112 protein-coding genes, 1 pseudogene and 1 riboswitch (2 of these 114 only partly in view) are annotated in these 110,277 nt (G+C 61.7%); of the genes and pseudogenes, 68 read left to right on the forward strand and 45 right to left on the reverse strand.

The window, feature by feature from the left end; genetic code table 11:
• The 9 genes from pssA to A9D60_RS00300 form a co-directional block, all read left to right on the forward strand.
• Window positions 1-97, forward strand: the 3' end of a protein-coding gene (gene pssA, locus A9D60_RS00260) for a CDP-diacylglycerol--serine O-phosphatidyltransferase (RefSeq protein WP_065265741.1). Its footprint begins 650 nt before the window's first position; 97 of the gene's 747 nt are visible here — the last part of the coding sequence; the start codon falls outside the window, past its left edge; its stop codon occupies window positions 95-97.
• Between the two features lie 25 nt (window positions 98-122).
• Window positions 123-746 carry a class I SAM-dependent methyltransferase gene (locus A9D60_RS00265; RefSeq protein ID WP_065265742.1) on the forward strand — a complete coding sequence of 208 codons (624 nt, stop codon included), beginning with the start codon at window positions 123-125 and terminating at the stop codon, window positions 744-746.
• A 173-nt stretch (window positions 747-919) separates the two neighbouring features.
• Complete coding sequence (locus A9D60_RS00270; RefSeq protein WP_065265743.1) at window positions 920-2,002, forward strand: hypothetical protein; 1,083 nt, start codon at window positions 920-922, stop codon at window positions 2,000-2,002.
• Window positions 2,003-2,385: 383 nt separating this feature from the next.
• A complete protein-coding gene (locus tag A9D60_RS00275; RefSeq protein ID WP_065265744.1) occupies window positions 2,386-3,507 on the forward strand; it encodes a hypothetical protein in 1,122 nt (373 codons plus the stop codon).
• A 104-nt stretch (window positions 3,508-3,611) separates the two neighbouring features.
• Window positions 3,612-5,549, forward strand: a complete 1,938-nt coding sequence (locus A9D60_RS00280; RefSeq protein WP_065265745.1) for an AAA family ATPase — start codon at window positions 3,612-3,614, stop codon at window positions 5,547-5,549.
• On the forward strand, window positions 5,546-6,013 hold the full coding sequence (locus A9D60_RS00285) for a hypothetical protein (RefSeq protein WP_141117767.1): 468 nt from the start codon (window positions 5,546-5,548) through the stop codon (window positions 6,011-6,013). Before A9D60_RS00280 ends, A9D60_RS00285 begins: the two co-directional genes overlap by 4 nt.
• A gap of 139 nt (window positions 6,014-6,152) precedes the next feature.
• On the forward strand, window positions 6,153-7,514 hold the full coding sequence (locus A9D60_RS00290) for a DUF6638 family protein (RefSeq protein WP_065265747.1): 1,362 nt from the start codon (window positions 6,153-6,155) through the stop codon (window positions 7,512-7,514).
• 168 nt (window positions 7,515-7,682) lie between these two features.
• Window positions 7,683-7,949, forward strand: a complete 267-nt coding sequence (locus tag A9D60_RS00295; RefSeq protein WP_065266048.1) for a hypothetical protein — start codon at window positions 7,683-7,685, stop codon at window positions 7,947-7,949.
• A gap of 11 nt (window positions 7,950-7,960) precedes the next feature.
• Window positions 7,961-8,605: a DUF1523 family protein gene (locus A9D60_RS00300; RefSeq protein ID WP_019297328.1), complete on the forward strand. Its 645-nt coding sequence runs from the start codon at window positions 7,961-7,963 to the stop codon at window positions 8,603-8,605.
• A 71-nt stretch (window positions 8,606-8,676) separates the two neighbouring features.
• Here A9D60_RS00300 and A9D60_RS00305 read toward each other — a convergent pair whose 3' ends face one another.
• Window positions 8,677-9,228, reverse strand: a complete 552-nt coding sequence (locus A9D60_RS00305; protein ID WP_083194052.1) for a TetR/AcrR family transcriptional regulator — start codon at window positions 9,226-9,228, stop codon at window positions 8,677-8,679.
• 3 nt (window positions 9,229-9,231) lie between these two features.
• A complete protein-coding gene (locus A9D60_RS00310; protein ID WP_065265749.1) occupies window positions 9,232-9,768 on the reverse strand; it encodes a dihydrofolate reductase family protein in 537 nt (178 codons plus the stop codon).
• A 271-nt stretch (window positions 9,769-10,039) separates the two neighbouring features.
• Window positions 10,040-10,238: riboswitch (cobalamin riboswitch) on the forward strand.
• A gap of 108 nt (window positions 10,239-10,346) precedes the next feature.
• Between A9D60_RS00310 and A9D60_RS00315 the strand changes: the two genes are divergently transcribed.
• The 3 genes from A9D60_RS00315 (at window position 10,347) to rpiB (ending at window position 13,262) form a co-directional block, all read left to right on the forward strand.
• Window positions 10,347-11,582 (forward strand): aromatic ring-hydroxylating oxygenase subunit alpha, encoded by a 1,236-nt coding sequence (locus tag A9D60_RS00315; protein ID WP_065265750.1) that lies wholly within the window; start codon window positions 10,347-10,349, stop codon window positions 11,580-11,582.
• Between the two features lie 4 nt (window positions 11,583-11,586).
• The gene (locus A9D60_RS00320; RefSeq protein WP_065265751.1) at window positions 11,587-12,672 is read left to right on the forward strand and encodes a hybrid-cluster NAD(P)-dependent oxidoreductase; all 1,086 of its coding nucleotides are present in this window, start codon (window positions 11,587-11,589) and stop codon (window positions 12,670-12,672) included.
• A gap of 140 nt (window positions 12,673-12,812) precedes the next feature.
• The gene (gene rpiB, locus A9D60_RS00325) at window positions 12,813-13,262 is read left to right on the forward strand and encodes a ribose 5-phosphate isomerase B (RefSeq protein ID WP_065265752.1); all 450 of its coding nucleotides are present in this window, start codon (window positions 12,813-12,815) and stop codon (window positions 13,260-13,262) included.
• A gap of 41 nt (window positions 13,263-13,303) precedes the next feature.
• Here the strand turns inward: rpiB and A9D60_RS00330 are convergent, their stop codons facing one another.
• Window positions 13,304-14,881: a DUF5928 domain-containing protein gene (locus tag A9D60_RS00330; protein WP_065265753.1), complete on the reverse strand. Its 1,578-nt coding sequence runs from the start codon at window positions 14,879-14,881 to the stop codon at window positions 13,304-13,306.
• A gap of 142 nt (window positions 14,882-15,023) precedes the next feature.
• Here A9D60_RS00330 and A9D60_RS00335 point away from each other — a divergent pair, with 142 nt between their 5' ends.
• Window positions 15,024-15,842 carry a sulfotransferase family protein gene (locus tag A9D60_RS00335; protein ID WP_065265754.1) on the forward strand — a complete coding sequence of 273 codons (819 nt, stop codon included), beginning with the start codon at window positions 15,024-15,026 and terminating at the stop codon, window positions 15,840-15,842.
• A gap of 436 nt (window positions 15,843-16,278) precedes the next feature.
• Here A9D60_RS00335 and ilvD read toward each other — a convergent pair whose 3' ends face one another.
• Entirely contained in the window at window positions 16,279-18,123 is a 1,845-nt protein-coding gene (ilvD, locus tag A9D60_RS00340; protein ID WP_065265755.1) for a dihydroxy-acid dehydratase, read from the reverse strand.
• Between the two features lie 133 nt (window positions 18,124-18,256).
• A complete protein-coding gene (locus A9D60_RS00345) occupies window positions 18,257-19,435 on the reverse strand; it encodes a benzoate/H(+) symporter BenE family transporter (protein WP_065265756.1) in 1,179 nt (392 codons plus the stop codon).
• A gap of 105 nt (window positions 19,436-19,540) precedes the next feature.
• Between A9D60_RS00345 and A9D60_RS00350 the strand changes: the two genes are divergently transcribed.
• The 3 genes from A9D60_RS00350 (at window position 19,541) to smpB (ending at window position 21,562) form a co-directional block, all read left to right on the forward strand.
• Entirely contained in the window at window positions 19,541-20,101 is a 561-nt protein-coding gene (locus A9D60_RS00350; protein WP_065265757.1) for a helix-turn-helix domain-containing protein, read from the forward strand.
• Between the two features lie 78 nt (window positions 20,102-20,179).
• Entirely contained in the window at window positions 20,180-21,034 is an 855-nt protein-coding gene (locus tag A9D60_RS00355; RefSeq protein WP_065265758.1) for a DMT family transporter, read from the forward strand.
• A gap of 45 nt (window positions 21,035-21,079) precedes the next feature.
• Window positions 21,080-21,562: an SsrA-binding protein SmpB gene (gene smpB, locus A9D60_RS00360; RefSeq protein WP_019297314.1), complete on the forward strand. Its 483-nt coding sequence runs from the start codon at window positions 21,080-21,082 to the stop codon at window positions 21,560-21,562.
• A gap of 12 nt (window positions 21,563-21,574) precedes the next feature.
• On the opposite strand, the gene A9D60_RS00365 is transcribed toward smpB, so the two are convergent.
• Window positions 21,575-22,609: a leucine-rich repeat domain-containing protein gene (locus A9D60_RS00365; RefSeq protein WP_254656597.1), complete on the reverse strand. Its 1,035-nt coding sequence runs from the start codon at window positions 22,607-22,609 to the stop codon at window positions 21,575-21,577.
• Window positions 22,610-22,957: 348 nt separating this feature from the next.
• Between A9D60_RS00365 and sseA the strand changes: the two genes are divergently transcribed.
• The 3 genes from sseA (at window position 22,958) to A9D60_RS00380 (ending at window position 25,566) form a co-directional block, all read left to right on the forward strand.
• On the forward strand, window positions 22,958-23,812 hold the full coding sequence (gene sseA, locus A9D60_RS00370; RefSeq protein WP_065265760.1) for a 3-mercaptopyruvate sulfurtransferase: 855 nt from the start codon (window positions 22,958-22,960) through the stop codon (window positions 23,810-23,812).
• 3 nt (window positions 23,813-23,815) lie between these two features.
• A complete protein-coding gene (locus A9D60_RS00375) occupies window positions 23,816-25,000 on the forward strand; it encodes an amino acid aminotransferase (RefSeq protein ID WP_065265761.1) in 1,185 nt (394 codons plus the stop codon).
• A gap of 308 nt (window positions 25,001-25,308) precedes the next feature.
• Window positions 25,309-25,566, forward strand: coding sequence for a hypothetical protein (locus tag A9D60_RS00380; protein ID WP_019297310.1), 258 nt, complete (start codon window positions 25,309-25,311; stop codon window positions 25,564-25,566).
• Window positions 25,567-25,713: 147 nt separating this feature from the next.
• Here the strand turns inward: A9D60_RS00380 and A9D60_RS00385 are convergent, their stop codons facing one another.
• Both A9D60_RS00385 and A9D60_RS00390 read right to left on the reverse strand, forming a co-directional pair.
• Window positions 25,714-27,048 carry an ammonium transporter gene (locus A9D60_RS00385; RefSeq protein WP_065265762.1) on the reverse strand — a complete coding sequence of 445 codons (1,335 nt, stop codon included), beginning with the start codon at window positions 27,046-27,048 and terminating at the stop codon, window positions 25,714-25,716.
• 26 nt (window positions 27,049-27,074) lie between these two features.
• On the reverse strand, window positions 27,075-27,413 hold the full coding sequence (locus A9D60_RS00390; RefSeq protein WP_029204925.1) for a P-II family nitrogen regulator: 339 nt from the start codon (window positions 27,411-27,413) through the stop codon (window positions 27,075-27,077).
• 272 nt (window positions 27,414-27,685) lie between these two features.
• Here A9D60_RS00390 and A9D60_RS00395 point away from each other — a divergent pair, with 272 nt between their 5' ends.
• On the forward strand, window positions 27,686-29,899 hold the full coding sequence (locus A9D60_RS00395) for a transglycosylase domain-containing protein (protein WP_065265763.1): 2,214 nt from the start codon (window positions 27,686-27,688) through the stop codon (window positions 29,897-29,899).
• Between the two features lie 221 nt (window positions 29,900-30,120).
• On the opposite strand, the gene A9D60_RS00400 is transcribed toward A9D60_RS00395, so the two are convergent.
• Together A9D60_RS00400 and A9D60_RS00405 are read right to left on the reverse strand one after the other, a co-directional pair.
• Window positions 30,121-30,717 carry an MlaC/ttg2D family ABC transporter substrate-binding protein gene (locus A9D60_RS00400; RefSeq protein ID WP_065265764.1) on the reverse strand — a complete coding sequence of 199 codons (597 nt, stop codon included), beginning with the start codon at window positions 30,715-30,717 and terminating at the stop codon, window positions 30,121-30,123.
• Between the two features lie 2 nt (window positions 30,718-30,719).
• Window positions 30,720-31,472: an MlaA family lipoprotein gene (locus tag A9D60_RS00405; RefSeq protein WP_254656598.1), complete on the reverse strand. Its 753-nt coding sequence runs from the start codon at window positions 31,470-31,472 to the stop codon at window positions 30,720-30,722.
• Between the two features lie 171 nt (window positions 31,473-31,643).
• Here A9D60_RS00405 and A9D60_RS00410 point away from each other — a divergent pair, with 171 nt between their 5' ends.
• The 6 genes from A9D60_RS00410 to A9D60_RS00435 all read left to right on the forward strand — a co-directional run bounded on the left by A9D60_RS00410 (window position 31,644) and on the right by A9D60_RS00435 (window position 37,632).
• Window positions 31,644-33,377, forward strand: coding sequence for a type I secretion system permease/ATPase (locus A9D60_RS00410; protein ID WP_065265766.1), 1,734 nt, complete (start codon window positions 31,644-31,646; stop codon window positions 33,375-33,377).
• Window positions 33,374-34,678 carry an HlyD family type I secretion periplasmic adaptor subunit gene (locus tag A9D60_RS00415; RefSeq protein ID WP_065265767.1) on the forward strand — a complete coding sequence of 435 codons (1,305 nt, stop codon included), beginning with the start codon at window positions 33,374-33,376 and terminating at the stop codon, window positions 34,676-34,678. The genes A9D60_RS00410 and A9D60_RS00415 overlap by 4 nt, the downstream gene beginning before the upstream one ends.
• 185 nt (window positions 34,679-34,863) lie before the next feature.
• Complete coding sequence (locus A9D60_RS00420) at window positions 34,864-35,322, forward strand: RidA family protein (protein ID WP_065265768.1); 459 nt, start codon at window positions 34,864-34,866, stop codon at window positions 35,320-35,322.
• Window positions 35,319-36,092: a glycerophosphodiester phosphodiesterase family protein gene (locus tag A9D60_RS00425; protein ID WP_065265769.1), complete on the forward strand. Its 774-nt coding sequence runs from the start codon at window positions 35,319-35,321 to the stop codon at window positions 36,090-36,092. Before A9D60_RS00420 ends, A9D60_RS00425 begins: the two co-directional genes overlap by 4 nt.
• A 47-nt stretch (window positions 36,093-36,139) precedes the next feature.
• Window positions 36,140-37,327, forward strand: coding sequence for a GNAT family N-acetyltransferase (locus tag A9D60_RS00430; RefSeq protein ID WP_065265770.1), 1,188 nt, complete (start codon window positions 36,140-36,142; stop codon window positions 37,325-37,327).
• Window positions 37,324-37,632 (forward strand): 4a-hydroxytetrahydrobiopterin dehydratase, encoded by a 309-nt coding sequence (locus A9D60_RS00435; protein WP_065265771.1) that lies wholly within the window; start codon window positions 37,324-37,326, stop codon window positions 37,630-37,632. Before A9D60_RS00430 ends, A9D60_RS00435 begins: the two co-directional genes overlap by 4 nt.
• Before the next feature lie 148 nt (window positions 37,633-37,780).
• Here the strand turns inward: A9D60_RS00435 and A9D60_RS00440 are convergent, their stop codons facing one another.
• Window positions 37,781-38,269, reverse strand: a complete 489-nt coding sequence (locus A9D60_RS00440) for a peroxiredoxin (protein WP_065265772.1) — start codon at window positions 38,267-38,269, stop codon at window positions 37,781-37,783.
• A 95-nt stretch (window positions 38,270-38,364) separates the two neighbouring features.
• Between A9D60_RS00440 and A9D60_RS00445 the strand changes: the two genes are divergently transcribed.
• From A9D60_RS00445 to A9D60_RS00460, 4 genes are all read left to right on the forward strand, one after another.
• The gene (locus tag A9D60_RS00445) at window positions 38,365-39,576 is read left to right on the forward strand and encodes an NAD(P)/FAD-dependent oxidoreductase (protein WP_065265773.1); all 1,212 of its coding nucleotides are present in this window, start codon (window positions 38,365-38,367) and stop codon (window positions 39,574-39,576) included.
• The gene (gene rsmD / locus A9D60_RS00450; protein ID WP_065265774.1) at window positions 39,573-40,133 is read left to right on the forward strand and encodes a 16S rRNA (guanine(966)-N(2))-methyltransferase RsmD; all 561 of its coding nucleotides are present in this window, start codon (window positions 39,573-39,575) and stop codon (window positions 40,131-40,133) included. The genes A9D60_RS00445 and rsmD overlap by 4 nt, the downstream gene beginning before the upstream one ends.
• Before the next feature lie 125 nt (window positions 40,134-40,258).
• Complete coding sequence (locus A9D60_RS00455; protein WP_065265775.1) at window positions 40,259-40,921, forward strand: HAD family hydrolase; 663 nt, start codon at window positions 40,259-40,261, stop codon at window positions 40,919-40,921.
• Between the two features lie 24 nt (window positions 40,922-40,945).
• Window positions 40,946-41,137, forward strand: coding sequence for a hypothetical protein (locus tag A9D60_RS00460; RefSeq protein ID WP_065266049.1), 192 nt, complete (start codon window positions 40,946-40,948; stop codon window positions 41,135-41,137).
• 73 nt (window positions 41,138-41,210) lie between these two features.
• Here the strand turns inward: A9D60_RS00460 and map are convergent, their stop codons facing one another.
• Window positions 41,211-42,020, reverse strand: a complete 810-nt coding sequence (gene map, locus A9D60_RS00465) for a type I methionyl aminopeptidase (RefSeq protein WP_065266050.1) — start codon at window positions 42,018-42,020, stop codon at window positions 41,211-41,213.
• Between the two features lie 144 nt (window positions 42,021-42,164).
• Here map and A9D60_RS00470 point away from each other — a divergent pair, with 144 nt between their 5' ends.
• Entirely contained in the window at window positions 42,165-43,064 is a 900-nt protein-coding gene (locus A9D60_RS00470; RefSeq protein WP_065265776.1) for a mechanosensitive ion channel family protein, read from the forward strand.
• 21 nt (window positions 43,065-43,085) lie between these two features.
• Here the strand turns inward: A9D60_RS00470 and sfsA are convergent, their stop codons facing one another.
• Both sfsA and A9D60_RS00480 read right to left on the reverse strand, forming a co-directional pair.
• Window positions 43,086-43,787, reverse strand: a complete 702-nt coding sequence (gene sfsA / locus A9D60_RS00475; protein ID WP_065265777.1) for a DNA/RNA nuclease SfsA — start codon at window positions 43,785-43,787, stop codon at window positions 43,086-43,088.
• 39 nt (window positions 43,788-43,826) lie between these two features.
• Entirely contained in the window at window positions 43,827-44,582 is a 756-nt protein-coding gene (locus A9D60_RS00480) for an SDR family NAD(P)-dependent oxidoreductase (RefSeq protein WP_065265778.1), read from the reverse strand.
• A gap of 95 nt (window positions 44,583-44,677) precedes the next feature.
• Between A9D60_RS00480 and A9D60_RS00485 the strand changes: the two genes are divergently transcribed.
• From A9D60_RS00485 to A9D60_RS00505, 5 genes are all read left to right on the forward strand, one after another.
• Window positions 44,678-45,214 carry a TetR/AcrR family transcriptional regulator gene (locus A9D60_RS00485; protein WP_065265779.1) on the forward strand — a complete coding sequence of 179 codons (537 nt, stop codon included), beginning with the start codon at window positions 44,678-44,680 and terminating at the stop codon, window positions 45,212-45,214.
• Window positions 45,215-45,278: 64 nt separating this feature from the next.
• Window positions 45,279-46,010, forward strand: coding sequence for a competence/damage-inducible protein A (locus A9D60_RS00490; protein WP_065265780.1), 732 nt, complete (start codon window positions 45,279-45,281; stop codon window positions 46,008-46,010).
• Window positions 46,007-46,732, forward strand: coding sequence for a GNAT family N-acetyltransferase (locus tag A9D60_RS00495; protein ID WP_065265781.1), 726 nt, complete (start codon window positions 46,007-46,009; stop codon window positions 46,730-46,732). The genes A9D60_RS00490 and A9D60_RS00495 overlap by 4 nt, the downstream gene beginning before the upstream one ends.
• A 5-nt stretch (window positions 46,733-46,737) precedes the next feature.
• A complete protein-coding gene (locus A9D60_RS00500) occupies window positions 46,738-47,310 on the forward strand; it encodes a peroxidase-related enzyme (RefSeq protein ID WP_065265782.1) in 573 nt (190 codons plus the stop codon).
• Window positions 47,301-48,218 carry an OmpA family protein gene (locus tag A9D60_RS00505; RefSeq protein WP_083194053.1) on the forward strand — a complete coding sequence of 306 codons (918 nt, stop codon included), beginning with the start codon at window positions 47,301-47,303 and terminating at the stop codon, window positions 48,216-48,218. Before A9D60_RS00500 ends, A9D60_RS00505 begins: the two co-directional genes overlap by 10 nt.
• Window positions 48,219-48,247: 29 nt before the next feature.
• Here the strand turns inward: A9D60_RS00505 and A9D60_RS00510 are convergent, their stop codons facing one another.
• Window positions 48,248-49,171: a GlxA family transcriptional regulator gene (locus tag A9D60_RS00510; protein ID WP_065265784.1), complete on the reverse strand. Its 924-nt coding sequence runs from the start codon at window positions 49,169-49,171 to the stop codon at window positions 48,248-48,250.
• Window positions 49,172-49,266: 95 nt separating this feature from the next.
• Between A9D60_RS00510 and A9D60_RS00515 the strand changes: the two genes are divergently transcribed.
• Window positions 49,267-50,058, forward strand: coding sequence for a class II aldolase/adducin family protein (locus tag A9D60_RS00515; protein WP_065265785.1), 792 nt, complete (start codon window positions 49,267-49,269; stop codon window positions 50,056-50,058).
• Window positions 50,059-50,324: 266 nt separating this feature from the next.
• Here the strand turns inward: A9D60_RS00515 and A9D60_RS00520 are convergent, their stop codons facing one another.
• Both A9D60_RS00520 and A9D60_RS00525 read right to left on the reverse strand, forming a co-directional pair.
• Window positions 50,325-51,236, reverse strand: coding sequence for a LysR family transcriptional regulator (locus A9D60_RS00520; RefSeq protein WP_039181294.1), 912 nt, complete (start codon window positions 51,234-51,236; stop codon window positions 50,325-50,327).
• 163 nt (window positions 51,237-51,399) lie between these two features.
• Window positions 51,400-52,290 (reverse strand): AEC family transporter, encoded by an 891-nt coding sequence (locus A9D60_RS00525; RefSeq protein ID WP_065265786.1) that lies wholly within the window; start codon window positions 52,288-52,290, stop codon window positions 51,400-51,402.
• Between the two features lie 217 nt (window positions 52,291-52,507).
• Between A9D60_RS00525 and A9D60_RS00530 the strand changes: the two genes are divergently transcribed.
• The 3 genes from A9D60_RS00530 to A9D60_RS00540 all read left to right on the forward strand — a co-directional run bounded on the left by A9D60_RS00530 (window position 52,508) and on the right by A9D60_RS00540 (window position 53,731).
• Window positions 52,508-52,954: a DUF4399 domain-containing protein gene (locus tag A9D60_RS00530; RefSeq protein ID WP_065265787.1), complete on the forward strand. Its 447-nt coding sequence runs from the start codon at window positions 52,508-52,510 to the stop codon at window positions 52,952-52,954.
• A 76-nt stretch (window positions 52,955-53,030) separates the two neighbouring features.
• Window positions 53,031-53,351, forward strand: coding sequence for an NIPSNAP family protein (locus A9D60_RS00535; RefSeq protein WP_065265788.1), 321 nt, complete (start codon window positions 53,031-53,033; stop codon window positions 53,349-53,351).
• Between the two features lie 11 nt (window positions 53,352-53,362).
• Entirely contained in the window at window positions 53,363-53,731 is a 369-nt protein-coding gene (locus A9D60_RS00540; RefSeq protein WP_065265789.1) for an antibiotic biosynthesis monooxygenase family protein, read from the forward strand.
• A 165-nt stretch (window positions 53,732-53,896) separates the two neighbouring features.
• On the opposite strand, the gene A9D60_RS00545 is transcribed toward A9D60_RS00540, so the two are convergent.
• Entirely contained in the window at window positions 53,897-55,924 is a 2,028-nt protein-coding gene (locus tag A9D60_RS00545; RefSeq protein WP_065265790.1) for an NADPH-dependent 2,4-dienoyl-CoA reductase, read from the reverse strand.
• Window positions 55,925-56,062: 138 nt separating this feature from the next.
• Between A9D60_RS00545 and A9D60_RS00550 the strand changes: the two genes are divergently transcribed.
• Window positions 56,063-56,545: an RNA pyrophosphohydrolase gene (locus tag A9D60_RS00550; protein WP_065265791.1), complete on the forward strand. Its 483-nt coding sequence runs from the start codon at window positions 56,063-56,065 to the stop codon at window positions 56,543-56,545.
• 1 nt (window position 56,546) lies between these two features.
• Window positions 56,547-57,068, forward strand: coding sequence for a hypothetical protein (locus A9D60_RS00555; RefSeq protein WP_065265792.1), 522 nt, complete (start codon window positions 56,547-56,549; stop codon window positions 57,066-57,068).
• A gap of 6 nt (window positions 57,069-57,074) precedes the next feature.
• On the opposite strand, the gene A9D60_RS00560 is transcribed toward A9D60_RS00555, so the two are convergent.
• The gene (locus tag A9D60_RS00560) at window positions 57,075-57,950 is read right to left on the reverse strand and encodes an EamA family transporter (protein ID WP_065265793.1); all 876 of its coding nucleotides are present in this window, start codon (window positions 57,948-57,950) and stop codon (window positions 57,075-57,077) included.
• Window positions 57,951-58,026: 76 nt separating this feature from the next.
• Here A9D60_RS00560 and A9D60_RS00565 point away from each other — a divergent pair, with 76 nt between their 5' ends.
• The gene (locus A9D60_RS00565) at window positions 58,027-58,512 is read left to right on the forward strand and encodes a MarR family winged helix-turn-helix transcriptional regulator (RefSeq protein WP_065265794.1); all 486 of its coding nucleotides are present in this window, start codon (window positions 58,027-58,029) and stop codon (window positions 58,510-58,512) included.
• Window positions 58,513-58,640: 128 nt separating this feature from the next.
• Here the strand turns inward: A9D60_RS00565 and A9D60_RS00570 are convergent, their stop codons facing one another.
• Window positions 58,641-59,633 (reverse strand): adenosine kinase, encoded by a 993-nt coding sequence (locus A9D60_RS00570; RefSeq protein ID WP_065265795.1) that lies wholly within the window; start codon window positions 59,631-59,633, stop codon window positions 58,641-58,643.
• 61 nt (window positions 59,634-59,694) lie between these two features.
• Complete coding sequence (nth, locus tag A9D60_RS00575; protein ID WP_065265796.1) at window positions 59,695-60,339, reverse strand: endonuclease III; 645 nt, start codon at window positions 60,337-60,339, stop codon at window positions 59,695-59,697.
• 156 nt (window positions 60,340-60,495) lie between these two features.
• Here nth and A9D60_RS00580 point away from each other — a divergent pair, with 156 nt between their 5' ends.
• From A9D60_RS00580 to A9D60_RS00595, 4 genes are all read left to right on the forward strand, one after another.
• Window positions 60,496-61,365, forward strand: a complete 870-nt coding sequence (locus A9D60_RS00580) for a methylated-DNA--[protein]-cysteine S-methyltransferase (RefSeq protein WP_065266051.1) — start codon at window positions 60,496-60,498, stop codon at window positions 61,363-61,365.
• A gap of 268 nt (window positions 61,366-61,633) precedes the next feature.
• Window positions 61,634-62,323, forward strand: a complete 690-nt coding sequence (locus tag A9D60_RS00585) for a helix-turn-helix transcriptional regulator (protein ID WP_065265797.1) — start codon at window positions 61,634-61,636, stop codon at window positions 62,321-62,323.
• A gap of 139 nt (window positions 62,324-62,462) precedes the next feature.
• Window positions 62,463-63,119: an OmpA family protein gene (locus A9D60_RS00590; RefSeq protein ID WP_083194054.1), complete on the forward strand. Its 657-nt coding sequence runs from the start codon at window positions 62,463-62,465 to the stop codon at window positions 63,117-63,119.
• 177 nt (window positions 63,120-63,296) lie between these two features.
• Entirely contained in the window at window positions 63,297-63,839 is a 543-nt protein-coding gene (locus A9D60_RS00595) for an NADPH-dependent FMN reductase (RefSeq protein ID WP_065265798.1), read from the forward strand.
• A gap of 108 nt (window positions 63,840-63,947) precedes the next feature.
• Here the strand turns inward: A9D60_RS00595 and A9D60_RS00600 are convergent, their stop codons facing one another.
• Window positions 63,948-64,988 carry an NAD(P)/FAD-dependent oxidoreductase gene (locus A9D60_RS00600; RefSeq protein ID WP_065265799.1) on the reverse strand — a complete coding sequence of 347 codons (1,041 nt, stop codon included), beginning with the start codon at window positions 64,986-64,988 and terminating at the stop codon, window positions 63,948-63,950.
• 58 nt (window positions 64,989-65,046) lie between these two features.
• On the opposite strand from A9D60_RS00600, the gene mnmD reads away from it, so the two are divergent.
• Window positions 65,047-65,715, forward strand: coding sequence for a tRNA (5-methylaminomethyl-2-thiouridine)(34)-methyltransferase MnmD (gene mnmD, locus A9D60_RS00605; protein WP_065265800.1), 669 nt, complete (start codon window positions 65,047-65,049; stop codon window positions 65,713-65,715).
• Window positions 65,712-66,620, forward strand: a complete 909-nt coding sequence (locus A9D60_RS00610; protein WP_065265801.1) for a DMT family transporter — start codon at window positions 65,712-65,714, stop codon at window positions 66,618-66,620. Before mnmD ends, A9D60_RS00610 begins: the two co-directional genes overlap by 4 nt.
• Here A9D60_RS00610 and A9D60_RS00615 read toward each other — a convergent pair.
• Window positions 66,594-68,552, reverse strand: coding sequence for a lytic transglycosylase domain-containing protein (locus A9D60_RS00615; protein ID WP_065265802.1), 1,959 nt, complete (start codon window positions 68,550-68,552; stop codon window positions 66,594-66,596). The two genes, A9D60_RS00610 and A9D60_RS00615, sit on opposite strands and share 27 nt — an antisense overlap.
• Window positions 68,553-68,691: 139 nt before the next feature.
• On the opposite strand from A9D60_RS00615, the gene dapA reads away from it, so the two are divergent.
• The gene (gene dapA, locus A9D60_RS00620; RefSeq protein ID WP_065265803.1) at window positions 68,692-69,564 is read left to right on the forward strand and encodes a 4-hydroxy-tetrahydrodipicolinate synthase; all 873 of its coding nucleotides are present in this window, start codon (window positions 68,692-68,694) and stop codon (window positions 69,562-69,564) included.
• Between the two features lie 121 nt (window positions 69,565-69,685).
• Here the strand turns inward: dapA and A9D60_RS00625 are convergent, their stop codons facing one another.
• From A9D60_RS00625 to pdxR, 9 genes are all read right to left on the reverse strand, one after another.
• The gene (locus tag A9D60_RS00625; RefSeq protein ID WP_065265804.1) at window positions 69,686-70,567 is read right to left on the reverse strand and encodes a sigma-70 family RNA polymerase sigma factor; all 882 of its coding nucleotides are present in this window, start codon (window positions 70,565-70,567) and stop codon (window positions 69,686-69,688) included.
• Window positions 70,564-71,025 (reverse strand): carboxymuconolactone decarboxylase family protein, encoded by a 462-nt coding sequence (locus A9D60_RS00630; protein WP_065265805.1) that lies wholly within the window; start codon window positions 71,023-71,025, stop codon window positions 70,564-70,566. The genes A9D60_RS00625 and A9D60_RS00630 overlap by 4 nt, the downstream gene beginning before the upstream one ends.
• Before the next feature lie 117 nt (window positions 71,026-71,142).
• Complete coding sequence (locus tag A9D60_RS00635; RefSeq protein ID WP_065265806.1) at window positions 71,143-72,030, reverse strand: dimethyl sulfoxide reductase anchor subunit family protein; 888 nt, start codon at window positions 72,028-72,030, stop codon at window positions 71,143-71,145.
• Window positions 72,030-72,794: a 4Fe-4S dicluster domain-containing protein gene (locus A9D60_RS00640; RefSeq protein ID WP_065265807.1), complete on the reverse strand. Its 765-nt coding sequence runs from the start codon at window positions 72,792-72,794 to the stop codon at window positions 72,030-72,032. Before A9D60_RS00640 ends, A9D60_RS00635 begins: the two co-directional genes overlap by 1 nt.
• Complete coding sequence (locus A9D60_RS00645) at window positions 72,791-75,613, reverse strand: molybdopterin oxidoreductase family protein (protein WP_065265808.1); 2,823 nt, start codon at window positions 75,611-75,613, stop codon at window positions 72,791-72,793. Before A9D60_RS00645 ends, A9D60_RS00640 begins: the two co-directional genes overlap by 4 nt.
• 96 nt (window positions 75,614-75,709) lie before the next feature.
• The gene (gene pta / locus A9D60_RS00650; protein WP_254656599.1) at window positions 75,710-76,738 is read right to left on the reverse strand and encodes a phosphate acetyltransferase; all 1,029 of its coding nucleotides are present in this window, start codon (window positions 76,736-76,738) and stop codon (window positions 75,710-75,712) included.
• A gap of 44 nt (window positions 76,739-76,782) precedes the next feature.
• On the reverse strand, window positions 76,783-77,529 hold the full coding sequence (locus tag A9D60_RS00655) for a sulfite exporter TauE/SafE family protein (protein ID WP_065265809.1): 747 nt from the start codon (window positions 77,527-77,529) through the stop codon (window positions 76,783-76,785).
• A 5-nt stretch (window positions 77,530-77,534) separates the two neighbouring features.
• Window positions 77,535-79,307 (reverse strand): sulfoacetaldehyde acetyltransferase, encoded by a 1,773-nt coding sequence (gene xsc, locus A9D60_RS00660; RefSeq protein ID WP_065265810.1) that lies wholly within the window; start codon window positions 79,305-79,307, stop codon window positions 77,535-77,537.
• Between the two features lie 269 nt (window positions 79,308-79,576).
• Window positions 79,577-81,037, reverse strand: coding sequence for a MocR-like pyridoxine biosynthesis transcription factor PdxR (gene pdxR / locus A9D60_RS00665; RefSeq protein ID WP_065265811.1), 1,461 nt, complete (start codon window positions 81,035-81,037; stop codon window positions 79,577-79,579).
• Window positions 81,038-81,142: 105 nt separating this feature from the next.
• On the opposite strand from pdxR, the gene A9D60_RS00670 reads away from it, so the two are divergent.
• Together A9D60_RS00670 and A9D60_RS26915 are read left to right on the forward strand one after the other, a co-directional pair.
• Complete coding sequence (locus A9D60_RS00670) at window positions 81,143-81,886, forward strand: hypothetical protein (RefSeq protein WP_065265812.1); 744 nt, start codon at window positions 81,143-81,145, stop codon at window positions 81,884-81,886.
• Window positions 81,887-81,889: 3 nt separating this feature from the next.
• Window positions 81,890-82,163 (forward strand): annotated as a pseudogene (locus A9D60_RS26915) (permease); the annotation flags it as partial.
• Window positions 82,164-82,388: 225 nt separating this feature from the next.
• Here A9D60_RS26915 and A9D60_RS00675 read toward each other — a convergent pair.
• Complete coding sequence (locus tag A9D60_RS00675; protein WP_065265813.1) at window positions 82,389-83,786, reverse strand: aminotransferase family protein; 1,398 nt, start codon at window positions 83,784-83,786, stop codon at window positions 82,389-82,391.
• 307 nt (window positions 83,787-84,093) lie between these two features.
• Between A9D60_RS00675 and A9D60_RS00680 the strand changes: the two genes are divergently transcribed.
• Both A9D60_RS00680 and A9D60_RS00685 read left to right on the forward strand, forming a co-directional pair.
• On the forward strand, window positions 84,094-84,852 hold the full coding sequence (locus A9D60_RS00680; RefSeq protein ID WP_065265814.1) for a 3-keto-5-aminohexanoate cleavage protein: 759 nt from the start codon (window positions 84,094-84,096) through the stop codon (window positions 84,850-84,852).
• A gap of 2 nt (window positions 84,853-84,854) precedes the next feature.
• A complete protein-coding gene (locus A9D60_RS00685; RefSeq protein WP_065265815.1) occupies window positions 84,855-86,183 on the forward strand; it encodes an aspartate aminotransferase family protein in 1,329 nt (442 codons plus the stop codon).
• Between the two features lie 46 nt (window positions 86,184-86,229).
• On the opposite strand, the gene A9D60_RS00690 is transcribed toward A9D60_RS00685, so the two are convergent.
• The 4 genes from A9D60_RS00690 to zwf all read right to left on the reverse strand — a co-directional run bounded on the left by A9D60_RS00690 (window position 86,230) and on the right by zwf (window position 90,985).
• Window positions 86,230-86,901 (reverse strand): DsbA family oxidoreductase, encoded by a 672-nt coding sequence (locus A9D60_RS00690; protein ID WP_065265816.1) that lies wholly within the window; start codon window positions 86,899-86,901, stop codon window positions 86,230-86,232.
• A gap of 112 nt (window positions 86,902-87,013) precedes the next feature.
• Window positions 87,014-87,664: a bifunctional 4-hydroxy-2-oxoglutarate aldolase/2-dehydro-3-deoxy-phosphogluconate aldolase gene (eda, locus tag A9D60_RS00695; protein WP_065265817.1), complete on the reverse strand. Its 651-nt coding sequence runs from the start codon at window positions 87,662-87,664 to the stop codon at window positions 87,014-87,016.
• 3 nt (window positions 87,665-87,667) lie between these two features.
• Window positions 87,668-89,476 carry a phosphogluconate dehydratase gene (gene edd / locus A9D60_RS00700; protein ID WP_065265818.1) on the reverse strand — a complete coding sequence of 603 codons (1,809 nt, stop codon included), beginning with the start codon at window positions 89,474-89,476 and terminating at the stop codon, window positions 87,668-87,670.
• Window positions 89,477-89,524: 48 nt separating this feature from the next.
• The gene (gene zwf, locus A9D60_RS00705; RefSeq protein WP_065265819.1) at window positions 89,525-90,985 is read right to left on the reverse strand and encodes a glucose-6-phosphate dehydrogenase; all 1,461 of its coding nucleotides are present in this window, start codon (window positions 90,983-90,985) and stop codon (window positions 89,525-89,527) included.
• Window positions 90,986-91,277: 292 nt separating this feature from the next.
• On the opposite strand from zwf, the gene A9D60_RS00710 reads away from it, so the two are divergent.
• Together A9D60_RS00710 and A9D60_RS00715 are read left to right on the forward strand one after the other, a co-directional pair.
• Window positions 91,278-92,381, forward strand: coding sequence for a CaiB/BaiF CoA transferase family protein (locus A9D60_RS00710; protein ID WP_065265820.1), 1,104 nt, complete (start codon window positions 91,278-91,280; stop codon window positions 92,379-92,381).
• Between the two features lie 140 nt (window positions 92,382-92,521).
• Window positions 92,522-94,507 carry a CocE/NonD family hydrolase gene (locus A9D60_RS00715; protein ID WP_065265821.1) on the forward strand — a complete coding sequence of 662 codons (1,986 nt, stop codon included), beginning with the start codon at window positions 92,522-92,524 and terminating at the stop codon, window positions 94,505-94,507.
• A gap of 66 nt (window positions 94,508-94,573) precedes the next feature.
• Here the strand turns inward: A9D60_RS00715 and nadC are convergent, their stop codons facing one another.
• Genes nadC through nadA form a run of 3 tightly spaced genes read right to left on the reverse strand, consistent with a single transcriptional unit; the run spans window position 94,574 to window position 98,037 of the window.
• The gene (nadC, locus tag A9D60_RS00720) at window positions 94,574-95,428 is read right to left on the reverse strand and encodes a carboxylating nicotinate-nucleotide diphosphorylase (protein ID WP_065265822.1); all 855 of its coding nucleotides are present in this window, start codon (window positions 95,426-95,428) and stop codon (window positions 94,574-94,576) included.
• Window positions 95,425-96,981, reverse strand: a complete 1,557-nt coding sequence (locus A9D60_RS00725; protein ID WP_065265823.1) for an L-aspartate oxidase — start codon at window positions 96,979-96,981, stop codon at window positions 95,425-95,427. The genes nadC and A9D60_RS00725 overlap by 4 nt, the downstream gene beginning before the upstream one ends.
• A gap of 3 nt (window positions 96,982-96,984) precedes the next feature.
• Window positions 96,985-98,037: a quinolinate synthase NadA gene (gene nadA, locus A9D60_RS00730; protein WP_065265824.1), complete on the reverse strand. Its 1,053-nt coding sequence runs from the start codon at window positions 98,035-98,037 to the stop codon at window positions 96,985-96,987.
• A gap of 289 nt (window positions 98,038-98,326) precedes the next feature.
• Between nadA and A9D60_RS00735 the strand changes: the two genes are divergently transcribed.
• From A9D60_RS00735 to A9D60_RS00745, 3 genes are read left to right on the forward strand one after another with little or no spacing between them, the layout of a single operon-like run.
• The gene (locus tag A9D60_RS00735; RefSeq protein WP_039181403.1) at window positions 98,327-99,031 is read left to right on the forward strand and encodes an ABC transporter permease; all 705 of its coding nucleotides are present in this window, start codon (window positions 98,327-98,329) and stop codon (window positions 99,029-99,031) included.
• Window positions 99,031-99,741 (forward strand): ATP-binding cassette domain-containing protein, encoded by a 711-nt coding sequence (locus A9D60_RS00740; RefSeq protein ID WP_065265825.1) that lies wholly within the window; start codon window positions 99,031-99,033, stop codon window positions 99,739-99,741. Before A9D60_RS00735 ends, A9D60_RS00740 begins: the two co-directional genes overlap by 1 nt.
• Window positions 99,738-100,541, forward strand: coding sequence for a substrate-binding domain-containing protein (locus tag A9D60_RS00745; RefSeq protein ID WP_065265826.1), 804 nt, complete (start codon window positions 99,738-99,740; stop codon window positions 100,539-100,541). The genes A9D60_RS00740 and A9D60_RS00745 overlap by 4 nt, the downstream gene beginning before the upstream one ends.
• Window positions 100,542-100,612: 71 nt before the next feature.
• On the opposite strand, the gene phnF is transcribed toward A9D60_RS00745, so the two are convergent.
• Complete coding sequence (gene phnF, locus A9D60_RS00750) at window positions 100,613-101,326, reverse strand: phosphonate metabolism transcriptional regulator PhnF (RefSeq protein ID WP_065265827.1); 714 nt, start codon at window positions 101,324-101,326, stop codon at window positions 100,613-100,615.
• 107 nt (window positions 101,327-101,433) lie between these two features.
• Between phnF and phnG the strand changes: the two genes are divergently transcribed.
• From phnG to phnN, 8 genes are read left to right on the forward strand one after another with little or no spacing between them, the layout of a single operon-like run.
• A complete protein-coding gene (phnG, locus tag A9D60_RS00755) occupies window positions 101,434-101,886 on the forward strand; it encodes a phosphonate C-P lyase system protein PhnG (protein ID WP_065265828.1) in 453 nt (150 codons plus the stop codon).
• Window positions 101,886-102,470: a phosphonate C-P lyase system protein PhnH gene (gene phnH, locus A9D60_RS00760; RefSeq protein ID WP_065265829.1), complete on the forward strand. Its 585-nt coding sequence runs from the start codon at window positions 101,886-101,888 to the stop codon at window positions 102,468-102,470. The genes phnG and phnH overlap by 1 nt, the downstream gene beginning before the upstream one ends.
• A gap of 3 nt (window positions 102,471-102,473) precedes the next feature.
• Window positions 102,474-103,574: a carbon-phosphorus lyase complex subunit PhnI gene (locus A9D60_RS00765; RefSeq protein ID WP_065265830.1), complete on the forward strand. Its 1,101-nt coding sequence runs from the start codon at window positions 102,474-102,476 to the stop codon at window positions 103,572-103,574.
• Complete coding sequence (locus A9D60_RS00770; RefSeq protein WP_065265831.1) at window positions 103,571-103,810, forward strand: hypothetical protein; 240 nt, start codon at window positions 103,571-103,573, stop codon at window positions 103,808-103,810. The genes A9D60_RS00765 and A9D60_RS00770 overlap by 4 nt, the downstream gene beginning before the upstream one ends.
• Window positions 103,807-104,664, forward strand: a complete 858-nt coding sequence (locus A9D60_RS00775) for an alpha-D-ribose 1-methylphosphonate 5-phosphate C-P-lyase PhnJ (protein WP_065265832.1) — start codon at window positions 103,807-103,809, stop codon at window positions 104,662-104,664. The genes A9D60_RS00770 and A9D60_RS00775 overlap by 4 nt, the downstream gene beginning before the upstream one ends.
• Entirely contained in the window at window positions 104,664-105,434 is a 771-nt protein-coding gene (gene phnK, locus A9D60_RS00780) for a phosphonate C-P lyase system protein PhnK (RefSeq protein WP_065265833.1), read from the forward strand. Before A9D60_RS00775 ends, phnK begins: the two co-directional genes overlap by 1 nt.
• Window positions 105,435-105,444: 10 nt before the next feature.
• On the forward strand, window positions 105,445-106,128 hold the full coding sequence (phnL, locus tag A9D60_RS00785) for a phosphonate C-P lyase system protein PhnL (RefSeq protein ID WP_065265834.1): 684 nt from the start codon (window positions 105,445-105,447) through the stop codon (window positions 106,126-106,128).
• Entirely contained in the window at window positions 106,125-106,685 is a 561-nt protein-coding gene (gene phnN, locus A9D60_RS00790) for a phosphonate metabolism protein/1,5-bisphosphokinase (PRPP-forming) PhnN (RefSeq protein ID WP_065265835.1), read from the forward strand. Before phnL ends, phnN begins: the two co-directional genes overlap by 4 nt.
• Here phnN and A9D60_RS00795 read toward each other — a convergent pair.
• Window positions 106,667-107,350 (reverse strand): DUF1045 domain-containing protein, encoded by a 684-nt coding sequence (locus tag A9D60_RS00795; protein ID WP_065265836.1) that lies wholly within the window; start codon window positions 107,348-107,350, stop codon window positions 106,667-106,669. The two genes, phnN and A9D60_RS00795, sit on opposite strands and share 19 nt — an antisense overlap.
• A gap of 50 nt (window positions 107,351-107,400) precedes the next feature.
• Between A9D60_RS00795 and A9D60_RS00800 the strand changes: the two genes are divergently transcribed.
• Window positions 107,401-108,543: an alpha-D-ribose 1-methylphosphonate 5-triphosphate diphosphatase gene (locus A9D60_RS00800; protein ID WP_065265837.1), complete on the forward strand. Its 1,143-nt coding sequence runs from the start codon at window positions 107,401-107,403 to the stop codon at window positions 108,541-108,543.
• 33 nt (window positions 108,544-108,576) lie between these two features.
• Here the strand turns inward: A9D60_RS00800 and A9D60_RS00805 are convergent, their stop codons facing one another.
• The 3 genes in view from A9D60_RS00805 to A9D60_RS00815 are tightly spaced (each overlapping or abutting the next) and all read right to left on the reverse strand, a layout consistent with a single transcriptional unit that may run on beyond the window.
• Entirely contained in the window at window positions 108,577-109,056 is a 480-nt protein-coding gene (locus tag A9D60_RS00805; RefSeq protein WP_065265838.1) for a class I SAM-dependent methyltransferase, read from the reverse strand.
• Entirely contained in the window at window positions 109,057-109,815 is a 759-nt protein-coding gene (locus tag A9D60_RS00810; RefSeq protein WP_065265839.1) for a polysaccharide deacetylase family protein, read from the reverse strand. It abuts the gene before it with no gap.
• On the reverse strand, window positions 109,812-110,277 hold the 3' end of the coding sequence (locus tag A9D60_RS00815; RefSeq protein WP_065265840.1) for a glycosyltransferase family protein. 671 nt of this gene lie beyond the right edge of the window; only the last 466 of its 1,137 coding nucleotides appear in the window; the start codon falls outside the window, past its right edge; it ends in the stop codon at window positions 109,812-109,814. The genes A9D60_RS00810 and A9D60_RS00815 overlap by 4 nt, the downstream gene beginning before the upstream one ends.

A 110,277-nucleotide genomic window follows, 5' to 3' on the forward strand; every position in this document is an offset into this window, starting at 1 on the left:
GGCATTACTGACCTATGCATGGACCGTGCTGGTTGTGCTATGCCTTGGCTACGTTGCTATGGTGATTTGGGGGCTGGTTTCCAAGCCAAAAGACTAGCCCAAGACGTCCGGGGAGGGACGAATTGGATATCAAAGCAGTTGAGGAATCATACGCGCGCTGGGCGCCGGTGTATGATAAGACATTCGGTGCGGTGACGCGCTCTGGCCGCCGCAGGGCGACCCGTTACATCAATTCCCGCGAAGGCAAGGTGCTGGAGGTTGGGGTCGGCACCGGCTTGTCCCTGCAGCACTACGCGCCGCATCTGCAGGTGACGGGGATTGATTTCAGCCACGACATGCTGAAGAAGGCACAAGGTAAGGTGCAGGAGCTGGGGCTGAAACAGGTCGAGGCGCTGCGGCAGATGGATGCCCGGCAGCTGGATTTCCCGGATAACTCCTTCGACACTGTGGCGGCGATGCATGTGCTGTCGGTGGTGCCGGACCCGGACAAGGTGATGCATGAGATCGCGCGGGTTCTGAAGCCCGGCGGCAAGGTGGTGATCACCAATCACTTCAAGAGCGGTAAGGGGGTGCGGGCCTCGCTGGAGAAGCTGTCGGCGCCTCTGGCCAATGTGATCGGCTGGCATTCTGATTTTGCGCTGGAGACGGTGCTGCAGGAGGACCGGCTGCAGGTCGAGATGCAGGAGAGCATTCCGCCTTTCGGGATGATGACATTCCTGGTGCTGGGCAAGCAGCAGAACATGTGAAACACCCTGTTTCCGCACTGCAGCCCCGGGGGGATCCTCCGGGGCTTTTCTTTGTGCGGCCTGTCTGCAACAGTGCAGTTGAAACGGGTGGAATTGGACTGCCTCAGGGCATGTAAAACCTTTTTACATGCCCATATCAGGACCAGGTATTTGACAGGGAAGGAGCGGATGCGATGAGTGTGTCCCAATTTGAGAAAATGGTGGCGGACAGCCAGGACAAGGTGCGCGAGTCGCAGTCCAGGATCGAGGCGCTGACCTCGCGCATTGAGGCCGCGCGCAGCAAGATCGAGGCGGGCGAGGATGCCAGCATCGACATCGAGAACGCCACGCTGGAAGATGTGCATGCGCATACCGAGGTGATGAACGCCAATATCGCCGAGCTGATCATGGGGCTGGATGATGTGACGGCGGCGTTCTCCAAGGATTTTGACGAGATGCGCTCGAAAACCGGCTGGGAGAGCTTTGTCGGCTTCTTCTCCAAGGGCAAGTCGGACTCGATGCGCCAGGAGCGGATGCGCACGGCGAATATCGACGACAAGCTTCAGGACCTGATCGCCAAGTCGGATGTGATCGTGAAGCTTCTGGAGGGCCAGCTGGCCACCCTGGAGGAGCAGCGCGAGAAGGTGCAGACCAACCTGTCTGCAACCCTGGACGACCGCGAGTTCACGGTGCAGGAGCTGGAGGGCGTGCGCGCGCAGATCGTGGCGCTGGACCCGCAGATCATCGAGCTGGAGAACAAGATTTCAGTCGAGCAGGACGCCGCCGCGCGCACCAAGCTGGAGACCGAACTGGCGGACATTAACGCCAAATACAACGCGCTGGTGCAGGAGGAGCAGGTGAAGCTTGCGAAATCCCAGACGCTGGAGCGCTATATCGAGAAGGGCAAGACCTGGGTCGACAGCCTGCAGAACCAGGCGGCGACGCAGATGGTGCTGATCAACAAGCTGCAGACGGACACCCAGCAGCGGGTGGTGCTGTATGACGCGCTGACGAAATCGCTGAAGACCGCGCAGCAGCAAGATGTGGCGCACCGGATCAACGAGATCGGCGTGCAGACCGACAAGGAAGCCCAGACCGCAATGGCGGCGATCGGCACCGCGACCAACCAGAAGATGGCCGACATGCTGGAAGCGCATGAGGGCAACATGGTGTTCGCCCGCGACGTGCTGGAGAAGAAGGCTAAGGCGGATGAACGCTTTGCCCGCCGGTTTGCGGCAATTGTCGAGAAGCACGACAAGAACCTGTATGGGGGGTGAGTGTGTTTAGGCTCTCCGAAGTCAACGGGTCTTTTCTCTACAAGGCCAGCACCTTAAGTGATTTCTATCTGCAGATAGCGCTTATGGCAGTTGCCATTTATTTCATCCCGTCTGAAAGCAATACCAAGTGGGCAATTTTCGCAGGTGGGGCGGTTGCTTCGTGGGGAAGCTATGCAAGGAAACGAAAGGACAAAGAAGGCGGTCGAAATGACTAAGACCAGTCAAGACTATGCTGTTCTTACAACTTGCATTTGCCCACGCTGGAAATTGAGTGTGCGGAACACGGGACAGTTCCCGGCCGCGGGTGGGGGTGTAGCGCCCGCCCGTGGGGGCGGCCGGGCGCTGTCCGCGCCGCAAGCGGCACGTCCGGAAAGGGGAGCTGTATGACCGATCCCTCCCACGACCACGCCGGCCTCAGCGATACCTTCGCCTCGCGCCGGTATTTCAAGAAGTTCGAGACCATCATCCGGCATCTGACCCGGGTGGCGGCGGCGATGCAGGCGGAGGGGCGGCTGTCGAAATCCGATGTGAAGGTGCTGACCGCCTACCTGATGCGGCTCAATTTCACCTTCCGCGCGCTTTCGATGAAATACCTGATGGCGGGGCGCGATACTGGGCGGTTTTTCGGCAGCCTGGCGATGGACAAGCGCGACAGCGGCTTTCCGGTCGCCGCCGAACTCATGACCATGGCCAACGACGCCCAGCAGGCGGAACGGCATCTGGCCAATATGGCCAGTGAGGCGCAGCTGAAGGACGATATGGTGCGCAACATCATCTCGGACCGCACGGTGCCCTCGAAACTGCAGTTCGCGCTGTCGCAGCGGCTGTATTACCAGGAGCTCTCGAAGGGGCGGCTGTTCTGGACCCAGAACGATCCGGTTTGCGAATGGCTGGAAAACATCGGCGAGCGGCGGCGGCGCTTCCTGCTGCACTGGGCGGCCTATGACAGCCAGGTGAACCTGCCGGTGATCTACCTGATGGAGCTGGAGGACAGCGGCAAGGTGGCTTTGCCCAAGGATGAGCGCCGCTGGCCGGAAGTGCAGGCGCATCTGATGGCGCAGGCATTGGCCGGGCTGAAACTGGTGACCATTGCCAAGGGGTTTGACGAGGATTTCGACGACCTCCACCCCAAGCATTTGCGCCGTTACCATGTGGGGCCGATGTATTCCTCGGCTTACACCGAACAGTCCGGCCCGCTGCACCAGGTGCTGGAGCAGGCGGAGGCGCCCGCGGGCCAGGACTGGGCGCTGGCCTGGACGCTGGAGGAGCTGGAAAGCGAAGACGTGCGCGAGGAGCGCGCAGGCTGGTTCGGCACTGTGGAGCGGGAGATCTTTGCGCTCGACCCCTTTGGCGGGCGCGGCGCCGATACCGGGGCAACCCGGACCCAGCGCGCGATCATCCTGCCGCAGCGCCCGTTCCAGGTGCTGGCGGAGCTGGACCCGCCGGGGTTCGGCGATGTGCAGAAGTTCGTGGTGAGCGACGCCGGGCAAGTGCTGCGGTATTGAGCGGCAGCGCGTGCTGCCGGCTGCGGAGCCTCCGGCGGGAGTATTTGTAGAAAGATGAAGGCGAACCGGTTTTTGGGCGGCGCGCTGCGGATTGAGAGGGTGAAATGAGCATTTCAGGCAATCAGATGGAGCTGCGGGAAGAGGATATCCGCAAGCATTACGCGGCTGCGGCGGCGATGCTGGAGGGGTTTGACCACACCCCGCGCATCGCCAAGCCGCAGGCGGAGGGCAAGGCGCCGGAGCGCTCGCCCGGGATTGCCCGCACGCGGCGCTTCCGCTCTACCACGCCGGGCTTGGTGACGCGCTCCACCGCGCGCCCCGATGGGGTGCATCTGATTGCCCGCATCGAGGCGGCGGATGAGGATGATCCGCTGACCTCGCCGCTGCAGGCGACCCTGCAGCACGCCTTGCGCCGCGCCTTGGCGGTCTCCCTGGCGATGGGGGAGGCTTATGCGGATGTGTCCGGCCTGGCGGATCTGAAGCGGGCCAATCTGGCAGGCTCTTTGGATGCGGCACGGAAGGGGGAGTTCACCGAACTGCTGGCGGCAGAGGCGCTGATTGCGGCGCATGTGTTTGCCAATGCCGCGGCCTATCTGCTGGCGCCGCACGGGTCCGAGGCACAGGCCGAAGTGGGCGAGGCGGAGGAGCTGCTGACGGATAATGCGCCGCTGGCCCTGCACGGGGCGCTGTGGGAGCTGGACCAGAAGCTGGCGCTGCACGCGCCGGATGATGCGCATCTGATTGCGGCTGCGGCGGCTTATGCCGAGCAACTGATGGAGAAGGCGGCCTTGCGGGCGCAGAATGCTCCAAGGCTGGAGGCGTTCACTGCCGCCGCCTGGCGGGTGGAGGCGGATGATCTGACCATCAGCGGCTTTGAACCGGCGGCCAAGGCGAAATCCACCACCCTGACCATGGCGTTCAAGAAACCGCATGAGGTGGTGGGCAACCATATCGCCAAATATCAGGCGCTGCGGCTCTCGAAGATGCTGATGGCCTATGATTTCGACCGCCGGTTGAACCCCTTTGCGGAAATGGGCGGCTTCATCTTCACCTTCATGGGCGACGGCAAGCCGGGGACCGGCAAGACGACGCTGATCCAGATGATGGCGGGGCTGATCCATGATTATTGCCAGAATGCGGGCTATGCCTTCCGCTATCAGAACTTCGGCATCGACAATATCGACAGCTATCAGGGCAAATCGGGGCAAAACGCCAAGTCTTTCATCCAGAATGTGATCGACCCGGGTGTCATCGGCTTTGGTACCATCGACGACATCGACCAGATCGCGGGCAAGCGCGGCGACCGGCAGTCCAGCGCGGGCCAGCAGGAGGTGACGGCGGTGTTCATGGAGGCCTTTGCCGGCGCCAATACCGTGGTGCGCGGCAACTGCACCTTTGGCATGTTCTCCAACTACCCGGAGAATGTGGACGACGCGCTGCGCCAGCGGGCCGGCGCGCGGTTCCTGGTGGACGGGCCGCAGACGCGGGAGGATTACATCGACATCCTGACGCTCTTGATGGGAAAGAACCACAGCATTCCGCTGGGCGAGCATGACTTGTACGGCGCGCAGGAGATCAAGAAGGCCGTCGCGCGGTCGTTCGAGGCGCATAACCGGCCGCAGGAGCCGGGGCTGATGGAAGTCTTTGGCCGGGTGCAGGATCAGATTGGGGAGCTGGATGATCTGGCCAAGCTGGGCACCTATCTGAAGGCGATCCAGCAGGCGGATGAGCGGTTTACCGGCCGCGCCATCAAGAACATCACCGATGCGGTCAAGGTCCGGGCGATGGACTTTGAGCTGCCGGATGAATGGATGGAGAACCCGGAGCTGTTCCTGTTCAAGGACTATGAGACCAAATCCGCGATGATTGCGGAGCTGCGGGTGCCCATCACGGTCGACATGGTGGTGCAGGAGATCAACCGCTACGCCGACAGCGAGTTCCGCTATGCCGACAAGTCGGATGAGGTGGCGATTGAGAACATGGTGCGCGATTTCGGGCGGCAGGAAGAGGCCAAGCGGCGGTATCTGGAGGGGACGGGGTGAGAAAGCTTGTTGCGGTTGCATTTGCCCTGTCAGTTGGAGCCGGAGCTGGCTGCGCAACTGGAGAGCCGGATTATAATTTAGTTGGAAAACAGGCGTTTTCCTTGTGGGAATGCGCCGCTCTGTCGGGAGTTGCGCGCGACGATAGTCCGGAAGCTCTAAACCTGTTTGACAACGGATATAAGCTTATGAGGGAGTTCGTTGTTGCGTGGAAAGAAGGAAAGCTAACGAAAGAGAACACGAACGAGGTGCCCATTGGAATTAGTTGGCGTTTAACCTCAGGCCCATCAGTAGATTTTTCATTGGGATATATGTGGTCTGAATTTGCAAGAGACGCTTTCGATGACACTTGGGACGACAGCATTGAGGCGACTTTCGACGAAAAGAAGCAATTGCAAATACTTAAAGCAGAGCAGCAGTTTCGGGATCGTAACTGCGAACTACTTGAAGAGGTTATTGGCAAGTGATGACTGTCGGAAGCCCTATCAATTGGTACCATTCCGCAGCGAAGCCGCGACGCGCCCGACCCGCCCCTCAGGGCGGGCGCGTCCCGCACCCACCCTCGGGCCGGGCGCATTGCTTCCGTGATACGGAAAGTAGGACAGTATGAAACGCCTCATCCAGCACGGCCTGATGTTCGGCAATCTCTTCCATGTGGCCTCGCCGGCGCTGGTGGAGCGCTACAATCGCGCGCTGAAGCATCTGACCGGTAAGACCACCGCTCTGACGGATTTCCACGTCGATATCTCGGGCTTTTCGCCGGAGATCGGGGATGAGCTGGGGGATGATCACTACCTGAACCATGCGGGCGTGAACCGGCAGTTCATTCTGCTGTCGACCGAGCAGAAACGCTGCCCGCTGCTTCACGTGAAATTCTCCACCAGCCGGGACATTCTGCGCCGGTTCATCGAGGTCAACGAACGCCAGCTGTTTGCGCTGACCGCGACCGATGCCGTTGCGGGCGAGCTGGTGAATTCGGTGTTCGAGGTGTCCTCGCCCGCGAAACTGTTCGACATCCGCCAGGTGCGGATCGAGGCGGACACCACCAAGGGCACGCTGCGCCATGCGGACCACCTGGCGGAGCTGGTGGAGCGGTTCAAGACCGGGGAGGATGCCTGGTTTGACGATGAACTGATCGAAAAGATGATCGCGACGGCGGAGCAGACCGGCGATGTGACCCGCAATCCGGTGCATCTGGAGCATGAGGTCTTTGAGCAGGGCAACTTCTGGACTGCGCATTTCGGCGGGCTGTACCTGTTTCAGGACGTGGAGCACCCGGCGGTGATTGCCAGCGGGGCAAAGCCCGAAGGCGTACCGCTGCGCCATGTGTTTGACCTGAGCCAGCGCAATGCGATTGCCAAGTTCCTGGAGCTGAACGGGCTGGCAGAGCCGGTGATCCGGGCGCGCGGCGTCGATGGCGCGGCGATCCTGCGGCAGAAGATGGGGTTCCTGGCGGTGTCCGTGCTGACGGAGAAGGGCCGGGATCTGACCGGCCTGTCGCGGTCTGACCTGCGGCGGATGGCGGCGCGGCATGCGGAGGAACTGCCGGAGGAGTTCGAAGGGCTCGCAGCGCTGGTGCGCTGGGCCGAGGGCGGCGGCAAGTGGCCGAAGATCACCTCGGACCACCCGGCCTATTTCTATTCCTTGCGGGCATCGGACACGCCCTGCCGCGATCTGGTCAACATGCTGCTGGCGGAGCTGTGCCCGCATGACTTCCGCCAGATGTTCATCTGCCACAAGGAGGAATTCTACCGCCAGTACCGCGGCTGGCCGGAGACCAAGAAGGCCTATGCTGCGGAGTTTCTGGCGCGGGAGTATGCGGTGGACAAGGCGGGCGCGCGTGAGGCGCTGTTCGGGCATGAGCCGGATATGGAGGGGCGGATTCCCAAGCTGCCGCGGGTGCAGCGCAAGGGAATGGTTGAGCGGGTCGGCCCCTGGGGCGCGGTTAACCGGGTGAGGGGGCGCTGAGATGGAGAACTTTAAGAACCATCTTACTTCCCGAGCCTCTTGCGGCTCGGTTCACGCCCGTCCCGCCCCCCAGGGCGGGCGTGAAACGCCCACCCTCGGGACGGGCGCAAACCTTTGTTTGATGCCCAACAAAATATTCTGGAAACAAGTGATCAGGAGGCAGCTAAGATGTTCGGTTTTATCCGCCTGATCCTGATCCTGCTGGTGGTGCTAACCTTGGTCTACGCCGCGGTGTCGCTTTATTCGCGCGAGATGCGGCGGCTGAAGCTCAAGCGGCGCTGGAAAGAGAAGGGGTTGACCGGCGACCGCGGGGCCTTCATCCAGCGGGGGCTGAAGCAATACGACAACTCGTTCCGGCGCAAGCTGATCCTTCTGGTCTATATCATCCCGCTGGGGGCGCTGGCGCTCCTGATCTACGTCATTAACTTCATGTGAGGTCCACCCCCATGCGTTTCATCAAATGGGCATTCCTGATTACCTTCTGGGTGCTGTTCGGCGCCTTCCTGCACTACACGCTGCCGCAGTACGACGTGGTGCGGATCGTCAATACCTACGAGGAACGGCAGGAGCTGAACGACTGGACGCGGGTTTTCTGGTCCAAGCCTGACGACCAGTCGGCGCAGCTGATCAACCGCGATGTGCAGTTCATCCAGGCGGTGCGCGCCAACGGCCGCAACATGGTCTACCGGAACGAGGACACCGGCTGGAACTGGCCGCCTTATTTCAAGTTCGATACCGCGAACCTGTACACAGACGCCAATGACAGCATCTCGACCAAGGCGAACCCGGAGTGGGTGGCGGTGATGCATTACGGCTGGCGCAACGAGTTCCTGTCGATCTTCCCCAATGCGGTGACAATCAAGCCGGTGGCGGGGCCGGAGGACAAGCCGACCAACTGGTTCTCGATCATCTTCCTGGTGCTGCTGGCGGCGCTGTTGTGGGCCATCTATGTGCGCTGGCGCCGGTTCCGGCAGGCGCGGATCGACCCGATGATCGAAAGCGCCGAGGACAGCCTTTATGCGGCGGGCGATGCCATTGCTGAGCGCAAGGGCCGGTTCCGGCGCTGGCTGGATACGTGGAAATCGAAGTGAGTAGGGGCCGCCGGATGGGCGGCTCTGCAAGACACAAGCGGATGCGCGGGCCTAAGCGGGCCCGCGTTTTTTCATTCGATGCGGTCCAGTACCCAGTCCAGCGACGGGGTGAAATCGTCAGCCGCAAGCGCCCCGCGTGGTGCCGCGGCGGCGGCAAAGGCGAAGCCGTGTGTATAGTCCACCAGCAGGCAGAGAAGGGTGCGGGCCTCTGCACCGGTTACGCCTGCGGCGGTGATTTCCGCCTCGATCAGCCGGGTCAGCCCGGTCAGGGCAGGACCGATCAGGGACGGGTTCTCCAGGATGCATTTCGCAAGTTCCGGGTGCCGTGTCACCTGGGCGCAATAGCGGGTCATCAGATCGCGCAGCCGCAATTTGGGCGTTGCAGCTTCTGACGGTGAATCCGCACCTTCAAACGCAATGGCGACGAGGCTAGCGATCATCTCGTCCCTGGTGCCGGCGTGATGGGCAACGGCCATCGGGGTGACGCCAAGCGCCGCTGCCAGTGCTTTGAAGGTGAGGGCCTTGCTGCCGCCCTCGTCGAGCAGCTGCAGGGCTTTCTGCAGCACATCATCCTTGCTGAGTGTGCGGCTTCCCCTAGGCGGGCGGCCCATGCGCGGGGGCATTATTCAGGCCACCCGGAACGTGGTCTGGACCATGCCGGTGGGCAGGATGCGGGAGCTTGCCACCTGGAGGTCGATGTCCTGGTCCAGGCTGCCGAACAGCGGGATGCCGCTGCCGATCAGGATCGGGACCGTTGTGATGGTCAGATCGGCGATCAGCCCCCGGCGCAGGAAGGACTGCACCATCCGGCCGCCGTCGACATAGGCGCGGGTCCAGCCCTCTTCCTGCAGCTCCTGCATAAGGTCTGCGGGTGCGGCGGTGCTGAGGCGCACCTTGTCCTTCAACTCCTCAGGAATGTCCTGTTCGGTCAGGCTGTTGCTGAGGACAACAACCGGCTTGCTGTAAGGCCATTGGCCGAACCCGAGCACGGTGCGGAATGAGCCCGTCCCCATGATCAGCCCGTCGACGCTGTCCATGAAGGCGGCAAAACCGCCATCGTCATTCTCGGCAACGGGCTGTTTGTAAAGCCAATCCAGCGAGTGGTCCTGGCGGGCCACGAAGCCGTCGAGGCTGGTGGCAATGAAGACATGGCCGGTGGTCATCAGATTCTCCTGAGTAACGTTTAACTATACGACATATAGTTAAGTGCGGTTCGCGTTCCAAGGGGCAAGCGCAAGATCCGCTGCGTGCGAATCGATTCGTAGCGGCTGGCAGCGCCTAACCGCATGAAAGATAAGCGCTTGCCGCAAACAGACCGGCGGATGCCGGTTTGAGATTCTGGACATCCCTGTCCCGCCGGAACCGGCAAACATGCATGTCTTTTTCCGGATTTGGCGGGTCGGATTTGTCTCCGCCGGCGGCGCGGGATTCGGGCAAATTCCGCCCTAGCAAGGTGCCGCCCCTTGGGGCGGAGAATTGGGAAGCTGGTGAAACTCCGGCACTGCCCCCGCAACGGTGACCCCGGGCAAGGCATGGCAATGACCACTGAAGCAGCGGCTTCGGGAAGGTGCCAGGCCCCGCCGCCGAATGGCCCCGGGACAGTCCGGAAACCAGCCTTGCCCCGATAACGTCAACCGCGGGCGGCGGCGGGGCGGTTGCAGGCGCGTGGCCTGCGATCTCTCCCCCCCATGCCCGCAGCCAAGCCAACCTGCCGCGGGGATGCGGCAAAGGAGAGAAGCAAATGCTTCACGACAGCGAAATTCTGGCCAAACTGGTCGCCCGTCAGAAAAACTATTCCCTGGAGCAGGCGTTTTACACCGATCCGGGCGTGCTGGATCTGGACATGCGCCAGATCTTCTACCGCGAGTGGCTGTTTGCCATTCCGGCCTGCGAGATCCCCAAGGCGGGCAATTTCGTGACCCATCAGGTCGGCGCCTACAACGTTATCATCGTGCGCGGCACCGATGGTGAGGTGCGTGCGTTCCACAATGCCTGCCGCCACCGCGGTTCGGTTGTCTGCAAGGCCAAGAAGGGCAACTCGCCCAAGCTGGTCTGCCCCTACCACCAGTGGACTTATGAGCTGGACGGCTCACTGCTGTGGGCGCGCGATATGGGGCCTGACTTCGATGCCTCCAAACACGGGCTGAAACCGGTGCACTGCCGCGATCTGGCGGGGCTGATCTACATCTGCCTGGCGGATGAGGCGCCGGATTTTGACGCCTTTGCTGAAATGGCCCGCCCCTATCTGGAGCCGCATGACCTGGCCAATGCCAAGGTCGCCTATGAAAGCTCGATCATCGAGAACGGCAACTGGAAGCTGGTCTGGGAGAACAACCGCGAGTGCTATCACTGCGGCGGCAACCACCCGTCGCTGTGCCGGACCTTCCCGGAAGATCCGTCCGTCACCGGTGTTGAGGGCGGCGTGACCCCGCCGCACCTGCAGAAGCATTTCGACCGGATCGAGGCGGCAGGTGTGCCCGCGCAGTTCCAGATCGACGCGCGCGGCCAGTACCGTGTGGCGCGGATGCCGCTTAATGAGGGCGCCGAGAGCTATACCATGGACGGCAAGGCGGCTGTCGCCAAGAAGCTGGGCCGGGTGCCGTTTGCCGATGCGGGCACGCTGCTGAAGTTCCACTACCCGACCACCTGGAACCACTTCCTGCCGGATCATTCCATCGTGTTCCGGGTGACCCCGATCAGCCCGACCGAAACCGAAGTCACCACCAAATGGCTGGTGCACAAGGACGCGGTCGAGGGCCAGGATTACGACCTGAAGCGGCTGACCGAGGTCTGGGTTGCCACCAACGACGAGGACCGCATCGTGGTCGAGGACAACCAGCGCGGCATCAACTCGCCCGCTTATGAGCCCGGTCCCTATTCGGAAGTGCAGGAAAGCGGCGTCATCCAATTCTCCAACTGGTATGCCGAGCACCTGACCCGCGCGCTGACCGGCCGCCACCTGATCGCGGCGGAGTAACGGCATGGGACTGCAGGCAAATTTCGAGACGCTGGACGAAACTCTGGCGTGGAAGGACGACGAGATGCTGGAATGCGTCTCTGTCGTGCCGGAAGCGCCGAACACCACCACCTTCAGCTTCCGCGCGCCGTCCGGCGCGTGGTTCAAATACCAGCCGGGCCAGTTCCTGACGCTGGAGCTGCCGGTGCCGGGCGGCACTGTCTGGCGAACCTACACCATCAGTTCGTCGCCGTCGCGGCCCTTGTCGATCTCAGTGACGGTGAAGGCGCAAGGAGACAGCATCGGCACGCGCTGGATGCTGGACCACCTGCGTCCGGGCATGTTCCTCAAAGCCTCCGGCCCGGCGGGCGTGTTCACCCTGCCGAAACGCCCGAACGGCAAATTCCTGTTCATCTCCGCAGGCTCCGGCATCACGCCGAGCCTGTCGATGACGCAGTATCTGTTCGACCGCGGCCAGTCGCCGGACGTCTGTTTCATCAACTGCGCCAAGCGGCCCAGCGAGATTATCGCGCGGCGCCAGCTGGAGGGCATGGCGGCTCGGGTGCCGGGGATCAAGCTGCACTTCGTGGTGGAGGAGGACGACCCCTATCAGGTCTGGACCGGCTACCGCGGACAGCTGAATCAGATCATGCTGGGCCTGATCGCCGGCGACTATCTGGAGCGCGAGGTCTATTGCTGCGGGCCGGAGCCGTTCATGCAGGCGGTGCGCGACATGCTGAACGGCCTCGGCTTTGACATGGAGAACTACAACCAGGAAAGCTTTGGCGCGCCGGTAGCGACGGAGGCAGACGCACCGGAGCTGGACGATGTGGTGCCGGAAGAGACCGCTGCCGCGGAGATCGCCTTTGCGGCATCGGGCGTGACCGCAACTTGTACCGAGACCGACACCGTGCTGGCAGTGGCCAAGGCATCGGGCCTCAACATCCCGTCTGGTTGCACCTTTGGCATCTGCGGCACCTGCAAGGTTAAGAAGACCGCGGGTGATGTGCATATGGTCCACAACGGCGGCATCTCGGAAGAGGACATTGAGGCGGGGTATATCCTGGCCTGCTGTTCAAACCCGATTGGCCGGGTCGAAGTGGACATCTGATCTGTCGGGGGGCCTCCTGCGGGCCCTCCGTTCCCTTCTGGTCCGGGCCTGCGGCAACAAAGGGATTGACGCCGCGCCCGTCCCTTGGTCAACACGGGGCGAAGCCTCATACCCCCGTTGCGATACAGGACCATCAGACCATGACCGCCAGCAAACGCATTGCCCTTTCCAGCGACCACGCCGCCATCGAGCTGCGCAAGGCCGTTGCCGCCCATATCGAAGCACAGGGCTGGGAGGTGCAGGACATCGGTCCGCAGACCCCGGAAAGCACCCATTACCCCAAGCACGGTGCTGCCGCCGCGCAGCTGGTGGCATCTGGCGACTGCGCGCTGGGCATTATCCTGTGCGGCACCGGCCAGGGCATCATGATGGCGGCCAACAAAGTGAAAGGCATCCGCTGCGGCGTCTGCTCCGACACCTTCTCCGCCAAGATGATCCGCGCCCATAACGACGCCAACATGCTGTCGATCGGTGCCCGTGTAGTCGGCGAAGGACTGGCGCTGGAGATCGTCGATGCCTTCCTGGGCACCGAGTTCGAGGGCGGCCGCCACGGCATCCGCGTCGACATGATCAAGTCATTGGAAGACTAAGCACCGACTTCAGTTTTGATGCGGGGCAGAAGAACCCCGTTTCAGTCGGCAAACAGATATTCAGTCCCGGCAATTTGCCGGGCCTTGTCTTCGGTCAGGTTCAGGAAGCCGCTGAGTTCGCCCGCGTTTGCCTCTGGACTGCTGCTCTCTCGTATCTTGTAAAGCTGGCTGAAGCCTGCATCGCGGATGCGGTCGCTTTCATGCAGGATGTCATTTCGGATTGTCGGCAGCAGACGCTCCAGCGTTTGCTGCGGTGTGTGTTCGCCTGCGAGACCAACGCGGTGGGCATGACCGATCAGATAATCGTCGCTGAAATCGCATTCGATATGCAAAAAGCGCGTCGAGGACCGGTCCGAATGAAAATCATTCATCAGGTCGATGGCACCAGGATCCAGGCAGATGATCATTTTGTCGGATTCATAGTATTCAAACAGCATCCGCATCAGCGCCCGGCGGTGGCGGGTGCGTTTCATCAGAGCCGCCTGAATGCCGCCGAGGTCGGGCAGGGGGGTGTCTTCCTCGTTGAACAGGTATTCGATCGCCGGAATGTTGGTGACCTGGCGGATCTGCTCCAGCAATCGCTTGGCCACATGCCATTTCTTGCAGACCACAATCAGCAATTCGCGTTCCCGGCCTAGGGTGCTTTCCGTCTCCCAGAACCGCGGCGCAAAGCGGCGCCCGTCGCGGCCGCGCTGGGCCAGGAACTTGTAGAGGCTGCGCCCCTCGTTGGAGATCTGGAACTCCACTCCCTGTGCTGCATAAAGCCGCCCGAGCCGTGACTTCAGCTCCTTGGCGTCAGAGCTGATCTTGCGGGCGAACAGAAAGTCCTGGCTGAGCAGAAGGTCATAGTGGTCATTGTAGAAGTTCACCGGCATCCCGTAGTCGGTAAACATCAGAAAGGTGAGGGTTCGGGCCTCGATCTCCGCCTCCGGGATGAGGTGGCGCACCAGGGTCTGAAAGAAGGTCTCGTCCGGGATCCATGTGGTGCGGAAAAAGCGCATCACGTCGCGGCGTTTGCGGATGAACCCGAGGATCCACTCGACAGTGCGGCGGCGCAGGCACCACCATTGGCTGCCGATCTGCACCTGAATGTCGGCCGGGATACCCCGTTGCAGCCCCAGGCGTTTTTGCAGGTCGTGACTCCAGTAGAACAGCTGCTTGTGCTTGCGCTCATTGAAGAAGTGCCGGTAGATCAGCCGGTCCTCCTTCATGCCGGTTTTGATCCAGTCGCTTTCGAAGAAGTCGAAGCTCTCGATGAAATCCTTGTCGTGTTCGTCGAGAAACCGGTGGGCGTATTCCGCCGTCTTCACCGCCATGCAGTCGCCCGACAGCATGTAGAAATGGGTGGCGCGCGGGAATTCTTCCACCGCGCTGCGCAAGGCGTGCAGCGTGGCCTCGACCAGCGACCATTCACCCCAGCCGCATTTGATCCGCTTCTTGGCAAAAGTCACGTTGGGGTTGTCCGCCAGCTCCGACCGGATCCGCTGGTAATCCTCCGGTGCTGCCCGCCCGTCGAAGTGAATCGCCATGCAGTCGCCGGCCGCGGTCAGGCGCTCAGCCTGCTGGATGATCGCGTCGGGGTTTTTATGGCACAGCAGAATATATGCGATTTTTGCCATTGGAGGGACGGACTGCCTTGTTCTGCCTGATTGTTTACCTTGATAAGCGCGCTGAGCACACGAATAAACCAGATAGTTCCCGTTTCGGTAAACATATGCGATTACTGCTGGGAACAGGCAAAGACGGACAAGAGGGCAGCAGATGGGGTTTCCCGGCACCTGGATGACGGAAAGTGAAAGTGTGGTCTACCGGGTGGTGCCGAAATGCGCCTGCTCGACCATCGGGCAGATCCTCTACTACTCGGACCACGGGCGGTTCTTTGACGGCGACATTCACGACGCCAAGGACGGCCTGCACAAATGGGCGCTGGAGCACAGCCAGGAGCCGATCACCCGCAATGTTCAGGGCCAGCAGTCCTATGCGTTCACCTGCGTGCGCAACCCCTACACCCGGATCCTGTCGTCTTTCTTTGACAAGATCTGCGGCATCCAGCGCAACGGCCGCCGCTACCGCGGCAACCTGGTGCCCAAGCTCGCTTATGAATACGGGATCGAGGTCGGCGGCGATGACGGCAAGCAGGAGTTCGACCAGATTGCCAGCTTCCGCCGGTTCCTGCTGTTTGCCCGCGACACCATCCGCTGGCGCCGCCCGATGGACCCGGACATCCACTGGTCGGCCATGTCGGGGCATGTGTCGACCTTCATCCTGAACGGCGGGCGCTACAACCGGATCTTCTGGACCGAGACGTTCAATGACGGGATGCAGGGGGTGCTGGACGCGATCGAGACGCCGCATCCCGTGGACCTGGCCGCGATCCCGCGTTTCAATGAAAGCGAGGGGCACGGCCCCAAGCGTGCGCATCCTGTGGAGGAGTACTTCGACGACCTGTCGATGCATCTGGTCTACGAGATCTATAAGCGCGATTTCGAGCTTTTCAAATACGATTTCGAAAACCCGGCCAACAAGATGCCGGTGGGGGAGATCGATCTCGATGAGGTGCACGCCAAGCTGGGGGAGTAAGGCGGAGGGCGGGAACCTCCCGTGCCTTGCCGCCGCATCATAGGTGCAGCAGCACAAGCCTTGGGCCGGGCGCCGCTGACGCGGCGCGGGCAGGTTCAGAAAATGGCCGCGCAGCTTCACCTTTGCCCAAATACTCCCGCCGGAGGCGCGCCGTGCGCAAGCACGGTGCCACGCCCAACGCCGTGTGGGTAGCTGGCGCATGCCAGCTGGCCGCAGCGGGGGCGGGAGCCGGCCGGTGAAGAATAGAAGTACTGAGAAGCGGTTCAGGGGCAGGTCCGCCATGAACGCGCCTTGCTAAGTATTCGGCCCCTGAGACCGCCTCAAGGGCAAGCAGCTGCGCCGCCGCGCCCCTTGACCCGGCCTTAGGCGCGGGAGCCAAAAGAAAACCCGCCGCGGTTGGGGCGCCGGGTTCTGTGTGCTCCAAGTCTGAGCGGTATCAGTCTTCGTCAGGCAGCGCGCGCACGGCGCCTTTAGCCGCCGATGTGGCCAGCAGCGCATAGGCCTTCAGAGCCTTGGAAACTTTGCGCTTGCGCGGTTCGGCGGGCTTCCAGCCCTTGGCGTCCTGTTCCTCGCGGCGTGCGGCCAGCTCCTCGTCGGATACTGCCAGGTGGATCGAGCGGTTAGGGATGTCGATCTCGATGGTGTCACCCTGGCGCACAAGGCCGATGGTGCCGCCCTCGGCTGCCTCAGGCGAGACATGGCCGATCGACAGGCCGGAGGTGCCGCCGGAGAACCGCCCGTCAGTCAGCAGTGCGCAGGCTTTGCCTAGGCCCTTCGACTTCAGGTAGGAGGTCGGGTAGAGCATTTCCTGCATCCCCGGACCGCCGCGCGGGCCCTCGTAGCGGATCACCACCACGTCGCCTTCCTTAACCTTGCCGGTCAGGATGTCGTTCACGGCGGCGTCCTGGCTTTCGCAGACATAGGCCGAACCGGTGAACTTGAGGATGTTTTCATCGACGCCCGCGGTTTTCACGATGCAGCCGTCCAGAGCGATATTGCCGAACAGCACGGCGAGGCCGCCATCCTGGCTGAAGGCGTGCTCCTTGGCGCGGATCACGCCGTTTTCACGGTCGGTGTCCAGCTCCTTGTAGCGGTTGGCCTGGGAAAACGCCTGGGTGGTGCGGACGCCGCCGGGCGCGGCCTTGAACAGCTCCTCGGCCTCCGGGTTGTTGGCGACCTTGATGTCCCATTTGGCAATCGCCTCGCCCATGGAGGAGGAATGCACCGTGTGGCAGTCGTTGTGCAGCAGCCCTGCGCGGCTGAGTTCGCCGAGGATCGAGAAGATGCCGCCGGCGCGGTGCACGTCCTCCATGTGGACGTTGTGGATGTTCGGCGCGACCTTGCACAGGCAGGGTACTTTGCGGCTGAGCTGGTCCATGTGCGACATGTTGAAATCCACCTCGCCCTCGTTGGCGATGGCCAGGAGGTGCAGCACGGTGTTGGTGGAGCCGCCCATGGCGATGTCCAGGCTCATAGCATTTTCGAACGCGTCAAAGGTCGCGATCTCGCGCGGCAGCAGGCCTTTTTCCTCGTCCTGATAGTGGCGCTTGGTGATCTCGACGATCTTGCGGCCGGCTTCCAGGAACAGGCCCTTGCGGTCGGCGTGGGTGGCGAGTGTCGAGCCGTTGCCCGGCAGCGCTAAGCCCAGGGCCTCGGCCAGGCAGTTCATCGAGTTGGCGGTGAACATGCCGGAGCAGGAGCCGCAGGTCGGGCAGGCGTTTTCCTCGATGTGCTTCACCTGATCGTCGGTGAACTTGTCGTCCGCCGCCGCGACCATGGCGTCCACCAGGTCGATTTTCTTCATGTCCAGATCGGCAATGTCGATCTTGCCCGCTTCCATCGGGCCGCCGGAGACGAAGATTGCCGGGATGTTGAGACGCATGGCGGCCATCAGCATGCCGGGCGTGATCTTGTCGCAGTTGGAAATGCAGACCATCGCATCCGCGCAGTGCGCGTTGACCATGTATTCGACGCTGTCGGCAATCACCTCGCGCGAGGGCAGCGAATACAGCATCCCGTCATGGCCCATGGCGATGCCGTCATCCACCGCGATGGTGTTGAATTCCTTGGCGACGCCGCCGGCCGCCTCGACCTCGCGGGCGACCATCTGGCCCAGGTCCTTGAGGTGGACGTGGCCGGGCACGAACTGGGTGAAGGAGTTGACGATGGCGATGATCGGCTTGCCGAAATCATCGTCTTTCATGCCGGTGGCGCGCCACAGTCCGCGGGCGCCCGCCATGTTGCGGCCATGGGTGGAGGTTCTGGATCGGTACTTTGGCATCAGGCTGGTTCCCTTAGTCTTTGCCCTCAGGGACACGATTTGCGCAATAAAGGCAACCGGCCGGGGGGCTGTTCGGTAATTTTGGCGCAGTTTGCGCCGGAATTCAGTGGCGAAATGTCTCTGGCGGTGGTTCTCAGGCGCGGGTGGGGGCCGGTTCCGGGCTTTTCAGCCAGTGATTCACCAGAAGGCCCAGCACAAGCGCCCAGAACGGTGCACCGATTCCATAAAAGCTGATGCCGGAGACGGTGGTCATGAAGGTGATCAGCGCAGCCTCGCGCCCTTGCGGTCCTGCCAACGCGGCGGAGAGGCTGTTGCCGATGGTGGCCAGCAGCGCAAGCCCTGCGACGGTGGCAACCAGTGCCTTGGGGGCGATCAGGAACAGACTGATGACGGTGGCGCCGCCAAGCCCCACCAGGATGTAGACCAGACCCGTCATCACACCTGCCAGATAGCGGGTGTCGGGGTTGTCGTCTGCCTCCGGCCCGGCGCAGATGGCGGCAGTGATGGCGGCGAGGTTGAAGGCAAAGCCGCCGAAGGGAGCGAGGATCAGCGAGGCCAGGCCGGTGACAGTCAGGCTGGCTGAGACCGGCGGTTCATAGCCGCAGGCCTTCAGCGCCACCACGCCAGGCATGTTCTGCGAGGACATGGTGACGATGTAGAGCGGCAGGCCGATGCCGATCAGCACCGGCAGCGAGAAGGCGGGCATGACGAATTCGGGGCGGGCCAGCGTCAGGTCCAGCGCCTCCAGGCTGCCGAATGCTCCGATGCCCGCGCACCACGCCACGCCTGCGGCTAGCACTGCGGGGATGCAATAGCGGGGGAACAGCTTGCGCCCGGCCAGGAAGGTGAGGCCCATGACCGCCACCAGCGCAGTATCAGTCTGCAGCGAGGTGAAGGCGGAGAGCCCGAATTGGAACAGGATGCCCGCCAGCATAGCGCTGGCCAGGCTGTCCGGGATCAGGCGGGAGAGGGCCGCGAACCAGCCAGTAATACCGGTGAGGGTCAACAGAACAGCGCAGAGGAGGAAGGCGCCCACCGCCTCTGCCAGCGGCACGCCGTTGAGGCTGACCGCCAGCAGTGCCGCGCCGGGCGTGGACCAGGCCGTCAGGATCGGCATCCGGTGCATCAGCGACAGGATCAGGCAAGTGATCCCCATGCCGAGCCCCAGCACCAGCATCCAGCTGTTGGCCTGGGCCTGGGTGGCGCCCACAGACTCGATCGCCTGAAAGATGATGGCGACCGATCCGGTATAGCCAACCAGCACGGCAACTGCCCCGGAGACGAGATGCGACAGTTTCAGATCTTTGAGCATGCGGGTTTTCCTGAGCGTGCGGATGGGGTAGGGGTGTTGTGCGTTATGGCGCACACTACAGTTTGTGCGTTATAGCGCACAAGTGTTTTTTGGCGGGCAAAGACAATGAGCGATGACGGCATCACCCTGAACCTGCGGGAAATCCGCGCGTCGGCAGGGCTTAGCCTCAGCAAGGCGGCGGAGATCACTGGGGTCAGCAAGGCGATGCTGGGTCAGATTGAACGCGGCGAATCGAGCCCGACGATTGCGACGCTGTGGAAGATTGCCAAGGGGTTCCACCTGCCGCTGACCGCCCTCTTGGGAGAGGCCGCACGACCAGTGAGCGAAGTGACAGGCGTCTACGAGACGGTGCAGTTTCCCGGCAGCATCGGGGTGAAAATCGTCTTTCCCTTCGACCCGCTCTTAGGAGCCGAGACCTTTCAGGTGACTTTGAAGCCGGGCCAAAGCCACCAGTCGCAGCCGCATGACACCGGCGTGACCGAGGAGGTTTATGTGCTGCACGGGTCCATGGAGGTGCTGCGGGATGGCGAATGGGTGGCGCTGGAGCCGGGGCAGGGCTTGCGCTTTTCCGCCGACCAGCCGCATGGCTACCGCAGCCGGGATACCGGTGCGGCTTTCCTCAACATGCATCACTACCGGCAGGCGGTTCTGACGCAGCGGGATTGATCTGCTTCACTTGTGTATCTTTCCCAAGCTGCCTACCACTTGCGCAAGTGGTTGAGTTTGCAGGATTTGGAGCTGGGAATGGACACGCTGCGCGGAAGCCTTCTGATGGTGCTGGCCATGGCCGCCTTTGCGCTGGAGGACATGTTCATCAAATCTGCGGCTCTTGCGCTGCCGGTCGGGCAGATCCTGATCCTGTTCGGGCTTGGAGGCATGGCGGTCTTTGCCGCTATGGCGCGTGCGCAAGGTCACGCCCCCTGGCACCCGGGCTTTGGCACGCGCCCGATGCTGTGGCGATCCTTGGCGGAGGTCGTCGGGCGGCTGTGTTTCACCTTGGCGATTGCGCTGACGCCTTTGTCCTCGGCCTCGGCCATCCTGCAGGCGACGCCACTGGTGGTGGCGGCCGGCGCGGTGGTGTTCTTTGGCGAGACTGTGGGCTGGCGGCGCTGGCTGGCGATCGGCCTGGGATTTGCCGGGGTGCTCTTGATCTTGCGCCCGGGCTTGAGCGGGTTTGAACCGGCCTCGCTGTTTGCGGTCGCGGGTACTTTGGGCTTTGCGGGCCGCGATCTGGCCACCCGCGCGGCGCCCAAGGACATGAGCAATAACCAGCTGGGTTTCCTGGGGTTTGCCATGCTGGTTGTTGCCGGGATCATTGCGCTGGGCTGGACTGGCGGCGCGGTCTGGCCGGCCCCGCGCAACTGGCTGGACATCGCTGCTGCCACGGTGATCGGGGTGATTGCTTATAACGCGCTCTCAGGCGCTATGCGGGCGGGGGAGATCGCTGTAATTGCGCCGTTCCGCTATACGCGGCTGGTCTTTGCCATGGTGCTGGGGGTGCTGGTATTCGGCGAACGTCCCGACACCCTGACGCTGATTGGCAGCGCCGTGATCGTCGGCAGTGGTGTTTTCACGCTGCTGCGCAGCCGCAAGGCGTAAGCGCCATCTTGCGCCCGCCGCAGCGCGGCCTTACATCTGCCGCCCATGGCCAAGAAAAAGCAGACATCAGACCCGAACTACAAGGTGATCGCCGAGAACCGGCGGGCGCGTTTCGATTACGCAATCGAGGACGACATCGAATGCGGCATCGTGCTGGAGGGATCCGAGGTCAAGGCGCTGCGCGGCAATGGCACCAATATCGCTGACAGTTATGCTGCGGTGGAGGAGGGCGAGCTGTGGCTGGTGAACTCCTACATTCCGCCCTATGCGCAGGCCAAGGTGTTCAAGCATGAAGAGCGCCGACGCCGCAAGCTGCTGGTGTCGCGCAAGGAATTGTCGGATCTGTGGAACCTGACCCAGCGCAAGGGGATGACCCTGGTGCCGCTGGTGATTTATTTCAACCACAAAGGCCGCGCCAAGATCAAACTGGGCATCGCCAAGGGTAAGAAGCTGCACGACAAGCGCGAGACCCAGGCCAAGCGCGACTGGGGCCGCCAGAAGCAGCGGCTGCTGAAGGACGCGCGGTAGGCATCAGTTCTTTCAGTCTTGCTGCCCTGCGCCGGTAACGTATCTGGCAATCTGCTTCCGCCCCAGCAGCCGCCTGTGCGGTCCGCCTTCCGGGCCGGCGTAGAGGATCCTGAGGTTTTCGGTCCTGAGCAGCGGCAGGAGAGTTTCCTGAGGCAAGCCGATAGCCCGCAGGATAGACAGGTTTTTCAGGCCTTCGAGCGGTTGCAGATCCCGGATGGCTGTGCCGGATATTTCAAGTTCCTTCAGACCTGGCATCAGCCGGACCGGCGCCAGGCTGATCACCGCAGTGCCAATTGCAGAAAGCTCGCGAAGGCTTGGCCCTGCAAGCGGCTCCAGACTGCTGACAGCCGTGCCGTCCAATACCACAGTGTGAAGCGCGGAAAGGTTTGACAGGGGGGCGAGGTCTTGGACTTGCGTGTTCGCAAGGTCCAATTCCGCCAGCCTGCCCGCGCTTGCCAAAGGCGAAAGGTCGGCAACGTGGCTGCCTGTCAGGACCAGGGTATGAAGGGCGGGTTTATCCTGCAGCCCCTCTAGGCTTTGCACGCGGGTGCCATCCGCGCGCAGCATTTCCAGCCTGCTGGAGGCCGTCAGCGGCGCCAGGCTTTGGATCGGGCAGCCGGAGATCCAGAGAACCCGCAGGTTCGCGGCCGCAAGCGGTGCTAGGTCGGATACACCGGTGTTGAATGCCAGCAGGTTTTCGAGTGTCTCGATCCCTTCCAAAGGGGTTAGATCCGTGACGCCGGTGCCGGCAATATTGAGGCTTTGCAACCGGATGTAACCGCGCAGGAAAGACAGATCTGTTACCTCCCTGATACCCCAAACGGACAGGTGCTCAAGCCCGGTCATTTGCGTCAGCGGGGTAAATTCGGGCGCGTGAACAGAATCAAGGCTGAGCCGCCGCAACTCCGGCAAACTGGTCAGCGGTTTCAGGCTGGACACGGTAAGCCCCACCATTGCCAGCTTTTCCAGGCTGGGAAGCCGAGCCAGGGGTGACAGATCCAACTGGTTCTCAACTCCCGGTTCTGCGATCAGCGACAGATCAGTCAAATGTTGAAACTGTGTCAGTTCCTGCAAGTCTGAAGTGGTGCTGCCGATCCGGATGCTCGCCTTTAAGTCATTGCCAAATATACATGTATTTCCAAACTCGATGCATTCGGCCTGCGCAGAGGACGGTGCGAAAAAACAGGTGGACATTAGGATAAATGCGAGAAAACTGCACAGGCGAGGCATTCGATTACCTTTTCAAAAATGTGCGGCAAGTATGCGGGCAACTTGTTGCTGCTCCGTAAAACACGCTCAAGATGTGTGCATGGGCTGGTGAGGGGACGGGATAGCTTGCACCGCCCAGCCACGGGATGTACCCATGGCGCTATATGCAGATAGGGAGACGCTTTGATGCAGGACGATCCGAAGACGCTGGTTTCCACGGACTGGCTTGCCGCCCATCTGAAGGACCCCGATCTGCGGGTTCTGGACGCGTCCTGGTATCTGCCGCAGCAGGGGCGGGACGCTAAAGCGGAGTATGAGGCCGCCCATATCCCCGGCGCGCGGTTTTTCGATATCGACGAGATTTCCGACAACCGTTCCGACCTGCCGCACATGGTGCCGCCGGTTGAAAAATTCATGTCCAAGCTGCGTGCCATGGGTGTCGGCGACGGCCACCAGGTGGTGGTCTATGACGGTGCCGGGCTGTTCTCAGCGGCCCGCGTCTGGTGGCTGTTCCGGCTGATGGGGCAGACCAACGTCGCGGTGCTGGACGGCGGTTTTCCGAAATGGCAGGCCGAAGGCCACCCGGTCGAGGACCTGCCGCCGGTGATCCGCGACCGCCATATGACTGTGCGGGTGCAGAACCACATGGTGCGCGATGTGACCCAGGTCTCTGCCGCCGCCAAGCTGGGTGATCATGAAATCATCGACGCCCGCTCTGCCGAGCGGTACCGCGGCGATGCGCCCGAGCCGCGCGAAGGCCTTCGGGCCGGCCACATTCCTGGCTCCCGCAATGTGCCCTTTGGCCAGGTGCTGAAGGCCGATGGCACCATGAAAGACGCTGAAGGCATCCGCGCTGCCTTTGAGGCCGCTGGCGTCGACCTTAACAAACCTGCGATTACTTCCTGCGGATCGGGCGTCACCGCCGCCATCCTCAGCCTCGCCCTGGAGCGTATCGGCAAGACCGATCATTCGCTTTATGACGGGTCATGGGTGGAATGGGGTGCCTTCCCGACCCTTCCCGTTGCTACCGGAGAGAACTGAGCAATGTTCGAGACCCTGAAACCCCAGCCTGCCGACAAGATCCTGGCGCTGATGCAGATGTACCGCGACGATCCGCGCGCGGACAAAATCGACCTTGGTGTTGGCGTCTACAAGAACGCCGAGGGTGTCACCCCGGTGATGCGCGCAATCAAGGCTGCTGAGCACAAGCTGTGGGAAGAGCAGACCAGCAAGTCCTATGTCGGCCTGGCCGGCGATCCTGCCTATGCGGACGCAATGATCAAACTCATTCTGGGTGATGCGGTAGCGCGTGAGAACATCGCGGCAGCGGCAACGCCCGGCGGCACCGGTGCCGTGCGCCAGGCGTTTGAGCTGATCAAGATGGCCAACCCCAAGGCGCGCGTCTTCGTGTCGGATCCGACCTGGCCGAACCACGTGTCGATTCTGAACTATGTCGGCATTGAAACTGTCGTTTACCGCTATTTCGACCGCGACACCCGCGGCGTGAACTTCGACGGGATGATGGAAGACCTGAAAGGCGCGCAGAAGGGCGACGTGGTGCTGCTGCACGGCTGCTGCCACAATCCGACCGGCGCGAACCTCAACGAGGTGCAATGGAAGGAAGTCATCGCGCTGTTGAATGAGCGCGGCCTGATCCCGATGATCGACATCGCCTATCAGGGTTTTGGCGACGGATTGGAAGAAGATGCGCTGGGCGTGCGCCTGGTGGCCTCCAGCTGCCCCGAGACGCTGATTGCCGCCAGTTGCTCCAAGAACTTCGGCATCTACCGCGAACGCACCGGCCTGTTGATGGCGGTGTCCAACGACGCGGGGGCGCAAGCGCTGAATCAGGGCACCCTGGCGTTTCTGAACCGGCAGAACTACTCCTTCCCGCCGGATCACGGCGCGCGTCTGGTGACCATGATCCTCAACGACGATGCTCTGCGCGCCGACTGGGCGGCAGAGCTGGAAGAGGTGCGTCTTGGCATGCTGGGCCTGCGCCAGAGCCTCGCGGATGAACTGCAGCGCCTGACCGGTTCCGACCGGTTCAGCTTCATCGCCCAGCACCGCGGCATGTTCTCGCTCCTGGGCACCACGCCGGAGCTGGTCGAGAAGATGCGGGTGGACAACGGCATCTACATGGTTGGCGACAGCCGCCTGAATATCGCGGGCCTCAACGCAAACACCGTACCGGTGCTGGCCAAGGCGATTGTCGATGCCGGCGTTTGAGCCTGAGGCACTTTGAAATTCAGAAACGCGCCCTTTCCGGGGCGCGTTTTTTGCTTGGGGTGACGCCTAAGACTTTTATAAAAACTTTTGCGCGCAAGATTGGCGATTGGCGGTTTTGTGAGGGCAGGGCTCCCGCGTCTGGCTGCGTGACTTGGCTGCGCCAAGGGCTTGCAGGCTTGGGCGTGGCGCTGCTGACGCGGTGCGGGACGCTGCTTGACGCAAAGTCAGGTGTGATTGGGCGACGGAAGCACCAGGGCCCCGCGTTTGTGCTTGCGGAAGTCATACGCAACACAGCCTAGGAGACCGAAATGACCCTCGCAAAATCCGCCCTCGCCGTGATCCTGTCCGCCGCCGTTGCCCTGCCGCTGGCCGCCCCCGCCTTTGCTGCAAACGGCGAGGTCATCGACCGGGTTGAAAACCGCGCAGACCGCCGCGAGAACCGCAGGGATGAAGCCGTCGACACCGGTGTCTGGGACGTGGTTGAGGATCATCTGGACCGCGCCGAGGACCGCCGTGATTACCGTGACCAGAAGGCGCCCAAGGTGATTGTTGTCCCTCAGGGCTGAGCCTGCCCCGCGCCGCGCCAGTGGCGCCCGGCCCAACAGCGTGGGATCATCTCTTGATGATCCTGCAGCTGGCGGGAGCCCTCCGCCGAAACGCAAGCGCGGCGCCTGAAACAGGCGCCACGCTTTTTTTGTATTCTGTGTACGCGCTTAGCTCGGCGAGAACTCCGGATAGGCCTCCATGCCCAGCTCCGCCATGTCCAGGCCGTTGACTTCATCCTCTTCCTCCACCCGGATGCCAGTGGTGGCGCGCAGGATGATCCAGACCACGGCAGAGGCAGCGACGGTGAAGACACCTACCACGGCGATGCCGGTCAGCTGGGTCAGCAGGCTGGCTTCGGGGTTCGACAGGACCACGGCCACGGTGCCCCAGATACCGCAGATCAGGTGCACGGGGATGGCGCCGACCACGTCGTCGATCTGCAGCTTGTCCAGCAGCGGCACGGTAAAGACCACGATCACGCCGCCGATGGCACCGATCAGGGTGGCCAGGCCCAGGCCCGGGGTCAGCGGCTCCGCAGTGATTGCCACCAGGCCGGCCAGCGCACCGTTCAGGATCATGGTCAGGTCCGGCTTCTTGAACAGGAGCTGGGTCAGGATCAGCGCGGCCACCGCACCGCCTGCCGCGGCGGCATTGGTGTTGGAGAAGATGCGGCTGATGTCAGCCACGTCGCCGATCGAGCCCATCGCCAGCTGCGAGCCGCCGTTGAAGCCGAACCAGCCCATCCACAGAATGAAGGTGCCGAGGGTTGCCAGCGCCAGGTTGGAGCCGGGCATCGGGATGGTCTTGCCGTCCTTGTACTTGCCGATGCGCGGGCCGAGGATCAGCGCGCCGGTCAGCGCGGCCCAGCCGCCCACGGAGTGCACCACGGTGGAGCCTGCGAAGTCCAGGAAGCCCATCTGCTCCAGGAAGCCGCCGCCCCATTTCCAGCTGGCCTGGAACGGATAGATCACCGCGGTCAGCACGATGGTGAAGATCAGGAACGGCCACAGCTTGATGCGTTCCGCCAGGGTGCCCGACACGATCGAGGCGGTGGCGGCGCAGAACATCAGCTGGAAGAAGAAGTCCGAGCCGGTGGAGGCATAGGAGTAATCATCCGCACCTTCCGCGGTGATCCCCACTGCCTCCAGAACGCCAGGGCCAAAGACGCCGGACAGCACTCCGTCGACGGCCCAATTGCCCAGCGGATACATCAGATTGTAGCCGATCAGCCAATAAAACACGGCAGCCAGAGAGAACAGCGCCATGTTCTTGGTCAGCTGCATAGTCACGTTCTTGGAGCGCACCAGGCCGGCCTCCAGCATGGCAAAGCCTGCCGCCATCCAGAATACCAGGCAGCCGCCGATCAGGAACAGCAGCGAGTTCAGGATGAACACGGTGTCGGTCGCAGGGTTCACACCCGGGGCAGGGCCGTCCTGGGCCAGCGCCAGGCCCGGCAGCGCGCTCAGCGCCAGGGCCGCAAGGGGGAGTTTCAGGGTCTTCATTAGTCTTTCCTCCATGCCGGGCGCGCTTACAGCGCCTCGAGATTGGTTTCGCCGGTGCGCACCCGCAGGGCTTGTTCCACGTCCAGAACGAAGATCTTGCCGTCGCCGATCTTGCCGGTGCGGGCGGTCTCTGAAATCGCGCTGACCGCCTGTTCGGCCTGATCAGCGGGAACCACCAGTTCCAGTTTCAGCTTCGGCACGAAATTCACTTCGTACTCGGCGCCGCGGTAAATCTCGGTGTGGCCGGCCTGGGCGCCAAAGCCCTTGATTTCGGTGACCATCAGCCCGCTCACGCCAAGACCGGTCAGCGCCTCGCGGACCTCGTCCAGCTTGAAGGGCTTGATGGCGGCAACGATCATTTTCATCTCTGCATCCCTTTGGTTTCGCGCTGCCCCGGCCCCATGCCGATGCATTGTGCACTTGCAGCAAAACCGCAGCCCCGAGTCGTGCAAAGCTGGGGTCAGCAAATTTCCGCGCGTCTTTCTGCGGGCGCACAATAATTTTGCGCCTTTTGACCGGTTCGCTTAAAAACCGGCCATCTGGCAAAGGGGGAAAGGTCCGGATTCTGCCCCCTCTACAATCCGGCGCAGGCAGGGTATTGTCGCCGGACAACGGGCAAACCGGGCAGGAACAGACGATGGCACAAGGATCCGGGCGCAAGCCTCTGGTGGCGGAGAAACGCTATTCCGCGGGCGGCAAGGGGAAACCGGCCGCCAAGAAACCTGCGCGCAGGAAACCGGCGGCCAAGGCGAAGAAGCCGGGTCTGCTGGGGCGGCTTTTCGGCCGCAAGAAATCGCGCGCCAAGCCTGCCCCTAAAAAACGCGGGCTCATTGGCTGGCTGCTGGCACCGTTTGCCTTTGTATTCCGGCTGGTCTGGGGGTTTACATGGCGCATTGGAATGGTGGCCTGCGGGCTGGTGGGCCTGGCTGTTGCCTTTCAATACGCGCGCCTGCCGGATGTTTCGGCCTACCTGGATGGCCGCGCCCGCGGTTCCGTCACCATTCTGGACCGCGAGGGTGAGGTTTTTGCCTGGCGCGGCGACCAGTTCGGCGGTGTGGTGACGGCGGACACGGTGTCGCCGCATCTGAAGAACGCGATTGTGGCGACCGAGGACAAGCGGTTCTACCGCCACCTCGGCCTGTCGCCGCGGGGCATCGCAAGCGCCGTGCGCATCAACCTGAGCGAGGGCCGCGGGCCGCTGTCGGGCCATGGCGGCTCTACCATCACCCAGCAGGCGGCGAAACTTCTGTGCTTGGGCAAGATCTATGACCCGGACGAATGGAAGAGCGAAAGCGCTTATGAGGCGGACTGCCGCAAGGGCTCGCTCTGGCGCAAGGGGACAGAAGCGATTTTTGCCCTGGCGATGGAGGTCAAATACACCAAGGACGAGATCCTCTCGATCTACATGAACCGCGCCTATATGGGCGGCGGCGCTTATGGGGCGGAGGCTGCGGCGCAGCGGTATTTCGGCAAGTCCGCAAACCAGCTGAACCCGGCAGAGGGCGCGATGCTGGCGGGGCTGCTGACCGCGCCGTCGACACTGGCCCCCACCAACAACCTGCAGCGCTCGCAGGACCGGGCCGCCACTGTGCTGCGGCTGATGCAGGAGCAGGGGTATCTGACCACGGCGGAGATGCAGAAGTACCAGAACAGCCCGGCAGAGCTGAGCGAGGCCGCAGCGGCGCGGGCTGGCGGCTATTTCGCCGATTGGGTGATGGACAGCATCCCGGATTTCCTGGGCGATCAGACCACCGAGGACGTGGTGATCCGCTCTACCATGGACCAGCGCCTGCAAAGTGCGGCTGAGGAAGCGCTGAAGTACGTGTTCGAAAACAAGGTCCGTCAGGGCTCCAAGGCGCAGGCCGCCATTGTGGTGATGAGTGCGGATGGCGCTGTGCGGGCGATGGTGGGCGGGCGCAAGACCCGCGTCTCGGGTGTGTTCAACCGCGCAACGCAGGCCAAGCGTCAGACCGGTTCAGCGTTTAAACCCTTTGTCTACGCCACCGCGCTTGAGCTGGGGTATTCGCCTTATGACCGGGTGCTGGATGCAAAATATTGCCTGAACATTCCCGGCTCCGGCCAATGGTGCCCGGACAACTATACCCGCAAGTTCTATGGCGAAGTGACTTTGGCGCGGGCGCTGCGGGACTCGCTGAATGTGCCGGCGGTGAAAGTGTCCGAAGCTGTGGGCCGCGACAAGGTGAGCCTTGTGGCCAAGGATTTCGGCATCGACAGTGACCTGGCTGCAGGCCCGGCGCTGGCACTGGGCGCGTCGGAAAGCACGCTTCTGGAAATGACCGGCGCCTATGCCGGGATATTGAATGGCGGCTCTTCTGTGACGCCTTACGGGGTGACAGAGCTGAAGCTGGTCGAGGACAGCGAGGCGCTGATGGGCGCCAGCGGCGGCATTGGCGAGCGTGTGATCCGCCCGGAGGCCGCGCAGCAGCTGGTCTGGATGATGGAAAAGGTGATTGCCGGCGGCACCGGCCAGCGGGCGCAGATCCCGGGCTGGCAGGCAGCGGGCAAATCCGGCACCACGTCAGCCGCCAAGGACGCCTGGTTCATCGGTTTCACGGCAGACTATGTTGCCGGTGTCTGGATGGGCTACGACGACAACACGCCCCTGTCCGGCGTGACCGGCGGCGGCCTTCCCGCCGAAATCTGGCGTGAGACCATGGTGCGGGTGCATGAGGGGCTGGAGCCGAAGCCGCTGCCGATGCTGGAACCGGCACCGATTGCTCCGCCGCCGCAGCAGCCCCGCCGCGAGCGCCGCCGCCGCCAGGGGCCGAACCTCGGCCAGGAACTGGGCCGCGCGGTTGATAACATCCTGCGCGATATTCTGGGTAACTGAAAATACGGACCGGGGGGCTCCCGCCCGTCTCCGGTCTCCGGGCGGAGGCCCCGCCCGTTGGGCCCGGCGCCGTGCCCAACGGGAGCGCGGCATCCTGGATGCTTCTGCAGCGGGCGGGAAGGCATTGCGCATTCAGCCGGCAGGCTGCTTGATCTGCCCATAGAGCAAAGAAAAAGGCCCCCTGGAGGGAGCCTGTCTCGCAATTTACGTACTGTGCCGGCTCAGCTGAGCCTCTTCAACTCGTCGATCAGGGCGTCGATGTCGCCTTTCTTGCCGTCCAGGATTGCGCCAATTTCGGTACGCTCGGTCAGCAACAGGTTCACGCCCTCGATGAACATGTTGAAGAACAGGTCGCGGCCGGAGCGGTCCGAGACAAGGAAGGTCACTTCAAATGGAGACTGGCCCTTGAGGTAGGCAATGGTGCTTACCTCATACCATTTCTTCACCTTCTTGACGCTCTTCACCTCCAGCTTGCCACCGATGAATTCGCGGAAGCGTTTGCCGTATTTGCGGGAGATGTAGCCCTGAAAGGCTTTGGAGAAGGCCTTCTTCTGAGCCGGGGATGCGCGGCGCCCGTCTGCTCCCAGTGCATAGGCTGCGATGTAAGACGTGTCGCTGTATTGCTGGAAGATCCGCTCAAAGTCGCGGAACATGGCGCTCTCACCCTTGCCGGATTCGATCACCCGGTTGATGTCGGCTACCAGGCGGTTGATCAATGTGCTGGCACTGCTTTCGGTCAGCGCCCACAGGGCCTGCGGTGCGGCTGTCAGTGCGGCAGCTCCGGCACACAGGCCGGTTAGGAATTTGCGGCGGTCCATATTCAAAATCCTTCAGTGTTCAGCTCGAACGGGTCGATTTCCTGGATCTCCTCGCCATCCCCCAGCTGGAACCGGCGGTTCTGCAGGTAGATCAGGCGCGACTGGGCGTAGCTGTCGGCGCTCTCGTAGAGAATCGAGTCGATCGTGTCGGAATAGTTGCCACGATCGCCCATACGGCGCACGATCTCGGCGTAGATGGTGATATTGTCGGCAGTATTCTGCTCGACATGGCCCAGGGGGTTGGTGAAAAAGTCAACCGCGATACCCACCGCATCGCGGCTGGTGGATGGGCCGAGCAGAGGCAGTTCGACGTAGGCGCCTTCGCCGACGCCCCATTTGTGCAGTGTTTCACCGAAATCGGTATCGACCGCGGGCACCTTGAATTCGGTGGCAGGGTCAGCCAGGCCCGCAAACCCCACTGTCGAATTGATCACGAAACGCGAAAATGCGTTGCCCGCTGTTTTCAGGTCCCCTTGCAGCAGCGCGTTGACCATCTGGCCGGGCATCGACAGGTTTTCCGCGAAGTAGGAGAAACTGGTAACCATCGGCGCAGGCACAATCGCCACATACCCCTTGGACGCAGGGCGGAAAGCAACCCGGTCGACACCGCGGTTGAAGGCATGAATTGAACGGTTCGTCCGCTCATAAGGGTCGAAAACTTCGCCGGAGGCGCGCGCAACCGGATCCTGAGTGGCGCAGCCAGCGGCAAAAGCGGCTAAAATCAGCGCAGGTACAAATTTAAGCGGTCGCAACATCAAGGGCATTCGGATAAGTGTCCAATTGGAACTGGAACGGGCACGTCGAGGTGCAAATAAGGGGTCCTGAGCCGATTTCCAGTCTGATTACATTTTTTTGCCTGGCTATGCCACAACTGGTACAATTCCAGCCCTGACCTGAAGCCATCGAACCACTATTGCAGTCTGAACATGAATAAAACCCTTTACAAAAACGGATATGAAGAACTGCGCCAGGTGCGGCGGCAAAGCCGCGGCCTGTACTGGTTCACCGGGGTCTTCAGTTTCTTCGTGAACTTGCTGATGCTGACCGGTCCGCTCTACATGATGCAGGTTTATGACCGGGTGCTGGGCAGCCGGTCTGAGGCGACGCTGCTGGCGCTGTCGCTCTTGGTTGTGTTCCTCTACGGGATGATGGGGCTGCTGGATTATGCCCGTGGACGGATCATGGCGCGGGTCGGCGCGCGGTTCCAGGCCGCGCTGGACAAACGGGTGTTTGACGCAATGATCCGCCGTTCGTCGGTGGCGCAGGATCCGGTTGCGCAGACTGGGCTGTCCGATCTGGAGGCCCTCCAGCGGCTGATAGCCTCGCCGGTGCTGACTGCGGCCTTCGACCTGCCTTGGACGCCGGTGTTCTTGGCGGGGATCGCGTTGTTCCACCCTTGGCTGGGACTGCTGGCGCTGGCTGGCGGAGCGGTGCTGGTGGTGATCGCGCTGCTGAACCAGCTGTTCACTCGGGTGCCGCAGCAGAAGGCGAACATGACCGGCCACAAGGCCAATCTGATGTCTGAGGAAATCCGCAATGAGGCGGAGATGATCCAGTCGATGGGGATGCGCGGGGCTTCATTTACACGGTGGAAACGGGCCCGCGATGAAGCGCTGACCGACAGCGTGATCGCAAATGATACTGGCGGCGGTTTCACCACACTTACCAAGACGCTGCGTCTGTTCCTGCAATCTGCGATGCTGGGTCTGGGTGCCTATCTGGTGCTGCAGAACGAAGTGACGCCGGGGGCGATGATCGCGGGCTCCATCCTGATGGGCCGGGCGCTTGCACCGATCGAGCTGGGACTGGGACAGTGGGGACTGGTGCAGCGGGCACTGAAGGGCTGGCACAATCTGGCGGAGCTGCTGGACAAGGTGCCAGAGGAGGATACACGTACCGCACTGCCCAAGCCAAAGGCGCTTCTGGAAGTGCAGGGGCTGGCCATTGTACCGCCGGGCAGCAGCACACCGCTGTTGCGCAACGTGAATTTCCGGGTGCAACCGGGCCAGGCAATTGGTGTTATCGGACCGTCAGGGTCAGGCAAGTCGACTCTGGCCCGTGCCTTGACCGGTGTGTGGCGGCCAGCGGCTGGCTCTGTCCGGCTGGACGGAGCCTCACTGGATCAGTACGAACCGGATGTGCTGGGTGGCCACATTGGCTATTTGCCGCAGCGAGTGCAGGTGTTTGACGGCACAATTGCCCAGAACATCGCCCGTCTCAACCAGCGGCCGGACGCCGAGAAAGTGGTGGAGGCCGCCCGCAAGGCCGCCGCGCATGAGATGATCTTGAAACTGCCTGAGGGCTATGACACTCGCGTCAACGCCACTGGCGGACGGCTGTCTGGCGGGCAGATGCAGCGGGTCGGGCTGGCACGGGCGCTGTTCGATGACCCGGTGATCGTGATCCTGGATGAGCCGAACTCCAATCTCGACAACGAGGGTTCGATCGCGCTGAACAAGGCGATCAAGCAGATCAAAGCGGAAGGGCGGTCAGTGCTGATTATGGCGCACCGGCCGGCGGCGATTCAGGAATGCGATATGCTGCTGGTGATTGACAAGGGCACCCAGACGGCCTTTGGCCCCAAGGACAAGGTGCTGCAGGAAATGGTGGCCAACCATCAGAACATCCGCCAGGCCACTGGCGCGGGAGGTGTGCGGTGAGCGTGGAAACCAACTGGCCTGCACGGCGGCCGCTGATAATTGGTCTGATTTCTCTCTTGGTGCTTGTAGGCGGCTTTGGTTCCTGGTCCGTGCTGTCCTCGATCTCCGGTGCTGTAGTGGCAACGGGGCGTATCGAGGTCGACCGCAACCGGCAGGTGGTGCAGCATCTGGATGGCGGTATTGTTGACGAAATCTTGGTGGATGAGGGCGATACAGTTTCCGAAGGGGATACGTTGATCCGGCTGGATGCCAACGAGCTGACCTCGCAGCTGGTGATCACCGAGGGGCAGCTGTTTGAGCTGATGGCCCGGCGCGGCCGGCTGGAGGCGGAGCGGGACGAGGCGGCTGAGATCCGCTTCGAACCGGAGCTGCTGGAAATCGCGGGGACCCAGCCGGAAGTTGCGGATCTGGTGGAAGGCCAGCAGCGTCTGTTCCAAGCCCGCAGAGATACCACCGCGCGCGAAATTGAACAGCTTGAGAAACGCCGTGTGCAGATAGAAGAGCAGATCCGCGGTATCCAGGCGCAGCAGACCTCGCTGAAAGTGCAACTGGATCTGATCGGCGAGGAGCTGGGCAACCAGCAATCGCTGCTGGACCGCGGCCTGGCGCAGGCGGCGACGGTTCTGAACCTGCGCCGCACCCAGGCCAGCCTGGACGGGCAGTTGGGCGAGCTGGTTGCCTCAGAGGCGCAGGCGGAAGGGCGGATCACCGAGATCGACATTGAGATTCTGAAGCTGGGCACCGGCCAGCGTGAGGAAGCGATCACCCGCCTGCGTGATCTGCGTTATCAGGAACTGGAGCTGGCTGAGACCCGCCGTTCCCTGCAACAGCGGCTGGCGCGGCTCGACATCACTGCGCCAGTCTCCGGCGTGGTCTACGGGCTGCAGGTGCAGACCCCGCGCTCTGTGATCCGGCCCGCCGATCCGGTGCTGTATCTGGTGCCGCAGGACCGGCCGCTGGTGATTGCAGCACAGGTGGCGCCCACGGATATCGATCAGCTGTACACGGGACAGGAGGTGACGGTGCGCTTCTCGGCCCTGGATCAACGCTCGACGCCGGAGCTGTTTGGACAAGTGACCCAGGTCTCGGCAGATGCGTTTGAGGATCAGGGCAGCGGCATTTCCTATTACCGGGCAGAGATTGAGCTGAATCCGGGTGAGCAGGGCCGCCTGCCTGCGGGTACGGTGCTGATTCCGGGGATGCCGGTGGAAAGCTACATCCGCACCGCGGACCGCTCCCCGCTGGCCTATCTGGTCAAGCCGCTGGCGGATTATTTTAACAAGGCCTTCCGCGAAAGCTGACGCTGCAGCTGAAATCCGGCCATGAAAAAACGATTCTCATAGCCGCTTTCATCGCTTGAAAGCGGCTTGCGGCAGCTGCCGCGCCTGCAGGTGCGGAAAGCTGCGCTGGGGCTTCGCATTTTCCCTTTCCGAAACCTGCCTGGCCGGGTAGCGTCCCGGCAATTGAAGACTCGGAGGAATGCACCATGAGCATTGAAGCAAAACTGAAAGAGCTGGGTGTGACCCTGCCTGACGCGCCGGCACCGGCGGCCAACTATGTGCCTTTTGTAGTGGCGGGCGACATGGTCTATATCTCCGGCCAGATTTCGGCGGATGAAAACGGGCTGATCACCGGCACGCTGGGTGCCGACATGGACGTCGATGCAGGCCAGGCTGCTGCCAAGCGCTGCGCGATTGCGCTGCTGGCTCAGCTGAAGGCAGCCTGCGGCGGCGATCTGGAGCGTCTGGTCCGCGTCGTGAAACTGGGTGCCTTTGTCAATTCGACTGCTGATTTCACCCAGCAGCCTCAGGTGGTGAACGGCGCCTCCGATTTCCTGGTCGAAGCGCTCGGCGACATCGGCCGCCATGCGCGCTCTGCCGTCAGTTCGCCCTCGCTGCCGCTGGGTGTTGCGGTTGAAATCGACGGCGTGTTCCAGATCAAATGACGCCGTCCCTGCCTGCCGCATTTCTGACCGTCCCGCTGGCCCACCGTGCCTTGCATGATGTTGCGGACGGGCGTCCGGAGAACAGCCGGGCTGCCATCCGTGCAGCACTCTCGGCGGGTTACGGGATCGAAATCGACCTGCAGCTGTCCAAGGACGGCTGCGCCATGGTGTTCCATGACTATGATCTGGACCGGCTGGCTGCAGGCGCCGGCCCGGTCCGCGCGCTGACGCGTGCGGCGCTGGGATCGGTTCCGCTCAAGGGCGGCGATGGTGAAGGTATCCCTGATCTTGCGGAGGTGCTTGACCTGGTGGCAGGCCGGGTGCCGCTGCTGATCGAACTGAAGGATCCGCAGGGGGAAATGGGGATCACTGATGGGGTGCTGGAGCGTGCCACGGTGGAGGCGCTCCAGGGCTACGAGGGCCCTGTGGCGCTCATGTCTTTCAACCCAAACACGGTAACGGAACTGGCGCGGCTGGCGCCGGACACCGCCCGCGGTATAACCACCAGTGCGTATGACCCGGCGGAGTGGCCTGAGCTGCCCAAGGCTGTGTGCGATGACCTGCGCGCCATTCCGGATTTTGACCGCAGCGGGTCCAGCTTTATCAGCCATGAGGCGGGTGATCTGGCGCGGCCGCGGGTGCAGGCGTTGCGCAGCGCTGGAGTGCCGGTTCTTTGCTGGACTGTCAGATCGGCAGCCGAGGAGACCGCGGCGCGGGCCTTTGCCGACAATGTGACATTTGAACGGTACCTTTCGCCGCTAACATCTTGATCGCGCTGGCCCGCACCCCACATCTTGAAGCGGTGCGGAGGAATTGAATGGCTCAGGCGCAAATCGATATCCGGGTGCTGGCCTCGCTGTCTCAGATCACGGCAGAGGACTGGGATGCCTGCGCTTGTCCCGAAACAGCGGACGGCGGGCGTCCGATGGATCCTTTCACGACCCACCGGTTCCTGAGCGCACTGGAAGACAGCGGTTCTGTCGGGCCGGGTACCGGCTGGCAGCCGCAGTATCTGACCGCCTATCAGGAAGGGCGCCTGATCGCCTGCGCGCCGCTTTATGCCAAGGGGCACAGCCAGGGCGAATACATCTTCGACCACAACTGGGCGCATGCCTATGAGCAGGCGGGCGGCCACTATTACCCCAAGCTGCAGATCGCGGTGCCCTTCACCCCTGCCACCGGGCGGCGGTTTCTTGTTCGTCCGGGGTTTGATGGCCTAGGCCATTCAGCGCTGCTGCAGGGGGCAGTGCAGCTGGCATCGGACAATAACCTTTCGTCGCTGCATGTGACCTTCTGCACTCAGGACGAGGCGCGGCTGGGCGAGGAGATGGGGTTGATGCTGCGCACAACGCAGCAGTTCCACTGGCAGAACGATGGCTACACCGATTTCGAGGCATTCATGCGGGCACTGTCCTCGCGCAAGCGCAAGAACATCCGAAAGGAGCGGATGCAGGCGCAGTGTTTTGGCGGTGATATCTGCGTGTACCAGGGCGGAGACCTGCGCCCCGAACACTGGGACGCCTTCTGGGATTTCTATCAGGACACCGGCGCGCGCAAATGGGGCTCGCCTTATCTGACGCGGCATTTCTTTGACATTGCCCACCGGAATATGGCGGATGACATCGCGCTGATTCTGGCGGAGCGCAATGGGCGTTACGTCGCCGGAGCGCTGAATTTCATCGGCCGCAAAACGCTTTACGGCCGTTACTGGGGCTGCGTTGAACAGCATGCCTGCCTGCATTTCGAGTTGTGCTATTATCAGGCTATAGAACTGGCGATTGCCCTGGGTCTTGACCGGGCGGAAGCCGGCGCACAGGGTGAACACAAGCTTGCGCGCGGATACATGCCGTGCCAGACACACAGCTTGCACTGGATCGGCGATCCCGGGTTTGCCGGGGCCGTCGGGCGCTACCTTGAGGCTGAGCGGGCCGCCACCGAGGAAGAGATCGAAATCCTGACCGATTACGGCCCGTTCCGCAAAGCCCATGTGGAGGAGCAAGAATGACGGAGAAACTGTCCGACGCCACCCGCGGCCCGCTGCTGGAGCCGTTGTTCGCCACCGGCTGGGAAATGGTGGACGGCCGCGATGCCATCACCAAGACTTTCAAGTTCAGCAACTTCGCTGATGCTTTTGGCTGGATGACCCGCGCCGCGATCTGGGCTGAGAAGTGGAACCATCACCCGGAATGGAGCAACGTGTACAGCCGGGTGACGGTGGTTCTGACAACCCATGATGTCGACGGGATCAGCGCCCAGGACGCGAAGCTAGCTCGCAAGATGGACGGGCTGTTCGGAGAACCGCAGGAGTGATCCAGGCCGGTCGAAAGGTAAGTCAACAATACTGTCCGAATGTTCCGCGTGCGAAACATTCGGACAGGGTTTCGGGACCTTGTTTTTGCAAAATACTAAGGGGTTGGTGAGGCAGCCGCCTGCTTCGGCGGCCGCCGGGAACCCACGCTCAGCCCATGGTGTCCAGCAGGCCTTCGCCTGCGGACAGCTCGCACTGACCGGGGTTTTCTTCCTTGTTGAGGATTTTCACCTCGCCGTCTTCCACCAGCATTGCATAGCGCAGCGAACGGCCAATTAGGCCCGCAGCAGGGGCGTCCAGGCGCATCCCGATTGCTTCGGTAAAGGTGCATTCGGCATCCGAGAGCATGGTGATGCCGGCTTCGGTGGCGCCGGTGTTGTCACCCCAGATCGACATTACGAAGGGATCATTGCCTGCCAGGCAGATGATTTCGTCAACACCCTTGGCGGCAAATTGGTCCTTGGTGCGGATGAAGCTGGGCACATGCGCGGAATGGCAGGTGCTGGTAAAGGCGCCGGGAACAGCAAAAAGCACTACTTTGCGCCCCTTCAGCTTGTCTGCGAGCTGAACCTGTTCAGGGCCGTTCTCCCCAATCCGTGTCAGTGTCGCGTCCGGCAGCTGGTCTCCAACAGAAATCATTGCACGTTCCTCTTTCTCCTGATTGCGTTTTGGGGCCCCGGGTATATAGGGTCCGGTGAAAGCGTGACGGGAACTATTGCGGGAGGCAAGGGGATATGTCCCACATCGTCGTGATTGGAGCAGGGCAGGCAGGGTCCTCGCTGGTGGCAAAACTGCGCAAAGACGGGTTTGACGGGGAGATCACCCTGATCGGCGCGGAGGAGGCGCTGCCTTATCAGCGGCCGCCGCTGTCCAAGGCCTATCTGCTGGGCGAAATGGAGCTGGAGCGGCTGTTTCTGCGGCCTGAGAGCTTCTATGCGGAAAACAACATCACCCTGAAACTGGCCCAGCGTGTCACCGGGATTGATCCTGCGGCCAAGACCGTGAGCCTGGGGGAAGAAGTGATCTCCTATGATCAGCTGGCGCTGACCACAGGCTCCGACCCGCGCCGCCTGCCTGCCGCAATCGGCGGCGACCTGGATGGTGTCTATGTGGTGCGCGGGCTGACAGACGTGGATGCGATGGCTCCCAATGTGACCGAGGGCAAGCGCGCGCTGATCGTTGGCGGCGGCTACATCGGGCTGGAGGCAGCTGCGGTTTGTGCCAAGCGCGGTGTCAAGGTGACGCTTGTCGAGATGGCCGACCGTATCCTGCAGCGGGTCGCGGCACCTGAGACGTCCGATTTCTTCCGCAGTCTGCATACGTCCCACGGCGTGGAGATCCGCGAGGGTGTCGGGCTCGAGCGGCTGGAAGGCGAAGACGGCAGGGTCGTCCGTGCGTTTCTCAGCGGCGGTGAGGCGCTGGATGTGGACTTTGTTGTCGTGGGAGTCGGCATCACGCCGTCGTCGCAGCTTGCAGAGATGGCCGGGCTGGAGCTGGATAACGGCATCAAGGTGGACGCCAAGGGCCGCACATCGGATGCCTCGATCTGGTCTGCGGGCGATTGCGCCTCCTTCCCGTTCCAGGGCAATCGCATCCGGCTGGAAAGCGTGCCCAACGCCATCGACCAAGCCGAAGTGGTGGCGCAGAACATGCTGGGTGCGGACAAGGACTATATCGCGACCCCTTGGTTCTGGTCGGATCAGTACGATATCAAACTGCAGATCGCGGGCCTCAACACCGGTTACGACAATGTGGTCACCCGCCAGGGCGAGGGCAGCCAGGTCTCCTTCTGGTACTACAAGGGGGACCAGCTGGTGGCAGTCGACGCAATGAACGACCCGCGCGCCTATATGGTGGCCAAGCGGCTGATCGATGCAGGCAAGACCGCTGACAAGTCAATCGCGGGCGATCCTGCCGCGGACCTGAAGCCGCTCCTGAAGGCGTGAGGATCATCGCAGGAGACTTCCGCGGCCGGGCTCTCGCCGCGGTGGGCAAGGGGGATGCGGGCGCCCATCTGCGCCCCACCACCGACCGTGTGCGCGAAAGCCTGTTCAATGTGCTGATGCACACGGGCGCCATTCCCGGCGCCCGGGTGCTGGACCTGTTTGCAGGCACCGGCGCACTGGGTCTGGAGGCGCTGTCGCGCGGTGCAGCAGAAGTTCTGTTTGTCGATGATGGCCGTGTGTCCGGCGGATTGATCAAAAAGAACATCGCGATTTGCAAGGCCGAAGACCGCTGCACCCTTGCGCGCCGGGATGCGTTGAAGCTGGGGCAGAACCCGGATGCGCCCTATGATCTGGTCTTTCTGGACCCGCCCTATGGCAAAGGGCTGGGAGAGAAGGCGCTGGCCGCTGCTGTGGCGGGCGGCTGGGTGGCGGATGACGCGCTGGTGATTTGGGAGGAAAACACCCCGGTGGCCGCGCTTAAGGGGTTCGAGCTGCACGATAGCCGCAAATACGGCGATACCCATATCACCCTGATGTGGCGGGATGTTTCGGGTTGAAACAAGCCGGGCGGGAGATTGCTCACGGCTGGTTTGCTGCAGCCGGTGCGCTACTCTAATACAAAACTGGATGTAAATTTGCAGGCCGCGCGTGCAGGGCCAATTCTGCGATGAGGTGCCGTTGCATGCCCAAGACGTTTCCAACCCCGAAGCTGGTAATTTTTGACTGCGACGGCGTGCTTGTTGACAGTGAACCGGCTTCGAACCAAGCGCTGGCAGACAACCTGTCCCGCCATGGGCTTCCGCTGACGGTGGAACAATCGATGGCGCATTTTGTTGGCGGCACCATGACCGGGGTGATGCAGACGGCCCGCAGTTTGGGCGCCAATCTGCCGGACAATTGGATCGAGGAAATCTACGACGAAACCTATGCGTTGCTGAGGCAGGGGGTGCCGCTGGTCCAGGGCATACCCGATTTGCTGGCGCGGCTGGATACACAGGGCATCCCTGTCTGCGTTGCCTCCAATGGCAGCGAAGAGAAGATGCGCACCACCTTGGGCCAGAATGGGTTGTGGGAGCGGTTCCACCCGCAGGCGATGTTCTCGGCGCATTCGCTTGGGGTTGCCAAGCCTGAACCAGGCCTGTTTCTGGCGGCGGCCAGTCATTTCGGGGTACAGGCCCGCGACTGCCTGGTGATCGAGGACAGCGGCAGTGGCGTGACCGCAGCTGTGCGCGCGGGCATGCGCTGCCTTGGTTATGCGCCGCAGGGCGGCGGCAAGAAGCTTGCTGCGCTGGGAGCTGAAGTTTTCACCAACATGTCAGAGGTGCCGGCGCTTTTGTCGATCTGAGGCTGTTATGGTATGATCCCGCGCATGGAACAGACCATGCGCGCACCAATCCTGCGGTACTCAAAAGACGCAGAAACGCAGAGCCGGCCTAAGCCGGAAAGGCTGCAGGCGCCGCTGTTCATTCAGGATGCGGTGACACCGTTTGGTGATGGGACGCTGTTGCTGGCGCTCTGGCGGTTTCAGGAAGCTGAGGGTCGGGACAACGCGAAGTCCTGACCGGATCAATCTTTCATCTGGCTGAAAAAAACCTGGGGTGCGGGGGGGTGGCCCCCGCTGCCGTTCTTGCGGCTTAGCCGTAAGTCGGGTGGAACTTGCCCGCAGGCGACAGGGTGAAAATCTCCGCCCCGTCTGAGGTTACCCCGATCGAATGCTCGAACTGCGCCGACAGCGACTTGTCACGGGTAACGGCGGTCCATTCGTCAGCCAAGATCTTGGTCTCCGGGCGGCCCAGGTTGATCATCGGCTCGATGGTGAAGAACATGCCTTCCTCCAACACCGGTCCGGTGCCGGGGCGGCCATAGTGCAGCACATTGGGCGGCGCATGGAATACGGTGCCCAGTCCATGGCCGCAGAAGTCGCGCACCACGCTCATCCGCTGCGCTTCGGCATAGGTCTGAATCGCATGACCGATGTCGCCGAAGGTGTTGCCGGGCTTCACCGCCTCGATCCCCATCATCAGCGAATCATGGGTGACCTGAATGAGCCGCTCCGCCTTGCGGCTGAGCTTGCCTGCAACGAACATCCGGGAGGTGTCGCCGAACCAGCCGTCGACGATCACGGTTACGTCAATGTTCAGGATATCGCCATCCTTCAGCTTCTTGTCGCCAGGGATGCCGTGGCAGACCACATGGTTAACCGAGATGCAGCTGGCGTGCTGGTAACCCTTGTAGCCGATGGTGGCCGACTTGGCGCCCGCGTCCTCGACCATTTGGGTGATGATGCGGTCGATCTCGCCGGTGGTCTGGCCCGGGAAAACATGCGCTGCGATATCATCCAGAATGCGCGCGGCAAGCGCACCCGCCTTGTGCATGCCGGCATAGTCGCCGGCTTCATGAATGCGGATGCCGTCCTTGGTAGTGCGGCCGTCTTTCGATCTCATCACGCAGAGCTCCATTACGTTCTTTGCGTAGCTATGTAAGGGGTTCCGGCCAAAAGGGCCAGAGCGGGGTTGCGGGAACTTTTGCCGCTCTGATGCGTTTCTTTGGCTGGAGAATTGAGTTGGCAGCAAGGGGAAAACAGCGGCATGGAAAGCTTCAATAGCCTGATGCAATCTGAAATCTACGATGGAAAGTCGCTGGCCGATCTGGTCACGCTGGAGTTTCTGGCGCAGGCGCTGGGCAACGTGCTGGCTGCAGTGGTCATTTTGCTGGCCGGCTTCATCGTTGCGGGGTGGGTCAAGCGGCGGATCGTGAAGTTGGGCGATACCAATGCCAAGCTGGATGTGACCTTGTTCCATTTCCTGGGCAACCTGGCCCGCTATGTCATCCTCGCCTTTGCAGCCTTGTTTGTGCTCAATACCTTTGGTGTCAAAACAACCTCCATCGTGGCGGCCATCGGTGCTGCGGGCTTGGCCATCGGACTGGCGATGCAGGGGGCGCTGTCGAATGTGGCGGCTGGCGTGATGATCATACTTTTCCGCCCGTTCAAGCTGGGCGATTTCATCGCAGTGGACGGCGAGATGGGCACGGTGCATGAAATCACCTTGAACAACACCGTGATTGCAAGCCTGTCGAACCTGAAGGTGATCATCCCGAACTCCGAGGTTTGGGGCAACACGATCACCAATTACTCCTCGTTCGACACCCGCCGCGCCGAGTGGACCTTTGGAGTTGGCTACGCCGCCAATCTGGCTACTGCGGAACAGGTGATCCGGGAGACAATCATGAGCGACGGCCGGTCGCACAGAGACCCGGAGCCGTTCATCCAGGTGAATGAGCTGAACAGCAGCTCGGTTGATTTCCTGGTGCGCGTTTGGGTCGATGCAGAGGAGTACTTCCAGTACCAGGCTGACATGAAGCGCAAGGTGAAGGAAGCGCTGGATGAGGCGGGAGTGGATATTCCGTTCCCGACCCGCACGCTGATCCAGGCCCAGATAGAGCATGAGGAGGAGCGCTCTGAAAAGCAGGTGGGTCAGGCAGCCTGAGCTGCCGCCCTGCCCGTGCCGTTAAGTGGATGAGAGCGGCCCGGCGACCTCGACACCCTGCGGGGTAATCCGCGTGCCCAGCACCAGCTTTTCCACCCCGGCAGCCTTGGCGCTGGCGAAAGCACCCGCGTAGGCCGGATCGATATCGGCGGCCAGTTGGAACCGCTCGCAGTCCGTGCGCTGCACGAGGTAGAGCATGATGGCCCGGTGCCCCTGCGCCACCATGTTTGCCAGCTCCCCCAGATGTTTGGTGCCGCGGGCTGTGACGCTGTCGGGAAATTCAGCGAGACCGGGCTGACGCGACAGGGTCACGCTTTTCACCTCCACATAACAATCGGGCAGGCCGTCCTGCTGCAGCAGGAAGTCTATGCGGCTATTTTCGCCGTATTTCACCTCGGGGCGTATCGTTCTGTAGGAAGAGAGTCCTGCAACTTCGCCAGCTTCCAGTGAGGCCCGCAGGGCGCGGTTCGGCACCGAGGTGTCGACTCCGGTGAAGTGGCCGTTCTCGTGCTCCACCAGCCGCCAGCCGAATTTAAGCTTCTTCTTGGGGTCATCATTGGGTTCCAGCCAGATCTTCATGCCCGGTTCCGCCAGCCCCAACATACTGCCGGGGTTGGCGCAATGGGCGGTGATTTCCTGCCCGTCTTCCAGTCGGCAATCGGCCAGGAAACGTTTGTAACGGCGGATCAGGGTGGCGGGGATCAGGGGCTGGGCAAAGTTCATGACAGATGACTATCCCAGCCCCGTCCGGTGGCAAAGCGCTTAGTTGCGGCCGGCCATAACGCCGCCGTCGACATCCCAGACGGCGCCGGTGACCCAGGCAGCCTGATCGGACAACAGATGCACAACGGTGGCCGCAATGTCAGCCGGGCGGCCGACGCGCCCAATTGGATGGAAGGTGTCAAAGCCAGCTGTCAGCGTATCTTCGATCTGCGCAGGGTCGATAAAGGCGCCGTAAATCGGGGTGACCACAACCGAGGGGGCCACCGCGTTCACCCGGATGCCGTGGTCCGCCAGTTCCATCGCCAGGTGCTGGGTCAGGGCATGCAGGCCCGCCTTGGCCATGGAATAGGCCGAGCTGGGTGTCGCCTTGATCGCCTGTTTTGCCCACATGGAGCCGATATTGACGATGGACCCGCCGCCGTTGCCTGCCATATTGGCAGCCACCGCTTGGGTCAGGAAGAAGGCGGCGCGGTTCAGGCCCATGTAGCGGTCGTAGTCTTCTGCCGTGTGCTCAAGGAAAGGCTTGGGGGCAAAAACGCCGGCAGCATTGACCAGCTTGCTTAGGTGGCGGCTGTCTGCCTTCAGTTCTGCCGCCAGTGTCTGGACAGCTGTGAAATCCATCAGGTCGATTTGCCGGGCCTCGGCGAGGGTCCCGAGCTCAGTCTTGGCGGTCTCAAGCTTGGTCGCAGAGGAGCCCAGCAGGGTGACATGTTGTCCCGCTTTCACCAGCCGGCGGCCCGTTTCCAGACCCATTCCCGAGGATCCGCCGATGATCAGTGCGGTTTCAGTCGTCATAGTGATTCTCCTATCTATCAGTAGGTAGATAGATGTGGATTGTGCCGCCTGCCGTCAAGACCTATCTGTAGGTAGGTAGATAGGCGGGGGTGAGCATGGCAAAGCCGGACACAGCGGAACGCATCCTGGACATCGCGGAGAAAGCCGCGCGGACAGGTGGCTACAACGCCTTCAGCTTCCGTGAAATTGCGGCAGAGATTGGTATCAAATCGGCCTCTGTCCACTACCATTTCCCGACCAAGGAAGCCTTGGGCGAGGCGCTGGCGGAGCGGTATTCTGACCATTTTTTCAAAATCTTGGGTGATCCCCAAGGGGCGGCGCCTAAGGAGTTGCTCAAGCGCTATGTTGCGGCGTATGGCGCGGCCCTGAAACAGGACGGGCTAATGTGCCTGTGCGGTGTTTTCGGGGCTGAGATTGCTGACCTGCCGCCGCCAGTCGCAAGTGCGACTCGGGCCTTTTTTGCCCGTAACCTGGAATGGCTGCGGCAAGTTTACCTGTGCAAAGGGTTGAAACGGGACGAAGCGGATCGGGCGGCGGCACATATGATCGCCACGCTGGAAGGCGCGATGATTCTGGCCCGTGCCATGGGGGATGCGGCGCCGTTCGACGCTGCAGTTGCCGGGCTTACCTAGTCGCTTTGGCTCTTGTGCCGCCTTTCAGGCAGGGTATTTTCGCATTCAGCCAAGGGAGATGCCCATGCCTGCAACGACCAACCCAACTGCCGCCATGCTGGTTATCGGCGACGAGATCCTGTCCGGTCGCACCCGCGATGCCAATATGCATTACCTGGCGGGAGAGCTGACCAAACATGGCATCGATCTGAAGGAAGTGAGGGTGGTGAGCGACGATGAGGTGGCGATCATTGCCGCGGTCCGGGCGCTGTCAGGCGCTTTTGATCATGTGTTCACCAGCGGCGGCATCGGGCCGACCCATGACGATATCACTGCGGATTGCATCGCCAAGGCGTTTGAAACACATCTGGGCGTGCGCGATGACGCAAAAGCGATTCTGCAGGCGCATTACGACACCCAAGGGCTGGAGATGAACGAGGCGCGGCTGCGGATGGCCCGCATTCCTGAAGGAGCGGGCCTGATCGACAACCCGGTTTCAGCAGCACCTGGGTTCACTATCGGCAATGTGCACGTGATGGCGGGCGTGCCGATGATTTTCCAGGCGATGGTGGCGAGCGTGATGCCGACCCTGACCGGCGGCCGCCCGATGCTGTCGCAGACCCTGCGGGTCCAACGCGGCGAAGGTGAAATCGCGGCACCGCTGCGCGCCTTGGCGGAGGCTTATGCCGATCTGTCGGTGGGCTGCTACCCGTTTCAGAAAGACGGCGCGTTCGGCGCCAATATCGTGATCCGCGGCACAGATGGCGCGCGCATTGACGCGGCGATGACCGAGCTGGCAAAGGAGCTGGAGCAGTGACCACAGATCCCCGTTACTATGGCGTGACCGAGGCGACCTGGCCGCCGGCTTCGCTGCGCGAACTTGGGCCTGTCACCCTGCGCGAAGGGCAGGGCGGCGGCAGCCGTGTGTCGGCAGCGACGGTGAACGGTGCAGCGTCTGACGCGGAGATTGCAGCAGCTGAGGACGCGATGCGCGCCATGGGGCAGGATTGCCTGTTCATGATCCGTGACGGCGAGACAAAGCTGGACGCGCAGCTGGAGGCGCGTGGATATGCGGTGAAGGATCCGGTCAATCTCTGGACCTGCCCGGCGCAGCGGCTGACGGATGTTCCGGTGCCGCGTGTCACCGCCTTTTGCGTCTGGGAGCCGCTGGCGATCCAGCGCGAGATCTGGGAACAGGGCGGCATCGGGCCGGAGCGGCTGGCGGTGATGAGCCGGGTGCAGGGGCCCAAGACGGGGCTGCTGGCCCGCCACAGGGACAAACCGGCTGGTGCTGGTTTCGTGGCGGTGCATGACGGAGTGGCGATGGTGCATGCGCTGGAGATCCTGCCGCATCAGCGCCGGGCCGGCATGGGCGCCTGGATGATGCGCCAGGCGGCATTCTGGGCGCTGGAGAACGGCGTCGGCGAACTGGCAGTTCTTTGCACGAAACGTAACGCGGGCGCCAACGGGCTTTATTCTTCCCTCGGCATGGACTGTGTTGGAGAGTATCACTACCGGATTTTGCAACAAGGCGATTGAACGCGATGAGTGACCAGACCCTTCCCACTGCTCTTGATTTGCCAATGGTGGACCCGCTGCCGCCGGAGACGCAGAAATATTTCGATATCTGTGTCGAAAAACTGGGCTTTGTGCCGAATGTGCTGAAGGCAAATGCCTTTGATATTGATAAGCTCAATGCTTTTACCGCCATGTACAACGACCTGATGCTGGCGGAAAGCGGCCTGAGCAAGCTGGAGCGGGAAATGATTGCGGTTGTGGTCTCCTCGATCAACCGCTGTTTCTATTGCCTTGTAGCCCACGGCGCGGCGGTGAGGCAGCTATCGGGGGACCCGCAGCTGGGCGAGATGCTGGTGATGAATTACCGGGTGGCGCCGCTGGACGCGCGTCAGCGGGCGATGCTGGATTTCGCCGCAAAGATGACTACCGCCAGCGCGGAGATTGAGGAGGCGGACCGTCAGGCCCTGCGTGATGAGGGCTTCAGCGACCGGGATATCTGGGACATCGCCAATGTCGCGGGCTTCTTCAACATGTCGAACCGGGTGGCCAGCGCCACCGCAATGGTGCCCAATCCGGAATATCACAGCCAGTGCCGTTGAGACGTTTGATTGCAGTGGCGGCGGCATTCCTGCCCGGAATACTGACTGCAGCGGAGCTTACCCTGCCGGCCGGTGCGGCTGCCATTTCCGAACGGGCCACGGCGCTTGGCGTCTATCAGCTGCCAATTGGCCCCGAAGACGCGGACAGGGTGCCGTCAGAGCGGTTCGAGGGGCAGATCMCCCGCCGCACCTGGCGTGTTGAAGGCAGCGGCACGGTTCTGCAGATCCTGGCACCTCTGCGGGAGCAGCTGGCAGACCAGGGCTTTGAAGTGAAGCTGGACTGTGCCGCGCGTGATTGCGGCGGCTTCGGTTTCCGGTTCGGGATCGAGGTGGTGCCGGCGCCGGATATGATGGTGGATATCTCGCGCTACCATTTCCTGTCGGCTGCCAAGGACGAGGCGGCGGTTTCTGTCCTGGTGTCGCGGGCGGGCGGCGCGGCCTATGTTCAGGTGATCAGCGTGCAGCCGCCCGGCGCGGCGGCGCCCGCGGTGGTCAAATCCGCTGAGCAGGCACAGGAAGACCCGGTGCGGCCGGTGGAACTGGCCAAGGTGCTGGAGGTCCGCGGCCATGCGGTGCTGACCGACTTGGTGTTCGACAGCGGCTCCACGCGGCTTCAGGACGGCAGCTACGCCAGCCTGCGCGCGCTGGCTGCTTTCCTGGCGGCAAACCAGCAATACAGGCTGCTGCTGGTCGGCCACACCGACACGGTTGGTTCCCAGGAGCAGAATGCCGCGATCTCCGAACGCCGGGCGCAATCGGTAAAGGAGCGGCTGGCCGGGGCCTATGGCGCCGAGGAGGCCCGTATTGACGTGGCCGGGGCAGGCTATCTGGCGCCGATTGCCAGCAATCAGATCCCTGAGGGCCGCGAAGCCAACCGGCGGGTAGAGGCTGTGCTGCTTGGAAACTGACGGCTGGTAAAACTTGACCCGGTGGGCTGTCAGCGGCGGCGCATGCCGCGCGGGCTGCGCTGGTACATGGCTTTGAACTGGCGGGAAAACCCTGGCAGCGAGGCAAATCCCGTTGCCAGGGCCACTTCGGTAACCGGCATGGCAGTGTTTTGAAGCAGCTCGCGCGCCCGCTGCAGGCGTGTCTGAAGATAGGCCGCCTGCGGTGTCATGCCCAATCCGTGTTTGCAGCGCAGGCGCAGCGCTTTGAGGCTGAGGCCGAGACGCGCGGCAATGTCCCGCAGCGCCAGGGGCTCCTGCAGGTTGTCCAGCATCAGCTGCTGCATCTGGCCCAGAATAGGATCTGCTGAAGGTTGCAGGCGCTGGCGTACTTCCGGCGGCCGGATCGAACCATGCGCCATGTCTTCGGAGGTGGCTGCCGCCAGCCCGTCCGGCCCGGTGTCCGCGACCCAGGCCAGCATCGCATCGCCGGTGGCGGTGCCGCCCACGGCGGTCAGCCGGCGGCGGCCGAAACAATAGATATTGTCGCTGACTGCGATGCCGGGCCAGCGCTCGCGGAACCCCGCCTCGGCTTCGTGATGCAGAACTGCCTCGTGACCGTCCAGATAGCCCAGCTGGGCCAGCACCACGGTGCCGGTGTCGATGCCGCCCAGTGTCGCGCCTACGCGCGCAGCCCGTGCCAGATAGGCGCGCAGCCCCTGCGGCAGGTGGTGCAAAGGGTCGTAGCCGGCGCAAAGCAGCACCAGATCAGGCGGTTCTCCAAGGTCCCAGCCGCTGCGGTCCGGGGTGGCCAGCCGTCCGCTGGAGGCAGGCACCGGCGCCTGGGTGACGCTGAGTGTCTCCCATGTGTACAGCGGGCGGCTGGCATTCTTGTTGGCAATGCGCAGGGTTTCGGCGGCCAGCACATAGGCTAGCATCTGGAACTCAGGAAACAGGATGAAGCTCACCTTTGGCATGCTAGGACGTTACGTGCAAGTTTCGGGCGTTTCCATGCAAATAATGCAGTCTCCCGGCAGCTAGGATTCCTCCAGTCACAGGAAAGGAAACGCCAATGACCGTCATGACCCCGACCCCGCTGCAGGGCCGCCCGGCCAATTGTTCGGACGCCGAATGGGAGGTTCGCTGCGAGCTGGCTGCGATTTACAATGCGCTGGTGAAATACCGGCTGACCGATCAGACCAACCAGTGGCACGCGATCCGGGTGCCGGGCGAGGAAGCGCTGATCACCCATCACTATGGCTGGATGCATGAGGAGGTGACCGCCTCCAACCTGATCAAGGTCGGGTTTGACCGGGTGAACCACAACCCGGACAACGGCGAGCCGAACCCCTCGGCCACCGAAATCGGCAAGCTGTTTTTCGAGGCGGAGCCGGAGAAGAATTGCATCATGCATATTCACACCAAGGCAATCATGGGGGTGTCGGCCCAGACCGGCGGGGKGGGCCCCTACAGCCAGGCCTATCTGATGATCGGCGGCGGCGATGTGCTGGGGTATACGGATTACGAGTTCGAATGCACCGAAGATTTCCTGAACGGACTGCTGGATTCCGGCCGCGGCAGGAAGGCGGTGGTGGAAGCCTGGCACGGTGCTTTTGTATTCGGTGCGACCGCGGGCGAGGCGTTCTTCCGCTCCTTCTACCTGGATCAAGCCTGTGCGGTGCAGCTGGAGGTGCAGAAAGCCGCGGCCTGCCCGGGGGTGGAAATCCGCACCATCCCAGAGGCGGAGCAGAAGCGCCATCTGCGCGATATGGCCGCCAGCGACTGGTACGGCTACGAGGGCGAGCTGGAGTGGCATGCCATCCGCCGCCGCCTGGATGCAGAGGCGCCGCACTACAAGAGCTGACCAAGCCGCCATTTCACCTGCATAGTGCTTCCGGGCCTTGGCCGCAGCTTCGCAGGTGCCTCAGAAAGCCTTGGGCATGGCGGCGCCCCGAAGCGGCGCTTGACCCAACGCGATCTGGTCAGTCTGTAATTGGCAGGGGACGGGCGTGAGCCTTGCGGTTCCCCAGTATTTTTCTCTGTTGCAGCCCCTGCAAAAAGAAGCCCCCGCGAGTGGTGCGGGGGCAGGTCTACGAGGGAGGTCTTGTTCCGGTTTTCCGTTGAACCGGTTCAGGTTTTCCATTCGGACGGGTCGCGGTCCGCAAAGGCCGCAACCAGGAAGTCGATGAAGGCCCGCACCTTGGGCTGGGTGAACTTGCCAGGCGGGTAGACGGCATAAATGCCTTGGGTTTCCACCGGCAGGCTGGGCATCACGTCCTCGACCAGCCCCTCCTCCATCGCCGCGGAGTAGAGGTAGCTGGGCAGATAGGCGATGCCAAGGCCGGAAATCGCGGCGTTCAGGAGCGATTGCCCGTCATTCACGGACAGCCAGCCGGAGGTGCGCACCTGGCGCTTTTCGCCCGAGGGCGCGGTGATCTTCCAGACGTTGCCGCTGGACTGGCTGGAGTAGTGCAGCAGCTTGTGGGCGTTCAGTTCATCGATTTTCTGCGGCCGGCCGAATTTCTCCAGATATTCCGGAGAGGCAATCATGCGCTTGGTGGTCTCGGTCAGCTTGCGGGCGCGCAAGCTGCTGTCCTCCAGCTCGCCGATCCGTACGGCCATGTCGAAGCCCTCTGAAATCAGCTCCACATAGCGGTTGTTCAGCACCATGTTGACGGTGATGTCTGGAAAGTCTCGCAGGAAATCCGACAATACCGGCGACAGGTGGTTTACACCGAAGTCGGTGGCAACGGAAATCCGCAGCAAACCGGAAGGTGCCGATTGCATTGAGGTTACCAGCGCATCCGCTTCGCCGGCATCATTCAGGACCCGGCGTGCGCGGTCATAATAGGCAAGGCCGATCTCGGTCGGAGACACCCGGCGGGTGGTGCGGTTCAGCAGCCGTGCGCCGAGGCGGGCCTCAAGACTGGAGACATGTTTGGAGACGGCCGACTTGGAAATCCCCATTTTCCGGGCGGCGTCAGTGAAGCCGCCCTGATCCACCACATTGGCGAAGGCCTCCATTTCCATCAATCGGTCCATATTCACCCATCCTCGTAAAGCAGCGTTGCCTCGAAACTGACGGTGAATTCGGGCAAGAACGGGGCGGAGGTGGGATAATTGCGAGGTTTCGCGGTTATCGTTTGCGTTGTGGAAACGGCCGCGGCAGGGCGGGGGTGAACATCTTGAGAAGGTTAATGAAACCTTAAATCACTAGCCTGATTGTCAGTATCCACAGCGGCAGGGTTACCGCACTGAGCAGGGTGGATTGCGCAATAAGTGTGGCAGCCAGAGTGCGGTCGGCGCCAAAGGCGGATGCGAGCACATGAGCGGCGGAGGCTGTCGGCAAGGCTGAAAACAGCACCAGCACTGCGGCGAAGCCGGGATCACTTCCCAGCAACAGGCAGGCAGCCAGAACGATGGCTGGCACCAGTACCAGACGTACCAGGCAGAGGTAGCCGTTGAAGAAATCAAGCCGTGCGAGCGCGCGCCAGTTCATGGTGGCACCGATCGACAGCAGTGCAATCGGGATCGCGGCATGGGCCAGCATTTCGGCCGGCGCCAGGATCGGCGCAGGAATCTTGTAGCCGGAAAGCCCCACAGCGACGCCTGCGACGGATGCTATTAGAAACGGATTGAGCGCGATTTTTGCCGCAGTCTCACGCAGTGACAGGCTGCCGCCGCGCGATAGGGCGGTGACGGCCATGACATTGGCCACCGGAACGGCCATCCCGATGGCAACTGCCATCTGGCCGGTCAGCTCCTTTCCGATTGAGGGCAGCGCGACAAAGGCAATGGCCGTATTGAAACGCCAGGCGGCCTGCCAGGCACCTGCAAAGTCGAGGAATTTTTGCGGGCCGAACCGCCGTGCCAGAAAGCCCAAGCCAGCCGCAAGAGCCAGGATGCTCCAGACTGCGGGCCCGATCCGGCCGAGGTCTGTTATGGCAATGGGGCGGCCGCTGGCGGCAAAGAACAGCAGCGCGGGAAACAGCACTTCAAAGTTCAGTTTATCCAAGCCTTGCCAGGCTTGCGGTGACAGCCGCCTGCGTACCAGCCCGCCAAGGGCCACCATCAGGAAGCTGGGGGTCAGGCCCATCAAAATGACTGCGAATACCACGCTTGTCCTCGCCTTGCGGTTCAGGTGTGACACTGCCGCCCTCGGATAGCGCGGGCAAGAGGAATGGAGGGCGGCACGGTGGGCTTCTGTGAAGATGACGCAAAATTGTGCGTTCGCGGCGACCCAAGGGTTTGCTGCCGCTTTCCGGTCGCCTAGCTTTACTTTGTTTATTGAACAAATTGTCGGAGGACCCGCTATGAAAGTTTTGCTTGCCGCCACCGCCGCCGCCGCCCTGTGTTTGGCTGCACCGCTTGGGGCTCAGGAGCGTACGCCATCGCACCCGGATGCCAAGGTTTATTTTGTGAATCTGAAGGATGGCGATACCGTTGCCTCCCCAGTGTCCGTGGTATTCGGTCTTTCCGGCATGGGGGTCGCCCCCGCGGGAACGGAAAAAGAGCATACCGGCCACCATCACCTGCTGATTGACCGGCCAGCCATTGGTCAGGGGGAAGATGGCACGGATGAGCTGCTGTACGGATTACCTGCGGATGAGCACCACGTGCATTTCGGCGGCGGGCAGACTGAGGCCGTCATTGATCTGGCTCCGGGCCGCCACACGCTGCAACTGGTGCTTGGCGATGCCAGCCATGTGCCGCATGACTCGCCCGTGGTGTCCGAGGTCATTACCATCAACGTGGAGTGACGCTTCGGTGTGCGGCGAAGCATCCGGCAGCTGAGGCGGGTTAGGCAGAACGTCCTGAACAGACAAAGGACCTGTCATGCTGACCTGCATCATCCGCTATCACATAGATCCCGCCAAGAAGGAGCAGTTCGAACAATACGCCCGCAACTGGGGCCAGGCGATTCCGCGCTGCGGGGCTGACCTGGTCGGCTACTATGCGCCGCACGAGGGCTCGTCGACCTTGGCCTACGGCATCTACAACGTGGACAGCCTGGCGGCGTATGAAGCCTACCGGGCGCGGCTGGCGGCAGACCCCTTGGGGTGCGAAAATTACGAGTTCGCCCAGAGGGAGCGGTTCCTGCTGCGTGAGGATCGGACCTGGCTCAAGCTGGCTTCGACGCCGCATGGGGATGGATGAGAGGTATTCAGATGATTGCCGTGATATTCGAAGTGGAGATCGCCGCAGGGCAGAAGGATGCCTATCTGGAAATTGCTGCAGACCTGCGCAGCCTGCTGGAGGAGATTGAGGGTTTCATCTCTGTTGAGCGGTTTCAGAGCCTGAGCGTACCTGACAAACTGCTGTCGCTGTCCTTTTGGGAGGACGAAGCGGCAGTGCAGCGCTGGCGCCATCTGACGGAACACCGCGCAGCACAGAGAAAAGGCCGGGCTGGAATCTTTGCAGATTACAGGCTTCGGGTGGCGGGGGTGATCCGGGATTATGGCATGTCGGTGCGGGAAGAAGCCCCGGCAGACAGCATTGCGGCTCACGGCCGAACGCTTTGCGAACCCGGCGCCTGAAGGGGAGCGGGGACGCTCCCACCCGCCTTGGGCGCATTGAAAATGCGCTGCGCCCGTTCGGCGCAACACCGCGCGGAGCGCGGTGCCATCCGGCGCGGCGCCCGGCCCAACTGCGGGCCGGGCCTGAAAGGGGCGGCGGCCGCAGGCGGGAGGACGTCTGCTGCCTTACAGGCTGGCGGCCAGGCGGGTGCCCTGGTTGATCGCGCGCTTGGCGTCCAGTTCCGCGGCCACATCAGCGCCACCGATCACATGGGCAGAGATCCCGCGCGCGGCCAGATTATCAGCCAGAGACCGCTCAGAGACCTGGCCTGCGCAGAGCACGATGGTGTCCGCCGGGATCACCCGCGGGTTTTCGCGGGCTTCGCCGAAGCTCACATGCAGGCCCTCAGCGTCGATCCGCTCGTAGTTGACGCCGCCGACGAATTCCACCTCCTTCATCTTGAGCGTTGCCCGGTGGATCCAGCCGGTGGTCTTGCCCAGCCGCTTGCCGTGGCGTTCGGCCTTGCGCTGCAGCAGTGTCACCTGGCGGGCAGGGACCGCGGGCTGCGGGCCCTCGGGCGCCAGGCCCGCGCGGTGCTCTGCCGGGTCGGCCACGCCCCATTCCTTCATCCAGGCGGGCAGGTCGGTGGTGGGGCTGTGACCCTCTTCCAGCAGGAATTCGGAGACGTCAAAGCCGATGCCGCCGGCGCCGACCACGGCGACCCGCTGTCCCACCGGTTTCTTGTGGCGCAGAACGTCAATGTAGCTGAGCACATTGTCCTGGTCCTGGCCGGGAATGGCGGGGTCGCGAGGGGKGACGCCGGTGGCGATCACCACTTCGTCGAAGCCGGTCAGATCCTCTGCCGCAACCTCGCGGCCCAGCTCCAGAGTGATGCCGGCGTCTGCCACCATGACCCGGTACCAGTCGACCAGCCCCCAAAATTCTTCCTTGCCCGGCACCTGCTTGGCCATGTTGAGCTGGCCGCCAATTTCATCGGCGCGGTCGAACAGCGTCACTTGGTGGCCGCGCTGGGCAGCAGTTATGGCAGTGGCGAGGCCCGCGGGGCCTGCGCCGACGATGGCAACGGTCTTGGAGGTCTCAGCAGACTCAATCATCAGCTCGGTCTCATGGCAGGCGCGCGGGTTCACGAGGCAGGAGGTCAGCTTGCCGCTGAAGGTATGGTCGAGGCAGGCCTGGTTGCAGGCAATGCAGGGGGCGATCTGGTCCGCCTGTCCGGCCTCCGCCTTGGCCACGAAATCCGCATCCGCCAGCATCGGCCGGGCCATTGACACCATGTTGGCGCAGCCATCGGAGAGCACCTGCTCGGCCACTTCCGGAGTGTTGATGCGGTTGGAGGTGATCACCGGGATGCCGACCTTGCCCATCAGCTTCTTGGTCACCCAGGCAAAAGCCGCGCGAGGAACCGAGGTGGCGATGGTCGGGATGCGCGCCTCGTGCCAGCCGATACCGGTGTTGAGGATCGTCGCTCCGGCCTTTTCGATCTCCTGTGCCAGCTGCACGACTTCCTCATGGGTTGAGCCATTTGGCACTAGGTCGATCATCGACAGGCGGTAGATGATGATGAAATCACGGCCTACGGCCTCGCGGGTGCGGCGCACGACCTCGATCGGCAGCCGCATACGGTTTTCATAGGAGCCGCCCCAGCGGTCGGTGCGCTTGTTAGTGTGGGTGACCAGGAACTGGTTGAGGAAATAGCCCTCCGATCCCATGATCTCGATGCCGTCATAGCCCGCTTCCTGTGCCAGCCGGGCGGCGTTCACGATGTCAGCGATCTGCTTTTCGATGCCATCCTCGTCCAGCTCATGCGGCGGGAAGGGGGAAATCGGAGATTTCACCGGGCTGGGCGCGACGCATTTGGGGCCATAGGCATAGCGGCCCGCGTGCAGGATCTGCATGGCAATTTTGCCGCCAGCATCATGCACCCGGTTTGTCACCACCCGGTGGTTCTCGACGTCCTTGGCGGTGGTCATCATCGAGGCGCCCGGCAGCACCGAGCCTTCCAGGTTCGGGCCGATCCCGCCGGTCACCATCAGCGCCACCCCGCCGCGGGCGCGGGCAGCATAGAATTCGGCAACCCGGTTCCAGTCGCCGGTTTCCTCAAGCCCGGTGTGCATCGAGCCCATCAGCACCCGGTTCTTCAGCGTGGTAAAGCCCAGATCCAGCGGGGCAAGCAGGTTGGGGTACGCAGTCATCTTGAAACTCTCCCTGGCAGTTGCCCCTAGGATCAAGGGCGCAGACCGCCTTGTCACGGGCAAACGCCGCGTCACCCCCTTGCGTGCCCCGGCGGCAAGCGGTCTAAGGTTGTGAAAACCCATGCCGAGGAGAGGCTGATGACGCCGGAAGAGATTGCCAAGCTGCCCTACCGCCCCAACGTCGGCGTGATGCTGATCAATGCCGAGGGCGCAGTGTTCGTCGGCCAGCGCAAGGACCGCTACAAAGATGCCTGGCAGATGCCGCAGGGCGGAATCGACGCGGGCGAAAACCCGCGGATTGCGGCGCTGCGCGAGCTGGAAGAAGAAACCGGTGTGGCGCCTGACCTGGTCGAGATCATCGCCGAAAGCAACGGCTGGCTGCCCTATGATCTGCCGCATGACGTGGTGCCCAGTTTCTGGGGCGGCAAATACCGCGGGCAGGAGCAGAAGTGGTATCTGATGCGGTTCCTCGGGACAGATGATCAGGTCAATATCGAGACGGATGATCCGGAGTTCTCGGCTTGGTGCTGGCAGCCGGTGGAGAGCCTTGTGGAGAAGATCGTGCCGTTCAAGCGCGAGGTCTATGCGCGGGTGGTGGCTGAGTTCCGGGAGTATCTGTGAGATGGATTTGCGAGCCTGTTTTCGACCTGCCGGAATCGGTGCCGCCCTGACCACATGTATTCTGACTGTTGCAACCGGCCCCGCCTTAGCTCTCAGTTGCCTGCCTTGGGGGCCTGCCGATGCCTATCTGCACGCTGCGAATTCGGACAGTGTCTATAATGTCATAGCAGGTGAGCTGCGGTTTGACGAAAGCCTGCTGCCAAAGCCTCATTCGGGCAATCTCAATGATACTCCCCCGCTGACCCGCATTCCGGCGCAGCTGTCGGGCAAGATGCTGGACGGCAAGTATTTCTCAACCCGGGTCAGTGTGCCTGCGGTGGTTGAGGTGGAGTGCCTCGGGCCCTGGTGCGGTGGGTTGAAATCCGGTGCGGACTATGTGGTTTTTGCAGAGCAGCGCGGGCAGGAGCTGGTAGTCCGGGCGAATACCTGCGGCGGGTTCGCGTTTGACGACACGTCCAATGTGCGGCGGCAGGTGCTGGATTGCCACCACGGCAAGGCTTGTGAACCTGCCATGCCGCGGTGATGCCGCTTATTCCGCAGGGGTTGCGGCGCGTTTAATGCGCCACCGGAGCCGCGCTTGGCCGAGCCAGAGGCTGAACAGTGCTAGGGCGGCACCAAGGATCTGGTTGGGCGTCAGAGATTCCCCCAGCAGCAACCAGCCCAGGATCACCGCAGTCAGCGGGCTGAGCACACCCAGCAGCGAGACCTGCGACGGGTCGATCCGTGCGAGGCCGCGGAACCAGAGGATGTAGGTCAGCGCGCCGCCGATGAGGCTCATGTAGGCAAGGCCCAGGATATTGGCAGCCGTGAAGACCGGCATTTCCGGCACCATCCACAGCGCAACAGGCATCAGCAGCAGCCCGCCTGCAGTCAGCTGCCAGGCAGTGAAGGTGAGGGGCGCTACCGGCGGTTGCCACTTCCGGGTCAGAACAACGCCGGCAGCCATTGAAAGCGCACCGCCCAAGCCAGCCAGCACACCCAAAGCGTCGAGTTCGGCCGCGGGCGTGAGGACCAAGAGGGCAACGCCGGCTATGCTCAACATAGCGGCGGCGATTGCAGCGGCACGTATTTGCGTTTTCAGCAGAAGCGCTGACAGGAATACCACGGCCAGCGGCTGCACCGCGCCCAGCGTGGCGGCAACGCCGCCGGGCAGGCGGTAGGCGGACAGGAACAGGAGCACCCAGAACAGCGAGAAGTTCAATGCGCCAAGCACCAGCAGCTTGGGCAGCCAACTAAGCGGGGGCAGCTGGCGCACCATGACCAGCAGCAACAGGCCCGCGGGCAGTGCCCGTAGAAGTGCCACAACCAACGGGGAGTGGCCGGGAAGGAAAGTTGTCGTCACGAAATAGCTGCTGCCCCAGATGGCAGGGGCCAGCGCAGTCAGCAATAGGGTCCGGATTGGCATAGGTGTCTCCTTATCTTGATGTCGAGATATGTGCGATTTGTCTTGACGTCAAGATTTAATGGCCTAAACCGGCAGCATGGATCATGTGGATTTTATTACCCAGCAATGGGGGCAGGAGCGGCCGGACCTGGATGTGACGGCTATGGGCGTGATCGGCCGGGTCGCGCGGCTGTATCTGGCGTATCAGCGCGAAATGCATAAGACCTTCGTGGAGTTCGGGTTGAATGCGGCCAAGTTCGATGTTCTGGCAACGCTGCGCCGGTCCGGGGCGCCTTACATGCTGTCGCCGGGCGATCTGCTGAAGGCGACGATGGTTGCGTCGGGCACGATGACCAACCGTATTGACCGGCTGGAGGCGGACGGGCTGGTAAAGCGCGAGGTAAACCCGGAGGACAGCCGCAGTTTCCTTGTCGGGCTGACAGAGGAGGGGTTTGCCCTGATTGACCGGGCTGTCGCCGCACATGTGCAAACCCAGGCACGGTTGCTGGAAGGCATGAGCGCGCAAGAGGTAGGGGCGTTTACCGCGCTCTTGGGACAAGCCCTGGCAGCAGCTGAAGGCTGAGGCCGCAGATTATTTGAGTGCCAGCCGCAGGCAGCCTACGCGGGGCGGCAATGCCGCTCCGCGCTATGCCCAACTGCTAGCGAAGTGCCATCGGGCGGGTCTTCAATGAGCATGAGGGGGCCGCTGGCTTAGACCAGACCGGCTTCTTCAAGCAGGTGACGCACGTTTCTTTCCGGGCGCGGGCCGATGTGCCGGATCACCTCGCCCGCGCAAATGCAGCCCATGCGGGCGCAGATTTCCATGCTGCGGCCGGTGGCCATGCCAAACAGGAACCCTGCGGCGAACTGGTCGCCGGCACCGGTAGCATCTACCGGTGTGATCATCTCCACCGGTACATCGATGCGCACTCCTTCGTTCAGTACGGTTACGCCATCTCCGGACCGGGTGCAGACCACCAGCGGGCAGATCGCGGCGGTCTTGGCCAATGCTTTCTCCAAGTCATCGGTCTCGAACAGGGCGCGGATTTCATCCTGGTTGCCGATCACAAAATCCAGCTCCTCGCCGATCAGAGTCAGGAAGTCTGCGCGGTGGCGTTCGACGCAGAAAGGGTCGGAGATAGAAATGCCGACCTTGCCGCCGCCTTCGCGGCAGCTGCGTGCGGCTTCCAGAAAGGCTGTCTTACCCTTGTCCTTGTCGAACAGATAACCCTCCAGGAACATGATCTGCGCTTGGCCGGCCACGTCCTGCGGCACGTCTGCTGAACTCAGATCGGACGAAATGCCGAGGTAAGTGTTCATCGACCGTTCGCCGTCCGGTGAGACAAAAATCATCGACCGCGAGGTCGGTTGCACGTCCCCTGAAACGGGCGCATTCACAAAACCGACGCCCTCATTGTTCATCGCATCGGCATAGAATTTTCCAAGCGCGTCGTCACGGACCCGGCCGATGAAGGCGGCCTCGAGACCCAGCGCGCCGGCCCCTGCGATGGTATTGGCGACCGAACCGCCCGGAGTCAGGACCCGGTTTCCCATTGCCGCATACAAATCTTCGCAGCGGTCGCGCTCAATCAGCTGCATGATGCCTTTTTCGATGCCTTGTTCAGCCAGGAAATTGTCCTCGCACTGTGCAATCACATCCACCACGGCATTGCCGATGCCGACGAGCTGGTAGGTTTTGGTCATGGTCCCTCCCCGGGGATTTCCAAAGCGGTGTCAATCGAAGCGACTATGCCGCTCAAAAAGTTTACAGATTCTTGTCTTCGAACATGCAGAGGTCGCGGATGATGCAGGTTCCGCACATCGGTTTTCGCGCCTTGCAGTGGTATCGGCCATGCAGGATCAGCCAGTGATGCGCGTGCTGTTGGAAATCCGCCGGGATATTATCTTCCACCGCGCGTTCCACGGCATCCACATCCTTGCCCGGCGCAATACCGGAACGGTTTCCAACACGGAAAATATGCGTGTCCACGGCTTGTGCAGGCTGCTTCCACCACATGTTCAGAACCACATTGGCGGTCTTGCGGCCCACACCAGGCAACGACTGCAAAGCCGCACGTGAGTTCGGGACTTCGCCGCCGTAATCGTCGAACAGGATCTGCGACAGCTTAATCACATTCTTGGCCTTGTTGCGGTAGAGGCCGATTGTTTTGATGTGCTCAATCAGCCGCTCTTCACCCAAGTCCAGCATTTTTTGCGGGGTGTCGGCGATCTTGAACAGTTCGCGGGTCGCCTTGTTGACACCGGCGTCGGTTGCCTGCGCTGAGAGCGCCACCGCAACCACCAGAGTATAGGCGTTGACATGCTCCAGTTCGCCCTTGGGTTCGGGCTCTGCTGCCTGGAACCGCGTAAAGATCTCGCGCAGGGTGTGATAATCAAGTTGCTTTGCCATCGCGCGCTATATGTACAGAGCAGGTGCCAAAGAGCAATTGAAATTGCGCCGTTCCTGATCCCGGCCCTTGCCGTTAGGAAAACCCGCAAGTTCCGGGTCGATTGAATGGGCTGGTCGGTCTACTTTGGAGCCACACATTTAAAACAGGCTGGGCCGATGAATATCGAAGCGAGGGAAAACACCTACCACTATGGCGTCATGCGGCGGGCGATTGAGTTGATCGACGATGGTGGTGAGGATCTTACCCTGGAGCAGCTGGCTGCCCGCATGGATATGAGCCCTGCGCATTTTCAGCGTTTGTTTTCTGCCTGGGTTGGTGTGTCCCCCAAACGCTACCAGCAGTACCTCCGCCTGGGTCATGCAAAGGCGTTGCTGCGGGACCGCTTCACTACGCTGGAGGCGTCACACGCGGTCGGTTTGTCCGGATCAGGCCGGCTGCACGACCTGTTCCTGCGCTGGGAGGCGATGAGCCCAGGCGAATATGCCCGCAATGGAGAAGGCTTGCGGATTTTCTGGGGCTGGTTTGACAGCCCCTTTGGACTGGCGCTGGTTATGGGTACCGAGAAGGGCATCTGCGGACTGGCATTTGCTGCCGAAACCGGCGCCGAACCCGCAATGGCCGATATGCGCGCCCGCTGGCCTCAGGCAGAGTACACTGAGGATCCCATGGTGCTGAGGCCTTTGGCAGAAGCGGCGTTCGCTCAGAAAGGCGAGACCGCGCTGCATATGATTGGCGCGCCCTTGCAGATCAAGGTTTGGGAAGCACTGCTGCGCATCCCATCGGGCCATGTCACAACCTATTCCGAGCTGGCTAGCGCTATCGGCTCCCCCAAGGCGGTGCGCGCTGTTGGCACCGCGGTGGGCCGCAACCCGGTCAGCTGGCTGATCCCCTGCCACCGCGCGTTGCGCAAGTCCGGTGCGCTGGGCGGCTATCACTGGGGACTGCCGGTCAAGCGCGCGATGCTGGCTTATGAGGCCGCGCGGGACGAGGAGGAGGCGGCAGGCGGTTTACAGGCCGCCGGATAAAAAGCCGCTCCAGCAGACTTGGTTCTGGCGGTCTTGCGGCCAATCGTTCCTCATAGCGTTTGCGCGCTTCTTCGCGATCAATCTCATAGGGGGCAGGTGTAGTCCGCTGGCTGTCCCAGCGGTCCAGGCCCAGCGTGATCATCACTATCCAGTCGTAGCTCAGCATTGGCTCTCTCCTCTTTAGGGGATTCAAACCAAAACTCTGCTGACAGGCTCTTGTCAGTGGCATGTGCTAGAGTGTCAGCAGAATGTCACTGGAGCTCCGCCTATGCCTCGTACTGGCCGCCTGTTCGAAATCATCCAGATCCTGCGGTCTGCCTCCGCTCCGGTGCGGGCAGAGGACCTCGCCGGGAAGCTGGAGGTTTCCAAGCGCACCATCTACCGGGACATTGCAGCCCTGCAGTCGATGCGCACGCCGGTGGAGGGTGAAGCTGGCATCGGCTATATGCTGCGCAAGGGCTATGATTTGCCGCCGCTCAATTTCGACGAAGAGGAATTGGAGGCGCTGCACGTAGGGCTGGCGATGCTGATGCGCACCGGGGATGGTGCTCTGCAGAAGGCAGCGGAGCGGGTGAGCCACAAGATCAAGGATGTGCATGCCACCGCCGACTGGCTGCAGGTCGCCCCCTGGGGCGCGCCGCTGGATGACCCGGAGCAAGGTTGCGTGTCCAAAGCACTGCTGCGCCAAGCCGTGCGGGAAAGCCGCAAGCTGCATTTGACCTATTTCAGCCCGGAAAGTGGCGAAAGCTGCCGCACACTGCGGCCCTTGGCACTGATTTATCACATCGAATGCACGATGCTGGCTGCCTGGTGCGAGCTGCGCGGCGGGTTTCGGCATTTCCGCACAGACCGGATGCTTGCAGCGGAACTGCAGGAGGCGGATTTTGCTGCGGAGGCCGGGTCCTTGCGTAAACTTTGGATGGAACAGGAAGGCTGGAACTTCGCTTTTGCGCCTTGAACACCCCGGGTTCCGCAGGTTTTGCGCGGTATTCCGCCGAACTTGAAGCCCTTTGGCTTGAGAACGGGGCCCTGCGCCCCGATATTCCAGCGGACTGCCGGGTGTCGCCCGGACCTTGGAAACCAGAAGGCAATTTAAGATGCAGATGAAACTCACTACGGCTGGTATTGTCGCCGCAACCCTGGCTCTTGGCGCCTGTACCGATCCTGCAACTATCGGTACTCAGGGCAGCAACACGCAAAAAGGGGCGGTTCTGGGCGGTATCATCGGTGCGGGTGTCGGGGCCATAGCAAATGACTCTGATCGTGGCCTGGGTGCCGTGACCGGCGCGCTGGTTGGTGCGACCGCTGGCAGTGTGATCGGCAATCAGCTCGACGCGCAGGAACGCGAGCTTCGTCAAACGCTGGCCAACGACGACATCACCATTGTCAACACCGGTGACCGGCTCATCCTGTCGTTCCCGAATGACCTGACCTTTGCAACGGACAGTGCTTCGGTTTCTCCGGCGGTGCAGGGCGATCTGCGCCGGGTTGCCGACAGCCTCGTGCGCTATCCCAACAGCATTGTGCAGGTGATCGGACATACCGACAGCGATGGCGATGCAGGGTATAATCAGGGCCTGTCCGAGCGCCGCGCCAATGCGGTGGCGGATCAGATCCAGGCAGGCGGGGTTCCCTACAACCGCCTGCGCATCGTCGGCCGGGGTGAGAACCAGCCGGTTGCGTCTAACCTGACGCCGGAAGGCAAGGCGCAGAACCGCCGCGTCGAAGTGGTGGTAATCCCGCAGGCGGCCTAAGCCGGAGCCGGTTGAGAAGTATGGCAGCCCGTCCCGTATAGGGGCGGGCTGTTTTCATTCAAACAGCGGCAGGGTTACGCAACGCTGCACATGGACTGCGCGGGTATGGCTGTTTCATGCTGATGTCGGCCTCATACATGATGGGGGCAACGCCAACGCGAACAGAAGGAACCCACCATGGCTGATCCTGTCCTGCTGACAATTTCCGGCTCGCTGCGCCGCGAGGCCACCAACCGCAAGCTGCTGGCCGAGGCCGCGCGGGTGTTTGGGGCTGCGTCGGTCTTGGAGGGTGATCTGAAAATGCCGCTTTACGATGGCGACGCAGAAGCGGAAGAGGGTATTCCGCCTTCAGTTCAAGTGCTGGCCGGTCAGATCGCGGCAGCGGATGCGATAGTGATCTCGACACCAGAATACAACAAGGGGCCTTCGGGGGTGCTGAAGAACGCGCTGGACTGGGTGAGCCGGACCGAGGGCAACCCATGGGCAGACAAACCTGTAGCAGTGATGTCCGCGGCGGCTGGCCGCGCTGGGGGAGAGCGCGCGCAGATGATCCTGCGCGGCTTCCTGGTGCCATTTCAACCGCGGCTGATTACTGGGCCGGAAGTGCATCTCGCTGGTTCCAGCAAGGAATTTGACGAAAGCGGACGGCTGACGAGCGAGCACTACGAGGCCACATTGACCAAACTGATGCAGAAGCTGCGGGCCGAACTGGCGGCGTAGGCACGGTAAAGCAGATCCTTTGAGCAGTACGGCGGGCAGGGGGCTTTTACCCCTCGGCCAAACAGCCCTTACCCACAGAGAGTTTGGGGCCGGAAAGAAGCTGTCCGGTTACAGATTGTCTTCAACACTGAAGCCATGCGGGATGCAGTCCCGGTTCTCAAGCAACAGGTCCGCCATTACGTGAGCCGCTTTGGGGGCCATGCCAAAGCCGATCTTGAATCCGCCATTGGCAATGAAGTGGTCCTGGAGTCCGGGCCAGGCGCCAAGCATCGGGGCCCGGGACTTGGCACGGGGGCGCACACCGGCCCAGCGTTCAATCACCTCGGCCCCGTGCAGCACTGGCACCGCCGCGCGGGCGCGTTCGATCACGTCATCAAGCTGTCCGTCGGTGGAATTGCCCTCGTCGAACTCCCGCTCGCTGGTGGACCCGATTGCAAGGGTGCCATCCGCGTGCGGGATGATGTGCAGGCCGTCGGCATAGAGCTGCGGTACCTCGCCTTCATGAAAGCGCAGGAGCGCGGCCTGGCCCTTGACGCCGCCGCCAATGGTTTTGCCGAAAACCTCGTTCAGCTCCAACAAGCCGGCGTAGCCCTTGGCGTGCACTACCTTGCCTTGATCGGAGGCTTCGGGCTGCAGCTCCACCCCCATGACCGCAAGGGCGGAAACCAGCGCAGCGCAGGCGCGGCGGGGATGCATGCGGGCGCTGAGGGTGTCATGGATGACATAGCCGGTGGCGCTGGGCGGCACCCAGGGGCCGAGGCTGTCCGCCTTGCAGACGGTCCATTCGGCCTCACCCTTCCATAACTCCTGTGCCGAGATTTCACGGCTGCGGGCAAGTTCCAGAGTGCGTTCGTCGTTGACCGGTTGCAGGCGCCCGGTGCGGCCGTAGCCGGGGGAGACGCCACCGGTCGCTTCAACCGCCTCCCAGAAACCTTCTGCCATCAGGAGGCTCTCGAACTGGAACTGCTTTTTAGGGTTCCAGTTCTCCGGCACATGCGGGGCCAGGGCGCCAACCAGGCCGCCGCTGGAGCCGGCCCCTGCGCCGTACGGGTCCACCACCTGCACGCGCGCGCCGCGGCGGGCGCAGAGCCAGGCGATTGACAGGCCGAATATGCCCGCCCCGCGCACTGTTACATCTGCCATTGCCATTTCGGTATCCTTTCGCCAGTGTCGCGCCGTTCCAGACACTTACTTAGGGGATTATAGCATGGCAGACCAGCAGGCCCGCCTCAGCTGGCGCGATGGCACCGTTCCGGTGTCGGATCTGTTCGATGATCCCTATTTCTCTATCCAGGACGGGCTGGCGGAGACGGAGCATGTGTTTCTGGCCGGTAATGGCCTGCCTGAACGGTTCGCTCCCGGTTTTCACATTGCCGAGCTAGGTTTTGGCACGGGACTCAACATGCTGGCGGCTTGGCGTGCCTGGGAAGGTGCCGGGCAAACTTGCCCGCTGCGCTTCACCAGTTTCGAGGCTTTCCCGATGGCGCCTGCCGATATGGCCAAGGCGCTGGAGGCGTTCCCGTCGGTGGCCCCCTGGGCGGAGCGGTTTCTGGCAAAATGGCAGGGAACAGGAGCCTGCGATCTGGGCAGTTTGCAACTGGAGGTGATCCAGGGCGACGCGCGAGTGTCGCTGCCCGAGTGGACAGGGCAGGCAGATGCCTGGTTTCTGGACGGGTTCTCTCCGGCCAAGAACCCTGAGTTGTGGGGGGAAGCACTGATGGCGGAGGTTGCGGCGCATACCGCACCCGAGGGCTCGGCGGCGACCTACACAGCGGCGGGTTTTGTCCGCCGCGGGCTTGAGACGGCAGGATTTGAAGTGACCCGCATCCCTGGCTACGGGCGCAAGCGGCATATGACAAAGGCGGTACTGCGATGAGCATGGTTCCACAGGGCAAAAGCCTGCCCCAGCCCCGGGTTCAGCAAAACAATGTCCCGCTGGGCATCCTGCTAATGATCGGTGCCACCATTGTCTTTGCCTTGCAGGACGGTATCTCACGTCACCTGGCGGGCACCTACAACACTTACATGGTGGTAATGGTTCGCTACTGGTTCTTTGCCGCGTTTGTGGTGTTCCTTGCCGCCCGAGCACCGGGAGGGATCAAGGAGGCCGCGCGTACGGATCAGCTGTGGCTGCAGATCTTCCGAGGCGTGCTGCTGGTCGGTGAAATCTGCGTCGCGGTTTACGGGTTTACCGTTCTGGGCCTGATCGAGAGCCAGGCAGTGTTCATCTGCTATCCGCTGCTGGTCGCGGCGCTGAGCGGACCGGTGCTGGGCGAGAGCGTCGGCTGGCGGCGCTGGGCGGCGATTGGCGTGGGCCTGATCGGCGTGCTTATCATTCTGCAGCCGGGTATGGGCGTGTTCAACCCGGCCGCGGTGATCCCCTTTATCTCGGCGCTGATGTTTGCCGTTTACGGGCTGGTAACACGCTACGCCGCGCGCAAGGACAGCACCGCCACCAGCTTCTTCTGGACCGGGATTGCCGGCATGGTCTTCATGACGGCTATCGGTATCTGGTTCTGGGAGCCGATGAGCCAGGGTGACTGGTTCTGGATGGCGCTGCTGTGCGTTTCGGGCGTGACCGGCCACTGGTTGCTGATCAAGTGCTACGAGATGGCCGAAGCCAGCGCTGTGCAGCCCTTTGCTTACTTCCACCTGATCTGGGCTGCGATGCTGGGCATGGCGGTGTTCGGTGAGGTGATCCGCACCAATGTCGCCATCGGTGCGGGTATTATCATCGCGGCAGGGCTGTTCACCTTATGGCGCGAACGCGTGAAGGGTTGAGCCCTTCAGTTCCTTGGAAAACGGCACCGGCAGAGGTGTTTTACCCAGCCGGGCGCGGTAGACCGGCAGGCTTTCAGTGACCCGCATCACGTAGTTGCGGGTCTCGTTGAATGGAATGTGCTCAATCCAATCTACGATGTCAGGATCTCCGTCCCGCGGATCGCCATAGCGTTCCATCCATGCAATGGGACGGTGAGGGCCGGCATTGTAACCAGCGGCCATCATCACCACGTTACCGCGGAACTTGCCTGCCAGCCCCGCCAGATAATTGGCGCCCAGCTTTGCATTGTAGTCCCATTCCGCCGTCAGGCGGGACGTCTTGTGGTTTGCCAGGATGCCCAATTCCGTTGCCACCAGCTTGGCTGTTGCCGGCATCACCTGCATCAGGCCGCGCGCACCGGCGTGGCTGATGACTGCGGGGTCGAATTCGCTTTCGCGCCGGGCAATGGCCAGGGTCATTTCCTCCGCCATCGGCAGCTGGTGTTTGGCGACCGGATGCAAGGGGTAATACGCACCTTCAAGCTCTACGCCGCCGCGGGCAGCACGCTTGGAGATCATGACAGCCAAATGCGGCTGGTCCATATCCACCGCCATCTGTCCCAGCTGCCGGGCTTGCACCGGCGGCAGGGTTTCCACCAAGTGGGTCAGGAAGCGCTCGGCCAGCGCCAGATCACCGGCCTTCAGCAGCATCAGCCCGGCCTCCGTTACAGAGGACTGCATGAAAGCCGCTTCGCGCCAGTCAGGCATTGGCGCCGGTTTCACCAGGGCCGGATCAAAGGGGCGTCCCAGTTTCTCAGCGGCCAGAAGGCCGTAGAAGGATGTCTGGTACTCCGCACCTTTGGCGTATGCTTCATGTGCCTTGTCTGCCTCTCCCACTGCGGCATAGGCCCGGCCCAGCCAGTAACCGCCTCTGCCGATGGAGATCGGGGTCTCGACCGAGGCGAGGAAGTGCTGGAAATGCACGGCGGCGAGTTCAGGATCGCCTAGTTTCTGCAGAGCGATGTAGCCGGCCAGCCATTCGCAATCGGAATACCCATAGCCGTCCTCCGGCGAAGAGAAATGATAGGCAGCGAGCTGGTAGGCGCGCTCATGATCGCCGTCGCGCATCACCTGCCGCGCCAGATCACGGCGGCGTCGCAGCCATTTTCCTGGTTCACCCAGCTTTTCGGCGCTGGTGCTGCGGTCCATAAGCATTTCGATGGCGCTGTCCTGCAGGCGTTTTCGGTCGCGCCAGGCAAAGCGGTCATAGGCAAGGCCGGCCGCGCCTTGCAGGCGGTCCGGAACCGCTTCGATCTTAGCGTCTACGCCAGGTGCGCGTTCTTGCAAAGCGATGCGGGCTTCTGCCAGCTTACGCTCACCCTCCGGCACTAGCGGCAGCATGCGTTTGGAGCTGACCAGATGATCCTCCCACAAGAGCCTGTCCAGCCGCGCGGTATGGTGGGGCTTCAGCAGCTTGCCGAAGTCCCGCAGATAGAGCGTCTGGATGGCGCTGCCCATCGCCATGGTGCGCCAGGCCAGCACGATCTCAGCCTCGCCGTCGCCGCGGCGCCCGGCTGCAATCAGCGCCTTGCCCAGGCTCAGCGCACCTTCGGCGGTTTGCGGGCGTTCGTTGGCATAGAAGGCCAGAATGGTTTCGCGCCCGGTGGCAGCAATGGTGCCCTCGTTCTGGCCGCGCAGGTAATCCAGCCCGGGCCAGTCCGGCCGCCGCTGCAAAAACGCCATCACATCCCCGGCAGAGCCAAGCCCGGCCCGCAGCCGGTGCCATTCGATGATATCGCGCGCGACACTTTCCTGCCTGCCCGCTTCGCGCGCTGCGTCTTCCCATTTCTCGGCCCGCATTAGGTCGAGCGCAGTTGTCAGATCGCGTGCCTGGGCAGGCACCCCGGGCAGGGCCGCCGCAATCAGCAGAATAAGGGCCAGGATGCGTGTCATCTCTTGCATTTTCCAACGGTCCGGGGATAGAGGCTTGAACGTTACTCATTGGCGTGCCGGTATCAACTCAAATCACCGGCATTCCGTATCTTGACGGCGGCGGATTGCCGCCTGCACCTGCAGCGAAGGGAGCGTGCCCATGTTCAAAGGCTCTATGCCAGCACTCGTTACCCCGTTTTCGAACGGTGAGCTGGATCTGGATGCGCTCAAACGTCTGGTGGAATGGCAGATTGCCGAAGGTTCGACAGGGCTAGTGCCGGTCGGGACCACCGGTGAAAGCCCGACCTTGACCCACGAAGAGCACGAACTGGTCATCGCTGAGACGGTCAAGGCAGCGGCCGGCCGGGTACCGGTAATCGCGGGTGCAGGCTCCAACAACACCGTCGAGATGATTCGCTTTGTCGAGTTCGCCAAGAAGGTCGGCGCCGATGCGGCGCTGGTTGTGACCCCGTATTACAACAAACCGACCCAGCGCGGCATGGTTCAGCACTTCCAGGCCGCCCATGACTGCGCGGATTTGCCGATCATCATCTACAACATTCCGGGCCGTTCGGTTGTCGACATGACGCCTGTGACCATGGGCGAACTGGCAGAGCTGCCGCGCATCATCGGGGTGAAAGACGCGACCGGCGATCTGGCCCGAGTCAGCCAGCAGCGCGCCGCCTGCGGCAAGGATTTCGTGCAGCTGTCCGGTGAGGACGCCACCGCGCTGGGCTTCAATGCGCACGGCGGTGTCGGCTGCATTTCGGTGACCGCAAACGTCGCGCCCAAGCTCTGTGCCGAATTCCAGGCTGCCACTCTGGCAGGCGACTACGCCAAGGCTCTGGAGTATCAGGACAAGCTGATGCCGCTGCATGAGGCGATCTTCATCGAGCCGGGCCTGGCGGGTGCCAAGTACGGCCTGTCCAAGCTTGGCATGTGCAGCGAGGAGGTCCGCTCGCCGCTGACCACGCTGGAGAACAGCACTAAGGCTGCCATCGACGCGGCTATGGTGCACGCGGGCTTGCTTTAATATTTGCCTGCAATTGGAAATAGCAGGGGCGGCCTCCAGAGGAGTGCCGCCCCTTGGCTTCTTTGCGGTTCGAAACATTCCGGTGTGAATTGCCCCGAAGAGGCAAGAGGGGCAGGCCCCGTCAGTCCAGAGCACCCGCCAGATGCCGTGTCTTGTTCGGATTGCGGGTCACATAGATCTTCGAGATCCTGCCATTCGTGATTTCCAGCGATGTTGCTTGCAAGATGCCGTCCTCTGCTTGATTCAGAACTGCCGGGAGGCCGTTCAGGTGGCAATACCGCCAGCGCTTCGGAAGCGTGTTGGCGAACTTGCGTGCGATGCCTGCCATGAACCGCAGCACCTTGTCCCGGCCGTAAATCGGATTGAGGGCAGCCATCGCCTTGCCGCCGCCGTCTGAGATTAGCTGCACATCCTGCGCCAGAAGCTGTGTGAGGGCCTCTGTGTCGCCGGTTCTGGACGCACGGAAGAAAGCCTCGGTTATTTCCCGGCCCTGCTCCGGGTCAGAGGGGCGCTCTGGCCGCAGTTCCTGCACTTTGCGCCTGGCGCGGGCAGCCAACTGGCGGCAAGCTTCGCGAGAGCGATTCAGCGCGGTGGAAATATCGTCATAGGAACCGTCGAAAATATCATGCAGCAGGAAAGCAGCGCGTTCCAGCGGCGACAAGGTTTCCAGTGCCAGCAGCAGGGCAACCGAGACGTCATGGTCCAGCTGTTCGGTTGCGTCCTCGGTCAGCAGAGGTTCCGGCAGCCATTCTCCGGGATACGTCTCGCGCCGCACCCGGGCCGATTTCAGCTGGTCCAGGCACAGCCGTGTGGTGATCCGCAACAGATAGCCTGTGGGGTCCTGCACGTCCTTTCGGGGTGCTGTCTGCCAGCGCAGAAACGTATCCTGCAGGATGTCTTCGGCGTCGCTGACCGTGCCGAGCATCCGGTAGGCGGCCGCAAATAATCGCGGCCGCGCTGTAAGGAACGCGACGGTTCCTTCTTTCGTTTCATGAGCTGTCACGCGGCGTTTGCCTCCTTAGCGGCAGGATGCGGAGTGCGGAAGCCAATTGCAATGCGGTTCCAGGCGTTGATGGCGCTGATCAGCAGTGTCAGAACCACTTGCTCACGCGGGGAGAAGAGTTTGGTCACCTCTTCATAGTCCTCGTCCGGCGCACCGGATGTTTCCACCCGCGTCAGCGCTTCGCACCAGGCCAGCGCGGCGCGTTCCCTCTTTGAGTAGAGAGAGGATTCCCGCCACGCATTCAGCAATTGCATCCGATCTTCGCTTTCGCCGTGGGCGCGTAGGTCGTGGCTATGCATGTGGATGCAGAAGGCACAGCCGTTGATTTGCGAGGCCCGCAGTTTCACCAGTTCTACAAGACTGTGTTCAAGGGTGCTGTCCTTGAACAGTTTTTCCTGTTCCAGCATTGGCTGAAACAGCTCAGGTGCGATGGCAAAATAATCGAGGCGTTGTGTCATGGGTCTGTTCCTTTCTGATCACTTCAGGAACAGGACGAGGCAGCCAAGGCGTTTGTGACACCCACGGCAAAAATTACTTCAAAAAGTTGGGGCGCCCTATCGGCGCCCCGGAATACATCAGCGTTTGCCGTAGTAGAGGCCCACTACATGTTCGGCTTGGGCAAAGAAAAGCCAGCGCGAGGTGGCTACGCCTGCGAGATGCGACAGCACCGCAAGGGCGGCAAACACATGTTTGATCACAAAGCCCTGGACCGGGGTCAGGATCAGCAGAAGCGGCAGGGCAAAGCCGAGGACAAAGGCAATCATCCGCAGTTTGTGCGCGTGCTTGCGGCCGACTACATGCACGAACTCGCGCAGGAGGTAGTTGGAACCGGTGTGCGGCGGCTCAAATGCGCGCACGGAACCGCGGCCGCCAAGGCCGGTGGCAGTGCCCAGGTTGGTACCGGAAGCTTCCAGCGCCTTGTCACCCTTGGCCCAATAAGCCAGCTGCACTGCGCCTGCGATGGCGAGCAGCCAAGGCGCCAGGCTCTCAGCACCGGCCAGCAGAGCACCGCCCGCCAGGCTGAAGGAGAGGAACATCACTGGTGTCAGCTCCATATTCCAGCGCGGGATGGTCTTCAGCTGGGTGTAGATCATCGAGGTGGTGAAGACGGTGGCGAGGCTGAGCGCCGCACCGATCCAACCCAGCAATGCCCATTGGCTGTCTATGAACACTGCGCCAATCGCGTAAAGCCCCATGACGATCAGGGCGCCCACGGCGCAGACCCCCTCGCGGCTGAGCCAGCTGGATTTCCATTGGGTCAGGGCGCGCCAGGCGCGTTCCGGGTGGCCGAGGTGGAAGGTGGAGGCCAAGAGGCCGCCGCAAGCCAGGCCAAAGGCGAGGGCGTAGAACACAAAGGCCACCATGCCGGTCACCGCTGGCTGGCCAAGGCCAAGGAAGAACAGCAGGCCAAAACCCAGCCCCGACAGGGTAGTGAAGATGATGACTGAGGGTGCGGGATGCATCAGTTCGCTCCTCCCGGAAGTTTGTCGAGAGCCTTGTCCAGCCAGCCCATGAAACCTTGCGGCTCTTCGGCGACCGGTGCCAACAGCGGGGCGAGGATGTCGATTTCCTCTTCGATGGTGTCTTTGGGTCGGGGCGGCAGGTATTTGTTCACCGGCTTAGTGCCCATTTCCGGCATCAGGTCCATGCCGCCGCGCTCTGCCACCAGTTTTGAGACATCGCTGTCCGGGTCGCCCAGATCGCCGAAATGGCGGGCACCTGCGGGGCAGGTCCGCACACAGGAGGGGATGCGGTCCACTTCCGGCAGGTTCTCGTTATAGATCCGGTCGACGCAGAGGGTGCATTTTTTCATCACGCCCTCGGCCAGATCCAGCTCCCGCGCGCCGTAGGGGCAGGACCAGGCGCACAGGCCGCAGCCGATGCAGTGGTCCTCGTTCACCAGCACGATGCCGTCCTCGACGCGCTTGTAGCTGGCGCCGGTGGGGCAGACGGTGACGCAAGGCGCGTCCTCGCAGTGCAGGCAGGACTTGGGGAAATGGATCAGCTGGGCATGGCCCTGTTCTGGCTGCACCTCATAGGAGTGCACCCGGTTCAGGAAAGTGCCCGACGGGTCGCTGCCATAGGGGTTTTGGTCCGACAGCGGCGCGCCGTAGTTTTCCGTGTTCCAGCCTTTGCAGGAGATCACACAGGCGTGGCAGCCGACGCAGGTGTCCAGGTCGATGACCAGACCCATCTTGCGGTCTGTGGAGTTGGGTAGCTCGGTCATTTGCCTACTTTCCACTTCAGTTCTTTCGGGCCGGTGCCGACCGGGGATTCCTGCGCCGGGAAGGCCGGCTGGCTTTCCTGCAGGTCAGATGGCGCGTCGGCCTTTTCGATTTTGACTTTGAGGTCGAACCAGGCCGCCTGACCGGTGATCGGGTCCGAATTGGCCCACCGCATACCATCGCCCTTGGCGGGCAGCAGTTCGTGGATCAGGTGGTTGAGCAGGAAGCCCTTGGTGGCTTCCGGTGCATCCTCCTCCAGCGCCCAGGCGCCCTTGCGCTTGCCGATGGCATTCCAGGTCCAGACGGTGTTGTCGTTGAGCGCCGCCATCTCCATAACCGGCACGGTGATTTCGCCGTGCGGCGAGGTGACCTTGGCCCAGTCGCCGTCCTGCAGCCCATGCTCGCGCATCAGCTTGGTCGGAACATAGAGCGGATTGCGGCCATGCAGCTGGCGCAGCCAGGCGTTTTGGGTGCCCCAGGAGTGGTACATCGCCATCGGGCGCTGGGTGAGCGCGTTGACGGTGAAGCCCTCGTTGCCTTGCTGGTCAGTCTCGTACCAGATCGGCAGTGGGTCCATCACGTCCTTGACGCGCTGGCGCAGATGCTCGGGCGGCTGGCGCTCGCCATGGCCTTCGGCGGCCAGCTGGAACTTGCGCATCGGCTCGACATAAAGCTGGAACAGGTAGGGCTGCGGGCTGTCATACAGCCCCATGCCCACCGCCCAGTCCTGATAGGCGGTGTTCCAGGGCTTATAGTAGTCCGCGCCTTCCGGAATGTGGGCGACGTGGAAGCCGCCGTTTTCGATGTACTGGTTCAGCTGCTCCGGGTTTACTTCACCGCGGCCGGTTTTGCTGCCGTCTTCACCGCGGAAACCGGACAAGGGGCCGATGCCCGGCTTGCGCTCGTGGTTGACGATGTAGTCGGCGTAATCCTTCCACTTCGCTGTGCGGTCCTCATTGGTGAAACCCGGCAGTTTCATCCGGTTGGCCAGCTGAATCAGCACAGTCTGGAAGCCGCGCACGTCGCGGTCCGGTTCGATCACCGGCCAGCGGATCGCATCTGCTGCGGCGTCCGCCTCGCAGATCGGGCGGTCCAGCAGCGAGATGCAGTCGTGGCGTTCCAGATAGGTGGTGTCCGGCAGGATCAGGTCGGCAAAGGCCACCATTTCGGAACTGTAGGCGTCCGAATAGATGATGTGCGGGATCTTGTAGTCGCCGTTTTCATCCTTGTCGGTCAGCATCTCCATCACACCCTTGGTGTTCATGGAGGAGTTCCACGACATGTTGGCCATATACATGAACAGCGTGTCGATCTTGTAGGGATCGCCGGCATGCGCATTGGAAATCACCATATGCATGAGGCCATGGGCCGACATCGGGTTTTCCCAGGTGAACGCCTTGTCGATCCGCGCCGGGCTGCCGTCTTCTTTCAGCGCCAGATGCTCCGGTCCGCGCACAAAACCCAGGTGCGGGCCGTCCAGCGGGGTGTCGGGCGTGGCCTTGCAGTGGGGGGTTGGGTGCGCCTCAACCGGCTTGGGGTAGGGCGGTTTGAAGCGGAAGCCGCCGGGAACCTCGACAGTGCCCAAGAGGATCTGCAGCACATGCAGCGCGCGGCAGGTCTGGAAGCCGTTGGCATGCGCCGATACGCCGCGCATCGAGTGCATGGCCACCGGCCGGCCGATCATCTTGGTATGTTTCTCGCCGCGGAAGTCGGTCCACTCGTGGTCCAGCTCAAACGCCTCGTCAAAGGCGACACGGGCCAGTTCGCCCGCGATGGCGCGGATGCGCTTGGCCGGGATGCCGCATTTTTCCGCGACGGCTTCGGGGGCATATTCGTCCGCCAGATAACGCTCGACCATCTGGTGGAAGACCGGGCGATGCGTGACGCCGTCCTTTTCGTAGACCGCCGACAGGTCCGGGCGCACGCCGGGCTGGTCGAAGGAGGTCAGCTTGCCGGTGTTGCGGTCGATCACCAGCATCTTGCCGTCACCGTCGCGCAGGAACAGGCCCTTTTCTGGCCCTTCCTCGGCGTTGATCAGCACCGGCGCGTTGGTGTAGCGGCTGAGGTAGTCGAGGTCGATCTTGCCAGCCTTCATCAGCACATGGATCAGTGACAGGATGAACAGTCCGTCGGTGCCGGGGGTAATGCCGACCCAGTCGTCCGCAACCGCGTTGTAGCCGGAGCGGATCGGATTGACGCCGATCACCCGCGCGCCGCGCTTCTTGATCTTGCCGATGCCCATCTTGATCGGGTTTGAGTCATGGTCTTCCGCGACGCCGAACAGCAGGAACAGCTTGGTGTGGTCCCAGTCGGGCTGGCCGAATTCCCAGAAGGCGCCACCCATCGTGTAGATGCCCGCAGTCGCCATATTGACAGAACAGAAACCGCCGTGCGCTGCATAGTTCGGTGTACCAAAGCTTTGCGCCCAGAAGCTGGTGAAGCTTTGCGATTGATCACGGCCGGTGAAGAAGGCCAGTTTTTCCGGAGCCTCGTGGCGCACCGGTTCCATCCAGCCCACTGCAATCGCCAGCGCCTCGTCCCAAGTGATTTCCTTGAACTGGCCTGATCCGCGCGGCCCGGTGCGCAGCATCGGCGCCTTCAGGCGAGACGGCGCGTTGACCTGCATGATCCCTGCGGACCCTTTGGCGCAAAGCACACCCTTGTTCACCGGGTGGTCGCGGTTGCCCTCGATATAAGCGACCTTGCCGTCCTTCATATGCACGTTGATGCCGCAGCGGCAGGCGCACATGTAGCAGGTGGTCTTGCGGATCTCGTCCGAGACCTTGGGCGAGGTGTTCAGGATTGGCTGCTGGTGGGTCATTGGCGGGTCCTGTTGGGAGTTTCGGGCGACCGTATGACGGAATGCCTCAATTTGGGAATAGTGTTCTTCGAGAGTTCGGGCTTTTGGAACATTTGTTCAAAATTCCGGATGCTTGGCGTCTGCAGCCTGCAGAATGGTGACGGCGATGATCTGGGTCACGTCCTCGGCGCTGCAGCCGCGCGACAGGTCGTTGGCGGGTTTCGCCAGCCCCTGCATTACCGGGCCGATGGCAGAATAGCCGCCCAGCCGCTGGGTGATCTTGTAGCCGATGTTGCCTGCGTCCAAGTTTGGAAAAATCATGACGTTGGCCCGGCCTGCAACAGTGGAACCCGGCGACTTGCGTTCACCGACCGAGGGGACAAACGCCGCGTCGAATTGCAGCTCGCCATCGGCGGCCAGCTCCGGATTCGCCTCCCGGAACAGACCCAGGGCCTCGGTCACCTTGTTCACCGCCGGGTGCTTGGCGCTGCCCTTGGTGGAGAAGCTGAGGAAGGCCAGTTTCGGGTCTACCCTGAGCAGCGCGCTTGCCGATCGGGCCGATGCGGCAGCGATGGAAACCATCTCGGCAGGGTTGGGATTAATCACCAGTCCGCAGTCGGAGTACAGCATCGCGCGGGCGCCATCAGGCGCGCCTTTTGGCGGGTACATCAGGAAAAAGGAAGAGACCATGCCCGCATCTGGCGCCATGCCGATCACCTGAATTGCGCTGCGCACCACGTCGCCGGTCGTGTGAACGGCACCGCCGACAGTGCCGGTTGCATAGCCCAGGCGCACCAGCATGGCAGCATAGACCAGAGATGTTTCAGCGGCGGCGCGGGCATTGGCCTCATCCACGCCCTTGTGTTTTCGCAGTTCATAGTACTCGGCGGCAAAGTCGGCAGTCAGGTCAGAGGTGGCCGGATCATGGACAGCAACTCCCTCGCTTGTTTCAGATCCCTCGGCTCGCAGCGCAGCTTCTACCTCGGCCTGCGGGCCAACTAGAATTACATCCGCAATGCCTGCTTGATGCGCTGCTAGGGCGCCTGCCACTACACGCGGGTCGGTACCCTCGCTCAGTGCGACAAGGGGTCGGGTTGCCGGGGCTTCGGCCTTCAGCAGTTCGAACGGGGACAAGGTCTGGGTCACGAGGGTCAGGTCCTGTAACAGCGGTTTCGGTGCAGGGCCGGGAGTCAGAACGCCAGCCGCGCGATATTGATCAGTGAAAGCGCGGTCAGCATCAGAACCACCGCGCGGCGGAACAGCTTTTGCGAGACCGCCTTGAAACTGTGGGACCCGGCCCAGATGCCGAGGCCCAGAATGGGAAAGGCCAGCAAGATGCCCGTCAGGGTTTCCGGTCCAACTAGTCCGTTTGCGGCCATAACCGGCAGCGCCATCAGGTCGATGCCGGTCAGGAACACGATCATCGTGGCCCGGAACACCGCAGGCGGAACCGGCTGCGCGGTCAGAAAGGCCGCCACGGGCAGGCCTCCGACGCCGGCGCTGTTGGCAATGCCTGCAATGGCACCTACGCCCACATTTCCATTGCGTCCCACAGGGCGCTTCAGCTGCCAGCCGCTCAGCAAAACCAGGCTCAGCATCAGAATCAGGCTCGAGATTGCCAAGCGGGCCTCCTGTTCACCAAGCCGTGCCATGATGGCGATGGCAGGAACAGTTGCGATGGCAGCCCCGGCCAGCAGGGCAATGGCCCGGCGCCAGTCGATATGCGGGCGTATGTCACGCGCTTGGAAAGCGGTCATGGCGATTTCGCAGGAAAAGACCACTGGAATCAGCGGCAGCGGATTGGTGGTGAGGGCCGCCAGAATGATGAAGATCGCGGAGAATCCGAAGCCGGAAAAGCCCCGGATGACGGCCGCCGCGAACAACGCGGCGGCCAGATAGAGCCCCTGGCCCATAGAGAGGTCAAAGGGCAGGGGCATTAGGTTCAGACCTTTTGCGGACGCATGTCGTCCTTGCTGATGCCTGCAACCTGAACCGGCTTCTTCATCGCGTCGCGGCGGAAGGGCTCCCCCAGTTCCTGGTTGATCATCGCTTCGATCAGGGTGGTGATGCCTTTCTTCTGGTCTTCACAGGCCTGGCGCAGGGCGTCGGTCAGCTCTTCCTGAGTGCGGGCAACCACACCTTTCAGGCCGCAAGCATTGGCGATCCCGGCATAAGACACTTGGGTGTCCAGCTCGGTGCCGACAAAGTTGTCGTCGAACCACAGGGTGGAGTTACGCTTTTCCGCGCCCCACTGGTAGTTGCGGAAGACAACCTGGGTCACGGCGGGCCATTCTTCGCGGCCGATTGCGGTCAGTTCGGTCACTGCGATGCCGAAGGCGCCATCGCCGGAGAAGCCGACAACCGGAACGTCCGGGCAGCCGATTTTCGCGCCGACAACCGCCGGCAGGCCATAACCGCACGGGCCGAACAGGCCCGGGGCCAGGTACTTGCGGCCTTCCTCAAACGACGGGTAGGCGTTGCCGATGGCACAGTTGTTGCCGATGTCGGAGGAGATGATCGCATCCTTCGGCAGGCCGGCCTGGATCGCACGCCACGCACGGCGGGGCGACAGCCAGTCAGGCTTGGCAGCGCGGGCACGCTCGTTCCAGGTGGTGCCGGGATCGTCCTGCTCGCTGTCCATCGAGGACAGTTCCTGCGCCCAGGAGGACTTGGTGTGTGCGATCAGCGCCTTGCGCTCTTCGCGGCCCTCGTCGCCTGCAGTGGCGGAGAGTTTTTCAAGGATGGTGTCGGCTACCTGCTTGGCGTCGCCGACGATGCCGACAGTGACTTTCTTTGTCAGGCCTATGCGGTCCGGATTGATGTCAACCTGGATGATCTTGGCGTCGGTTGGCCAGTAGTCAATGCCGTAGCCCGGCAGGGTCGAGAACGGGTTCAGGCGGGTGCCCAGGGCCAGGACGACGTCCGCCTTGGAGATCAGTTCCATGCCGGCCTTGGAGCCATTGTAGCCCAGCGGGCCTGCAAACAGCGGGTGCGAGCCCGGGAAGGCGTCGTTGTGCTGGTAGCCAACGCAGACCGGTGCGTCCAGACGCTCGGCCAGGGCCATCGAAGACGGGATCGCGCCGCCGATAACAACGCCGGCACCGTTCAGGATGACCGGGAATTTTGCGTTCGACAGCAGCTCGGCTGCTTCGTTCACCGCGTCGGTTCCGCCTGCGGGGCGCTCAAAATCGACAACAGCCGGCAGGTCGATATCGACGACCTGGGTGAAGTAGTCGCGCGGCACGTTGATTTGGGCCGGGGCAGAGTTGCGCTTGGCCTGCATGATCACGCGGTTCAGAACCTCGGCCATACGGGACGGGTCGCGCACTTCTTCCTGGTAGCAGACGCAGTCGGCGAACATGCGCATCTGTTCCATTTCCTGGAAACCGCCCTGACCCATGGTCTTGTTCGCGGCCTGCGGGGTAACCAGCAGCAGCGGGGTGTGGTTCCAGTAGGCGGTTTTGACAGCGGTCACAAAGTTGGTGATGCCGGGGCCGTTCTGCGCGATCATCATCGACATCTTACCGGTGGCGCGGGTGTAGCCATCCGCCATCATGCCGCCGGAGCCTTCGTGTGCGCAATCCCAGAAGGTGATGCCCGCCGGCTCAAAGATGTCGGAGATCGGCATCATGGCCGAGCCGATAATACCAAAGGCATGCTCAATGCCGTGCATCTGAAGCACTTTGACGAAGGCTTCTTCGGTGGTCATTTTCATGGGTCTTGCTCCTGAGTGAGACGCATAATCCGCCCGGGCCAGAGTGCCGGGAGTTGACTCTGGTTTAGGGGGCGCTGGGGTGTCCGGTTAGGGCCAGTTCGCGCGCTGGGATAGGTCCAAAACTGGACTTATGAAAATAGCCCAAAGGTTTTTTCACATATGGTTCAGCCGGTCATGCCCAGTGAGCACAACAAAAATCGCGTATCGTTCGGTGATACAATTCGTATCATTTGTTGAGTGGTCGACAGATCGTGGACCAGTAATACTGTTCAGCGTTGCTTCAACGCCTGAGCAAGCAAGGCCAAACCGGGCTCGATTCTGGTGGCAGGAATCGAGGAATAGCCGAGCCGGTAATAGTTCTGCTTGCGGTGCTCTGCTGCGAAGAAAGGCGCGCCGGGTTCAATGATCACGCTTTTTTCCCGCAGTCGCTCGGCTACTGCTGTGGCATCGATATCATCGGGCGCCTGCATCCACAGGGCTGAACCGCCAAAGCTGCCGACCCCTGCAATGGTCAGTCCGTGTTTGCGGATGGCATCCTCGATCACTGCGCGCCGGTCGTGCAGAACCTTGGCGATGCGGCGGATCTGTGCGTCGTAGTGGCCGAGTGAAAGGAAGTAGGCCACGGTGCGCTGCACGTGGCCGGGGGGGTGCCGCAGCACGCTAGCGCGCAGTGCGCGGGCTTGGCGTATGAAAGGTTCGGAGCCGACCAGATAACCGAGTCTAAGGCCCGGGAACAACGATTTGGAAAAACTGCCCGCGTAGATAACCCGGCCCTCGGTATCGAGCGACTTTAGCGAAGGCGAAGGTGCGCCGAGGAAAGACATTTCAAACTCGTAATCATCTTCCACAATCACGGCGTCGATTTCGCTGGCGCGCCGCAGCAATTCCTTGCGGCGCTCCATTGGCATTGTGAATGTAGTGGGGCTCTGGTGGCTGGGTGTGCAGAAAATTACGTTAGTGTCATCGGGGATGCTGCCAGGCGGCAGGCCACGCTCATCGACAGGAATGCAGTCCACCTGACACCGGGTCTGCACCACCTGGTCACGCAGTGTATAATAGGCCGGATCCTCCACGGCTGCGCGGCGCCCGCGGTTCAGCAGCAGCTGGCAGGTGATCCACAACGCGTTCTGAGCTCCCAGTGTAATCAGGATCTCTTCGGGCCGTGCCGTGATCCCGCGCCTCGGCAGGGTGTGCCGGGCGATGTATTCGATCAGCAGCGGGTCGTCCTGGTCAAAATAATCGTTGGCCAGTGCGGAGAAGTCCTTTTGCCCCAGAGCCCGCAATGCGCAAAGCCGCCAGTTAGCGTGATCGAACAGCGAAGCATCGGCCTGACCGTAAATGAACGGATACCGGTATTCGCGCCAATCCTGGGGCTTGCGGGGGGTGTCGCCGCCGGTAAAGCTGCGCGCCATCACCTTTCCCCAGTCAACAGTATCGCCGGATTTCTGTTGCGGTGTGTAGGAGGGTGGCACTGGTGCATTGTCGGAGACAAAATACCCTGAACGTCCGCGAGAGGTGAGATAGTCGTTCGCCAGAAGTTCTGTGTAGGCCAGCGTTACGGTGATCCGGCTGATGCCCAGATGCGCGGCCAGCTTGCGCGAGGACGGCAGCTTCTCGCCAACCCGGAAGCGGCCGGACAATATGCCCTCGGCAATCATTTCCTGGATCTGTGCCTGCAGCGTGCCCTGAGCGTCCGGATTCAGGAAAAAGGTGTCAACGGAGATGGCCATGCAGGCACATTAGGGTGGACTTAAGTGGGGTGCAATCTGGACTTAGGGCCAGTTTGGAGGAATCTGCGCCTTGTACTGGCTGTGCAGGCAGTGCCAGATAGCTTCATGTCGAAAATCATTGGCCACATTGCTTTTGCAGTTTTATTGACTCTTCTCACACAACTCGGCGGCATGGCCTGGCTGGTGGCTCTTATGTTCCGGCGCAGGCTTGCAACATTCCTTATTTTGTACTTGGGCCTCAGCCTGGCGGCCATCTGGGCCGCCCCGCACTTCGGTCGGGTTGCTCTCAGCTGCTGGCAGCAGGGCACTTTGCAAATGCAATCCTGGCTATTCTGTGCATTGAACCGGAACTTCATGGCACCGGAGCTGGCCGAGGTGCTGCAGGAAGCAGCAGCAGCGGTTGATACAGTTTACCCTGGTACTGTAACGCAGGTTCTAGATGCCAATTTCCCGTTTCTGGCCGGTTTTCCGCTGATTCCGCACTTGTCTCACCATGACGGTCGCAAAGCGGATCTCGCGTTCTACTATTCAGATGCATCGGGCTACAGCCCCAAGGCAGTCCGGTCTCCGATTGGCTACTTTGCCTTTGAACAGGGAGTGTCAGAATGCCCGGATGCCAGGCCGTCGCTGCGTTGGGACCTTCAGGCGCTGCAGCCATTGTGGCGGGATTTGGAGGTTGATGCGGACCGAACGCGTCATCTGCTGCGGGTTCTGGCAGCGGACGACAGGATCGGAAAAATCTTTCTGGAGCCGCATTTGCAGGACCGGTTTGAGGTGAGTTCCGGCAAGCTGCGCTTTCAGGGGTGCCGTGCTGCGCGGCACGATGATCATATCCATCTGCAGCTTTAGTTTGGCAGAGAGGGTGTGCTGCCGATGACTGTTGCAGCGCTGGCCGGAATGCCGCCCTGCCTCAATACCCATGCCGCGCCGCCGCTTCTGGCTGGCCTGATGGAGCAGGGAATGAGTGCAGACGCCTCCATGGCCTATTTGGTAGCGGGCGCGGTCAGTTCTGTTCCCGCCATGGCTGCGGTCTGGTCGCCAGTAAAAAACAATAGTATTCGCAGCCTATCTGGGGTTGGGAGAAAGCGGCGCGGTTTTGTCTGGCGTTCTATTCCAGTGGATCTGAAATACCCAAGTCCGGCGCCGCGCTGGCGCGCGGCGCCGTTTCCTGTTCCAAAGAAGTCTCGGAGATTTGAGCCTCCCTTCAGAAGGGCCCGGGATTGTTTTGAACGCACTGTGCCGGGGCCAGCTGCCTAGCGGCGGGCCATTGGCAGCACTGCCTTTGCGTTTCGCAAAAGAAAACGCCCCGGAAATCCGGGGCGCAGTTTTTTCGTCCAACAGGGAGAGGTTGTCAGCCGAATACTTTGGTCAGTGCTTTGTCGACCGCATCGCAGATTGCGTCGATATCATCTGCGGTGGCGATCAGTGCCGGGCTGAAGCACAGGGTGTTGTTGCGGCCAGGCAGCGAGCGGTTGGTGACACCAATAATCACGCCCTGTGCACCGCATTCTGCGACAACCTGCTGGGCCAGTTTCTCGTCCACCGGTTCTTTGGTTTCGCGATCCTGCACCAGTTCGGCCCCCAGGAACAGGCCTTTGCCGCGCACGTCGCCGATCACTGTGTGCTTCTCCTGCAGCGCGCGCAGGTTGTTCAGCATCCGCTCGCCCATGGCAGCGCAGTTGTCCAACAGGTTCTCGTCTTCGATGATCTGCATGTTGACCAGCGCCGCGGCGGGGCCAGCGGTGCAGCCGCCGAAGGTGGAGATGTCGCGGAAGTAGTTCATCGGATCGGAGGTGTCGTCCTTGAACATTTCAAAGACTTCTTCGGTGGTGACCATGCAGGCAATCGCCGCATAGCCGGAGGCGACGCCTTTGGCCATGGTCACGAAATCGGGTTTGATACCGTACTGCTGGTAGCCGAACCATTTACCGGTTCGGCCGACGCCGCAGACAACTTCGTCGATGTGGAGGAGCACGTCGTACTTCTTGCAGATTTCCTGCACACGCTCCCAGTAGCCTTCGGGCGCTTCGATCACGCCGCCGCCCGCGGTTACCGGCTCCAGGCAAAGGGCGCCAACGGTTTCCGGGCCTTCGCGCAGGATGACTTCTTCGATGGCGTCAGCTGCGGCAATGCCGAACTCGCGGCCCGAGAGATGTTCCAGGCCCAGCTCATGTTTGCGGTATTCCATGCAGTGGGGCACGCGGACGAAGTCCGGCGCAAAAGGACCGTACTGCGCGTTGCGCTCGTCCTGGCCGCCTGCCGACATGGTTGCCAGGGTGGAGCCGTGGTAGTCGCGGTCGCGGTACAGGATCTTGGTTTTCTTGCCGCCATATTTCTTGTGGGCGATCTGGCGGACCATCTTGAAGGCCTTCTCGTTGGCCTCTGAACCGGAGTTGGTGTAATAGACGCGGGTCATGCCCGGCATCTTGGAGATCAGCTTTTCGGCAAACAGCGCACCGGGAATGGAGCCCGCGGAGTTTGCAAAGTAGCAGACCTTCATCAGTTGGTCATAGACAGCCTTGCAGATGTTTTCGCGGCCATAGCCGACGTTGACAGTCCAAACGCCGCCGGACACAGCATCCAGGAATTCCTTGCCGTTCTGATCCCAGACGCGCATGCCCTTGCCCTCGACAATGATGCGCGGGTCGGAGGATTCCAGCGCCTTGTGCTGGAACAGGTGGTGCCACATGTGGGCCTTGTCGGCCTCGACCACACGGGAGAGATCGTTTTCGTTGAACGTGCCGTCCATGACATGTCCTTTCGGCGTTAGAAGTGAATCAGGCTGCCCGGAACCCTACAGGGCTTCTGAGGCGTATTATGTACCAGAAACGTCAGTTTCGGGGAATTCGTTAGGGCCAGAGCATATGCTTGCTTAGGTCCAGAGGTGAGGCCCGACTCCAAGGGCAGAGCGTCGCCAAGCCGTGCCAAAAGAGCAAATGTTCTGAAGTCTCCGGCTTGAGAGCGTATGTCTCGTGACGGCAAGCTGCCAAATGATCCCAACACGAGTCGCGGCAGTGCAGCCGCGTAGGAGGAGACAGGTGGCAGAGTACAGTTTGATGGTGGCACCCAACGGGGCCAGGCGGGGTCGTGTAGATCACAAGCAGCTGCCAATGACGCCGCAAGAGACGGCGGAAGCTGCAACTGCCTGCTTCGCTGCCGGCGCCCAGGCTTTGCACCTTCATGTGCGCGACAAAGAGGGGCTGCATTCGCTGGATGCGGGCCGCTACCGTGAAACCCTTGATGCGGTGCAAGAAAGTGCACCGGAGATGGCGGTGCAGATCACTACAGAAAGCGCAGGCCTTTATGATGTGGCCGCCCAGATTGCCTGTCTGGAGGCGTTGCGCCCGGCGGCAGCCTCTGTATCGGTGCGGGAAATGGCGCGGGACACGGTGCTGGCCGCACGCGCTTATGCTCTGTGCGCGGAAGCAGGCACGCAGGTTCAGCATATTCTGTACGGTTCAGACTGCATCGCCCGACTCCGTGCCTGGTATCAGGATGGTACAGTGCCAGCTGACATGCGGGATGCGATCTTTGTTCTGGGCAAGTACAGCCCGCCGGTTTTGGGGCAGCCAGAACAACTCAAGTCCTTCCGTGACGCCACGGCAGATTTACGCCTTAGTTGGACCGTTTGTGCCTTTGGCCGCCACGAGCAGGCTTGTCTTCTGGCGGCGGTTGCCGCGGGCGGGGATGCGCGAATCGGATTTGAGAATAACATCGAAACACCAGAAGGCGGGCATCTGGCAGATAATGCAGCCTCGGTTGCCGCCTTCGTTCAGGCCGCAAAGGCCCAAGGCCATACGCTAAAGGAGTGCTGATCATGAGTCATGTTTTTCCTCGCCACACCAAGGCCAGCCTGCCTACTGCTGTTGCAGGTGACGGTTGTTATTTGATTGATGCGGACGGCAAGCGCTATTTCGACGGCTCTGGCGGTGCTGCAGTCTCTTGTCTCGGCCATTCCGACGCGGATGTAATCAAGGCGGTGCAGGACCAAGTGGGCAAGCTGGCCTTTGCCCATACCGGGTTCATGACCTCTGATCCCGCGGAAGAATTGGCAGATCTCCTGGTGGCCAACGCGCCGGGGGACATTGACCGGGTCTATTTTGTCTCCGGCGGCTCTGAGGCCACCGAGGCCGCGATTAAACTGGCCCGCCAGTACTATCTGGAGCGAGGGGAAACACAGCGGCACCGCATCATTGCCCGCAAGCAGAGCTACCACGGCAACACCCTCGGCGCGCTGGCGGCGGGCGGTAATGAATGGCGCCGGACCCAATTTGCGCCGCTGCTGATCGACATCTCCCACATCTCGCCTTGCTATGAATATGTAAACCGGGCTGAGGGAGAGAGCAGCTATGACTATGGCCAGCGAGTTGCCAATGAACTGGAGGAGGAAATTCTCCGTCTCGGCCCGGACACTGTGATGGCTTTCATGGCGGAACCGGTGGTTGGCGCCACTTCCGGTGCGGTGCCTGCGGTGGAAGGATATTTCAAACGCATTCGCGAGATCTGCGACAAATACGGGGTTCTTCTGATCCTGGACGAGGTGATGTGCGGCATGGGCCGTACTGGGCATCTCTTTGCCTGCGAGGCTGACGGTGTGGCGCCGGATATTCTGTGCATCGCCAAGGGCTTGGGCGCTGGTTACCAACCAATTGGGGCGATGCTCTGCACCAGGCAGATTTATGAGGCGATCGAGAGCGGTTCCGGCTTCTTTCAGCATGGCCACACCTATATTGGCCATCCTGCTGCAACTGCGGCAGGGCTGGCAGTGGTTAAAGCGATGCTAGGGCGTGGATTGGTGCAACGTTGCGCCGAGATGGGAGAGAAACTGCAGGCCGCGCTGGAGGACGGTTTCGGCCAGCACCCCAACATTGGCGACATCCGCGGCCGCGGGCTGTTTCGCGGGGTAGAGTTGGTCGCAGACCGCGACACCAAATCTCCATTTGATCCGGCGCTGGGTCTGGCGGGGAAAATCAAGAAGGCAGCATTTCAGGCCGGTCTGATCTGTTATCCGATGTCCGGCACCCGCGACGGACGGAACGGCGACCATATACTGCTGGCGCCGCCGTTCATTATCTCTGAGGAACAGATTGTTGAAGTGGTGGACAAGCTGGAAATTTCGATCGCTCAGTGTTTGCCTGATGGGTGAACTCTAGGCGTGCGGGGCACGTCCGGCCTCAGGCCGGGCGTCGTCCTCAGATGAGAGCGGTTCCGGCAAATCCCAGTTGTTCAAGGATGCTGGTATAATTTTCGACTCCTTGTGCGCCGGTGACCAGGTGACGCCCGTCGAAGACCATCGCAGGAACCCCGCGAATTCCCTGGCCCGTCCAGAGCGCTTGTCGCTGGCGGACACTGTCTGCGTAGGACCCGCATTCGAGCGCGGTTCGGGCCTCGGTACCAGCCAATCCGATAGCTTCGGCGGTCTCCGCCAGAACATCCGGGTCCGACACATCCTTGCCATTAGTGAAATAGGAGCAGAGCAACGCCTGTTTCATTTCGTGGCCTTTGCCGCTCTCATCCGCCCATTCGATAAGCTGGTGTGCTTGAAAGGTATTGTAGATCCGCATGCCGTCAAAAAAGCGGAAGGTGAAGCCCAAGGCTGCGCCAAGATCCGTCAGTTGAGCCCTTACCTGCGCCGATTGCGCTTCCGTGCTGCCGTATTTCGCTGCGAGGTGCTCCCGCAGGTTCTCACCTTCGGGGGCCATGCCGGGGTTCAGCTCAAACGGTTGCCAATGGATGTCCAGGGTGATCCCTGTGCGGCGGGCGGCAAGGGCAAGCTGGCTATAACCCACGGCGCACCAAGGGCAGACGATGTCTGAGATAATGTCAACCCGAAGAGCGGTGCGGGGAGTCTGGGCTTTTGCCATGGGCGGTTCCTATGGTTTCCGTTTCTTGCAGAAACATGGGTGCAGCGGACGGGCAAAACAACCGCTGGCGCGGCGCCACATGGCATTCGACCCTCAGGCTAGTGTTCTGTAATCAGCCCTTACCCAATGTGCTCGCTTCGCGGGCCAACTCCTTGATAGCACTCCAATTGCCAGATTGAACTAGATCACTGGGTGCGACCCAGCTGCCACCGGCGCAGACCACATTGCCCAAGCTCAGGTAGCTCTCTGCGTTGGCGGGTGTGATGCCGCCAGTGGGGCAGAATGAGATCTGCGGCAAGGGCGCGCCGATGGCCTTGAGCGCCGGCGCGCCACCGGAAGCCTCCGCGGGGAAAAACTTCAGCATGCCGTAGCCGCGGGCCAGCAGCCGCATTGCTTCAGTAGCGGTCGCTGCGCCTGGTAAGAGCGGAAGGCCGATCGATTCACAGGCGTCCAGCAGGTAATCCGTGGCACCCGGCGAGACGCCGAACGTGGCGCCGGCCTCCTTGGCGGCCTCGGCGTCCTTGGGGGTGATCAGCGTGCCGGCCCCGACAACGCCGCCTTTCACCTGCGCCATTTCGCGGATCACGTCGAGCGCCGCGCCAGTGCGCAGGGTGACTTCCAAGGCGGGCAACCCGCCTGCCACCAGTGCTTCGGCAAGGGGGCGGGCATGGGCCGCGTCCTCCACAACCAGCACCGGCATCACCGGTGCCAGGGCGCAAATCTCGCAGGTGCGCAGGCTGGCGTCCTGAGGGGTTATCCGCATCTTTCAAACTCCAAATACGCTGGCGCCTTCGTCGGCTGAGGCAACCGAGCGGCGGAACAGGGAAAACAGCTCGCGGCCGGTGCCGTGCTGATATGCGCTGAGGTCGGCGGTGGCGGCTTCGCGCTCAAGCGCGCCTTCGGTCAGGATTTCCAATGTGCCCTTCACCGCATCGAGCCGCAGCAGATCGCCGTCCCGGATCCGGGCAATCGGGCCGCCGTCCAGGGCTTCAGGAACCACATGGATCGCCGCCGGGATCTTGCCAGAGGCGCCGGACATCCGCCCGTCTGTGACCAGAGCCACCTTTTGGCCGCGGCCCTGAAGGATACCAAGGAACGGCGTCAGGCTGTGAAGCTCTGGCATGCCGTTGGCCTTGGGGCCTTGGAAGCGCACCACGACGATCACGTCGCCGGTCAGTTCGCCGGCTTTGAACGCCACCTTGGCCTCTTCCTGGTCGTGAAAGACCCGGGCCGGGGCTTCGACCACCTGATGTTCTTTCGCGACTGCTGAGACTTTGATGACAGAGGTGCCCAGATTGCCGGTCAGCCGCTTGAGTCCGCCGGTCTTCTGGAACGGCGCATCCGCGGGGCGCAGTACTGCGTCATTAAGGCTTTGTCCGGTCCCGGGGCGGAAAGTGAGACCGTCCTCGGAAAGGAACGGCTCTTGCGTATAATGTTCCAGCCCTTCGCCTGCGACCGTCCTTGTGTCCGGGTGCAGAAGCCCCGTCTTCAGCAGCTCGCCAATCATGTAGCCTAGTCCGCCTGCGGCATGAAAATGGTTCACGTCTGCCAGGCCATTAGGATAGACCTTGGCCAGCAATGGCACAGCTTCAGACAGTTCCGCAAAGTCTTGCCAATCCAGGATGATTCCTCCCGCCCGGGCCATGGCGATCAGGTGGATCAGCAGGTTGGTAGAGCCGCCGGTAGCCATCAGCCCGACGATGCCATTGGCATAGGCCTTCTCGTCCAGCACGTCGCAGACCGGGGTGTAGTTGTTGCCCAGGGCGCTGAGCGACAGAGCCCGTTTGGCGCCCTCGACCGTCAGCGCCGCGCGCAGCGGCGTGCCGGGGTTCACGAAGGACGACCCGGGGAGATGGAGCCCCATAAACTCCATCAGCATTTGGTTGGTATTTGCCGTGCCGTAGAAGGTGCATGTGCCGGGGCCATGGTAAGCGGCCATTTCCGCCTTCAACAGCTCATCCCGGGAAATCTCACCCGCCGCGAACTTCTGGCGTATCTGCGCCTTTTCATCATTGGCGAGGCCACTAGTCATCGGTCCTGCAGGCAGGAAAACTGCCGGGATGTGGCCAAAGGCCTGGGCGCCGATAACCAGGCCCGGCACAATCTTGTCGCAGACGCCCAGGAACACCGCCGCATCGAACACGTTGTGGCTGAGTGCGACGCCTGCTGCCATGGCGATGGTGTCGCGGGAAAACAGGCTCAGCTCCATGCCTGCCTCGCCCTGGGTGACACCGTCGCACATCGCAGGCACTCCGCCCGCCACCTGCGCTGTGCCGCCTGCCTTGCGCACCGCATCGCGGATCAGCGCAGGATAGGTCTCAAACGGCTGATGCGCCGACAGCATGTCGTTGTACGCGGTCACAATCCCCAGATGCCCCTTGCTTCCTTCCGCCAGCGTTTGCTGATCCGGACCGGATGCCGCATAGGCATGGGCCTGGCCGGAGCAGCTGAGATGCGCCCGGGCCGGACCCTTGCCCTTTGCCGCGCGCATCCGCTCCAGGTAGGCGGTGCGGGTCGCTTCGCTGCGTAAGACGATGCGCTCTGTGACGGCTGCCAATGTGGAGTTCAGGGTCATGTCGTGCCTTTGCTGTCAATTGCGAGGGCGGAGGTAAGGTGTGCCATATTATTCTCCGATGCTGCGCCAACGGCGGCCGTCGCGGTGGATCAGCAGCAGGGAGTCGTCAGGGCCGGCACTGCCGCTGTCATAGGGCTGCGGCGTGTCCCCCGAGTCCTGCCAGCCGGCGATGATCGGATCGGCCCAAGCCCAGGCGGCTTCGACTTCGTCCCCGCGCATGAACAGAGTTTGGTTGCCGCGGATTACATCCATGATCAGCCGCTCATAAGCGTCCTGAGGGCGCCCGGATTCGGCAAGTTCATCGGCAAAAGTCATGTCCAGGTTGGCGCCGGTTAGCCGCATGCCGCCAGGCCCCGGATCCTTGATGGTGGTTTTCAGCGTAATGCCTTCATCCGGCTGCAGACGGATAACCAGAACGTTGCCATGCACAGTTCCTGAGCCTTCGAAGATGTTGTGCGGCGGATCGCGGAAATAGACGGCAATTTCGCTGACCCGCCCTCGCAGGCGTTTGCCGGTGCGCAGGTAAAAGGGCGTGCCGGCCCAACGCCAGTTTGCCACCTCAACCTTGAGAGCAATGTAGCTTTCAGTACGGCTGGCGGCATTGCCTGCATGATCGCGGTAGCCATCGCCTTGCTGGGCGCTGTTTCTGCTGCGATATTGACCGCGGGCAATGCTTGCCTGCGGCACAGGGCGCAGCGCTTCGATCACTTTGACTTTCTCGTCCCGCACCGAGTTGGGGGTGAACTGCGCGGGCGGCTCCATTGCTGTCAGGCAGAGAAGCTGCATCAAGTGGTTCTGCACCATGTCTCGCATGGCGCCGGATTTGTCATAGTACTCGCCGCGCCCCTCAACGCCGATGCTTTCGGCCACGGTTATTTGCACATGGTCGATGTGGGAAGAATTCCAAAGCGGCTCGAACAGCGAATTGGCGAAACGCAGAGCCATAAGGTTCTGCACTGTCTCCTTGCCCAGGTAATGGTCGATCCTATAGATCTGCTGCTCTTCGAAATGCTCTCGGAGAGCGGCGTTCAGAGCCTGAGCTGAGGCAAGGTCGTGGCCGAAGGGTTTTTCCAGAACAATGCGGCTTTCGGAAGTAGCGATGCCGGTCTCGCTGAGCCGGCGGGCGATGTCGGTGAACAGCGACGGGCCAACTGACAAGTAGAAGGCGCGCACTGCGTCGTCACGCAGTTTTCCGCGAATCTCATCCCACCCGGCATCGCCGCGGGCATCAACGGCGGCATAGTCCAGCAGCGCGGTGAAAGACGCGATCTCCTTGGGGGTGGTCTCTACTTCCTGGCCGAATTCGCGGATCGCATCCGCAGTCTGATTGCGGAACTCTTCCGCAGTCAGTTCGCTGCGCGAAGTGCCAATGATCCGGCAGTCACTGCTGAACTGTCCGATCTGAAAGCGATGAAACAAGGCGGGCAGGATTTTACGGCGGGCCAAGTCACCGGTCGCGCCAAACAGCACGAGGTCAAAAGGGTCAACTGGGATGACGCGGGAAACCATTGATATTACATCGCTGTTCCATTGGGGCCGAAAGGCCAGAGCATTGTGCCGCCAAGGGCGCGGCAATTCAATTCCCTCTGCTGGCCTAAGGGCAGTTTAAGTTTCGTTATCGCTAACATGTTGGTTGTCCAAGGGCTACAGAAAATTTTGTTGGCGGCAGCATAGCTGTACGGATTTTGTGGAACTGGGAACTCTGCGTCTCAAAAATAGAATTTGATCAAATGTTGCCCAGGGGAGCGGCAGGGGCTAAGCATGTCGGGAAGAAAACAGTTTCCGACAGGAAGGAATGCCCATGAAGCCGCTTGCAGGCCTGAAAGTGGTCGAACTTGCCCGCATCCTGGCCGGGCCGTGGATCGGCCAGTCGTTGGCGGATCTGGGTGCCGAGGTAGTAAAGGTTGAAAGCCCCGACGGCGATGATACCCGCAAGTGGGGCCCGCCTTTCATCGAGCGGGGCGGTGACAAGTCAGCTGCTTATTATTATGCCGCCAATCGTGGGAAAGACTGCGTAACCGCCGACTTCCGGACAGCAGAAGGCAGGCAGGCAGTAGTCAGGCAGATCCAGGATGCCGATATCCTGATTGAAAACTTCAAGGTCGGCGGGCTGAAAAAATACAGTCTTGATTACGAGACGCTCTCCGAAATTAACCCTCGGCTGATTTATTGTTCGGTCACAGGTTTTGGCCAGGACGGACCTTATGCGTCGCGTGCCGGCTACGATTTCCTGCTGCAGGGAATGTCCGGGCTGATGTCGATCACCGGTGCACAGGATGGTCAGCCGCAGAAAGTTGGCGTTGCAATCACCGACATCGTAACTGGGCTCTATGGGACCATCGGCATTCTGGCTGCGGTGGAGCAGCGGCATACAACGGGGCGAGGCCAGCATCTGGATATGTCCTTAATGGATTGCGCAACGGCCCTGCTGGCGAACCAGGCAATGAATTATTTGGCGACCGGAGAAAGCCCTTCGCGGCTGGGAAATGACCACCCCAATATCGCGCCGTACCAGGTGATGGCAGTCAATGACGGCCATGTCATCCTGGCGGTCGGGAATGATGGCCAGTTTCAGAGGTTGTGTGATGTCCTTGGATTGTCTGAAGTGAAATCCGATGCACGGTTTCAAACAAATCAGCTGCGGGTGGCAAACCGCAAGGGTCTGACTGCTATCCTGGAAACGGCGCTGGCTGATTGGTCGCAAGCCGAACTACTGGCCTCTCTGGAGGCGGCAACTGTGCCAGCTGGACCGATCAACACCATAGGGCAGGCTTTCGAAGATCCGCAAATCAGGCACAGGGGCATGCAAATTGCGCCGGAGGGCGTGCCGGGAGTGCGTGGCCCGTGGAAATTTTCAGACGCAGAGCTTTCACTGGAGAAATCTGCACCTAAACTGCCAAAATAGATGCAATGATTTGCGCGAACAATAACTGAAAGCGCGTAAACTCGCTTACATCCGCGCGGAAACGCTCACTTTGCAGCGGAGACGGATTTGGCGAAGGTGCGGGCAATGGCGGACGCAAACCACAGCCGAAGGAATAGTCCATGCCCGGTGCATACAAGCTCATTGAAAACACTTGGATTTCCCTGCCCGACGGTCGCAGGCTGGCCGCGCGCATTTGGCTGCCTGAAGGCAAGGGGCCGTTTCCAGCAATCCTGGAATACCTTCCCTACCGCAAACGTGACGGTACTGCGCCGCGGGATGAGACCACGCATTCGGTCTTTGCCGCAGAAGGCTACGCCTGCATCCGGGTGGACATTGCAGGTACCGGTGACAGCGAGGGCGTGTTTGATGACGAGTACTCAAACCAGGAGCTGAGCGATGGCGAAACCGTACTGGAATGGATAGCTGCGCAAGATTGGTGCAACGGCAATATTGGCATGATCGGCATCAGTTGGGGCGGCTTTAACGGGTTGCAACTCGCGTTCCGCCGCCCGGCTGCACTGAAGGCTGTGGTTTCTGTCGCCTCGACTGTGGATCGCTATTCGGATGACATTCACTACATGGGGGGCTGCTTGCTGAGCGACAATGCGAACTGGGGCAGCCAAATGTTTGCCTATCAGTCGCGCCCTTCAGATCCGGAGCTTCGTGCGGATTGGCGGGAGGATTGGATCAGGCGGATCGAAGGGATGCCTTTCATGGCCGCGGAATGGCTGCAGCAGCAGACAAGGGGCGATTTCTGGAGGCATGGTTCGGTCTGTGAGGACTGGTCTGCTATTCAGGCACCAGTGCTGGCGATTACCGGCTGGGCAGATGCCTATGTGAACGCACCTCCGGCGCTGGCTGCGAATTTGACTGTGCCTGCCAAGGCAATGATAGGCCCTTGGGAACACCGCTACGCCCATATCGCCAAGCTGGATCCAGCGGATTTTCATGGGGAAGTGCTGGCTTGGTTTGGCAAGTGGCTGAAAGGCGAGGAGACCGGGGCTGAAGAGTTGCCGGACTACCGCGTATTTATTCAGGAACATTTTAGCCCCACAATGCAGAACAAGCCGCGCCAGGGCCGTTGGGTGGCAGAGGCTGATTGGCCTTCGCCTAATGTGCGTGATCGGGTCTTGCACATGGGCAGTGGTGTATTGGCGGAAAAGCCTGCCAGCAGTGTGCAGGCCGTCAGCAATCCTGCAACTGTTGGGCAGGCTTCTGGCTATTTTTGTCCTGGGATGCGTTTTGACAATGAACTGGCGGGCGACCAGGCGGATGATGACAGTATGTCGGCCTGTTTCGATACCGTTCCGTTGGAAAACCCGCTTGAACTCTTGGGCCGCCCGCGGGTGAAGGTGGCCTTCAGCGCGGACAAACCGGTAGCACAGTTGGTTGCGCGGCTGTGTGATGTGTCACCTGAAGGTATATCTCAGCGGATTACATTCCGAGCATTGAACCTCGCCTGCAGGAACGGTTTCGAAGCTCCGGAGAAACTGATTCCCGGCAAGCGCTATGAGGCCGAGATAGAGTTGAATGAATGCGCCCACCGTCTGAGGGCGGGTCATGTTCTGCGGCTGGCCTTGTCGACGTCTTACTGGCCGGTTGTCTGGCCTGCACCGGAGGCGACCGAGGTGACGCTGTACTTGGAAGGCTGTTCGCTGGTGTTGCCGGAGCGCTCTGTTTCCAAAGAGATATCTCCGCAAAACCCTGGTGCTCCGCGTGACTACCCTGCGCTGCAGAGCGAGCAACTTCGTGAGGCTCGCGGCACATCAAAAACCTGGTTCCGCGCGGACGGCGCGCTGGTTCTGGACACCTTCGATGATTACGGCAAAGCGGTGGACCCGTATCACGGCATCTGCGTTGGTAGCCATGTCACCATGCACTACGAAGTGCATCCCGATGATCCGGCCACGGCCGCCTTTGCCAGCGATTGGAATTTCGAATTCGAGCGCGGCGACTGGCAGGTTTCAATCGACACGGAGAACAGAATGACATGCGACAGGGAGAACTTCTTCCTATGGCGCAAGGTCACGGCCTATGAAGGGGAAGGCAAGGATGTAGTGGTTAGCAAGGAATGGCAGGAAACCATTCCCCGCGGTGTTCTTTAAGCCACGCCAGATAGTTGTGCGGAATTAAGGTTTGCGGTGTTAGCAAGGCCATCGCAAGCCTGACGTTCAGAAATCGAGCCCGAGATCCAAGGTGCGGGCGGAATGGGTCAAGGCGCCAGAGGAGATATAGTCAACACCCGTGGCGGCAACCTCAGCGATACGCTCCAGCCGCATGTTGCCGGACGCTTCGGTCACGACGTGACCTTTGGCAATTCCTACGGCGTTGATCAGGGTAGGCGTGTCCATATTGTCCAGCAGGACCACGTCAGCACCGCCTGTGGCAATGACCTCAGCCAGCTGATCCAGGGTATCGACTTCGATTTCCACCTTCATCATGTGACTGACGGAGGCCTTGGCGGCTTCCAGTACGGCTTTGACGCCTCCAGCGGCCGCAATGTGGTTGTCCTTGATCAAGATGGCGTCCGACAAGCCGAAGCGATGGTTGTAGCCGCCGCCGTGAAGAACCGCCTGTTTTTCGGCAATACGCAGGCCCGGAGTCGTTTTGCGGGTGCAAGTTATGCGCGTGCTGGTGCCTTTGGTTTCTGCGGCAAAGGCCGCTGTCAACGTGGCAATGCCGGTCAGGCGGCCCGCAAAATTCAGCGCTACACGCTCGCCGGACAGGATTGACGCGGCGGAGCCTTCGATGGTCATCAGCGTGTCGCCTTTTTGGCAGGCAGAGCCATCGGGCAGAAGCGTTTCGACTTTCAGTCCGGCATCAACCAGGTGAAAGGCGATGCGGGCGATCTGCATGCCGGAGACCACGCCATCCTCCCGCGCGTTCACTCGTGCTGAATAGGTGGCAGAAGTGGGGATCACCGCGCGGGTGGTGATATCGCCGTTTTGGCCCAGGTCTTCCATCAGTGCGGCCCGCACTATCGGTTCCAGGATCAGGTCGGGCAGGGTGGCGAATTGGGTGCTCATGTCAGCTCCTTTGCGGCCTTGGCGCGGATCGCCAGGGCCTCTTCCAGGGTGATGCGGGTGCGGCGGGCCTGTGCCGGGTCGCTCTCGGGGAAGTCGTCGCGGAAATGACCGCCGCGGCTTTCCTCGCGCTTGAGCGCAGCTGCAGCAATCAGTGTCGCAGTGGCGCACATGTTGAGGAAGTTTTCGTCTTCGGCCTGTTCATCCTCAAGCCGGGCGATGGTGGCGAGCGCCTGTTTCAGGCCAGCCGCAGTGCGGCGGACTCCAGCGTGGGCGGTCATCACCTCGCGCAGGGATTGTACTGCTACCGGAGCAAGTTCCTGCCCGCCCGCCGAAAACACAGGGAGGACTTTGGCGGTATCTGCCGCAAGGTTCAGGGCGGCAATGTCCCGGGCGGCATTGCGGGCGTAGACAAGCGCTTCTAGAAGGCCGTTGGAAGCAAGCCGGTTGGCACCATGCAGCCCGGTGGAGGAAGCCTCACCGCAGACCCAGAGGTTGGCTAGATTGGTGCGGCCATGAAGGTCGGCCTCAACACCGCCCATGTGATAGTGAGCGGCGACGGCAACGGGGATCGGCTGCACCACCGGGTCGATGCCTGCGCGGGCGCAGGTTTCGGCGACGGTCGGAAAACGGGTCAGAACTTCGGCACCCAGGGCCTCTCGGGTGTCGAGCAACGGGCGGCGGCCTGCCTGTGTCTCAGCAAAGATCGCACGGGCTACAATGTCGCGCGGGGCCAGTTCGGCATCCGGGTGTGCCGGAATCATGAAGCGCTCACCGTCCACGTTGATCAGCACAGCGCCTTCGCCGCGCAGGGCTTCGGTGGCAAGTGGTGCGGGATCTTCACCGATATCAAAGGCTGTCGGGTGGAATTGAACAAATTCCGGGTCAGCTATGCGAGCCCCGGCGCGGGCGGCAAAGCCGATCACCTGGCCGCGGATACGCGGCGGGTTGGTGGTGTGGGCAAAAAGCCCGCCGGAGCCGCCGCCCGCCAGCAGCACGCCTGGCGCCTTGACCAGCACCGGGGCAGAGGGTTCATCCGCGCGGGTGATCCAGATGCCGGTGACAGTGCTGCCCTCGGTCTCCAGCCGCACGGCTTGGGTGTTTTCCAGAACTTGCACGGAGGTGGCCGCGCGGACCGCGGCAATCAGCGTCTGCATGATCTGGTCACCCGCCTGGTCGCCCTTGACCCGCACAACGCGGGCGGCGGAATGGGCGGCCTCGCGGCTCATCACATAGTTGCCGTCCGCGTCACGATCAAACGGCGTGCCGAGTTCGGTCAAGTCGATGATGTGTTCGCGCGCCACCCTGGTGACCATGGCGGCGACCTCGGGATCGACCGTGCCGGCCCCCGCCTGCAGGGTATCGGCGGCATGCGCCTCGGGCGTGTCGTGGCTGGCCATTGCCGCCGCCACACCGCCCTGCGCCCAGGCGGAGCTCGCGCCCTCGCCCAGGGATTCGGGGGAGATCACCAGAACCGGCCGGGGGGCCAGCTCAAGAGCGGCATAAAGCGCGCCCAGACCTGCGCCGGCAATGACGATACGGCCGGTTTCGATCACGGATCAGATGCCCAGCTTTTGCGAAAGGTCGATCATACGCTGCACCGCCACGCGGGCCTTTTCGGCGACTTCGGGGTCCACCTCGACCGGCTCGGTCATGGTGTGCAGCGACCACAGGACTTTCTCCAGCGTGATCTTCTTCATATAGGGGCACATGTTGCAGGGGCCGACGAATTCCACCTCCGGCAGCTGGTCGGCAATGTTCGACGCCATCGAGCATTCGGTGATCAGCAGCGCCTTTTCAGGTTTCTCGTCGGTTACGTATTTGACAATGCCGCTGGTGGAGCCGGAGAAATCGGCCTCTGCCACCACATCCGGCGGGCATTCCGGGTGGGCGATCAGCCGGGTGCCCGGGTTCCATTCACGGAAGTCGCGCAGGTCCTTTGCGGTGTACTGCTCATGCACGATGCAGGAGCCTTCCCACCAGACGATGTTCTTTTCCGGAACCTGCTGGGCAATGTTCTGGGCCAGGTACTGGTCCGGCGTCATGATGATGGTGTCTTCTTCCATCGCGGCAACAATCTGCGAGGCGTTGGAAGAGGTGCAGCAGATGTCGGAGGCGGCTTTGACCTCGGCGGTGGTGTTCACATAGGTGACCACCGGCGCCCCCGGGTAGCGGCGGCGCATTTCCGCGACACCTTCGGCAGTGATGCTTTCTGCCAGTGAGCAGCCTGCCTCCATGTCGGGGATCAGCACGGTTTTCCCCGGGCTCAGGATCTTGGAGGTCTCGGCCATGAAATGCACACCGCATTGCACGATCACGTCAGCCTCGACCCTGGTCGCTTCGATTGCCAATTGAAGGCTGTCGCCGACCACGTCCGAGATGCCGTGATAGATTTCAGGCGTCATGTAGTTATGTGCCAGAATCACCGCGTTGCGTTGCTTTTTCAGCTCCAGAATCGCCGCAACATAAGGTGCATGAGTGGCCCATTCGATGGGGTTCACAACCCGGTCCATGCGGGCATAGACGTTTGCCATCTGCTCGGCCAGGGCCGGATTGGGAGCCAGATCATAGTGGTTGGCGAGCTGATCCCGCATGGATTGCAGGTCGAACATGGCGTATCCTCAAGGTTGCGTCCGGGGTGACACTTTGGGCGGGGGTTGTTTCATGTTCACATCATCCGCGCAAGCGCGTGTGAGCGGAAACGGAGCCAAATGCGGTGATTTGGCGCTAACAGGCGGCATCTCAGGGAAGCCGTTGTTTCTCAGATGGGTATTGGCAGCATGATTTTCCAGCCGGATTGCCGTTTTTGGCTGTCCCAGCGTCCTCTCCTGTGATTTGGAGCCGCGCAAAGCCATGTTAGACCGGGCTGGTATGTGGCCCTTGGGAGAGTGACCGGACGCGATGAATGATCTGTGGGCAGGACTGAGCCAGGCCTTTTGGCTGCTGGTGACGCTGGACGCGGATCTGGTGGAGATCACCCTGCGTTCCTTGCGGGTGACATTGACAGCGCTGGTGGTAGCCTGTGCCATAGCGCTGCCGCTGGCAGCCTTTCTGGCGGTGCGCCGGTTCCGGATGCGGCGGGCAACGATTGCGGTGCTGAATGCGCTGATGGGCCTCCCGCCAGTGGTGGTGGGGCTGGTGGTCTATGTGTTTCTGTCCCGTGCCGGGCCTTTCGGCGTATTCGGCCTGCTTTTCACCCCGACGGCGATGATCATCGCGCAAGTGATCATCGTGGTGCCGCTGGTGGCCTCGGTTGCGCATCAGAGCTTGCGCGAGCTGTGGAGCGACTATCACGACCTGCTGATCTCTATGAACGCGACCCAGTTCCAGCGCATTCAGGCGCTGTTGTGGGATGGGCGGCGGGCGCTGCTGACCGCAGCCCTGGCAGGCTTTGGCCGCGCGATCGGCGAAGTGGGCGCGATCATGGTGGTCGGCGGCAATATCGACCACGCAACGCGGGTGCTGACAACGGCGATTGCACTGGAAACCGGCAAGGGCGAATTTGCAATGGCGCTGGGGCTGGGCTTTGTGCTTATTGCGCTGGCGATTGCGGTCAACCTGGCTATCCACTGGCTGGGCCGTACTGAGAGCGAGGGGCGCTGGTGATGCAGATGTTCCCGCTGAAGGCCACCGGCGCTCAGGTGCGCCGCCGCGGCAAGGTGCTAGTCGGCCCGGTAGATCTGACGCTGGGCGGGCAGGGCACCTCAATCATCATTGGTCCGAATGGCGCTGGCAAGACCACGCTGCTGAAAATGCTGCATGGCATCGTGCGGATGAATGGCGGAAGTCTGGACTGGGCCTGCCCGCTGGAGGAGGCGCAGAAGCATCAGGCCTTTGTGTTTCAGACCCCGGTGATGATGCGGCGTTCAGTGATCGACAACATCGCTTATCCGCTGCGTCTGACAGGATTGAGCCGCCGCCAGGCCCGCTCGCGGGCTGCGGACTGGGCTGCCCGTGTCGGCTTGGGCGAAATTCTGGAGCGTCAGGCCACTATGCTGTCAGGCGGCGAGCGGCAGAAGCTGGCGCTGGCCCGTGCGCTGGTGCGCGAACCGCAGGTGCTGTTCCTGGATGAACCCTGCGCGGCGCTGGACGGCAGGGCTACGCGCGAGATCGAGGAAATTCTCGCTCATGCCGCCGGCAGCGGCACCCGGCTGATCATGTCCACCCACAACATGGGCCAGGCCCGGCGGCTGGCGGATGAAGTGATTTTCGTCCTGCAGGGCCGCATCCACGAATTCCGCCCGGCAGCAGAGTTTTTTGCCGGGCCTGAAACCGCGCAAGCGCGCGCATTTTTGAATGGAGATATTGTCGAATGAAACGTCTGATTTTGGGCGCTGTTGCCTCTCTGGTCTGGACTACGGCGGCGCTGGCCGAAGAGATGAAGGTGGCGGTGACCACCTCTTTCCACAATTCCGGGCTGGCTGAGATCCTTTTGCCGGAGATCAAGGAGGATCTTGGCCTGGATGTGCAGCTGTTGGTTGTCGGCACCGGGCAGGCGATCCGCCTGGGGGAGGCGGGCGACGTTGATGCGATCCTGGTGCATTCAAAAAAGGCTGAGGAGAAATTCCTGGAGGGCGGCAATGGCACTCACCGCCGCGAAATCATGTACAATGATTTTGTTCTCATCGGACCTGAAAATGATACGGCAGGGGTTGCCAGCGCTGAAAATGCTGCCCGTGCGTTGCAGATGATTGCCGGAGCTGAGGCAGTTTTTGTCAGCCGCGGCGACGACAGTGGCACGCACAAGAAGGAGCTGAGCCTCTGGAAGACTGCAGGTCTGGAGGCTGAGGGCTTTGGTGAGTGGTACCGCGCAGTTGGCGCTGGCATGGGGGCCGCGCTCAATACCGCTGCGGGCATGGACGCCTATATCATGTCCGACCGAGCCAGCTGGCTGAATTTCGGTAACAAGGGTGGTCTGAAGCTGCTGTTCGCAGGCGACCCGGTGCTGTTCAACCAATACGCCTATATTCCGGTGAACCCGGATAAGCATGCCCATGTGAAGAACAGCCTGGCATTGAAACTGGAGGAATGGTTGGTCTCGGACAAAGCCAAGGAACTTATCAACGGCTACCAGATCAATGGTGAAACTCTGTTTGTTTTTAACGCCCGGCAATGACTTGACCTGAACTGGTTAAACACAGCCCCTGCCTTGGCAGGGGCTTTTTTTTGTGCTGCTGGAAAGCGCCCTCAGCTTTCGCCGCCTACGGTAAGTGTCACCCTGTCTCCGGCAAACCAGGTGCGGCCGAACTCAACAGGGCGCCCCTTCGGATCTGCGTTGATGCCTGTGGTGCGCAGGATCGGGCTGCCTTCTGCGATCTTAAGATGCAAGGCTTGGGTCGCTGTTGCCAGCTTGGCTGTGATCCGGGTTTCGATCCTTGTGTAATCCTCCACCCCGCAATGCCTGAGCGCGGCTGTGACCGACGATTGTTCCTGCAATGCCTCTAGGATAGTGGGGAAGCGGTAAGCCGGGAAAATGCTCTGGAACAGGGCAACCGGCTGGCTGTCCGCAAGTGACAGGCCGTCATAGACATGCACAAGGCTGCCCGGATCAAGCTGCAGCGCATTGGCCTCGCGCGGAGAAGCTGCCCGTGTTTCCAGTGTCAGTATCCGTTTGGCCGGGCTTCGCCCTTCACGGGTCAGATTCTGGTGGAACCGCACCCGCTTTCCGATCGGATAATCCGTTGGTTTGGCGGCCACAAAAACTCCGGCGCCGCGGCGCGAGTGGACCAATCCCTGTTCCGCCATTTCCGACAACGCCCGGCGCACGGTGTGCCGGTTTACCCCGAAACGCGCTGACAGCTGCGCTTCAGCGGGAAGCTTGCCGCCGGTTTCATACCGGCCTTGCGCGATGTCGTCGGTCAGGGCGATCGCGATGGACTTCCAAACGGGAGTGCGGGCCATGTCACTGAACTTTCACAAATCTGGGATTGCACCGGAGAAGGTGACTCGGGTAATATTTGTATAGTTGTATAGATAATGCCGACAACTTTGCCAAGAGGCTTAGACAAATGAACACCAATTTTTCTGCAGAAGACCGCAAGGGCTGGATGAGCCTTCTGGCCTCTTCTGAAGAAGCCCGGCTGACTGAGCTGTGGCAAGATTACGGGTTGGACCCGGATTTTGAGTTCCTCCGCGCGCCCGAAGTTGGCGGAATCATGATCCGCGGTCGAATGGGCGGTACTGGTGCCCCTTTCAATGCGGGTGAAATGACCGTCACACGATGCGCACTTTCACTATCGGACGGCACTGTCGGCCATGGCTATGTGCAGGGCCGCTGCAAAGCGAAGGCGGAGATTGCAGCCAAGATTGATGCGCTGATGCAGACCGGCGCTGCTGAGGCCTTGAACGAAGCTGTTCTGGTGCCGCTGGCGAAAGCGCGGCAGGCGCAGAAAACGGCCCGCGCGTCCAAGGCTGCGGCAACAAAGGTTGAGTTCTTTACGATGGTGCGGGGAGAGGATTGATGGATCAGCAATCCCGGAACACTGTTTTCGCAGGCGGTTTCAGCAACCCGCCAGTCGCTGCCGCGCATGCTTTCCGAGCGGCGATGAGCGCGATGGCCCGCCCCGGCCAAGTGCAGGAAATCGCAGGCGCAACACCACCGGAAGGGGTTTCGGTGGCTGCAGGCAGCCTGTTGCTGACTTTGTGCGACCCGGAAACCGGCGTGTACCTGGCGCCTGATGTGGACAGCGAGGCCTTGCGCGGCTGGGTGGCCTTTAACACGGGCGCGCCGATTGTTGCCGCTGAGCTGGCGGATTTTGCCTTAGGGGGATGGCAGCAGCTGCAGCCGCTCAACCGCTTTCGCACCGGAACCGCGGAGTATCCTGACCGCTCGGCCACGCTGATCATCGAGATGCACCGCCTGGATGTGCCGAATGCGATCCTGAGCGGCCCGGGGATCAAAGATACGGCTCGCATGCAAGTGCCCGAACTTGCCGCGCTTCAAGCTAACGCAGCCTTGTATCCGCTGGGGAGGGACTTCTTCTTCACTTCAGGATCGCAGGTTGCGGCCCTGCCGCGGTCCACTCAAGTCATTGCGGAGGCCTAAGCGATGTATGTTGCAGTAAAAGGTGGCGAACGCGCCATTGAAAATGCCCATGCCTGGCTGGCCGAAGAGCGCCGGGGTGACACCGGTGTCGCGGAGCTTTCTCTTGCTCAGATCCGCGAGCAGCTGAGCCTTGCAGTAAACCGGGTGATGGCTGAAGGATCCTTGTATGACCCCGATCTTGCCGCGCTGGCAATCAAACAGGCGCGAGGTGATCTGATCGAAGCCATTTTCCTGGTCCGCGCCTATCGCACTACTCTGCCGCGGTTCGGTTCCTCAAGGCCGGTGGAAACCAGCGGGATGGCCTGCGACCGGCGGATTTCGGCGACATTTAAGGATGCGCCGGGCGGCCAGGTGCTGGGGCCAACATTCGACTACACCCACCGTTTGCTGGATTTCAAACTCGCCGCCGAAGGCGACGTTCCCGAAGCCCCGGCTGCCGAGCCGCGCATGGAAACCACGCCGCATATCACGGCCTTTCTGCAGGGGGAGGACATCATCGAGCGTGAGCCATTTTCGGACGATGTGCCGGGCGATCTGACGCGCGAGCCGATGGCGTTTCCCGCGGGCAGGGCAGTGCGTCTGCAATCGCTGACCCGTGGCGACGAGGGGTTCATCCTCGGTATGGCTTACTCCACCCAACGCGGATATGCGCGCAACCATGCCTTTGTCGGAGAGCTGCGCATCGGCGTTGTGCCGGTGGAAATGGAAATTCCGGAACTCGGCTTTTGCATTGAGATAGGCGAGGTGGAGCTAACCGAATGCGAGACGGTGAACCAGTTCAAGGGTTCCAAAACAGTGCCGCCGCAGTTCACCCGCGGCTACGGCCTGGTTTTTGGCCAGTCCGAGCGCAAATCGATCGCCATGGCGTTGGTAGACAGGGCGCTGCGCTGGGAAGAGCTGGGAGAGGACAATCTGGGGGCACCTGCACAGGATGAGGAGTTTGTCCTGAGCCACTCAGACAATATCCAAGCTACTGGATTTCTGGAGCACATCAAGCTGCCGCATTACGTGGATTTTCAGTCTGAACTGGAACTGGTCCGCAAGCTGCGCCGTGAAGCCGCGGAACTGGCTGAAACGCTGGCGTCAAGGGAGGCGGCGGAATGAGTTCAGTCGCAACCTCCGCCTCCGTCGCCGCCACCATCGCAACTGTTATGTCCAACGAAACCAAATGCCCCGCCAGCATCGGAACTGCTTGTTCTGCGAGGGGTGGTTTTGCGCGTTGGCGTGCGAATGATTTGAACGACTACGAAAACCGCAAAGGCGAAAAGCAGAATGGCGACGACAGGAATGTCTTGCAAAGCCAATGCTCCTTCAATTGGGCGGAAAAGGAAAAGCCATGAGCGATTACAGCTTCGCATATCTGGACGAGCAAACCAAGCGGATGATCCGCCGGGCAATCCTGAAGGGGTTGGCGGTGCCGGGCTATCAAGTGCCCTTTGCCAGCCGAGAGATGCCGATGCCCTACGGCTGGGGCACCGGCGGCGTGCAAGTTTCGGCCGCGACGCTGACCCCGGACGACACGCTGAAAGTGATCGACCAGGGTGCCGATGACACCACCAACGCGGTCTCGATCCGCAAGTTTTTTGAAAAGACGGCCGGCGTTGACACTACTGAAAAGACGGCGGAAGCCAGCGTCATTCAGACCCGTCATAGGATCCCGGAGGCAGAACTGACCGAGGATCAGATCCTAGTTTATCAGGTGCCGATCCCGGAGCCGCTGCGCTTTCTGGAGCCCCGCGAGAGCGAGACCCGCAAGATGCATGCGCTTGAGGAGTACGGGCTGATGCATGTGAAATTGTATGAGGATATCAGCCAGCATGGCGCCATTGCCACGGCTTACGCCTATCCGGTCAAGGTGGAGGGGCGCTATGTGATGGACCCTTCGCCGATTCCCAAATTCGACAATCCCAAGATGGAAATGGCGGCAATCCAGCTGTTCGGCGCGGGCCGGGAACAGCGTATTTATGCGCTGCCGCCTTATACTCAGGTCGTCTCTCTGGACTTTGAGGATTATCCGTTTGAGGCCAGCAAGGCTGATCATCCCTGTGATCTCTGCGGGGCAGAGGACAGCTACTTGGACGAGGTCATTCTGGATGATGCTGGCAGCCGGATGTTTGTTTGCTCGGATACTGATTACTGCCGGTCGCGGCGCGAAGCGGGCCATTCCGGCCGTCTGGGTGAGGAGGCCGTGTGATGACACCTTTGCTGCAAGTGAAAAACATCAAGAAACTTTACGGCGCACGGATCGGCTGCACGGATGTGACGTTTGATTTGTACCCCGGCGAAGTCATGGGGATTGTCGGGGAAAGCGGCTCGGGAAAATCGACGCTGCTGAACAGCTTGGCGGGCCACCTGGCACCGGATTGTGGTGAGGTCATCTTTGACACGCGCGCGAACGGGCCGGTGGACACAGTAACCATGTCCGAACCGGAGCGGCGGATGCTGGCGCGTACAGACTGGGCCTTTGTCCACCAGCACGCCCGCGACGGTCTGCGGATGTCGGTTTCTGCTGGCGGCAACATCGGTGAACGGCTGATGGCTGTGGGAGACCGCCATTATGGCTCGATCCGGGAAAGGGCGGCTGACTGGCTGGGGCGGGTTGAGATCAGCGAGAACCGGATTGACGATCGCCCTTCCGCGTTCTCTGGCGGCATGCAGCAGCGTCTGCAGATTGCCCGCAACCTCGTCACAGGCCCGCGGCTTGTCTTCATGGATGAACCGACCGGCGGGCTGGATGTCTCAGTCCAGGCACGCCTTCTTGACCTCTTGCGCGGGCTGGTGCGGGAAATGGGGCTGAGCGCCATTATCGTCACCCATGATCTGGCCGTGGTGCGGCTGCTGGCCGACCGGCTGATGGTTATGAAAGATGGCCGTGTGGTGGAAACCGGGCTGACCGACCAAGTGCTGGACGATCCCCAGCACAGCTATACCCAGCTGCTGGTTTCCAGCGTGCTGCAAGTCTGAGGGTAAGGCCATGATTGAACTGAACAATGTGAGCAAGAGTTTCATCTTGCATAACCAGGGTGGCGCAGTGATCCCGGTGATGCAAAACGCAACGCTATGTTTAAAACCCGGAGAATGTGTCGGGCTGACTGGAGTATCCGGTGCGGGCAAATCCACGCTGATGCGGGTGATCTATGGCAACTACCTGGCTGCCTCTGGCAGTGTAGTGGTTGGCGGTGTCGATGTGGCCAAGGCCGAGCCGCGCGAAATCCTCGCGCTGCGCCGCGAAACCTTGGGATATGTCAGCCAGTTCTTGCGTGTCGTTCCGCGGGTGCCGACTTTGGATGTCGTAGCTGAGCCCTTGCTGGCAGTTGGCACTCCAGTGGGCCAAGCTCGTGACAAGGCGGCCTCTTTGCTGGCTCAGCTCAACATCCAGGAACGGCTTTGGGGTCTTAGCCCAACGACTTTTTCCGGCGGAGAACAGCAGCGGGTGAATATCGCCCGAGGCTTTGCCTACGATTATCCTGCGATGCTTCTGGATGAGCCAACAGCCAGCCTCGATGCGCAAAACCGGGCTACTGTTCTGGGCCTGATCGAGACCGCCAAGGCACGGGGGGCGGCCATTATCGGGATCTTTCACGACGAGTCCGCCCGCGCGCAGGTCTGTGACCGCTTTGTGGATGTCTCCGCCTTTTCACCCAAGGCAGCGGCATGAGTGCGGCGCGAAAAAAAGGCCCGGTCATTGCCGTGGTCGGGCCGTCCGGTGTCGGCAAGGACAGCTTGATGTCCGCCCTCGCGGTCTCCGGCCCTCAATTGCGCCTAATGCGCCGGGTCATCACCCGCGCGCCGGAGGCGGGCGGGGAAGATTACCAGCCGGTGAGCGAGGCGGAGTTTTCAGCCTTGGCTGAAAACGGCGTGTTTGCCCTGCATTGGCAAGCACATGGGCTGCACTACGGCATACCGCGCGATATCGAGAAACTACGTGAAGACTGCGGCGGAGTGCTGGTGAACCTCTCGCGTGCCGTGCTGCTGGAGGCGCAAGAGGTGTTCGGGGATTTCATCGTGCTGTCGGTTGCCGCGCGGCCTGAGGTTTTGGCGCAAAGGCTTGCGGCAAGGGGGCGGGAGGGCGCTAGAGAAGTGCAGCACCGTCTGGCCCGCGCGAAAAAACCGCTGCCAACAGGCTTGCGCAGGGTCCATCAGATCGACAACAGCGGCGCTCTCAGCACAGCGGTAAACGCTGCACTGGCAGTTATTCAGCCGGAGAGTGCATAGCGGTGGATCAGGTGAAATCTTCCATTCGGCGCTTCGCCCATCAGTGCCAGACCACCGATCACAAAAGGCGCAGGCAACAATGGGATCAGGTGCTTGTGCAGAGCGGCCTCCACTGCGGGCAGTTCTGGTTTGGGCAGCTTTCCTGTCAGGGTAATATGAAAACGGAACTGATTGAGAACATACGGGTAGCCCCAGCGGGTGAGGTTTTCGTCCTGCTCCGGTGTCAGGCCTGCAGCGCGGCGGCGGTCCAGGTCTGCCGTGGACAGCGGTGCTCGAAACATGTCGAGTTCAGTCACGCAATTTGCTGCAAGCTTGTTCAATGCAAACTGGTCACCGGTTGGGCGCAAAGCGAGAAAACGGCCAAGGCGGGCCAAGTGAAGGCCTTCAAACCTAACTGGCTTGTGCGAAGACGCAAAGGTTTTGCAGGCGGCTTCAAGCGCTGCCTGTGTCTGCCCTTCGGCCAGGTGCATCGGCGGCTTCATCGTCGCGTGCAGCCCATATTTCCGCGGCACTTCGGTGATCGCGCCAATGTCCAGCCCTGCAATGTCCGGATGCGGCAGACACGTGCCCGTTTCCATGTCCCAGCCGAGCCAGCTGGCTGCAAACTTGCTCCAGTCCGCATCTGTGGGTGGGGCGTAATAGATCGCGTATCGCGTGAATGTCACATTGGCCTCCTAAACGTGGCCTTCCATAGCTCGAAAGATGTGAAGTTCAGATGACAGAAGAGATGATCCTTGCCAATGCTGCACTGGTGCTTCCGGGCGAGATCCGGACCGGCAGTGTGAAAGTTACGGGCGGTGTGATAGCAGACATTTCCGGCGGAGCATCGGTCCCGGCGGGGGCTGTGGATTGCCAAGGGGATTTTGTTAGCCCTGGCCTGGTGGAGCTGCACACGGACAACTTAGAACGCCATATACAGCCTCGCCCGAAGGTGGACTGGCCGCATGCCAGTGCCATTATTGCTCATGACGCGGAGCTCGCGGGGACCGGCATCACTACTGTTTTTGACGCTATGCGTGTAGGTTCCATCAGCCGCCGGGAAAGCCGTTATGGCGCGTATGCACGGCGATTGGCATCTGAGCTTCTGGAACTGCGCACTGCAAACGCTTTGAAAATCTCGCATTTCCTGCACCTTCGGGCGGAGGTCTGCACTGATACGCTGGTGGAGGAACTGAATGCCTTCGGAGAAGAAGATCGAGTCGGGCTGGTCTCTCTCATGGATCACACGCCGGGCCAGCGCCAGTTTCGCGATCTCTCCAAGCTGGAGCAATATGTAAAAGGTAAACACGGTTTTGATGATGCTGCCTTTCAATCGCATGTCGCGCATCTGATGGAGCTGCAGGAAACTTATGGCACGTTGCATGAAGCGGCGGCTGTTGCCGCGGCCAAGCGGTTTGGTGCAGTGCTGGCGAGCCACGACGACACAACAGCGGCTCAGGTGGCGGTGTCCGCAGGCCATGGGATCCGCCTAGCTGAGTTTCCAACAACGGTGGAGGCCGCACAGGCGTGCCGGGTGCAAGGCATCAAGGTCATGATGGGAGCACCAAACCTGATCCGAGGCGGCTCGCATTCAGGCAACGTCGCCGCGCATGAATTGGCGGACCTGGAACTGCTGGACATTCTTTCATCTGACTATGTGCCCGCCGCGCTGTTAATGTCTGCGGTCAAGCTGGGCGAGCTATGGGGTGATTTGGCGCGGGGATTGGGCACAGTGACCCATGCTCCTGCTGCTGCGGTCGGGCTTGATGACCGCGGGCGGCTGGAAACAGGCAAACGTGCCGACCTGATCCGGTTCAGCATGCAGGCGGGAGCACCCGCTTTGCGTGGCGTCTGGGCCCGCGGGCTGCGGGTCGCTTAGATACGGTGAGCCAGGGGCCGCCGAAGGCCGCATTCAGCTGGCGCGATAAAACATGTAGCGCCCGGGAGGGATGCCGCCCGGGCCGCTCAACTCTTCAAAGCCGGTCAACGGCTGGCCGGAAACGATGATCCCGCCAGGGGCCATGACTTGAGCAATGACTGGAGAGAGTGCGGCCGCTTCGGCAACGTCCTTTTCCTTGACGCCGAAACCGAAGTCATAGTGTGCGAGAGCGATCTTGTGACCGCTTGCCGCAAGCTGCTCAAGCATCGCTCTGGCTTCGCCTTGAAGGAAGTCCTGCTCCGGCGGGACACAGGACGGATGGCATTGCAGAATTCTGTCAATCACCCAAATCCGGCGGGTGCTCATGATCTCGCGCAGGTGGTCATAGGTGCGTCCGTTGCCGAGCCCCATATCCAGAACATCGCCACTGACCGGGTTGACCTGTTCCGCGGCCCAGTTCAATCCGTCGCGCTGGGCAGTCAGACGGCGCAGCATTGAATCGAGACGGCTCATTCAAGACATCCTTTCGTCATAGATCCAGGCCTCGCCCGGGCCATCGAGCAGCCGCTTTGCGAGCGCGCCGATGAAGGACCAGATTGCCTCATCGTGGACTAGGTGGTGTGTGAGGAGACCATAGGGTTCCGCATTATCCGCATCCCCAGTGCGGCGGTCGCGCAGTTGGCGGGCCACCTGTGCTGTCAACTGATCAACTGGCAGCAACCCACGCCCGCCTTTCCAGTCGACCGGATCCAGATGAGTGTTCACCCGCAGCAGGCCGGAAGCGGGTTTGGCAGCCTTACGGGGAGTGAAGGTCGACACAGCAGTGTAGCCGGCGCCTGCCAGCCAAGTCAGCATTTCCGGCGAAATCCGGTTCCACGGCGGCACAAACATTGGCCGCAAGCAACTGCCAAACAAGTCCTGCATCGCGGTCAGGCCGCGCTCGGCATCATCCAGCAGTTCGTCCAGCGGACGGTGCGCACCGAATTCGGCTTTCTTTTCACCTGCTGGGGCGTGGTTCTGGTGGGCCCAGCCGTGGACGACCGGGATGAGTGTTGGGTGCTCCGCGACGAAACGGGCCAGATCAGCTGTCGCGCCTTGCGGGATTACAGCCAAATGCACCGGCAGATCCAGGTCCGCTGAGAGCGCGGCCAACCGTTCCAGTTCAGAAGATTGGGACATTGCATCATCGTCCCGCCACCACAGGGGCAGCCTTAGCCCTGCCAGTTGCCAGTTGTCCAGTTCCCGGTCCAGCCCGCTCCAATCCGGTGTCATTCGCGCCCTCCCGCAAGTTCTGCGGCAATCTCCACGCTCCGGGCTGCTCCGTCAAMCCTGAAACCGCCTGCAAGCCGCGGCGGTGCCTGCATTGCCGTTTTGACCGCAGCGCATAGCGTTTCAGGGGAAAGGCTTGCAGTTTCAAGGATCTCTATGCCATTCAATGGTGCGAGACTGGCCGCGCGCAAGCTTTGTTCTGTCTCGTTTCCCGCGTCGAAGGGCACAAAAACAGCAGGCGTGCCAGCCTGCAAAATATCCAGTGCAGTATTGTAGCCGCACATGCTGACCGAGGCTGAGGCGTGTGAAAGCATCTGGCGGAAGTCCTGACGGGCAGGCTCCAGCAGGGCAGGGGACCTGGACTTGGAAAACTCTGCAATGCGAACATTGGCATCTGAGCCGCCAACGAGCAATCGCCAGGGCGTGCCGGGCATCAGTTTGGCGGCCTCTAGGGCGCAGCGATAG

Origin of the sequence: Leisingera sp. JC1, from assembly GCF_001679925.1 — a bacterium.
Lineage (GTDB): Bacteria > Pseudomonadota > Alphaproteobacteria > Rhodobacterales > Rhodobacteraceae > Leisingera.

Excerpts from the sequence above, each read along its gene's own strand:
- A9D60_RS00270 (WP_065265743.1), top strand. The coding sequence starts at position 920 with ATGAGTGTGTCCCAATTTGAGAAAATGGTGGCGGACAGCCAGGACAAG.
- A9D60_RS00275 (WP_065265744.1), top strand. The coding sequence starts at position 2,386 with ATGACCGATCCCTCCCACGACCACGCCGGCCTCAGCGATACCTTCGCC.
- A9D60_RS00280 (WP_065265745.1), top strand. The coding sequence starts at position 3,612 with ATGAGCATTTCAGGCAATCAGATGGAGCTGCGGGAAGAGGATATCCGC.
- A9D60_RS00290 (WP_065265747.1), top strand. The coding sequence starts at position 6,153 with ATGAAACGCCTCATCCAGCACGGCCTGATGTTCGGCAATCTCTTCCAT.
- A9D60_RS00295 (WP_065266048.1), top strand. The coding sequence starts at position 7,683 with ATGTTCGGTTTTATCCGCCTGATCCTGATCCTGCTGGTGGTGCTAACC.
- A9D60_RS00300 (WP_019297328.1), top strand. The coding sequence starts at position 7,961 with ATGCGTTTCATCAAATGGGCATTCCTGATTACCTTCTGGGTGCTGTTC.
- A9D60_RS00305 (WP_083194052.1), bottom strand. The coding sequence starts at position 9,228 with ATGCCCCCGCGCATGGGCCGCCCGCCTAGGGGAAGCCGCACACTCAGC.
- A9D60_RS00310 (WP_065265749.1), bottom strand. The coding sequence starts at position 9,768 with ATGACCACCGGCCATGTCTTCATTGCCACCAGCCTCGACGGCTTCGTG.
- A9D60_RS00315 (WP_065265750.1), top strand. The coding sequence starts at position 10,347 with ATGCTTCACGACAGCGAAATTCTGGCCAAACTGGTCGCCCGTCAGAAA.
- A9D60_RS00320 (WP_065265751.1), top strand. The coding sequence starts at position 11,587 with ATGGGACTGCAGGCAAATTTCGAGACGCTGGACGAAACTCTGGCGTGG.
- rpiB (WP_065265752.1), top strand. The coding sequence starts at position 12,813 with ATGACCGCCAGCAAACGCATTGCCCTTTCCAGCGACCACGCCGCCATC.
- A9D60_RS00330 (WP_065265753.1), bottom strand. The coding sequence starts at position 14,881 with ATGGCAAAAATCGCATATATTCTGCTGTGCCATAAAAACCCCGACGCG.
- A9D60_RS00335 (WP_065265754.1), top strand. The coding sequence starts at position 15,024 with ATGGGGTTTCCCGGCACCTGGATGACGGAAAGTGAAAGTGTGGTCTAC.
- ilvD (WP_065265755.1), bottom strand. The coding sequence starts at position 18,123 with ATGCCAAAGTACCGATCCAGAACCTCCACCCATGGCCGCAACATGGCG.
- A9D60_RS00345 (WP_065265756.1), bottom strand. The coding sequence starts at position 19,435 with ATGCTCAAAGATCTGAAACTGTCGCATCTCGTCTCCGGGGCAGTTGCC.
- A9D60_RS00350 (WP_065265757.1), top strand. The coding sequence starts at position 19,541 with ATGAGCGATGACGGCATCACCCTGAACCTGCGGGAAATCCGCGCGTCG.
- A9D60_RS00355 (WP_065265758.1), top strand. The coding sequence starts at position 20,180 with ATGGACACGCTGCGCGGAAGCCTTCTGATGGTGCTGGCCATGGCCGCC.
- smpB (WP_019297314.1), top strand. The coding sequence starts at position 21,080 with ATGGCCAAGAAAAAGCAGACATCAGACCCGAACTACAAGGTGATCGCC.
- sseA (WP_065265760.1), top strand. The coding sequence starts at position 22,958 with ATGCAGGACGATCCGAAGACGCTGGTTTCCACGGACTGGCTTGCCGCC.
- A9D60_RS00375 (WP_065265761.1), top strand. The coding sequence starts at position 23,816 with ATGTTCGAGACCCTGAAACCCCAGCCTGCCGACAAGATCCTGGCGCTG.
- A9D60_RS00380 (WP_019297310.1), top strand. The coding sequence starts at position 25,309 with ATGACCCTCGCAAAATCCGCCCTCGCCGTGATCCTGTCCGCCGCCGTT.
- A9D60_RS00385 (WP_065265762.1), bottom strand. The coding sequence starts at position 27,048 with ATGAAGACCCTGAAACTCCCCCTTGCGGCCCTGGCGCTGAGCGCGCTG.
- A9D60_RS00390 (WP_029204925.1), bottom strand. The coding sequence starts at position 27,413 with ATGAAAATGATCGTTGCCGCCATCAAGCCCTTCAAGCTGGACGAGGTC.
- A9D60_RS00395 (WP_065265763.1), top strand. The coding sequence starts at position 27,686 with ATGGCACAAGGATCCGGGCGCAAGCCTCTGGTGGCGGAGAAACGCTAT.
- A9D60_RS00400 (WP_065265764.1), bottom strand. The coding sequence starts at position 30,717 with ATGGACCGCCGCAAATTCCTAACCGGCCTGTGTGCCGGAGCTGCCGCA.
- A9D60_RS00405 (WP_254656598.1), bottom strand. The coding sequence starts at position 31,472 with ATGTTGCGACCGCTTAAATTTGTACCTGCGCTGATTTTAGCCGCTTTT.
- A9D60_RS00410 (WP_065265766.1), top strand. The coding sequence starts at position 31,644 with ATGAATAAAACCCTTTACAAAAACGGATATGAAGAACTGCGCCAGGTG.
- A9D60_RS00420 (WP_065265768.1), top strand. The coding sequence starts at position 34,864 with ATGAGCATTGAAGCAAAACTGAAAGAGCTGGGTGTGACCCTGCCTGAC.
- A9D60_RS00425 (WP_065265769.1), top strand. The coding sequence starts at position 35,319 with ATGACGCCGTCCCTGCCTGCCGCATTTCTGACCGTCCCGCTGGCCCAC.
- A9D60_RS00430 (WP_065265770.1), top strand. The coding sequence starts at position 36,140 with ATGGCTCAGGCGCAAATCGATATCCGGGTGCTGGCCTCGCTGTCTCAG.
- A9D60_RS00435 (WP_065265771.1), top strand. The coding sequence starts at position 37,324 with ATGACGGAGAAACTGTCCGACGCCACCCGCGGCCCGCTGCTGGAGCCG.
- A9D60_RS00440 (WP_065265772.1), bottom strand. The coding sequence starts at position 38,269 with ATGATTTCTGTTGGAGACCAGCTGCCGGACGCGACACTGACACGGATT.
- A9D60_RS00445 (WP_065265773.1), top strand. The coding sequence starts at position 38,365 with ATGTCCCACATCGTCGTGATTGGAGCAGGGCAGGCAGGGTCCTCGCTG.
- A9D60_RS00455 (WP_065265775.1), top strand. The coding sequence starts at position 40,259 with ATGCCCAAGACGTTTCCAACCCCGAAGCTGGTAATTTTTGACTGCGAC.
- A9D60_RS00460 (WP_065266049.1), top strand. The coding sequence starts at position 40,946 with ATGGAACAGACCATGCGCGCACCAATCCTGCGGTACTCAAAAGACGCA.
- map (WP_065266050.1), bottom strand. The coding sequence starts at position 42,020 with ATGAGATCGAAAGACGGCCGCACTACCAAGGACGGCATCCGCATTCAT.
- A9D60_RS00470 (WP_065265776.1), top strand. The coding sequence starts at position 42,165 with ATGGAAAGCTTCAATAGCCTGATGCAATCTGAAATCTACGATGGAAAG.
- sfsA (WP_065265777.1), bottom strand. The coding sequence starts at position 43,787 with ATGAACTTTGCCCAGCCCCTGATCCCCGCCACCCTGATCCGCCGTTAC.
- A9D60_RS00480 (WP_065265778.1), bottom strand. The coding sequence starts at position 44,582 with ATGACGACTGAAACCGCACTGATCATCGGCGGATCCTCGGGAATGGGT.
- A9D60_RS00485 (WP_065265779.1), top strand. The coding sequence starts at position 44,678 with ATGGCAAAGCCGGACACAGCGGAACGCATCCTGGACATCGCGGAGAAA.
- A9D60_RS00490 (WP_065265780.1), top strand. The coding sequence starts at position 45,279 with ATGCCTGCAACGACCAACCCAACTGCCGCCATGCTGGTTATCGGCGAC.
- A9D60_RS00500 (WP_065265782.1), top strand. The coding sequence starts at position 46,738 with ATGAGTGACCAGACCCTTCCCACTGCTCTTGATTTGCCAATGGTGGAC.
- A9D60_RS00510 (WP_065265784.1), bottom strand. The coding sequence starts at position 49,171 with ATGCCAAAGGTGAGCTTCATCCTGTTTCCTGAGTTCCAGATGCTAGCC.
- A9D60_RS00520 (WP_039181294.1), bottom strand. The coding sequence starts at position 51,236 with ATGGACCGATTGATGGAAATGGAGGCCTTCGCCAATGTGGTGGATCAG.
- A9D60_RS00525 (WP_065265786.1), bottom strand. The coding sequence starts at position 52,290 with ATGGGCCTGACCCCCAGCTTCCTGATGGTGGCCCTTGGCGGGCTGGTA.
- A9D60_RS00530 (WP_065265787.1), top strand. The coding sequence starts at position 52,508 with ATGAAAGTTTTGCTTGCCGCCACCGCCGCCGCCGCCCTGTGTTTGGCT.
- A9D60_RS00535 (WP_065265788.1), top strand. The coding sequence starts at position 53,031 with ATGCTGACCTGCATCATCCGCTATCACATAGATCCCGCCAAGAAGGAG.
- A9D60_RS00540 (WP_065265789.1), top strand. The coding sequence starts at position 53,363 with ATGATTGCCGTGATATTCGAAGTGGAGATCGCCGCAGGGCAGAAGGAT.
- A9D60_RS00550 (WP_065265791.1), top strand. The coding sequence starts at position 56,063 with ATGACGCCGGAAGAGATTGCCAAGCTGCCCTACCGCCCCAACGTCGGC.
- A9D60_RS00555 (WP_065265792.1), top strand. The coding sequence starts at position 56,547 with ATGGATTTGCGAGCCTGTTTTCGACCTGCCGGAATCGGTGCCGCCCTG.
- A9D60_RS00560 (WP_065265793.1), bottom strand. The coding sequence starts at position 57,950 with ATGCCAATCCGGACCCTATTGCTGACTGCGCTGGCCCCTGCCATCTGG.
- A9D60_RS00565 (WP_065265794.1), top strand. The coding sequence starts at position 58,027 with ATGGATCATGTGGATTTTATTACCCAGCAATGGGGGCAGGAGCGGCCG.
- A9D60_RS00570 (WP_065265795.1), bottom strand. The coding sequence starts at position 59,633 with ATGACCAAAACCTACCAGCTCGTCGGCATCGGCAATGCCGTGGTGGAT.
- nth (WP_065265796.1), bottom strand. The coding sequence starts at position 60,339 with ATGGCAAAGCAACTTGATTATCACACCCTGCGCGAGATCTTTACGCGG.
- A9D60_RS00580 (WP_065266051.1), top strand. The coding sequence starts at position 60,496 with ATGAATATCGAAGCGAGGGAAAACACCTACCACTATGGCGTCATGCGG.
- A9D60_RS00585 (WP_065265797.1), top strand. The coding sequence starts at position 61,634 with ATGCCTCGTACTGGCCGCCTGTTCGAAATCATCCAGATCCTGCGGTCT.
- A9D60_RS00590 (WP_083194054.1), top strand. The coding sequence starts at position 62,463 with ATGCAGATGAAACTCACTACGGCTGGTATTGTCGCCGCAACCCTGGCT.
- A9D60_RS00595 (WP_065265798.1), top strand. The coding sequence starts at position 63,297 with ATGGCTGATCCTGTCCTGCTGACAATTTCCGGCTCGCTGCGCCGCGAG.
- A9D60_RS00600 (WP_065265799.1), bottom strand. The coding sequence starts at position 64,988 with ATGGCAATGGCAGATGTAACAGTGCGCGGGGCGGGCATATTCGGCCTG.
- mnmD (WP_065265800.1), top strand. The coding sequence starts at position 65,047 with ATGGCAGACCAGCAGGCCCGCCTCAGCTGGCGCGATGGCACCGTTCCG.
- A9D60_RS00610 (WP_065265801.1), top strand. The coding sequence starts at position 65,712 with ATGAGCATGGTTCCACAGGGCAAAAGCCTGCCCCAGCCCCGGGTTCAG.
- A9D60_RS00615 (WP_065265802.1), bottom strand. The coding sequence starts at position 68,552 with ATGACACGCATCCTGGCCCTTATTCTGCTGATTGCGGCGGCCCTGCCC.
- dapA (WP_065265803.1), top strand. The coding sequence starts at position 68,692 with ATGTTCAAAGGCTCTATGCCAGCACTCGTTACCCCGTTTTCGAACGGT.
- A9D60_RS00630 (WP_065265805.1), bottom strand. The coding sequence starts at position 71,025 with ATGACACAACGCCTCGATTATTTTGCCATCGCACCTGAGCTGTTTCAG.
- A9D60_RS00635 (WP_065265806.1), bottom strand. The coding sequence starts at position 72,030 with ATGCATCCCGCACCCTCAGTCATCATCTTCACTACCCTGTCGGGGCTG.
- A9D60_RS00640 (WP_065265807.1), bottom strand. The coding sequence starts at position 72,794 with ATGACCGAGCTACCCAACTCCACAGACCGCAAGATGGGTCTGGTCATC.
- A9D60_RS00645 (WP_065265808.1), bottom strand. The coding sequence starts at position 75,613 with ATGACCCACCAGCAGCCAATCCTGAACACCTCGCCCAAGGTCTCGGAC.
- A9D60_RS00655 (WP_065265809.1), bottom strand. The coding sequence starts at position 77,529 with ATGCCCCTGCCCTTTGACCTCTCTATGGGCCAGGGGCTCTATCTGGCC.
- xsc (WP_065265810.1), bottom strand. The coding sequence starts at position 79,307 with ATGAAAATGACCACCGAAGAAGCCTTCGTCAAAGTGCTTCAGATGCAC.
- pdxR (WP_065265811.1), bottom strand. The coding sequence starts at position 81,037 with ATGGCCATCTCCGTTGACACCTTTTTCCTGAATCCGGACGCTCAGGGC.
- A9D60_RS00670 (WP_065265812.1), top strand. The coding sequence starts at position 81,143 with ATGTCGAAAATCATTGGCCACATTGCTTTTGCAGTTTTATTGACTCTT.
- A9D60_RS00675 (WP_065265813.1), bottom strand. The coding sequence starts at position 83,786 with ATGGACGGCACGTTCAACGAAAACGATCTCTCCCGTGTGGTCGAGGCC.
- A9D60_RS00680 (WP_065265814.1), top strand. The coding sequence starts at position 84,094 with ATGGTGGCACCCAACGGGGCCAGGCGGGGTCGTGTAGATCACAAGCAG.
- A9D60_RS00685 (WP_065265815.1), top strand. The coding sequence starts at position 84,855 with ATGAGTCATGTTTTTCCTCGCCACACCAAGGCCAGCCTGCCTACTGCT.
- A9D60_RS00690 (WP_065265816.1), bottom strand. The coding sequence starts at position 86,901 with ATGGCAAAAGCCCAGACTCCCCGCACCGCTCTTCGGGTTGACATTATC.
- eda (WP_065265817.1), bottom strand. The coding sequence starts at position 87,664 with ATGCGGATAACCCCTCAGGACGCCAGCCTGCGCACCTGCGAGATTTGC.
- edd (WP_065265818.1), bottom strand. The coding sequence starts at position 89,476 with ATGACCCTGAACTCCACATTGGCAGCCGTCACAGAGCGCATCGTCTTA.
- zwf (WP_065265819.1), bottom strand. The coding sequence starts at position 90,985 with ATGGTTTCCCGCGTCATCCCAGTTGACCCTTTTGACCTCGTGCTGTTT.
- A9D60_RS00710 (WP_065265820.1), top strand. The coding sequence starts at position 91,278 with ATGAAGCCGCTTGCAGGCCTGAAAGTGGTCGAACTTGCCCGCATCCTG.
- A9D60_RS00715 (WP_065265821.1), top strand. The coding sequence starts at position 92,522 with ATGCCCGGTGCATACAAGCTCATTGAAAACACTTGGATTTCCCTGCCC.
- nadC (WP_065265822.1), bottom strand. The coding sequence starts at position 95,428 with ATGAGCACCCAATTCGCCACCCTGCCCGACCTGATCCTGGAACCGATA.
- nadA (WP_065265824.1), bottom strand. The coding sequence starts at position 98,037 with ATGTTCGACCTGCAATCCATGCGGGATCAGCTCGCCAACCACTATGAT.
- A9D60_RS00735 (WP_039181403.1), top strand. The coding sequence starts at position 98,327 with ATGAATGATCTGTGGGCAGGACTGAGCCAGGCCTTTTGGCTGCTGGTG.
- A9D60_RS00740 (WP_065265825.1), top strand. The coding sequence starts at position 99,031 with ATGCAGATGTTCCCGCTGAAGGCCACCGGCGCTCAGGTGCGCCGCCGC.
- A9D60_RS00745 (WP_065265826.1), top strand. The coding sequence starts at position 99,738 with ATGAAACGTCTGATTTTGGGCGCTGTTGCCTCTCTGGTCTGGACTACG.
- phnF (WP_065265827.1), bottom strand. The coding sequence starts at position 101,326 with ATGGCCCGCACTCCCGTTTGGAAGTCCATCGCGATCGCCCTGACCGAC.
- phnG (WP_065265828.1), top strand. The coding sequence starts at position 101,434 with ATGAACACCAATTTTTCTGCAGAAGACCGCAAGGGCTGGATGAGCCTT.
- phnH (WP_065265829.1), top strand. The coding sequence starts at position 101,886 with ATGGATCAGCAATCCCGGAACACTGTTTTCGCAGGCGGTTTCAGCAAC.
- A9D60_RS00765 (WP_065265830.1), top strand. The coding sequence starts at position 102,474 with ATGTATGTTGCAGTAAAAGGTGGCGAACGCGCCATTGAAAATGCCCAT.
- A9D60_RS00770 (WP_065265831.1), top strand. The coding sequence starts at position 103,571 with ATGAGTTCAGTCGCAACCTCCGCCTCCGTCGCCGCCACCATCGCAACT.
- A9D60_RS00775 (WP_065265832.1), top strand. The coding sequence starts at position 103,807 with ATGAGCGATTACAGCTTCGCATATCTGGACGAGCAAACCAAGCGGATG.
- phnK (WP_065265833.1), top strand. The coding sequence starts at position 104,664 with ATGACACCTTTGCTGCAAGTGAAAAACATCAAGAAACTTTACGGCGCA.
- phnL (WP_065265834.1), top strand. The coding sequence starts at position 105,445 with ATGATTGAACTGAACAATGTGAGCAAGAGTTTCATCTTGCATAACCAG.
- phnN (WP_065265835.1), top strand. The coding sequence starts at position 106,125 with ATGAGTGCGGCGCGAAAAAAAGGCCCGGTCATTGCCGTGGTCGGGCCG.
- A9D60_RS00800 (WP_065265837.1), top strand. The coding sequence starts at position 107,401 with ATGACAGAAGAGATGATCCTTGCCAATGCTGCACTGGTGCTTCCGGGC.
- A9D60_RS00805 (WP_065265838.1), bottom strand. The coding sequence starts at position 109,056 with ATGAGCCGTCTCGATTCAATGCTGCGCCGTCTGACTGCCCAGCGCGAC.
- A9D60_RS00810 (WP_065265839.1), bottom strand. The coding sequence starts at position 109,815 with ATGACACCGGATTGGAGCGGGCTGGACCGGGAACTGGACAACTGGCAA.